This is a genomic window from Streptomyces sp. NBC_00986, from assembly GCF_045162565.1.
In the GTDB taxonomy this organism is placed as follows: Bacteria; Actinomycetota; Actinomycetes; order Streptomycetales; family Streptomycetaceae; genus Streptomyces.
In genome coordinates this window covers 10,344,679-10,457,416 of the sequence record NZ_CP108733.1, presented here as the reverse complement: position 1 = coordinate 10,457,416, position 112,738 = coordinate 10,344,679, and the positions used below count along the sequence as shown (strand labels likewise).

General features: G+C 71.0%; 107 protein-coding genes and 3 pseudogenes (2 of these 110 running past the window's edge). 50 read left to right on the top strand and 60 right to left on the bottom strand.

Annotation, left to right across the window (positions count from 1 at the left end):
• Both OG504_RS47090 and OG504_RS47085 read right to left on the bottom strand, forming a co-directional pair.
• Window positions 1-862 carry the 5' portion of an aldo/keto reductase gene (locus OG504_RS47090; protein WP_405995307.1) on the bottom strand. It extends 128 nt beyond the left edge of the window, so 862 of the gene's 990 nt are visible here — the first part of the coding sequence; its start codon is at window positions 860-862; the stop codon falls past the left edge of the window.
• Between the two features lie 55 nt (window positions 863-917).
• Window positions 918-2,141, bottom strand: a complete 1,224-nt coding sequence (locus OG504_RS47085; protein WP_405995306.1) for a GNAT family N-acetyltransferase — start codon at window positions 2,139-2,141, stop codon at window positions 918-920.
• Window positions 2,142-2,208: 67 nt separating this feature from the next.
• Between OG504_RS47085 and OG504_RS47080 the strand changes: the two genes are divergently transcribed.
• From OG504_RS47080 to OG504_RS47070, 3 genes are all read left to right on the top strand, one after another.
• The gene (locus OG504_RS47080; RefSeq protein ID WP_405995305.1) at window positions 2,209-4,956 is read left to right on the top strand and encodes an ATP-binding protein; all 2,748 of its coding nucleotides are present in this window, start codon (window positions 2,209-2,211) and stop codon (window positions 4,954-4,956) included.
• A gap of 64 nt (window positions 4,957-5,020) precedes the next feature.
• On the top strand, window positions 5,021-5,620 hold the full coding sequence (locus OG504_RS47075; protein ID WP_405995304.1) for a hypothetical protein: 600 nt from the start codon (window positions 5,021-5,023) through the stop codon (window positions 5,618-5,620).
• A 160-nt stretch (window positions 5,621-5,780) separates the two neighbouring features.
• Window positions 5,781-6,962 (top strand): serine hydrolase domain-containing protein, encoded by a 1,182-nt coding sequence (locus tag OG504_RS47070; RefSeq protein ID WP_405995303.1) that lies wholly within the window; start codon window positions 5,781-5,783, stop codon window positions 6,960-6,962.
• 30 nt (window positions 6,963-6,992) lie between these two features.
• On the opposite strand, the gene OG504_RS47065 is transcribed toward OG504_RS47070, so the two are convergent.
• Window positions 6,993-8,006: a LysR family transcriptional regulator gene (locus OG504_RS47065; RefSeq protein WP_405995302.1), complete on the bottom strand. Its 1,014-nt coding sequence runs from the start codon at window positions 8,004-8,006 to the stop codon at window positions 6,993-6,995.
• A 293-nt stretch (window positions 8,007-8,299) separates the two neighbouring features.
• Here OG504_RS47065 and OG504_RS47060 point away from each other — a divergent pair, with 293 nt between their 5' ends.
• Window positions 8,300-8,977, top strand: a complete 678-nt coding sequence (locus OG504_RS47060) for a hypothetical protein (protein WP_405995301.1) — start codon at window positions 8,300-8,302, stop codon at window positions 8,975-8,977.
• Between the two features lie 70 nt (window positions 8,978-9,047).
• Here OG504_RS47060 and OG504_RS47055 read toward each other — a convergent pair whose 3' ends face one another.
• Complete coding sequence (locus OG504_RS47055; RefSeq protein WP_405995300.1) at window positions 9,048-9,974, bottom strand: helix-turn-helix transcriptional regulator; 927 nt, start codon at window positions 9,972-9,974, stop codon at window positions 9,048-9,050.
• Between the two features lie 134 nt (window positions 9,975-10,108).
• Between OG504_RS47055 and OG504_RS47050 the strand changes: the two genes are divergently transcribed.
• Window positions 10,109-10,804 (top strand): SDR family NAD(P)-dependent oxidoreductase, encoded by a 696-nt coding sequence (locus OG504_RS47050; RefSeq protein WP_405995299.1) that lies wholly within the window; start codon window positions 10,109-10,111, stop codon window positions 10,802-10,804.
• Here OG504_RS47050 and OG504_RS47045 read toward each other — a convergent pair.
• Window positions 10,805-10,924 (bottom strand): annotated as a pseudogene (locus tag OG504_RS47045) (pyruvate formate-lyase 1-activating enzyme); the annotation flags it as partial.
• A gap of 341 nt (window positions 10,925-11,265) precedes the next feature.
• Here OG504_RS47045 and OG504_RS47040 point away from each other — a divergent pair.
• Window positions 11,266-13,917, top strand: a complete 2,652-nt coding sequence (locus OG504_RS47040; protein ID WP_405995298.1) for a LuxR C-terminal-related transcriptional regulator — start codon at window positions 11,266-11,268, stop codon at window positions 13,915-13,917.
• A 339-nt stretch (window positions 13,918-14,256) separates the two neighbouring features.
• The gene (locus tag OG504_RS47035; RefSeq protein WP_405995297.1) at window positions 14,257-14,808 is read left to right on the top strand and encodes a hypothetical protein; all 552 of its coding nucleotides are present in this window, start codon (window positions 14,257-14,259) and stop codon (window positions 14,806-14,808) included.
• 313 nt (window positions 14,809-15,121) lie between these two features.
• Here OG504_RS47035 and gap read toward each other — a convergent pair whose 3' ends face one another.
• The 7 genes from gap to OG504_RS47000 form a co-directional block, all read right to left on the bottom strand.
• A complete protein-coding gene (gene gap / locus OG504_RS47030) occupies window positions 15,122-16,135 on the bottom strand; it encodes a type I glyceraldehyde-3-phosphate dehydrogenase (protein WP_405995296.1) in 1,014 nt (337 codons plus the stop codon).
• A 43-nt stretch (window positions 16,136-16,178) separates the two neighbouring features.
• Window positions 16,179-18,560: a phosphoketolase gene (locus tag OG504_RS47025; RefSeq protein WP_405995295.1), complete on the bottom strand. Its 2,382-nt coding sequence runs from the start codon at window positions 18,558-18,560 to the stop codon at window positions 16,179-16,181.
• A 157-nt stretch (window positions 18,561-18,717) separates the two neighbouring features.
• Complete coding sequence (locus tag OG504_RS47020) at window positions 18,718-19,590, bottom strand: universal stress protein (RefSeq protein WP_405996600.1); 873 nt, start codon at window positions 19,588-19,590, stop codon at window positions 18,718-18,720.
• Window positions 19,591-19,595: 5 nt separating this feature from the next.
• Entirely contained in the window at window positions 19,596-20,618 is a 1,023-nt protein-coding gene (locus OG504_RS47015) for a zinc-dependent alcohol dehydrogenase (RefSeq protein ID WP_405995294.1), read from the bottom strand.
• Window positions 20,619-20,649: 31 nt separating this feature from the next.
• A complete protein-coding gene (locus OG504_RS47010) occupies window positions 20,650-21,543 on the bottom strand; it encodes a universal stress protein (protein ID WP_405995293.1) in 894 nt (297 codons plus the stop codon).
• Between the two features lie 148 nt (window positions 21,544-21,691).
• Complete coding sequence (locus tag OG504_RS47005; protein ID WP_405995292.1) at window positions 21,692-22,318, bottom strand: hypothetical protein; 627 nt, start codon at window positions 22,316-22,318, stop codon at window positions 21,692-21,694.
• A gap of 525 nt (window positions 22,319-22,843) precedes the next feature.
• Entirely contained in the window at window positions 22,844-23,347 is a 504-nt protein-coding gene (locus OG504_RS47000) for a hypothetical protein (RefSeq protein ID WP_405995291.1), read from the bottom strand.
• 314 nt (window positions 23,348-23,661) lie between these two features.
• Here OG504_RS47000 and OG504_RS46995 point away from each other — a divergent pair, with 314 nt between their 5' ends.
• The 3 genes from OG504_RS46995 (at window position 23,662) to OG504_RS46985 (ending at window position 26,201) form a co-directional block, all read left to right on the top strand.
• A complete protein-coding gene (locus OG504_RS46995; RefSeq protein WP_405995290.1) occupies window positions 23,662-24,126 on the top strand; it encodes a Crp/Fnr family transcriptional regulator in 465 nt (154 codons plus the stop codon).
• A 250-nt stretch (window positions 24,127-24,376) separates the two neighbouring features.
• Entirely contained in the window at window positions 24,377-25,078 is a 702-nt protein-coding gene (locus OG504_RS46990; protein WP_405995289.1) for a response regulator, read from the top strand.
• Between the two features lie 133 nt (window positions 25,079-25,211).
• Window positions 25,212-26,201: an Acg family FMN-binding oxidoreductase gene (locus OG504_RS46985; protein ID WP_405995288.1), complete on the top strand. Its 990-nt coding sequence runs from the start codon at window positions 25,212-25,214 to the stop codon at window positions 26,199-26,201.
• A 63-nt stretch (window positions 26,202-26,264) separates the two neighbouring features.
• On the opposite strand, the gene OG504_RS46980 is transcribed toward OG504_RS46985, so the two are convergent.
• Window positions 26,265-27,113 (bottom strand): universal stress protein, encoded by an 849-nt coding sequence (locus OG504_RS46980; RefSeq protein WP_405995287.1) that lies wholly within the window; start codon window positions 27,111-27,113, stop codon window positions 26,265-26,267.
• Window positions 27,114-27,341: 228 nt separating this feature from the next.
• Here OG504_RS46980 and OG504_RS46975 point away from each other — a divergent pair, with 228 nt between their 5' ends.
• Window positions 27,342-27,854, top strand: a complete 513-nt coding sequence (locus OG504_RS46975; RefSeq protein WP_405995286.1) for a universal stress protein — start codon at window positions 27,342-27,344, stop codon at window positions 27,852-27,854.
• Window positions 27,855-27,952: 98 nt separating this feature from the next.
• Here the strand turns inward: OG504_RS46975 and OG504_RS46970 are convergent, their stop codons facing one another.
• The 6 genes and pseudogenes from OG504_RS46970 to OG504_RS46945 form a co-directional block, all read right to left on the bottom strand.
• The gene (locus tag OG504_RS46970) at window positions 27,953-29,680 is read right to left on the bottom strand and encodes a GAF domain-containing protein (protein WP_405995285.1); all 1,728 of its coding nucleotides are present in this window, start codon (window positions 29,678-29,680) and stop codon (window positions 27,953-27,955) included.
• Between the two features lie 763 nt (window positions 29,681-30,443).
• Window positions 30,444-31,070: a hypothetical protein gene (locus tag OG504_RS46965; protein WP_405995284.1), complete on the bottom strand. Its 627-nt coding sequence runs from the start codon at window positions 31,068-31,070 to the stop codon at window positions 30,444-30,446.
• Between the two features lie 156 nt (window positions 31,071-31,226).
• Window positions 31,227-32,039, bottom strand: coding sequence for a universal stress protein (locus OG504_RS46960; protein WP_405995283.1), 813 nt, complete (start codon window positions 32,037-32,039; stop codon window positions 31,227-31,229).
• A 731-nt stretch (window positions 32,040-32,770) separates the two neighbouring features.
• The gene (locus tag OG504_RS46955) at window positions 32,771-33,217 is read right to left on the bottom strand and encodes a pyridoxamine 5'-phosphate oxidase family protein (RefSeq protein ID WP_405995282.1); all 447 of its coding nucleotides are present in this window, start codon (window positions 33,215-33,217) and stop codon (window positions 32,771-32,773) included.
• Between the two features lie 53 nt (window positions 33,218-33,270).
• Window positions 33,271-34,020, bottom strand: a complete 750-nt coding sequence (locus OG504_RS46950; protein ID WP_405995281.1) for a helix-turn-helix domain-containing protein — start codon at window positions 34,018-34,020, stop codon at window positions 33,271-33,273.
• Window positions 34,013-34,354 (bottom strand): annotated as a pseudogene (locus tag OG504_RS46945) (zinc-binding dehydrogenase); the annotation flags it as partial. The gene OG504_RS46950 and the pseudogene OG504_RS46945, both read right to left, overlap by 8 nt.
• A 269-nt stretch (window positions 34,355-34,623) precedes the next feature.
• Between OG504_RS46945 and OG504_RS46940 the strand changes: the two are divergent.
• From OG504_RS46940 to OG504_RS46915, 6 genes are all read left to right on the top strand, one after another.
• The gene (locus OG504_RS46940; protein WP_405995280.1) at window positions 34,624-35,016 is read left to right on the top strand and encodes an STAS domain-containing protein; all 393 of its coding nucleotides are present in this window, start codon (window positions 34,624-34,626) and stop codon (window positions 35,014-35,016) included.
• 125 nt (window positions 35,017-35,141) lie between these two features.
• Complete coding sequence (locus OG504_RS46935; RefSeq protein ID WP_405995279.1) at window positions 35,142-35,720, top strand: hypothetical protein; 579 nt, start codon at window positions 35,142-35,144, stop codon at window positions 35,718-35,720.
• 92 nt (window positions 35,721-35,812) lie between these two features.
• Window positions 35,813-37,078, top strand: coding sequence for an APC family permease (locus OG504_RS46930; RefSeq protein ID WP_405995278.1), 1,266 nt, complete (start codon window positions 35,813-35,815; stop codon window positions 37,076-37,078).
• Between the two features lie 673 nt (window positions 37,079-37,751).
• Complete coding sequence (dhaK, locus tag OG504_RS46925; protein ID WP_405995277.1) at window positions 37,752-38,744, top strand: dihydroxyacetone kinase subunit DhaK; 993 nt, start codon at window positions 37,752-37,754, stop codon at window positions 38,742-38,744.
• 46 nt (window positions 38,745-38,790) lie between these two features.
• Entirely contained in the window at window positions 38,791-39,405 is a 615-nt protein-coding gene (dhaL, locus tag OG504_RS46920) for a dihydroxyacetone kinase subunit DhaL (RefSeq protein WP_405995276.1), read from the top strand.
• The gene (locus OG504_RS46915; RefSeq protein WP_405995275.1) at window positions 39,398-39,808 is read left to right on the top strand and encodes a PTS-dependent dihydroxyacetone kinase phosphotransferase subunit DhaM; all 411 of its coding nucleotides are present in this window, start codon (window positions 39,398-39,400) and stop codon (window positions 39,806-39,808) included. The genes dhaL and OG504_RS46915 overlap by 8 nt, the downstream gene beginning before the upstream one ends.
• 203 nt (window positions 39,809-40,011) lie before the next feature.
• Here the strand turns inward: OG504_RS46915 and OG504_RS46910 are convergent, their stop codons facing one another.
• Entirely contained in the window at window positions 40,012-40,704 is a 693-nt protein-coding gene (locus tag OG504_RS46910; RefSeq protein WP_405995274.1) for an SDR family NAD(P)-dependent oxidoreductase, read from the bottom strand.
• 181 nt (window positions 40,705-40,885) lie between these two features.
• Window positions 40,886-41,719 (bottom strand): helix-turn-helix domain-containing protein, encoded by an 834-nt coding sequence (locus tag OG504_RS46905; RefSeq protein WP_405995273.1) that lies wholly within the window; start codon window positions 41,717-41,719, stop codon window positions 40,886-40,888.
• Window positions 41,720-41,865: 146 nt separating this feature from the next.
• On the opposite strand from OG504_RS46905, the gene OG504_RS46900 reads away from it, so the two are divergent.
• Entirely contained in the window at window positions 41,866-42,189 is a 324-nt protein-coding gene (locus tag OG504_RS46900) for a putative quinol monooxygenase (protein ID WP_405995272.1), read from the top strand.
• Between the two features lie 149 nt (window positions 42,190-42,338).
• Here OG504_RS46900 and OG504_RS46895 read toward each other — a convergent pair whose 3' ends face one another.
• Window positions 42,339-42,977, bottom strand: coding sequence for a TetR/AcrR family transcriptional regulator (locus tag OG504_RS46895; RefSeq protein WP_405995271.1), 639 nt, complete (start codon window positions 42,975-42,977; stop codon window positions 42,339-42,341).
• 134 nt (window positions 42,978-43,111) lie between these two features.
• On the opposite strand from OG504_RS46895, the gene OG504_RS46890 reads away from it, so the two are divergent.
• A complete protein-coding gene (locus OG504_RS46890; protein ID WP_405995270.1) occupies window positions 43,112-43,873 on the top strand; it encodes an SDR family NAD(P)-dependent oxidoreductase in 762 nt (253 codons plus the stop codon).
• A 36-nt stretch (window positions 43,874-43,909) separates the two neighbouring features.
• Here the strand turns inward: OG504_RS46890 and OG504_RS46885 are convergent, their stop codons facing one another.
• Window positions 43,910-44,641, bottom strand: coding sequence for a glycoside hydrolase family 75 protein (locus OG504_RS46885; protein ID WP_405995269.1), 732 nt, complete (start codon window positions 44,639-44,641; stop codon window positions 43,910-43,912).
• A gap of 478 nt (window positions 44,642-45,119) precedes the next feature.
• Here OG504_RS46885 and OG504_RS46880 point away from each other — a divergent pair, with 478 nt between their 5' ends.
• The 3 genes from OG504_RS46880 to OG504_RS46870 all read left to right on the top strand — a co-directional run bounded on the left by OG504_RS46880 (window position 45,120) and on the right by OG504_RS46870 (window position 47,125).
• On the top strand, window positions 45,120-46,115 hold the full coding sequence (locus OG504_RS46880; protein ID WP_405995268.1) for a fibronectin type III domain-containing protein: 996 nt from the start codon (window positions 45,120-45,122) through the stop codon (window positions 46,113-46,115).
• Window positions 46,116-46,162: 47 nt separating this feature from the next.
• On the top strand, window positions 46,163-46,405 hold the full coding sequence (locus OG504_RS46875) for a hypothetical protein (protein ID WP_405995267.1): 243 nt from the start codon (window positions 46,163-46,165) through the stop codon (window positions 46,403-46,405).
• Window positions 46,406-46,579: 174 nt separating this feature from the next.
• Entirely contained in the window at window positions 46,580-47,125 is a 546-nt protein-coding gene (locus OG504_RS46870; protein WP_405995266.1) for a hypothetical protein, read from the top strand.
• Window positions 47,126-47,208: 83 nt separating this feature from the next.
• On the opposite strand, the gene OG504_RS46865 is transcribed toward OG504_RS46870, so the two are convergent.
• Both OG504_RS46865 and OG504_RS46860 read right to left on the bottom strand, forming a co-directional pair.
• Window positions 47,209-47,745, bottom strand: coding sequence for a PadR family transcriptional regulator (locus tag OG504_RS46865; protein ID WP_405995265.1), 537 nt, complete (start codon window positions 47,743-47,745; stop codon window positions 47,209-47,211).
• Between the two features lie 30 nt (window positions 47,746-47,775).
• Window positions 47,776-49,791 (bottom strand): FAD-dependent oxidoreductase, encoded by a 2,016-nt coding sequence (locus tag OG504_RS46860; protein WP_405995264.1) that lies wholly within the window; start codon window positions 49,789-49,791, stop codon window positions 47,776-47,778.
• A 217-nt stretch (window positions 49,792-50,008) separates the two neighbouring features.
• Between OG504_RS46860 and OG504_RS46855 the strand changes: the two genes are divergently transcribed.
• Entirely contained in the window at window positions 50,009-50,731 is a 723-nt protein-coding gene (locus OG504_RS46855) for a hypothetical protein (protein ID WP_405995263.1), read from the top strand.
• A 53-nt stretch (window positions 50,732-50,784) separates the two neighbouring features.
• Here the strand turns inward: OG504_RS46855 and OG504_RS46850 are convergent, their stop codons facing one another.
• Window positions 50,785-51,585, bottom strand: coding sequence for a putative protein N(5)-glutamine methyltransferase (locus OG504_RS46850; protein ID WP_405995262.1), 801 nt, complete (start codon window positions 51,583-51,585; stop codon window positions 50,785-50,787).
• A 288-nt stretch (window positions 51,586-51,873) separates the two neighbouring features.
• Here OG504_RS46850 and OG504_RS46845 point away from each other — a divergent pair, with 288 nt between their 5' ends.
• Window positions 51,874-52,275: a MarR family winged helix-turn-helix transcriptional regulator gene (locus OG504_RS46845; RefSeq protein WP_405996599.1), complete on the top strand. Its 402-nt coding sequence runs from the start codon at window positions 51,874-51,876 to the stop codon at window positions 52,273-52,275.
• 22 nt (window positions 52,276-52,297) lie between these two features.
• Here the strand turns inward: OG504_RS46845 and OG504_RS46840 are convergent, their stop codons facing one another.
• Together OG504_RS46840 and OG504_RS46835 are read right to left on the bottom strand one after the other, a co-directional pair.
• Complete coding sequence (locus OG504_RS46840) at window positions 52,298-53,020, bottom strand: GNAT family N-acetyltransferase (RefSeq protein ID WP_405995261.1); 723 nt, start codon at window positions 53,018-53,020, stop codon at window positions 52,298-52,300.
• The gene (locus OG504_RS46835) at window positions 53,017-53,943 is read right to left on the bottom strand and encodes an NADP-dependent oxidoreductase (protein WP_405995260.1); all 927 of its coding nucleotides are present in this window, start codon (window positions 53,941-53,943) and stop codon (window positions 53,017-53,019) included. Before OG504_RS46835 ends, OG504_RS46840 begins: the two co-directional genes overlap by 4 nt.
• 291 nt (window positions 53,944-54,234) lie before the next feature.
• Between OG504_RS46835 and OG504_RS46830 the strand changes: the two genes are divergently transcribed.
• The 3 genes from OG504_RS46830 to OG504_RS46820 all read left to right on the top strand — a co-directional run bounded on the left by OG504_RS46830 (window position 54,235) and on the right by OG504_RS46820 (window position 56,386).
• Window positions 54,235-54,840 carry a sulfite oxidase-like oxidoreductase gene (locus tag OG504_RS46830; RefSeq protein ID WP_405995259.1) on the top strand — a complete coding sequence of 202 codons (606 nt, stop codon included), beginning with the start codon at window positions 54,235-54,237 and terminating at the stop codon, window positions 54,838-54,840.
• Entirely contained in the window at window positions 54,833-55,588 is a 756-nt protein-coding gene (locus OG504_RS46825) for a ferredoxin reductase (protein ID WP_405995258.1), read from the top strand. Before OG504_RS46830 ends, OG504_RS46825 begins: the two co-directional genes overlap by 8 nt.
• 123 nt (window positions 55,589-55,711) lie before the next feature.
• Entirely contained in the window at window positions 55,712-56,386 is a 675-nt protein-coding gene (locus tag OG504_RS46820; RefSeq protein ID WP_405995257.1) for a hypothetical protein, read from the top strand.
• A 159-nt stretch (window positions 56,387-56,545) separates the two neighbouring features.
• On the opposite strand, the gene OG504_RS46815 is transcribed toward OG504_RS46820, so the two are convergent.
• The gene (locus tag OG504_RS46815; protein ID WP_405995256.1) at window positions 56,546-57,904 is read right to left on the bottom strand and encodes an 8-oxoguanine deaminase; all 1,359 of its coding nucleotides are present in this window, start codon (window positions 57,902-57,904) and stop codon (window positions 56,546-56,548) included.
• 103 nt (window positions 57,905-58,007) lie between these two features.
• Between OG504_RS46815 and OG504_RS46810 the strand changes: the two genes are divergently transcribed.
• From OG504_RS46810 to OG504_RS46795, 4 genes are all read left to right on the top strand, one after another.
• Window positions 58,008-58,976: an acetylxylan esterase gene (locus OG504_RS46810; protein WP_405995255.1), complete on the top strand. Its 969-nt coding sequence runs from the start codon at window positions 58,008-58,010 to the stop codon at window positions 58,974-58,976.
• Window positions 58,977-58,986: 10 nt separating this feature from the next.
• Window positions 58,987-59,391: a nuclear transport factor 2 family protein gene (locus tag OG504_RS46805; protein ID WP_405995254.1), complete on the top strand. Its 405-nt coding sequence runs from the start codon at window positions 58,987-58,989 to the stop codon at window positions 59,389-59,391.
• A 98-nt stretch (window positions 59,392-59,489) separates the two neighbouring features.
• Window positions 59,490-60,656 carry a serine hydrolase domain-containing protein gene (locus tag OG504_RS46800; RefSeq protein WP_405995253.1) on the top strand — a complete coding sequence of 389 codons (1,167 nt, stop codon included), beginning with the start codon at window positions 59,490-59,492 and terminating at the stop codon, window positions 60,654-60,656.
• A gap of 154 nt (window positions 60,657-60,810) precedes the next feature.
• Complete coding sequence (locus tag OG504_RS46795; protein ID WP_405995252.1) at window positions 60,811-61,554, top strand: GntR family transcriptional regulator; 744 nt, start codon at window positions 60,811-60,813, stop codon at window positions 61,552-61,554.
• Window positions 61,555-61,607: 53 nt separating this feature from the next.
• Here OG504_RS46795 and helR read toward each other — a convergent pair whose 3' ends face one another.
• Window positions 61,608-63,809 carry an RNA polymerase recycling motor ATPase HelR gene (helR, locus tag OG504_RS46790; RefSeq protein WP_405995251.1) on the bottom strand — a complete coding sequence of 734 codons (2,202 nt, stop codon included), beginning with the start codon at window positions 63,807-63,809 and terminating at the stop codon, window positions 61,608-61,610.
• A gap of 95 nt (window positions 63,810-63,904) precedes the next feature.
• On the bottom strand, window positions 63,905-65,140 hold the full coding sequence (locus OG504_RS46785) for a glycosyltransferase (RefSeq protein ID WP_405995250.1): 1,236 nt from the start codon (window positions 65,138-65,140) through the stop codon (window positions 63,905-63,907).
• Window positions 65,141-65,408: 268 nt separating this feature from the next.
• Here OG504_RS46785 and OG504_RS46780 point away from each other — a divergent pair, with 268 nt between their 5' ends.
• Together OG504_RS46780 and OG504_RS46775 are read left to right on the top strand one after the other, a co-directional pair.
• Entirely contained in the window at window positions 65,409-65,834 is a 426-nt protein-coding gene (locus OG504_RS46780; protein WP_405995249.1) for a YciI family protein, read from the top strand.
• On the top strand, window positions 65,831-66,976 hold the full coding sequence (locus OG504_RS46775) for an RNA polymerase sigma factor (RefSeq protein WP_405995248.1): 1,146 nt from the start codon (window positions 65,831-65,833) through the stop codon (window positions 66,974-66,976). Before OG504_RS46780 ends, OG504_RS46775 begins: the two co-directional genes overlap by 4 nt.
• A 10-nt stretch (window positions 66,977-66,986) precedes the next feature.
• On the opposite strand, the gene cynS is transcribed toward OG504_RS46775, so the two are convergent.
• Window positions 66,987-67,433, bottom strand: coding sequence for a cyanase (cynS, locus tag OG504_RS46770; RefSeq protein ID WP_365306661.1), 447 nt, complete (start codon window positions 67,431-67,433; stop codon window positions 66,987-66,989).
• Window positions 67,434-67,574: 141 nt separating this feature from the next.
• On the opposite strand from cynS, the gene OG504_RS46765 reads away from it, so the two are divergent.
• Together OG504_RS46765 and OG504_RS46760 are read left to right on the top strand one after the other, a co-directional pair.
• On the top strand, window positions 67,575-68,408 hold the full coding sequence (locus tag OG504_RS46765) for an alpha/beta hydrolase (RefSeq protein ID WP_405995247.1): 834 nt from the start codon (window positions 67,575-67,577) through the stop codon (window positions 68,406-68,408).
• Between the two features lie 76 nt (window positions 68,409-68,484).
• Window positions 68,485-69,288 (top strand): alpha/beta fold hydrolase, encoded by an 804-nt coding sequence (locus OG504_RS46760; RefSeq protein ID WP_405995246.1) that lies wholly within the window; start codon window positions 68,485-68,487, stop codon window positions 69,286-69,288.
• An 11-nt stretch (window positions 69,289-69,299) separates the two neighbouring features.
• Here OG504_RS46760 and OG504_RS46755 read toward each other — a convergent pair whose 3' ends face one another.
• Both OG504_RS46755 and OG504_RS46750 read right to left on the bottom strand, forming a co-directional pair.
• Window positions 69,300-70,025: a class I SAM-dependent methyltransferase gene (locus tag OG504_RS46755; RefSeq protein ID WP_405995245.1), complete on the bottom strand. Its 726-nt coding sequence runs from the start codon at window positions 70,023-70,025 to the stop codon at window positions 69,300-69,302.
• Between the two features lie 5 nt (window positions 70,026-70,030).
• Window positions 70,031-70,594, bottom strand: a complete 564-nt coding sequence (locus tag OG504_RS46750; protein ID WP_405995244.1) for a PadR family transcriptional regulator — start codon at window positions 70,592-70,594, stop codon at window positions 70,031-70,033.
• Between the two features lie 70 nt (window positions 70,595-70,664).
• On the opposite strand from OG504_RS46750, the gene OG504_RS46745 reads away from it, so the two are divergent.
• The gene (locus OG504_RS46745) at window positions 70,665-71,063 is read left to right on the top strand and encodes a nuclear transport factor 2 family protein (protein WP_405995243.1); all 399 of its coding nucleotides are present in this window, start codon (window positions 70,665-70,667) and stop codon (window positions 71,061-71,063) included.
• A gap of 35 nt (window positions 71,064-71,098) precedes the next feature.
• On the opposite strand, the gene OG504_RS46740 is transcribed toward OG504_RS46745, so the two are convergent.
• The 5 genes from OG504_RS46740 to OG504_RS46720 form a co-directional block, all read right to left on the bottom strand.
• Window positions 71,099-73,027 (bottom strand): hypothetical protein, encoded by a 1,929-nt coding sequence (locus tag OG504_RS46740; protein ID WP_405995242.1) that lies wholly within the window; start codon window positions 73,025-73,027, stop codon window positions 71,099-71,101.
• Between the two features lie 296 nt (window positions 73,028-73,323).
• Complete coding sequence (locus tag OG504_RS46735) at window positions 73,324-74,094, bottom strand: SDR family NAD(P)-dependent oxidoreductase (protein ID WP_405995241.1); 771 nt, start codon at window positions 74,092-74,094, stop codon at window positions 73,324-73,326.
• Window positions 74,091-75,605, bottom strand: a complete 1,515-nt coding sequence (gene hisD / locus OG504_RS46730) for a histidinol dehydrogenase (protein WP_405995240.1) — start codon at window positions 75,603-75,605, stop codon at window positions 74,091-74,093. Before hisD ends, OG504_RS46735 begins: the two co-directional genes overlap by 4 nt.
• Window positions 75,606-75,667: 62 nt before the next feature.
• Window positions 75,668-76,603 carry a VOC family protein gene (locus tag OG504_RS46725; RefSeq protein ID WP_405995239.1) on the bottom strand — a complete coding sequence of 312 codons (936 nt, stop codon included), beginning with the start codon at window positions 76,601-76,603 and terminating at the stop codon, window positions 75,668-75,670.
• Entirely contained in the window at window positions 76,600-77,565 is a 966-nt protein-coding gene (locus OG504_RS46720; RefSeq protein WP_405995238.1) for a fumarylacetoacetate hydrolase family protein, read from the bottom strand. Before OG504_RS46720 ends, OG504_RS46725 begins: the two co-directional genes overlap by 4 nt.
• Before the next feature lie 263 nt (window positions 77,566-77,828).
• Between OG504_RS46720 and OG504_RS46715 the strand changes: the two genes are divergently transcribed.
• From OG504_RS46715 to OG504_RS46680, 8 genes are all read left to right on the top strand, one after another.
• Window positions 77,829-78,134: an antibiotic biosynthesis monooxygenase family protein gene (locus OG504_RS46715; protein ID WP_405995237.1), complete on the top strand. Its 306-nt coding sequence runs from the start codon at window positions 77,829-77,831 to the stop codon at window positions 78,132-78,134.
• Between the two features lie 36 nt (window positions 78,135-78,170).
• Window positions 78,171-79,295, top strand: a complete 1,125-nt coding sequence (locus tag OG504_RS46710; RefSeq protein WP_405995236.1) for an FAD-dependent monooxygenase — start codon at window positions 78,171-78,173, stop codon at window positions 79,293-79,295.
• Window positions 79,292-80,302, top strand: coding sequence for an amidohydrolase family protein (locus OG504_RS46705; protein WP_405995235.1), 1,011 nt, complete (start codon window positions 79,292-79,294; stop codon window positions 80,300-80,302). The genes OG504_RS46710 and OG504_RS46705 overlap by 4 nt, the downstream gene beginning before the upstream one ends.
• Window positions 80,299-81,276, top strand: a complete 978-nt coding sequence (locus tag OG504_RS46700; RefSeq protein ID WP_405995234.1) for a cyclase family protein — start codon at window positions 80,299-80,301, stop codon at window positions 81,274-81,276. The genes OG504_RS46705 and OG504_RS46700 overlap by 4 nt, the downstream gene beginning before the upstream one ends.
• 8 nt (window positions 81,277-81,284) lie before the next feature.
• Window positions 81,285-82,655, top strand: coding sequence for an FAD-binding oxidoreductase (locus OG504_RS46695; protein WP_405996598.1), 1,371 nt, complete (start codon window positions 81,285-81,287; stop codon window positions 82,653-82,655).
• 3 nt (window positions 82,656-82,658) lie between these two features.
• On the top strand, window positions 82,659-83,615 hold the full coding sequence (locus tag OG504_RS46690) for a fumarylacetoacetate hydrolase family protein (protein WP_405995233.1): 957 nt from the start codon (window positions 82,659-82,661) through the stop codon (window positions 83,613-83,615).
• A 156-nt stretch (window positions 83,616-83,771) separates the two neighbouring features.
• A complete protein-coding gene (locus tag OG504_RS46685) occupies window positions 83,772-84,752 on the top strand; it encodes a LysR family transcriptional regulator (protein WP_405995232.1) in 981 nt (326 codons plus the stop codon).
• Between the two features lie 37 nt (window positions 84,753-84,789).
• Window positions 84,790-85,560, top strand: a complete 771-nt coding sequence (locus OG504_RS46680; protein ID WP_405995231.1) for an SDR family NAD(P)-dependent oxidoreductase — start codon at window positions 84,790-84,792, stop codon at window positions 85,558-85,560.
• 49 nt (window positions 85,561-85,609) lie between these two features.
• Here the strand turns inward: OG504_RS46680 and OG504_RS46675 are convergent, their stop codons facing one another.
• Together OG504_RS46675 and OG504_RS46670 are read right to left on the bottom strand one after the other, a co-directional pair.
• Window positions 85,610-87,409: an FAD-dependent oxidoreductase gene (locus tag OG504_RS46675; protein WP_405995230.1), complete on the bottom strand. Its 1,800-nt coding sequence runs from the start codon at window positions 87,407-87,409 to the stop codon at window positions 85,610-85,612.
• 55 nt (window positions 87,410-87,464) lie between these two features.
• Complete coding sequence (locus OG504_RS46670; RefSeq protein ID WP_405995229.1) at window positions 87,465-88,430, bottom strand: zinc-binding dehydrogenase; 966 nt, start codon at window positions 88,428-88,430, stop codon at window positions 87,465-87,467.
• A gap of 161 nt (window positions 88,431-88,591) precedes the next feature.
• Here OG504_RS46670 and OG504_RS46665 point away from each other — a divergent pair, with 161 nt between their 5' ends.
• On the top strand, window positions 88,592-89,101 hold the full coding sequence (locus tag OG504_RS46665; RefSeq protein ID WP_405995228.1) for a MarR family winged helix-turn-helix transcriptional regulator: 510 nt from the start codon (window positions 88,592-88,594) through the stop codon (window positions 89,099-89,101).
• 10 nt (window positions 89,102-89,111) lie between these two features.
• Here OG504_RS46665 and OG504_RS46660 read toward each other — a convergent pair whose 3' ends face one another.
• Window positions 89,112-90,071, bottom strand: a complete 960-nt coding sequence (locus tag OG504_RS46660; RefSeq protein ID WP_405995227.1) for an NADP-dependent oxidoreductase — start codon at window positions 90,069-90,071, stop codon at window positions 89,112-89,114.
• 154 nt (window positions 90,072-90,225) lie between these two features.
• On the opposite strand from OG504_RS46660, the gene OG504_RS46655 reads away from it, so the two are divergent.
• Entirely contained in the window at window positions 90,226-91,068 is an 843-nt protein-coding gene (locus OG504_RS46655; RefSeq protein ID WP_405996597.1) for a helix-turn-helix transcriptional regulator, read from the top strand.
• Between the two features lie 179 nt (window positions 91,069-91,247).
• Here the strand turns inward: OG504_RS46655 and OG504_RS46650 are convergent, their stop codons facing one another.
• The 6 genes from OG504_RS46650 to OG504_RS46625 all read right to left on the bottom strand — a co-directional run bounded on the left by OG504_RS46650 (window position 91,248) and on the right by OG504_RS46625 (window position 96,465).
• The gene (locus OG504_RS46650) at window positions 91,248-92,504 is read right to left on the bottom strand and encodes an RNA polymerase sigma factor (RefSeq protein ID WP_405995226.1); all 1,257 of its coding nucleotides are present in this window, start codon (window positions 92,502-92,504) and stop codon (window positions 91,248-91,250) included.
• Window positions 92,501-92,842: a YciI family protein gene (locus OG504_RS46645; protein WP_405995225.1), complete on the bottom strand. Its 342-nt coding sequence runs from the start codon at window positions 92,840-92,842 to the stop codon at window positions 92,501-92,503. The genes OG504_RS46650 and OG504_RS46645 overlap by 4 nt, the downstream gene beginning before the upstream one ends.
• Window positions 92,839-93,576, bottom strand: coding sequence for a nuclear transport factor 2 family protein (locus OG504_RS46640; RefSeq protein ID WP_405995224.1), 738 nt, complete (start codon window positions 93,574-93,576; stop codon window positions 92,839-92,841). Before OG504_RS46640 ends, OG504_RS46645 begins: the two co-directional genes overlap by 4 nt.
• A gap of 154 nt (window positions 93,577-93,730) precedes the next feature.
• Window positions 93,731-95,263 (bottom strand): MFS transporter, encoded by a 1,533-nt coding sequence (locus OG504_RS46635; protein WP_405995223.1) that lies wholly within the window; start codon window positions 95,261-95,263, stop codon window positions 93,731-93,733.
• Window positions 95,264-95,274: 11 nt separating this feature from the next.
• On the bottom strand, window positions 95,275-95,688 hold the full coding sequence (locus OG504_RS46630; RefSeq protein ID WP_390162132.1) for a VOC family protein: 414 nt from the start codon (window positions 95,686-95,688) through the stop codon (window positions 95,275-95,277).
• Window positions 95,689-95,694: 6 nt separating this feature from the next.
• On the bottom strand, window positions 95,695-96,465 hold the full coding sequence (locus OG504_RS46625; RefSeq protein ID WP_405995222.1) for an SDR family NAD(P)-dependent oxidoreductase: 771 nt from the start codon (window positions 96,463-96,465) through the stop codon (window positions 95,695-95,697).
• 167 nt (window positions 96,466-96,632) lie between these two features.
• On the opposite strand from OG504_RS46625, the gene OG504_RS46620 reads away from it, so the two are divergent.
• From OG504_RS46620 to OG504_RS46610, 3 genes and pseudogenes are all read left to right on the top strand, one after another.
• The gene (locus OG504_RS46620) at window positions 96,633-97,460 is read left to right on the top strand and encodes a class I SAM-dependent methyltransferase (protein ID WP_405995221.1); all 828 of its coding nucleotides are present in this window, start codon (window positions 96,633-96,635) and stop codon (window positions 97,458-97,460) included.
• 290 nt (window positions 97,461-97,750) lie between these two features.
• Entirely contained in the window at window positions 97,751-98,890 is a 1,140-nt protein-coding gene (rho, locus tag OG504_RS46615; protein ID WP_405995220.1) for a transcription termination factor Rho, read from the top strand.
• Window positions 98,891-99,055: 165 nt separating this feature from the next.
• Window positions 99,056-99,871: pseudogene (locus OG504_RS46610) on the top strand (D-alanyl-D-alanine carboxypeptidase family protein); the annotation flags it as partial.
• A 59-nt stretch (window positions 99,872-99,930) separates the two neighbouring features.
• Here OG504_RS46610 and OG504_RS46605 read toward each other — a convergent pair.
• Together OG504_RS46605 and mptB are read right to left on the bottom strand one after the other, a co-directional pair.
• Window positions 99,931-101,307, bottom strand: coding sequence for a glycosyltransferase 87 family protein (locus OG504_RS46605; protein ID WP_405995219.1), 1,377 nt, complete (start codon window positions 101,305-101,307; stop codon window positions 99,931-99,933).
• Complete coding sequence (gene mptB / locus OG504_RS46600; RefSeq protein ID WP_405996596.1) at window positions 101,304-102,698, bottom strand: polyprenol phosphomannose-dependent alpha 1,6 mannosyltransferase MptB; 1,395 nt, start codon at window positions 102,696-102,698, stop codon at window positions 101,304-101,306. The genes OG504_RS46605 and mptB overlap by 4 nt, the downstream gene beginning before the upstream one ends.
• A 137-nt stretch (window positions 102,699-102,835) precedes the next feature.
• Here mptB and OG504_RS46595 point away from each other — a divergent pair, with 137 nt between their 5' ends.
• Window positions 102,836-103,630, top strand: coding sequence for an alpha/beta fold hydrolase (locus OG504_RS46595; protein WP_405995218.1), 795 nt, complete (start codon window positions 102,836-102,838; stop codon window positions 103,628-103,630).
• Between the two features lie 6 nt (window positions 103,631-103,636).
• Here OG504_RS46595 and OG504_RS46590 read toward each other — a convergent pair whose 3' ends face one another.
• From OG504_RS46590 to OG504_RS46545, 10 genes are all read right to left on the bottom strand, one after another.
• Window positions 103,637-104,569: a glutaminase gene (locus OG504_RS46590; protein ID WP_405995217.1), complete on the bottom strand. Its 933-nt coding sequence runs from the start codon at window positions 104,567-104,569 to the stop codon at window positions 103,637-103,639.
• Window positions 104,570-104,605: 36 nt separating this feature from the next.
• Complete coding sequence (aspA, locus tag OG504_RS46585; protein WP_405995216.1) at window positions 104,606-106,015, bottom strand: aspartate ammonia-lyase; 1,410 nt, start codon at window positions 106,013-106,015, stop codon at window positions 104,606-104,608.
• A gap of 92 nt (window positions 106,016-106,107) precedes the next feature.
• Complete coding sequence (locus OG504_RS46580; RefSeq protein ID WP_405995215.1) at window positions 106,108-107,127, bottom strand: asparaginase; 1,020 nt, start codon at window positions 107,125-107,127, stop codon at window positions 106,108-106,110.
• A 32-nt stretch (window positions 107,128-107,159) separates the two neighbouring features.
• Window positions 107,160-108,623, bottom strand: a complete 1,464-nt coding sequence (locus OG504_RS46575) for an amino acid permease (RefSeq protein WP_405995214.1) — start codon at window positions 108,621-108,623, stop codon at window positions 107,160-107,162.
• Window positions 108,620-109,297, bottom strand: coding sequence for a FadR/GntR family transcriptional regulator (locus OG504_RS46570; RefSeq protein WP_033278612.1), 678 nt, complete (start codon window positions 109,295-109,297; stop codon window positions 108,620-108,622). The genes OG504_RS46575 and OG504_RS46570 overlap by 4 nt, the downstream gene beginning before the upstream one ends.
• Before the next feature lie 182 nt (window positions 109,298-109,479).
• Window positions 109,480-110,316 carry an undecaprenyl-diphosphate phosphatase gene (locus OG504_RS46565; RefSeq protein WP_405856045.1) on the bottom strand — a complete coding sequence of 279 codons (837 nt, stop codon included), beginning with the start codon at window positions 110,314-110,316 and terminating at the stop codon, window positions 109,480-109,482.
• Window positions 110,317-110,404: 88 nt separating this feature from the next.
• Window positions 110,405-110,779 carry a fluoride efflux transporter CrcB gene (crcB, locus tag OG504_RS46560; RefSeq protein ID WP_405995213.1) on the bottom strand — a complete coding sequence of 125 codons (375 nt, stop codon included), beginning with the start codon at window positions 110,777-110,779 and terminating at the stop codon, window positions 110,405-110,407.
• Complete coding sequence (locus OG504_RS46555) at window positions 110,776-111,156, bottom strand: DUF190 domain-containing protein (RefSeq protein ID WP_405995212.1); 381 nt, start codon at window positions 111,154-111,156, stop codon at window positions 110,776-110,778. The genes crcB (OG504_RS46560) and OG504_RS46555 overlap by 4 nt, the downstream gene beginning before the upstream one ends.
• A complete protein-coding gene (crcB, locus tag OG504_RS46550; RefSeq protein ID WP_405995211.1) occupies window positions 111,153-111,614 on the bottom strand; it encodes a fluoride efflux transporter CrcB in 462 nt (153 codons plus the stop codon). The genes OG504_RS46555 and crcB (OG504_RS46550) overlap by 4 nt, the downstream gene beginning before the upstream one ends.
• Before the next feature lie 164 nt (window positions 111,615-111,778).
• A protein-coding gene (locus OG504_RS46545) for an SMP-30/gluconolactonase/LRE family protein (protein WP_405995210.1) crosses the window boundary here: on the bottom strand, window positions 111,779-112,738 show its 3' portion. Its footprint extends 27 nt past the window's final position; the window shows 960 of its 987 coding nt (coding positions 28-987); its start codon lies off the right edge, out of view; the stop codon is at window positions 111,779-111,781.

Genomic DNA, 112,738 nt, shown 5'->3' with positions numbered 1-112,738 from the left:
TGCCGACCGCGATGCAGGCGACCGCGGGGTGGAGCAGTGGGAAGGCCATCGCGACCTGCGGGACCGTCACGCCGTGAGCCTCGCAGACGTCGGCGATCCGGTGAACCCGCGCCACCAGTTCGGGGCCGGCGACGCCGTAGTCGTACCGCGCCCCCGTAGTAGGCCGATCGGTGGCCAGGAGGCCGGAGTTGAAGACGGAGGCGGCGACCACCGACACCCCGTGCTCGGTGCAGGCAGGCAGCAGTTCGTCCAGGGCGCTGTGGTCCAGCAGGGTGTGACGACCGGAGAGCATCACCACGTCGGGGTCGGCCTCCCGTACCAGGCGGGTGAGTTGGCCGGGGTGGTACATGCCCGCGCCGATCGCCCCGACCGCCCCCTCGGCGCGCAGTTCGGCGAGCGCTGGGTAGCCGTGCCGCAGCGCCTCCTCGAAGTGCCGTTCGGCGTCGTGCAGATAGAGGACGTCGATCCGGTCGAGGCCGAGGCGGTCGAGGGAGTCCTCGACGCTGCGGCGGATGCCGTCGCGGGTGAAGTCCCATACCCGGCGGTGCGTGGCCGGGACGGCGAAGGACTCGTCCGTCCGCCCCTGCGGGTCCTGCGGTACGAGCAGCCGTCCGACCTTGGTGGACAGGGTGAACTCGGCCCGGGGCTTGCCGCGCAGCAGCTCTCCGATACGGCGTTCGGAGTGGCCGATGCCGTAGTGCGGTGACGTGTCGTAGTAGCGGATGCCCGATTCCCAGGCGGCGTCGAGGGCCCGGGCGGCGGTGGCGTCGTCCAGCGGTTCGAAGAGGCCGCCCAACGGGCCGCCGCCGAAGCCCAGTTGGGTGACCTCGACCTCGGTGTGGCCGAGCCTGTGGGTGTCCATGTGATTCTCCTTCGTGTGCGGGCTACGTGGAGTGGTCGCTGTGGGATGACCGCGCTCAGAAGGCGGGAAAGGCCCGGCCCGAGGGGTGGAACGGTGCACGCTCGCCGCGGAAGGCGAGCGAGGCGGCGGTGACCGCACCCGGCCGCAGTTCCTCGACGCGGCCCGCGGCGGCCAGCGACGACAGGGTGGTGCCGCCCAGATAGGCCGCGCCCAGTTCCGTGGAGGTCACTCTCAAGTCGGCCCGGGCCCGGGTGAGTTCACAGGTGACGGAGTCGCCGTCGGCCGACAGATGGTGACGTCCGGCGTTCCAGGGGCAGAACGTGTCCTGGACCTCCAGGACCAGATCCAGCGGGGTCGAGTAACGGCGGGCTGTCAGCGCCCGGTCGACGTCCACCAGGCGGACCCAGAGGTTGTCGGTCACCGTGGTGCGGGCCGCGCGCGGATCGGTCAGCAGATGCTTCAGCGGTTCGTCCACGGCACCGTCGTAGACGAGGCCGTCGTGCGCGTCGAGGTCGATGAGGAAGCGCCACAGGGCGGCGTACGACGGCCGGGAGGTGGCCGCGACCTCGATGACCTGCACCGACCCCGAGTTGGAGCGGTAGACGGCATAGCCGGTGGCCTCGCCGCCGGGCTCCAGATGGACGGCGAAGCGCAGCGCCGTGCCTCCGTCGCGTGCGCGTTCACCGTCGGCGAGCCGTGCCTCCCAGAACTTCTCCGTGCGGTCGACCCATCCGACGGAGGTGCCGCGCACGGACTCGTAGACCTTTTCCAGCAGCGGCCGGGCCTCCTCGCCGCCGAGCAGGCGGACCATCCCGTCGCCGAGGTCCGTGCCGGGGCGCAGGGACATGGCCCTCTTGTCGGCCCGGATCTCGGCGACGTGGCTGGCGGTGCCGTATCCGAAGCGGCCGTAGATCGTGGCTTCGGCGGCGTTGAGCGCGGCGACCGGTTCGCCGCCCGTGTCGTGCAGGCCGGTGAGCTGCTCGCGCATCATCGCGGTGAGGATGCCGCGCCGACGGTGGGTGGGCAGGACCGCGACCAGCGTGATGCCTGCGACGGGTGTCGCTCCGCCAGGAACCGTCATGACGCGGCCGTAGATCGATGCGCCGGCGGCGATCTCGTGGCCGTCGTAGGCGGCGATCGTGCGGTCGGGTTCGAGTGAGGAGGCGGCGTTCCGCAGGCCGCCCTCCTGCCAGTCCTGGCCGTAGGTCGTGGTGACCATGTGAGCCCACGCGTCGAGTTCGTGGGCGGCGATGGTGCGCAACGGGTAGGTCGTCGTCATGCGTCGAGCGTGGCCGGATAAACAGCTGCGGCACATCGGGCGATCTCCCTGTTTATATGCTGGCGGCGTGGTGGCGCAGCGGGTGGTCAGTCCGGTGTTGGTCGGCCGGAGCGAGGAGTTGGCGGGGCTGACGACGGCTCTGGACATGGCTGTTGAGCAGGGGCCGGCCGTGGCACTGGTCGCCGGGGAGGCCGGGATCGGCAAGTCGCGGCTGCTCGCCGAGTTCGCGCGGTCGCTGGACCCGGGGGTGCGGGTGGTCGGGGGCGTCTGCGCGGAACTGGGGCGTGACTCCGTGCCGTACGCGCCGTTCGTGACCGTCCTGCGCTCGCTGATCCGGGTCGAGGGCGTGACGCCGGGCCCCTACCGCCGGCTGGCCCACTGGTTCCCCGAACTCGGCGAGCCGGGCGACGACACCGAAGGCGGCAAACACCGGCTCTACGAGGAGGTGCTGACGCTCGTCGAACGGGTGGCCGCCGGCCGGCCTCTCGTCGTCTCGGTCGAGGACCTGCACTGGGCGGACACCGCCACCTGCGAACTGCTCGGCTTCCTGGCCAGGAACCTGACCCGGCCCGGGGTCCTCCTCGTGATCACCTACCGGCCGCCCGAAGCCGGACCGCTGCTCTCCGAACTCGCCCGCCGTCCGGGCACCGCCCGGCTGCGCCTCGGGCACCTCGACGAACGGGACGTGGGCCGTCAGCTGGCCGCCATCCTCGGCACCGAACCGGACCCGGCCACCGTGGCCCGCGTCCATCAACGCAGCGACGGCAACCCGCTGTTCGTCGAGGCACTCGCCCGCGCCGGTGAACGGACCCCGGACGACGTGCGCGATCTGCTGCTGGACGGCCCGCGGTCGCTGCGGAGCCCGGCTCGCGAGCTGCTGAGCCTCGCCTCCGTGGCGGGCGGGCGGGTCGGCCACCGCCTGCTGGCCGAGGTGGCAAAACAGGACGGGGTCGAGCTGGATGCCCTGCTGCGTGAGCTCGTCGACCGCAGCCTGCTGGTCACGGCCGGCGACGGCTACGCGTTTCGCCACGCCCTGATCCGGGACACGGTCTACGACGACCTGTTGCCCGGCGAGCGTGCGCGCCTGCACGCCCGCTACGCCGAGGCCCTGCGCGACGGCGATGCCCCGGCGGAGCTGGCCGCGCACGCCCACGCGGCCGGGGATCGCGGCCTCGCGCTGGCGGCCGCCTATCTGGCCGCCGGACAGGCACGCGGGTCGTACGCCTACGCCGAGCAGGTCCGTCTGCTCGGCACGGTCCTCGACCTGTGGGATCCGGAAGTCCCGCTGGGCGCCGACCGGATCGGCGTGCTGACCGACGCCGCCGAGGCCTGCATGCTCAGCGGCGACTACGCCCGCGGCGTCGAGTACGCCACCGCCGGGCTGGCGGCGGTGGACGAGCGGCGCGAGCCCGAGCGGGCCGCCCTGCTCCTTGAACACCGGGGCAGACTGCGGCACCGGCTGGACACCACCGGCAGCTCGGACTGGGAACACGCCCTGGAGCTGCTGCCGCCCGGCAGCCCCCAGCGGGGTCGGCTGCTCGGCGTACTGGCGATGGGCGTTCTTCCTGATGTGGACCGGGCCCGCGAGTCGTTCGAGGAAGCACTTGCCATCGGCCGGGCCACCGGTGACGCCACGGTCACCGTCCGCGGACTCCTGGGCGTCGGATCCATGACCAACGACCTCGGCATGCTGACCGAGGCCCGCGCGCTCGCCGAACGACTCGACAGCAACGACCTGTTGCTGACCGTGCCCATGTACGAGGCCATGCTCCACACCAGAGCGGGCGACCACCAGCGCACCATCGAGGTCGCCGGCGACGGGATCCGCCTCGCCCGCCGATACGGTCTTGCCCGCAGCCGGGGAGCCGAGCTCGCCCGCTACGCCGGAAGCGGCCTGATCCTGGCCGGCCGGTGGGACGAGGCAACCGCCGTACTGGAGGAGAGTCTCCAGGCGGACGCACCACCGCAGTCACGGCGGGGCTTGCGCGCCCTCGTCGGCTACCTGTCGCTGCTGCGCGGTGACCTGACGACGGCGGCCGAGGCGGCGGCAGCCATGGACCACCCCGACGCCACAAGCCTGTTCTTCCGCCATCGGCTGCTGTGCCTGCTCGCCGTGGCCCAGGGCGACCCGGAACGGGCCGACCTGCTCCTGGACCGGGCACTGACCGACCCCGCGCTCACCCGGATCCACAGCAGTGAAGCCCGGCCGGTCCTGGTCGCCGGCGCCCTGGTGCAACGGGCACGGCTGTCCACACGCGCCGACACGGAACTACGGCAGCGGGTAGCGGCCCGGCAGGCCCAACTCGCCGCGGCCGACACCGAGTTCGGCGTGGACGGGCCACTCGACCGAGCCTGGCAGACCATGCTCCGGGCGCTCGTCGAGGACGACGGCTGGGACCACGCGGTGACCTCCTGGCGTCAGCTGCGGCAGCCCTACGAACTGGCGCTCTGCCTGTTCCACAGCGCGCGCACCCTGCTGACCGCAGGCGACCGCCCCGGCGCCACGGCCCGCCTCAGAGAGGCCGCCCAGCTGGCCGAAGACCTGCGCGCCACACCGCTCGCCCGCCAGATCACCCAGCTCCTACGGCCGCGCCCCACCCAGGACGGCCTCACGGAACGCGAGCTCGAGGTCCTCCAGTTGATCGCCGAGGGCCTGAGCAACCGGCAGATCGCCGCCCGACTGCACATCTCGCCGAGTACGGCGGGCGTACACGTGTCCCACATCCTGACGAAACTGAGCGCGGCGACACGCACCGAGGCAGCGGCCGTCGCCTTCCGCGAAGGGCTGGCCGGGGCCCGCCGGGGTGACAGGTGACAAATGGGCAGGTGCGAGCGTTGCGATGCTCAAGACGTGCGGGGCGATATGGCGAGGGGTAAATGTGGGACTGATCTACGGCTACGACATTTACCTGCGCCCTCGGAATGTCGAGAGGGTGTTGGCCAATCTGGCCGAGCTGGCACCACCGGCCCGTGCCGTGCCGCCGCTTGAGATCATCCTGCCCGGCGGTGAGCGGCTCGTCCTCCCGTTCACGTCCCACTTCGAGAGCGCGCCGGTCGACTGCTCCACGAGCGGCACGCTCGACCTCGACACGTCCCTCACGTTCGACGCCGATGACGCACTGCGTGAGTACGCGCGGAAGAACGGTCCCGAACCCGGGGCGGACGGGCGTGTCCAGATCGGGTACGTCTACGCGCTGGTCCGGTTCGAGTCCGTTCCGCACCCTGGCTACGCGTCGCTGGAGTGCTGGGCCGCGACGTCGGAGATGAGCCGCTTGTTCGCGCGGTCGGCCAACGTCAGGAAGGTGTTCACCGACCTCGCCGCCGACAGCGGAGGAGTGTGCTGCCTGTTCGACACCGGCGACGGCGCCCCCGAGCAAGTGTGCCGGCTCGACGGCGAACCCACCCAGGAGACAGTCCCCGGTCCCCGCTTTCCAGATCGGCGAGCGCTTGCGGCGACCTGGCCCACCTCCGAGAAGTGAGCGTCGGTGCTCCTCCCGCCCCCAACTCCCCATGGATCCGCGGCACATGCCGGTCCCTGAGCCTGACTGCCGACGACCGGCGCTGAGGGGGCTGTCCCCCGTTCCGATCCTCGGGTATGCCGGATCGCGCCTCGTCGGCGGCCGGAACTAGCGTGCGGTCATGATTCCGACTCTGCGGAAGCACCTCGCCCTGGCCATCGGTGTCGCCACGCTGCTCACCGCCGAGATGACCACCGCCGTCGCTCAGCCCGAAGGTCCTTTCCCCACAAGGCAGTTGCGCCAGGACACCCGGGCGATCCATTCCCTCGGGGTCAGTGGTGTGCAGGCCCGCGTGATCGCGCCGGGCGGTCGACAGTCGGTGGCCACCAGCGGCACCGCCGACCTGAGCACCGGGCGACCGGTCCCCTCCGACGGGTACTTCCGTATGGCCAGCACGTCCAAGACGCTGGTGGCCACCGTGGTACTCCAGTTGGAGGCCGAGGGCAGGCTGTCCCTGGACGACACGGTCGACCACTGGCTGCCGGGAGTGGTGCGGGGCAACGGCAACGACGGCCGCCGGATCACCATCCGTCAACTGCTCCAGCACACCAGCGGGATCCACGACGACCTGCCCGGATACACCACACCGGAGGAGTACTACCGGCAGCGCTACGACGTCTACAGCCCCGAGCAGTTGGTCGCCCGCACCATGGCCCACGCGCCGGACTTCCCACCGGGCGAGGGCTGGAACTACTCCAACACCGGTTACGTCCTGCTCGACACCATCATCCGGAGGGCCACCGGGCGACCCGCCCACCAGGAGATCGAAGACCGCGTTCTCCGTCCGCTCGGCCTCAACCACACCCGGTGGGGCGGCACTTCACCCACCCTGCCCCGTCCGCACCCCCAGGCGTACCAACTCTTCGGCCCGGGTGCCCTGGTGGACGTCACGGACCAGGTACCCGTGGACCACGAGAACCTGTCGTTCGTCACGACGACGCGGGACGAGAACGTCCTGTTCCGCGCGTTGCTCGCGGGCCGACTGCTCCCGGCGCGCCAACTGACCGAGATGAAGCGGACCGTTCCCGTGAGCGCCGAGGTCCAACAGCTGTGGCCCGGCGGCCGATACGGCCTCGGCCTGGCCGAACGCCCCCTGAGCTGCGGAGGCACCTACTGGAGCCACGAGGGCGGAGACGGCGGCTACATCACCCTCAACGGCGTCACCGACGACGGCAGTCGAAGCGCGGTCGTCTCCATGTCCGAGGCCCGCGGCGACACCCTGGAACACATCCTCGCCCAGGAGAACGCGGCCAGTTCCTTGATCGACCACGCGCTGTGCGCCGGGGGTGCCGACGCCCTCTGAGCGGGAGCGTCGTCCTGATGCGCCGACCCGTCAGGGGTTTCGCGGAGTGCCAGCGCGGCGTGGCGCCGAGGACGGAGGCGGCTCGGTGGGGTCGTGAAGGGGCCGGACGACGATGTCACCCTTCGTCCGCCCAGTGACCGTCGCCGTCTCGGCGTGGTCACGCGCCGCCTGCTGCAACGCGTCCGCCACCGCCCGCGCGGCCGCTGCCGTGCCGGTGTGGCCGGTGCGGTAGAGGGTCCGGGTGATCTGGCTGCCCGTGATGGGCAGTGTCGTCACCGTCACCTGTTCCAACTGGGCCGCGAAGAAAGCGGGCAGCACCGCGGCGCCGAGCTGTCCGGCCAGCAGGGTCTGGACGGCGATCATGTGGTCGGCCAGGTGCTCCACCGACGGCAGGACCCCGTGGGTGCTCGCGAACCGGGCGAAGGCGCGTCCGCGGGCGGAGTGCGCGGGAGCGCTGATCCACGGCCGGCCGGAGAGCTCGGCAGCGGTCGCCGGCATCTCCCAGCCCGCCGGGACGACCACACGGTAGTCGTCCTCGCTCAGCACCTGCGCCCGCACCGAGGGCGGCAGGGCCGCGGCGGTGTCCCGGTCGTCGATGATGACCAGGACGTCCAGCTCCCCCAGCCTCAACTGCCGTAGGCCGTCGGGCAGTCCGGTCTCCACGAACCTCGGCTCGATCCGTGGGTACGACAGGGCCAGCAGGCGCAGTGCCCGGACCGCGAGGCGGGCCAGTACCCACGAGGTCGCTCCGATCGCCACCGGCCCCTGGGCGACTTGACGGTTTCCGGAGTCCAACTGCCGTGCCGCGGCGGCGAGTTCCCTGCCGATGCGCTCTCCGGTGGCGGCGAGCAGTCGTCCGGTCGCCGTGAGTTCCAGCCGCGGGCCCGAACGGTCGACCAGCGGTAGGCCCACTTCCCTTTCCAGGCTGGCCAGTTGCTGCGACACCGCCGAACGCGTGTGTCCCAGCACTCGTGCCGCCGGGGCGAGTCCGCCGCTCTGCGCGATCGCGTTGAGGACCAGCAGGCGTCTGGGGTCGAGGTCCATACGCGCGGTCTCCTCCGGGTCGTAGGACATCGCGCACGGGCAGTGCCGACGTACCGCAAGTATCCCTGTCGGATGAGTGCAAGCAGCACTGTACGACGGGGCTACCGGGTGGCCGCTCGGCTGCGAGACTTGCCGGTATCCCGAGGGCTTCGGCCACCACCTGCCGCGGCACAGCCATGCCCGAAGCCCGGTCATCTTCCGTCCCAAGGAGGCCGCACGTGGCCAGTTCCGCACTCCGGCGAGTTCGAGCGTCGGCTCCTCCGTGGCCGCGCCGGTCCGTTGTCGCCCTGACCGTGGCCGGCACTCTGCTGGGGCTGCCGCTGGTGGCGGGCTGCGGTTCGTCCAGCGGCTCGGCCGACGGTCATGCCTCCCCTGTCGCCGCGCGGAGTGGCGGTACCACCGACTCGGCCACCACCGGGAGCGCGGCTTCTGGCGGCGCCAGTGGTACCTCGTGGGTGCTGACCGCTCCGCAGGTCGCGGCCGGTTATCGGCAGGGGCAGCCGCCGTCGGACATGGTGCAGCGGTTCGACGCCGACACAAAGCAGAACGCCGCGCGTCTGGGTGTGTCCGGCACACATGTGCGCGCCTACTACGACGATCCGGCGGACGGTGCGTGGATCTTCTATGTGGGACTCACCGGCAGCGGCTACGACCCCGACCACCTGCACGACATCCTCGACCAGCTCCCAGCGGTCAGCGACGACGGTGCCGGGGACCGGATCACCACCAGCGCCATCGACGCCACGCCCGGCCCGCACGGCGGCCGGGCGATCTGCGACACCGTCCTGCTCCGCAACGGCCTGATCACCACGGCGGTCACCACCTGCTCCTGGTTCACCCCGACCACCGTCGCCGGCATCACGCTCGTCTCGAAAACCGACGGCACCAGCACCAAACTCGGCTTCACGGCCACCGATGTCGCCCCGATCATGCGCGCCGTACGCGCCCGGGTCGAGGTACGGCGGCAGTAACCGCGGTCCTGCGCGACCTGGGGAGACCGGGGTCGTGGTCGACGTGTGACCGGCCGAGCGTGGAACGGGCTCAGCCGGCGTCTGCGACCAGCCTGGTCAGCCGCTCGACGGTGTCGGGGTCCGCGGGGAGCAACACCTGCAGCCGGGTCGTCGAGTTGGGTGCGACCCAGGTGTTGGAGACAGTGAAGGTCATCCGGCCGATCGCCGGGTTGTCGATCCGGCGGAGCACTCCGGCGTCGACATCGCGGACGGAGTGCCGGTCCCACAGGTCGGCGAACTCCGAGGACTCCGCGCGCAGCCGCGAGACCAGCGCCTTCCAGCGGCCGTCGTCGACGTGCTCGGCCATCGCGACGCGAAGGTTCGCGACCTGGCGAGCCGCGACCTGCTCCCAGTCGACGACGCGCTCGCGCCAGCGAGGCTCGGTGAAGGTGAGCCACACGCAGTTGCGTTGCGCGATGGGCACCTCGTCGAGGTCGGTGATCAGCAGGCGCATCGCGCTGTTGTAGGCGAGCAGGTCGAACTTGCCGTTCTGGACGCAGCCGGGGTAGGGGTCGAGCTTGTCCAGCACGGCGTGCAGTTCGGCGCTCACCGCGTTGCACTCCACGACCACCGCGTCGTCCGCGGCGCCGGCGAGCCGGTAGAGGTGGTGGCGCTCGTCGTGGTCCAGGCGCAGCGTGCGGGCGAGCGCGTTGAGCACCTGTGGCGAGGGGCGTACGTCGCGGGCCTGCTCCAGGGCCGTGTACCAGGTGACGCTCATCCCGGCGTGCTGAGCGACTTCCTCCCTGCGCAGACCGGGGGTACGCCGCCGCGTGTTCGCCACGAGACCGAGCTCGCTCGGCGACATGCGCTCGCGCCGGCTGCGCAGGAAGACGGCGAGCTCTCGGCGCCGGACGGCCGCGCCGTCGGAGTCGCCGCGACTCCGGAGACCGATGGCATCACCGGAACCGGGCGACGGGTCGACCGGCTCCTCGGGCCGCGGCACGGTGTACACAACCATCAGGATCCTCCGGGGGCCGACCACCCCCAGGCAGTCCGGAAACTAGCATCAGCAGTGACTTGATACCACTCTTGAGCTCCGGAACGATACGGCCATCGGCCTTGTGCACCCTGCTCTGAAGGAGCCCTTCCACCGTGTCCGCCGTTACGCCCCCCTCGCCGCATCCCGCTGACGCACGCCACCTGCTCGTGATCGGTGCCGGCCCCGGCATCGGCGCCGCCACCGCCCGCCGCTTCGCCCGCGACGGCTACCGGGTGACCCTGGCCGCCCGGGACCGGGACAAGCTCGAGGAGCTCGCCGGCGACCTGCGCAGGACCGGGGCCGAGGTGGCCGTCGTGCGCGTCGACGCGGCCGACCCCGGGGAGCTGCGCGAGGCGTTGATCTCGCTCTACGCGGCCCCGAACCCGCCCGGCGTCGTGCTGTACAACGCTGCCCGGCTGACGCCCGACGACCTCCTGTCGGCCGCGCCCGAGGACCTGCTGGGCGCCTACACCGTGAACGTCGTCGGCGGGGTGGTGACCGCCCAGGTCGCGGTGCCGGCGATGCGGGCCGCGGGCGGTGGCACGTTGCTGTTCACCGGTGGCGGTCTGGCCGATCAGCCGCACCCGAACCTCGCCACACTGTCCCTGGGCAAGCTGGGGCTGCGCGGGGTCGCGAACCTGCTGGGCACCCAGCTGGCCGACGACGGCATCCGGGTCCTCACCCTCACCGTCAACGGAGCGGTCGAGCCGGGCACTCCGTTCGACCCCGAGCACATCGCCGAGCGGTACCGGCGGGCCGTCGACGAGGCCAAGCCGGGTTTCACCGACGAGCATTTCAACGGGGCCTGAGCCGTCCCGCACGTGCCAGGTGTCCGGGGCGGCGCAGCACAAGCAGCACAGGCAGCGCAACGGGCAGCAGGTGACGGAGCGGACGAACCGGGGCCCGGGGCCGTCCACGCCGGTGGACAGGTCCCGGCGGAGCGGTCGGTCATCGTGCTGATGGAATGTTCGGACGCACGTTCCGCGGCTGTCGGCACTTCGGCCACGACGGGTTCGGCCCAAGCCCCCACGATCCGAGGTTCCTTGATCGTGCCGACCGGCGGAACCACGACCTCGGCCTGTCGTTCTCCCCGCAACCTGATGCTGCGGGCCACTCCCCGTCGCCCTCGACAATGGCTTGAACTCCAGCCGATGCACGCGTTGTGAACTGATGTGATGGTGCCGAGCGGCATATGACGGGTGCGTGAGTACTGCCCCAGTGGTACTGATCGGGCGGGCCTGCGTGTCCTGCCCTGCCGGGGGGAGCCGGGGTGCGGGATTGGGCTGGGCGTTGGCCGTTGATGGGCCGTGGGCCGGAGTTGGAGTACTTCGGCGCCGCCCTGGCGGACCGGGAATGTCGCGGGTTCGTGGTGGGCGGGGCCGCCGGGGTGGGCAAGTCGCGGCTGGCGGAGGAGTGCCTGGAGCGGGCCGCGGCTGCCGGCTTCCGGGTGGGGCGGGCCACCGCGAATGTCGCCGCGGGTGCCGTGCCGTTGGGAGCGATCGCCCATCTGCTGCCGGTCGGGGTCGACTTGACCGACCCCGTCGCCGGATTCGCCGCCGTGGCACGGGAGTTGACCTCCGGACCCGGGCGGCAGTGGGTGCTGTTCGTCGACGACATGCATCTGCTGGACGCCGCGTCCGCCGTACTGCTGCGGCAGTTGATGGACACCGGCGCGCTGCTGCTGATCGGCACCGTGCGCACCGGTGAGCCGTACGGGGAGGCGGTCGCGGCTCTGCGGTGCGGGGACGCGGTGTACCGGGTCGATCTGACCGTGCTGAGCCCGGAGCAGGTGGAAGCGCTGGTGCAGGCGGCGCTCGGGAGACCGGTCGCCCGAAGAACCCTGCACAAGCTGTCGGCCGCCAGCAGTGGCAACGTGCTCTACCTGCGTGAACTCGTCCTCGGTGCACTGGCCGCCGGGAACCTGACAGAGGACGGGGAGATCTGGGACCTGGTCGACGACCGATTACCGGGAACCGCGCGGCTCACCGAGATGATCGGTGCGAGGCTGGCCGCCGTTGGCCCCGCAGGGCGCCCCGTGCTCGAACTCCTGGCGCTGTGCGAGCCGTTGCCCCTGGCGGACGCCGAAGCCCTCGCCCCGCCGCAGGTGACGGAGGCCCTGGAACAGGCGGGGCTGATCCGCGTCGACCAGGACCGGAGACGTACCACCGTCTCGCTCGCCCATCCCCTCTACGGCGAGGTGCTGCGCGCCGGGCTGCCGGTCCTGCGCCGCCGCGCCCTGCTCCTGGACCAGGCCGCCCGTGTGCAGGCGCGCGGCGCCCGGCGCCGTGGCGACCTGCTGCTCATCGCCAGCTGGAGACTGGCCGCGACCGGCACCGCCGACCCGGCCCTGCTCGCCCAGGCCGCCGTACTGGCCCGCCACGCCCACGACTTGCCCCAGACCGTCACCCTCCTCGAAGCCCTGCCCGAGAAGCACCGGACCACCGCCACCGATCTGCGGCTCGGCGAGGCCCTGTTCGAGCTGGGCCGCTGGGACCGGGCCGAGGCGACGCTCGCCCGGGCCGACGCCCTCGCCGCCGACGAGCAGGACAAGCTCGCGGTCGCCCTGGTCCGCACGACGAGCCTGTTGTGGAGCAACGCCCCCGTCGCCGAGGCACTCGCGGTCAACGACGCCGCCCGCGCCCAGCTCAGCAGCCCGGCCGACCGCCACAAGCTCACGGTCAACGAGGGTTTCCTGCGGATCGTCGGTGGCCGGCCGGTCGAGGGCCTGGCCCTGCTGGAAGATCTGGAGACCGACGTCGGCGACGCCCCCGACCTCAACGCCTGGCTGCGCGGCGCCTGGATGAAACCCGCCGCGCTGGCCCTGGTGGGCCGCACCGCCGAGGCCACCACCTGGGCCCGGCGCGCCCACGACGCGCACCGGCGGGTCCAGCAACACGCCCTCGCCTCCCACCCCGCCTTCCAACGCGTCCCGCTCGTCCTCGCACTCACCGAAGCCGGTCTCCCGGCGTCCGAGGCCTGCCGGGAGGGCGAGCAGGCCTACGCCGAACTCACCGCCGCCGGTTCCCCCGTGCGGATCTGGCTGGCCGTCCTCCTCGGCCGTGCACACTGGCTGGCGGGACACCCCGCGACCGCCCGCCGCTGGTGGGCCGAGGCCGCCACCGTCTCGCGCGGCATCGACCACGCCATGGCGCTGCGCCTGGTGCTCGCCGGTCTCGCCGCCTGCGCGGCCGTACTGGGCGACCTGGACGCGGCCGGGACGGCGCTGGCCGAGCACCGCGCCCTGCCGCCGGTGGAACCCGGCCTGCTGTCCGCCGGGGAGGAACTCCTGGGCGAGGCCTGGCTGTTGGCCGCCCACGGACAGTTGGCGCGGGCCCGGTCGGTGCTCACCACGGCCGCCGCCCTCGCCCGTGACTCCGGTCATGTCACCAGCGAGGCGCTGCTGCTGACCGACGTTGCCCGGCTCGGCGGAGCCAGGGAGGTCACCGGTCGGCTGACCGCGCTCACCCTGACCTGCGACGGACAACTCGCCCCGATCCGATCCCAGTTGGCGGCAGCGCTGGCCGCCGACGACCCCGAACTGCTCCTCCGAGCCTCCGACGCCTGCCTGTCCGTCGGCGCGGACCTGCTCGCCGCCGAGGCGGCCACCGCCGCCGCGACCGCCTGGCGCAGGGCGAACGGGTCCCGCCGCGCCGCCGCGGCCGACCGGCGGGCCGCCGCCGCCCGGGCCCGCTGCGAGGGCGCCCGCACACCGTTGCTGACCACCGCTCACGCCACGGCCGCGCTCACCGCCCGCGAACGCGAGATCGCCCTGCTCGCCGCCGCCGGCAACACCAGCAAGGACATCGCCCAGGTCCTGGCCCTGTCGGTACGCACCGTCGACAACCACCTCCAGCACTCCTACGCCAAACTCGGCGTCACCGCCCGACACGAACTCGCCCAGTCCCTCGGGGTGGTTGAGTAACGGTTACTCATCCCCTGCCGAGGCAGCGCGGGCACTCTGTCCCACGGCGGCAACGTTGTCGCCCGATCACCCAGTTCTCGTCATCGGGGGACGACTGCATGGGAATGAGAAAGATCGACGCACGCGTGACACTGCCCGGCCGTACCGCCTACGCCGTTGCCGCGCCGCTCGGCGCAAGCCACATCGCATGCCGCCTCAGCCCCGATCCACGGATCTTGAACAGTGCTCGCCACGCCGCGCCCGGGTTGAGCAATGGCTGCTCATGCTCTGACACGTCGTTACGGGCACTCTCCGAGTGAGCACGACAAAGATCATCTGTTTCCGCCAGGAGGAGAAGACATGAACAGACGCAGACCGGTCGGCATGTTGCTGGCCGGCATGACGACAATCGCGGCCGGCTTAGGCCTGGCGGGGGCGGGAACAGCGCAGGCCGCCCCGGCCGAACCTGCCGCCGTTGCCGCAGCCGCCCGCACCCCCTTGTTCCTCTGGTGGAACGCGGCGCGCGGCGACAACTTCACCAGTGGCAACGCCGCCGAAGAGCAGAGCGCCATAGCCGCCAACTACTCGCTCGCCAGACAGGAGGGATCGGCCCTGGCAACCCAGGATCCGGGCACGGTTCCCCTGTATCTGTTCTGGAGCGACAGCCGGGAAGACAACTTCAGCACGGCGACAACCGCGGGCATCGACTCTGCGCACGCCGCCGGCTACACCCTCGCCGGGATCGAGGCCTACGTCTACACATCACAGGTGAGCGGTACCGTGCCGCTCTACCAGTTCTGGAACGGCGCGCTCGGGGACAACTTCGTCACCGCGACCCAGGCGGGGATCAACTCGGCGTTCGCCGCCGGCTACAGCCTGGTCCGAGTCGAGGGCTACGTATACCCGGTCTGACCGCGGAACCGGGCGTTTCGCTGGAGTGCACCGGGGTCCGGACGCCCTGTAGCAGCAACTGCGTACGGCCACCACCCGAAAGGGGTGGTGGCCGTACGCAGTTGCTGGACTGGCCCTTCATGACCACCCGTCCGTCGGCGGGCCACAAGGAGGGTGCCGATACCGCGGTGGTGCAGGCCGTCGGCGACCGCGATGCCGCCGGCTCACGGTGGCGCCGTCCCCGGGCAGGGCATGGACGGTGGGTCGGCGGGGCCTTTCGGCCCTCGCGAACCCGCCGTACAGGCCCACCACATGGGGCCTCTCTCGGTCGTGCTCAGTCGTCGGCGACCAGTGCCGTCAGGTCGAGGAGGCGGTTGGTGTAGCCCCACTCGTTGTCGTACCAGCCGAAGACCTTGGCCAGGGTGCCGTGCGCCTGGGTGAGGGCCGGGTCGAAGACGCACGACGAGGGGTCGCCGATCACGTCGCGGGAGACGATCGGGGCCTTCGACACGCGGAGGATGCCGTTGAGCGGGCCCTCGGCGGCCTCGTCGAAGACCGCGTTGATCTCCTCGGTCGTCACCTCGCGGCGCAGCACGACGGCGAGGTCGGTGAGCGAACCGTCCTCCACCGGCACGCGCACCGCGATGCCGTCCAGGGCACCCGCCAACTCCGGCAGCACCAGGCCGACGGCACGCGCGGCGCCGGTGCTGGTCGGGATGATGCTCAACGCCGCCGAGCGGGCCCGGCGCAGGTCCTTGTGCGGACTGTCCAGCAGGGACTGGTCGTTGGTGTAGCCGTGGATGGTGGTCATCATGCCGCGCTCGATGCCGAAGGCGTCGTGCAGCACCTTGACCATCGGCGCGACGCAGTTGGTGGTGCAGGACGCGGCCGAGACGATCCGGTCGCGGTGCCGGTCGTAGGTGTCGTCGTTGACGCCCATCACGATGGTGGCGTCCGCGTTCTTGCCGGGCGCGGACAACAGCACGGTGTGGGCGCCCGCCTTCAGGTGCAGCGCGGCCGAGTCGCGGTCGCGGAAACGGCCGGTGGACTCGACGACGACGCTCACGCCGTAGTCGGACCAGTGCAGGGCGGCCGGGTCGCGTTCGGCGCTGACGGCGATGCGTTTGCCGTCGACGGTGATCGAGCTGTCGTCGTGGCTCACCTCGCGTCCGATGCGGCCGAACGTCGAGTCGTACTCCAGGAGATGGGCGAGGGTGGCGGGCGAGGTGATGTCGTTGATCGCGACCACCTCGACGTCCTGGGTCCCCGCCTCGGCGCGGTCCAGTGCCGCGCGCAGATAGGTGCGGCCTATCCGGCCGAAGCCGTTGATGCCGACGCGTACGGTCATGGCGGTGAACTCCTTTGCAGAGCAGCGATGTTGTGGGGTGAGGTCAGGCGTCCCAGGTCCAGTCGGCGACTTCGGGCAGGTCGGTGCCGTGCTCGCGGATCCAGGCGTGGTGGCGGGTACGGGCGTCGGCCATCTGCTGACGTACGGCGGCGGCGCGTACCGCGAGGCCGGGGACACGGTCGATGACGTCCATGACCAGGCGGTAGCGGTCGAGGTCGTTGCGGACGACCATGTCGAACGGCGTGGTCGTGGTGCCGGACTCCTTGTAGCCGCGGACGTGCAGGTTGGCGTGGCCGGTGCGGCGGTAGGCGAGGCGGTGGATGAGCCACGGGTAGCCGTGGTAGGCGAAGATGACCGGCTTGTCGGTGGTGAACAGGCCGTCGTACTCGAAGTCGCTCATGCCGTGCGGGTGTTCGTCGCGGGGCATGAGCCTCGTCATGTCGACGACGTTGACGACGCGGACGGCGAGGTCGGGCAGGTGGCGGCGCAGCAACTGGGCGGCGGCCAGCACCTCCAGGGTCGGAACATCGCCGGCGCAGGCGAGGACGACGTCGGGTTCGCCGCCGTTCTCGGTACCGGCCCACTCCCAGATCCCGGCGCCGCGTGCGCAGTGGGCGCGGGCCTGGTCCATGGAGAGCCAGTCGAAGCAGGGCTGCTTGCCGGCGACGACCACGTTGACGTAGTCGCGGCTGCGCAGGACGTGATCGGCCACCGAGAGAAGGGTGTTGGCGTCCGGCGGGAGGTAGACCCGGACGACCTCGGGGCTCTTGTTGAGGACGTGGTCGACGAAGCCGGGGTCCTGGTGCGAGAAGCCGTTGTGGTCCTGGCGCCAGACATGGGACGTCAGAAGGTAGTTGAGGGAGGCGATGGGTGCCCGCCACGCCAACTCCCTCGATGTCTTGAGCCACTTGATGTGCTGGTTGACCATCGAGTCGACGATGTGCACGAACGCTTCGTAGCAGGAGAACAGTCCGTGCCGGCCGGTGAGGAGATAGCCCTCCAGCCAGCCCTGGCAGGTGTGTTCGGAGAGGATCTCCATCACGCGTCCGTGCCGGTCCAAATGCTCGTCGACCGGGAGGAGTTGGGCCTGCCAGGCCTTGCCGCTGGCGTTGAAGACGGCCTGGAGGCGGTTGGAGGCGGTCTCGTCGGGGCCCACGAGGCGGAAGTCACGGCTCGCCGAGGTGTCATGCATGACCTGTTCCAGCAGGTCGCCCAGGATCCGGGTCGGCTCGTGCAGGGTCGTGCCCGGCTTCTCGACCGGGACGGCGAAACGGTCCAGGGACGGGACCGGCAGGTCCCGTACGAGGAGACCGCCGTTGGCGTACGGGCTGGAGCCGAGGCGCTTGGTGCCCTCGGGGAGGCAGGCGAGGACGTCCGCGACGGGACGGCCCTCGGCGCCGAACAGCTTCTCCGGATGGTAGGAGCGGAGCCACGCCTCCAACTGCCGTAGGTGCTCCGGGTTTTCGCGCACCTCGGACAGCGGGACCTGGTGCGCGCGCCAGGTTCCCTCGACCGGGACGCCGTCGACCTCGGCCGGACCGGTCCAGCCCTTGGGCCTACGCAGCACGATCATTGGCCAGTGCACCCGCTCACTCACGCCGTCCTCGCGGGCGGACTGCTGCATCACGGCGATGCGGTCCAGCGCGTCGTCGAACGCGGCGGCCATCGCACGGTGCACCGTGAGCGGGTCGTCGCCGGTGACGTGGATCGGATCGTGGCCGTAGCCGCGCAGCAGTTCGTCGAGTTCGGACTCGGGGAGGCGGGACAGCACGGTCGGGTTGGCGATCTTGTAGCCGTTGAGATGCAGGATCGGCAGGACGGCGCCGTCGTGGACCGGGTCGAGGAACTTGTTGGAGTGCCAGGCCGCGGCCAGCGGGCCGGTCTCCGCCTCCCCGTCGCCGATCACGCAGGCGACCAGGAGGTCCGGGTGGTCGAAGGCGGCGCCGTAGGCATGCGCGAGCGAGTAGCCGAGCTCGCCGCCCTCGTGGATCGATCCGGGTGTCTCGGGTGCCACATGGCTCGGCACGCCACCGGGGAAGGAGAACTGCTTGAAGAGCCGCTCCATGCCCGCCCCGTCGCGCGAGACGTTCGGGTAGGTCTCGCTGTAACTGCCCTCCAGCCAGGAGTTGGCGAGTACGGACGGGCCGCCGTGGCCGGGTCCCCACACGCACAGCGCGTCCAGGTCACGTGCCTTGATCACCCGGTTGAGGTGGGTGTAGACGAGGTTGAGGCCGGGCGAGGTACCCCAGTGGCCGAGCAACCGGGGCTTGATGTGCTCAGGTCGGAGGGGTTCGGTGAGCAGGGCGTTCGCCATCAGGTAGATCTGGCCTGCGGCAAGGTAGTTGGCGGCTCGCCAGTGGGCGTCCAGGGTGCGCAGTTCGTCGTCGGAAAGTCCGGTCGCGTCCGGGTGTTCGGCCTTGTTCATCAGTGGCTCCGGGAGTCATCGGCGTGGGCAAGGGCGGGAGAAACGGCATGGCGGGCAAAGGGCTGCGAGGCTGCCGTACAGGGGACAACTGCGTTGCTTACGAGTCGAGTTGGTGACCCGCCGCGGCGCTGAAAGCAGCGGGCGCCCGCCACGCGGCTCATACGCGCTCGGGCACGATGGCGACCGGGCAGGCGGAGTGGTGCAGCACTCCGTGTGCCACCCGGCCCAGTTGGAGCCCGTAGTGCCCGGAGCGGCGCTTGGCTCCGACGACCAGGAGGTCGGCGTCCCGGGAGGCGTCCACGAGGACGGGCCGGGTGTGGCCCTCGACCGTACGGCGGCGTGAGGCGACATCGGTGGGAGCGTCCTGGAGCGCCGCGTCCAGCGCCTCCACCGCCCGCCGCTCGTGCAGTCGGGCGGGTTCGCCGGCCATCAGCGGAAGGTCGGTGGACTCGTGCGCGGGCCAGCGCCAGGCCCGTACGGCCTCCACCTGCACGCCACGTCGCCGTGCCTCCTCGAAGGCGAAGCGCACCGCCGCCGAGCCCGCCGGCTTCTCTCCGACGCCCACGACGATGCGGCCGTGCGTGCCGGTCCTGGCCTGGTTGTCGTGGGTGCCGCGCACGACGACCATCGGGCACTGTGCGTGCCCGGCCACGATCAGGCTCACGGAACCCAGCAGTGCCTCGGCGATGCCGCTGCGGCCGCGGGTGCCCGTCACCAGCAGGGAGGCGCTGCGGCTCTCCCGCACCAGCGCGTACTCGGGTTCCTCCGCCAACACCTCGACACGCACGTCGAGTTCGGGTCGGCGGCGACGTGCCCGGCGTGCGGCGGTGTCGACGATGTCCTCGGCCCTCACCTGCTCGTCGGGCTTGGCGAGGCCCTCGGCGATCGAGGTGCCCTCGTAGCGCTCCCAGAGCGAGGCGTACACCACGCGCAGCGGGACTCCGCGCGACGCGGCCTCGTCGGCCGCCCAGTCGACGGCGCGCAGACTCGGCTCGGAGCCGTCCACGCCCACGACCATGGGGAGTGTCATCGTGGTCACCGCCCCGACGTGAGGTCGAAGACGATCCGGGCCTTGATCTCGCCGCGCAGCACGTCGGCGATGGACTCGTTGACGGTGTCCAGCGACCGGATCTCGTGGATGACCTTCGTGCGGCCCGCCGCGTGGAGCTGGAAGACCTCGGTGAGGTCCTGGCGGGTGCCGACGATCGAGCCGATCACCGAGGTGCCGTTCAGCACGGTGTCGAAGATCGGGACCTGGATCGTGCCGTGCGCGGGCAGAGCGACCATGACGAGCTTGCCGCCGCGCCGCAGACCGGAGTTGACGGCGGCGAACGCGCCCTCGTTCACAGCGAGCGCGATGGCGGCGTGGGCACCGCCGTGCCGCTTGAGAACCTGGCCGACGTCGTCCTTGCGGGCGTCGATGACGAGATCGGCACCGAGTTCCGCGGCCAGTTCGAGCTTCTCGTCGGTGACGTCGATCGCGGCGACGGTGGCCCCGGCGATCTTCGCGTACTGCACGGCCAGGTGCCCGAGCCCACCGACACCGGAGATCGCGACGAGCTGCGCGGGCCGGACGCCGGCGACCTTGAGCGCCTTGTACGTCGTGACACCCGCGCAGGTCAGCGGGGCGGCCTCGATCGCGCTCACGCCGTCGGGCACCGGCTGGGCGAAGTCGGCCCAGGCCAGCATCTTCTCGGCGTACCCGCCGTCGCAGCCGTAACCGGTGTTGACCTGCTGCTCGCACAGCGTCTCCCAGCCCGACAGGCAGTGCTCGCACCGCCCGCAGGCCTTGCCGAGCCACGGCACGGCGACCCGCTGGCCGATGCTCAGGTGGGTGACGCCGTCACCGAGCTTCTCGACGAGGCCGACACCCTCATGGCCGGGCACGAACGGCGGGTTCGGCTTGACGGGCCAGTCGCCGTGCGCGGCGTGGATGTCGGTGTGGCACAGCCCGGAGGCCTCCACACGGACGCGGACCTGACCGGGGCCGGGCTCGGGATCCGGGCGGTCCTCCATGACGAGGGGCTCGCCGAACGCTCGTACAACCGCTGCCTTCATGACTGCTGCTCCTCAGGGGGACGGGGATGGGTCAGTCGTGTGCGACGACGACCACGGGAGCGGTGGAGTGGTGCAGGACGCCGTGCGCGACCGGGCCGATGTGCGCGCCGAGCGCGCCGCGGCGGATCCGGCGACCGATGACGATCAGGGAGGCCTCGCGCGAGGCGTCCACCAGGTGATCGGCGGCGCTGCCGACGCGGGGCTCCAGGGCGACCTCGATGGCGGGGTGCTTCTGGCGCCACGGGCGCAGGGCCTCGGTGAGGGTGTCGGTCTCCTCGCGGGAGATCTCCTCGTGCAGGCCCGCGTCCAGCGCGAGGCCGTAGGCGTAGTACGGCGGGAGGCTCCAGCCGTAGACGACGCGCAGGCCGGCGCCGCGCCGGGCGGCCTCGGCGAACGCGAACTCGATCACCGCGTCGGCCGGGGCATCGGCGTCGAGGCCGAGCACCACGGGCCGGGGTGAAGTGGCGGACGCCGGGTCCATCTCACCCTCGTCGGCGGCCTGTTCGTCGGCGCGGACCAGGACCACGGGCAGTTCGGCGCGCGCCACGACCGCCAGCCCGACGGAACCGACGAGGAAGCCGCCGACCCCGCTCAGCCCACGCGAGCCCAGGACCAGCAGGTCGGCGTCCTTCGCCGCGTCCAGCAGCGCGTCCACGGGCGTACCGGTCACCTGCTCCTCGGTCACGTCCAGGCCGGGGTGACGCAGCCTCAGGCCCTCGCCCGCCTCGCGCGGAATCCGCTCGCTCCAGTGCTGCTGTGTCTCGGCACCCAGCAGCGGGGCCTGGGCCAACGGGTCCGGGACGGGCTCCCAGACATGGACGATCTTCAGCGGCAGACCGCGCAGTTCCGCCTCGCGGGCCGCCCATTCCGCGGCGGCCCGGCTTTCGGGGGAACCGTCGAGACCTGCGACAACACTGCGGATCATGGTTCTTCCTCCTGAACGGGATGTGATTCCAGCTTCGTGTCGTAGGGGTTCCCGCAGCAGGGGCCGCAGGTCCCCGACAGGGGCCGATCGGCCCAATGGACAGCCGGAGGGTGGGCCTCTCGCGAGGGGCCCACCGTTTCTCCTGCGGTCAGCGCAGCCAGGTGTGGTCGCGGACGACGGGCAGCGTGGCCCAGACCTTGCCGAGACCCCAGGTGGCGCCGGCACCCGCAGCCGCGAGGGCGATCAGGACCACGGCGTAGATCAGGTGGTAGTCGACGAACGGGTTCGACGACATGCTCGGCGAGCCGTCAGACAGGTGCTTCGCCGGCGGCCACTCCGCCAGCCACATGAACGCCATCATCGCCGTACCGGCAACAGCGGCCAGCCGCAGCGCGACACCGGAGACGAGTGCGACACCGACGCCCAACAGACCGAGCATGAACAGCCAGTTCACCCAGCCCGCACCCGCCCAGTCATGGAACGTCGACTCCATCGGACCGGCCGCCACGGAACTCAGGAAGCCCTTGGTGGGCGAGCCGCCGTCGATCCAGCCCTTGCCGGACGGGGTCGCGTAACCGAAGCCGAACGTCTTGTCCAGGAACGCCCACAGGAAGACGAACCCGGTCAGCAGGCGCAGGGAGGCGAAGGCGAAGGCACGCGTCGCCGTGGTCGTCGTGGCGGCTGCCGTCACGGCGCCGTCCGTCGCCGAGCCGTTCCTGCGGGACGTGGGCAGGTGGAAGCCGGAGGTGGGGTGCGGGTGCTCGTGCACGGCCATGATCGTGGTCCTTTCGAGGTGTCGGGTCGTTCGGTGCACCCCTGACTCTGGTGCGCCGGGCCGTCCGCCACCTGATGCCGTTGGTCCGTCGGCGCCGGGCTGAACGACCCCTTCGGCAGGGCCGGTTGGGCCTCGTACCGGCGCGGCCTCCGCGGCGAAGGAGCAGCGTGCTGGAGATCAGCGAGGAGGTCGCCCTCGGGTTCCGGTCGGTGTGTCCCGTCCCTGAACGGCCGGGCAGGCATTCGGCCGCTGGACCACGCAGCCGGTTCTCGCGGGGCGGGGCTCCGTGTGCGGCATCGCCCTTCGGTCGTTGACAGGCAACGGCGATTCCGGCGGCCGTTGGCTCCATGGCGCGCTGCGCGGCGCCCGGGGGTGGAGAGCGTTGCTGCCGAGGCGTGACGACGATGCGCGTGTGCGGGTGAGCGACCCACGAAACAGGGCTCCCCGGCAGCGGAGTACGTCGCTCCGGGCGTCCCCCGCGCGATGAGCCCTACGCCGGGAGGGCAGCCCCTCATACGCCGAGTTCTACGCCGAGATCCCCGCGGGCAACCGCCCGGAGTTCCTCCGTCGGCGGTAAGCAGCCACCGGCACCTTGGCGAACAAGCCGGCGAAGGCGAGCGGAATCAGCGGGGAGAGAGCGCGGCCCAGCCGGTTCCAGTCGCCCTGGTCCACCGGCACCCAGGAGCCCCACGGCTCCTCGGCCACTTTCACGGGCGCGCCGAAGACGGGCTCGGAGGAGAAGCCGGTCGCCGTGATCCAGCGTGTCCCGCCGCCGGAGGCCTGCGCCGGATCCACGAACCCCTTGCAGTCGAGGTCGGGGTGATCGCCGCCCCGGGATGTCGTGCCCGGCTCGGACGCCTCGCAGTCCGTGACCCGAATGGTCAGCTGCTGCCCGACCAGCCCCAGGCGTCCGACGGCCGAGACGGCCAGGTAGACGGCGACGCCGAAGAGGGAAAGAGCGATCACACCCCAGAGGACGGTCCCGATGACCTGCTTCCGCCCCGTGCGCACCGCGCTCTGCTTGATCACCGTCCGATCGTACGAACCCACCGCCGGGAGGCCGACGGCACCCCTGTTTCCGGGAGGCAACCCGGTACGTGCGGACCACCGGTGCCCCGACGGCCGTTGCGGTGTCCGGCGGACGCGCATCCGCAGCACCAGCGCGTCGAGTGCGGCGCTGACCCGATTTCATCGAACCGCCGGCAGCGCGGTGGCACAGAGCGCCCTGAGGCTCTTCCGGGGCACCGGTCGGCCCGGTCCGCGGGCCGGGTGGCCCATGGCCCGTCGGGACACACGGGCGGACGCTGGAAGCGGTAGGGACACACGCTTTCCGGAGGTACGCCATGAACGCTTCCCCGACCATGAGCATGCCGCGGGCCCTGCACCCGGAGCACTGCGAACAGCTGATGAAGCTCGCCCGCGAGGTGTCGATCCCGCAAGGCACCCGGCTCTTCCAGGAGGGCGCCCGCGCCGACCGGTTCTGGATCATCCGCACCGGCACGATCGCCCTCGACATGCACGTGCCCGGCCGTCAGGCCGCCGTCATTGAGTCGCTGGGACACAACGAACTCGTCGGCTGGTCCTGGCTGTTCGGCCCGCACACCTGGCACCTGGGCGCCGAGGCGACAACGCCGGTACGGGCCTGGGAGTTCGACGCCACGGCCGTACGCACGCTGTGCAAGGACGATCCCGCGCTCGGCGTGCACGTCTTCCAGTGGGTGGGCGACATCGTGGCCCACCGGCTCCGCTCGGCCCGCACCCGGCTGCTGGACCTGTACGGCCCGTACGGCAGCGGCGGCATGCGGTGACCGTGCGAGCTCAAGGGCGTCGTCAGCCGGGCCGACCTGCTGAACGTGTTCCTCCGGGACGATGAGGAGATCGCGGAGGAGACACGGCGCGAGGCCCGGGACGGTGTCGTGCGGCTCAGCGGCCAGGTGCGGGACACGGCACGAGGGCCGGTTGGGCCGGTCGGCCCTAGTGCTTCGGGGCCGGGCGCGTGATGATCGAGGTCACGGACGGCCCGCAGTCCGTTCACACTCCGGGGAACGAGGCGTCGAGATGGCCGAGGCACACACCTTCACCGCACAGAACCCGATCCGCGTCTTCCTGCTGGACGACCATGAGGTCGTCCGGCGCGGTCTGTCCGACCTGCTGGACGCCGAGGAGGACATCTCGGTGGTCGGCGACGCCGAGAACGTCGAACACGCCCTGGTACGAGCCCCCGCGGTGCGCCCGCACGTCGCCGTCCTGGACGTACGCCTCCCCGACGGCGACGGCATCACCGTCTGCCGCGAACTGCGGGACCGTATGCCGGAGTTGGCCGTACTGATGCTCACCTCGTTCGACGACGAGGACGCCCTGCTCGACGCCATCATGGCCGGGGCGTCCGGCTACGTGCTCAAGCAGATCAAGGGCTCCGACCTGGTCTCGGCGGTACGCACCGTCGCCTCCGGCCAGTCGATGCTCGACCCCGCGACAACGGCCCGCCTGATGCGCTCCCTGCGCGCAGAACCGGCCCAAGTCCCGCAGATGGCACCGGAGTTGGCGAGCCTGTCGCCGCGTGAGCGGGAGATCCTCGCGCTGATCGGGGACGGGCTCACCAACCGCGAGATCGGCAAGCGGCTCTACCTGTCGGAGAAGACCGTCAAGAACCACATCTCCCGGCTCCTCGCCAAGCTCGGCGTCCAGCGCCGCGTACAGGCCGCCGTCCTCGCCTCGCACCTGGAACAGTCCGAGTCCGGCGACCGTTCGGGCGGCTGACCCGCGCGCCGGGCCTTCCGGCCCGCCCCGGGGCCGTACGGCCCCTCCCCCGGACCTCCCCGCAGCGACCACGCTGGACAGGAACAGCCACCGGCCCGGCCGCCGTTCGGGCACGGGGCGGGGAGGAGACCCCATGTCCAGCACGGTGCTCGACGTCCCGACCCTCGAGACGCTGATCTCGGCATCCGTCGCCGCGCCCTCGATCCACAACACCCAGCCCTGGCGCTTCCGGCTCGACCCGGACACGGTCACTCTGGAGATCCGGGCCGTGGCGGAACGCGGCCTGCGGCACACCGACCCGACGGGACGCGCCCTGCACATCTCGGTCGGCTGCGCGCTGTTCAACCTGCGCGTCGCGGTCGCCCACTGCGGCTGGGAGCCCGTGACCCGACGCCTCCCCCGGCCCGACGAACCCGACCTGCTGGCCACCGTACGACTCGCCGGAACCACCCGCCCGCCCACAGCGCCGAAACTGTACGACGCTCTGTGGCGCCGGCACAGCAGCCGCTTCCCGTTCTCCGACCGGCCGGTTCCCGCCTCCGTACTGACCGAACTGTCCGAGGCCGCCCACGCGGAGGGCGCCGTGCTGGACCTCCCCGGCCCCATGCAGACCGACCGGCTGCTACGGCTGACGCGGGAGGCGGAGCAGCGCAACACCGCGGACACCGGCCGGGCCGTGGAGAGCCGTCGCTGGGTCCATCCTCCCGACGCCGATTCGCTCGGCATGCCGCCGGAGGCGATCGGTCCGCAGGACTCCCGGGAGCGGATACCCGTCCGGGACTTCCGCGCCCACCGGCACCCGACGGCACTCGCCGCCCGCCCCTTTGAGAAGCGGCCCTCCATCGCCGTACTGTCGACACCGCACGACCGCCGCACGGACTGGCTGCGCGCCGGTGAGGCGCTCGAACGCGTCCTGCTGGTGGCCACCGCCCACGGCGTGCGGGCATCCCTGCTGCACCAGTCTCTGGAGTGGCCGGACCTGCGCGAGCAACTCATTGACGGCCGACGGGAGTTCGCGCAGATGGTGTTCCGCCTCGGCTACGGCCCGCAGGGGCCCGTCTCACCACGCCGTACGGCACGTCAGGTGCTGGCGGAGGACACACGGCTCGCCCCGCACACCTGAAATGACCGGTAGAACGCCGCCTGGCGTTCTACCGGTCACTCGTTCCGCGGCCCTCCGCGAGGGCTAGCAGCGGACGAGGGCGACGGGGCAGTCCGCCTCGTGCAGCGCGGTCTGGCTGACCGGGTCCAGCGGAAGGCGCGCGAACCGGAACCGGTCGCGGACGCCGACCACCAGGAGCTGGCTGTCCGCGCTGGCCTCGACGAGGGCCCGGCGGGACCGACCGTGCAGCCGGCGGCAACGCAGGGGGACGTCCGGGTACCGCTCTCGCAGTTCGGACAGCGCCTCGGTGAGCGCGACGTCCTCCTCGTCCCCGGTGCCGGCCGGGGCGGGCCCGCCGTAGGGACGGGTGGCGGAGATGTTCCGCAGTTGTACGGAGACCAGGTCGGCTCCGCGTGCCGAGGCCTCGGCGAAGGCGAATTCGGCGGCTCCGCGCAGCGTCGACGTGCCGTGGACCACGAGCAGCACCGGGCCCACCGGGTTCGGCCTGCCGCGCACCACCAGCAGCGGACCGGACACACACGCGGACAGGTGCCCGGCGACCGAGCTGGCACCCAGGGTGCCGCGGCCGCGTGCGCCGTCGTTTCCGACGACGGTCATCGAGGCGGTGCGCGACTCGCGCTCCAGTACGGTCCCCGGCTCGCCGACGAGGACTCCGCGCGAGATCCTCACGCGCGGTGCGGCACCACGGGCGCGCCGCTCGGCCTCGGCGAGCACACCACTCGTCGCCGCGTGGCCACCCGTCGCGTCCGCCTCCCACGAGGGAATTCCGAACCGCCCGGCTCCGGGCGGCCAGCCGACCGCCTGCGTCAACTCCAGGTCGACCCCCAGCCGTTCGGCCTCCCGTGCGGCGAATTCCACCACCGCCAGATTCGACCGCGAACCGTCCACTCCCACGACCACCGGGCCACTCATCACAGTCCACCCCTCTCCAGGCACCCTCCCCGGACGGAAGAAGCGCTCCACCGGACCCAGACTCGTGCCGCCCACCGCGTACCCACAGGGGCCGGACGGACCCCTTCGTCCCACCGACCGGCCCTCCCCTCAACTCCCCCCCGGCCAACGCCAGGGGACCGTCGGCCCACGCCACGGCGGCCGTGTCCGGGCCACTGTGGTGACAGGAGACCGAACAGGGAGGCTGCCATGACCGAACGCACCGACGGCAACGGCATCGTGGTGGGTGTGGACGGATCGGAGGCGTCGAAGGCCGCCCTGCGCTGGGCGGCCGAGCAGGCAACAGTCCGGCACACGGACCTCGTCGCCGTGCACGCCTGGGAACCGGCGGCGAGCGGACACGCGCCCTACGCTCCGGTGCCCGCCGGCCCGACCGTCGCTCAGGAACACGAGCAGGCCGCGCAGGTCCTCGCCGCCACCGTGCGCGAGGCCCTGGGACCCCGGACCGGCGATGCCGTTCTCCGGGTCGTGGTGGAGGGACCGCCCGCACGCGTACTGCTCCAACAAGCCCGCGGCGCCCTGCTGTTGGCCCTGGGACGCAAGGCACACGGGAACTTCGGAATGCCCTCGGTCGGCCCGGTGGGCCGTGAGTGCCTGCGGCACGCGACGGTCCCCGTGGTGACCGTGCCGGTCGCGGACCGGTCCCAGGAGCCGGCGAAACCCGTCAACCCGCCTTCGCTGGCCGGGAGTCGAGCCTGCTAGTGCCGCGAACGGCCGGAAGACCGACCGGAAGGCGGCTGGTGCCGACTCTGCCGGACTCCGCGATCTCCCTTGCGGCAGGCAGCGGACTCGCCCGGCTCCTACTTCCCGTTCACCGGTACCTTCCACACCAGCGCGGTGCCGCCGCCCTGCGGAGTGGTCCACTCCAGGTCTCCGCCCAGTTGCCGGGCCCGTTCCTCCATGTTCCGCAGCCCGCTGCGTCGGCCCTCGGCCGGGATGCCCACGCCGTTGTCGGTGACCGACAGGGACACCTCCCGGCCGTCGGTCACCAGGGCCACATCGGCGCGGCCGGCGTGTGCGTGCCGGGCGATGTTGGTCAGCGCCTCGGAGAGCACGGCGATCACGTGGTCGGCGATCTCCCGCGGCACGTCGGTGTCGACCAGGCCCTCCATCCGGACGCTGGGCGCGAAGCCGAGCACGGGTGAGGCTTCGCCGGCCGCGCGCACGACACGGGCCCGCAGTCCCGTCCCGGCGCCGCCGTCACGCGCACGCAGGCCGAAGATCGTCGACCTGATGATCTTGATCGTCTCGTCCAGGTCGTCCACCGCCCGCGCCACGCGTTCGGAGGCCTCCTCGTGCTCGATGAAACGGCCGGCGCTCTGCAGGGTCATACCGGTGGCGAACAGCCGTTGGATGGCCAGGTCGTGCAGGTCGCGGGCAATGCGGTCGCGGTCCTGAAGCACGGCGATCTTCTCGGCGTCCAGGCGGCGGTCGGCCAGTTCCATCGCTACGGCCGCCTGCGCGGCGAAGGCCTGAAGGGTCTCGGTCTCCGTCGCCGAGAAGGGCTGCCGCCCCGCTTCCCGTGCCAGCAGGACCACGCCGCGCACGCCCGCCTCGCCCGTGCCGATGGGTACGGCCACAGCGGGGCCGAGTCCCCCGAAACGCGGTGGGTCCAGCGAGATGCGGCCGTCGTTGCCCACGTCCGCGCTGGTGACGGGGGTGGCGCGGGCGAAGGCCAGCCCCATCAGGCTGCGGTCCAGGGACAGGACGAGCCCCTGATGCGCCTCGGCGTCCATCCCGACGGCGATCTCCACGGCGAGTGACCCGGTGTCCTCCATCGGCAGGGCCACCGCCGCGAGGGCCGATCCCGTGAGCTCGCCGGCCCGCTCGGCGATCAGGGCGAGGACGTCGGTCCGCGCACCGCCGGACATCAGCCCGTGGGTGATCTCCGCGTTGGCCTGCAGCCAGCGCTCGCGCAGCCGGGACTCCTCGTACAGACGGGCGTTGTCGATCGCTACACCGGCTGCCACCGCCAGCGTCGACAGCACCGACTCGTCGTCCTCGTCGAACTGCACGCCGCCGCGCTTCTCGGTCAAGTACAGGTTGCCGAAGACCTGTTCACGCACCCGGATCGGGACACCGAGGAAGCTGTTCATCGGCGGGTGGTGGGCCGGGAAGCCGTACGAGGAGGAGTGCTGGGAGATCTTCGCGAGCCGCAACGGCTCGGGGTGGCGGATCAGTTCGCCCAGAATGCCGTGACCCTGTGGGTAGGGGCCGATCTCGGCGATCTGCCCCTCGGTGACGCCGACGGTGTGGAAGGCCGACAGCGCCTTGCCGTCCGGGGTGATCACGCCGAGCGCGGCGTACTCGGCGTCGACCAGGACCGCCGCCGCCTCCACGATGCTGTACAGAGCCTGTTCCAGGTCCAGCTCCCGGCCGACCGAGAGGACCGCCTCCAGCAGGCTGTGCACCCGGTCGCGCGTACCCCGAGCCGTGTCCAGGCGGGCCTGCAGCTCCTCCAGCAGCTCGTCCATCTTCAGCTGCGGCAGCCGGACGCGGGCCACCCGGGACTCCTCAGGGCTTCCCACCGGTGATCCTCCACATCCCCTAAACACGCCGCCGGCCTACCGCTCCGGTCATGTGCCACGGTAGCCGCCCCAAGGCGGTGGGGATACGGGATCACGCCCCTGGAGGGAATGTTCCGGGACCGAGAACTCCACCGGTTGCCCTCTCCTCGGACGGTCCCCGCCCTGAGTAGCGACAACCGCCTGACCGCACCGCTCGACGCCGTACAGATACTCGCAGCCGTGGTCGGCCGGGGCCGAGATCCGGATGGGGAGCGATCTTCTCGTCGTCGATGCGCGGGAAGCGAGCGCATACGAACTGGCGGACCCGTTGCGACCCGCTGGTGCGCCGGGCGGACAAGGGCCCGCAGGTCGGCCACGCTGCCCTGTGGCGCGGGGGCCCGGGGGCCCGGGGGCCCGCGGACGGTCGGCAGGATTCGTGAGGCACTCTCCGCACGAGGGGAAAGACCGCCCATGGCAGGGCAGTTGGACAGCCGTCCCCCTCAGGCGCGGGCGGGGAGAAGGGTTCCGCGAGAAGCCGCACCGTCAGTGAAGCGGCGCCGCGCCCGACAACCTCGAAGGCGAACTCGGTTGCGGCGTCGTGGAGTTCGCCACGATCGAGATCGAGTACGACTTCCCAGTACGAAGGAGTGTCTCTCAGGCGGCCCGGTAGGCAGCGGCGAGGCGTTCGGGCGAGCCGTCGAGGCGGACGGTGACGGCACACGAACGACCGGGGTGCCACCGCCAGTTGACGGTGGTACCCCGGTCGCGACAGGCATCCGGCCTTCTACTTCAGCCAGGTGTGGTCGCGGACGACGGGCAGCGTGACCCAGAGCTTCCCGAGACCCCAGGTGGCGCCGGCACCCGCAGCCGCGAGGGCGATCAGGACCACGGCGTAGATCAGGTGGTAGTCGACGAACGGGTTCGACGACATGCTCGGCGAGCCGTCAGACAGGTGCCTCGCCGGCGGCCACTCCGCGATCCACATGAACGCCATCATCGCCGTACCGGCAACAGCGGCCAGCCGCAGCGCGACACCGGAGACGAGTGCGACACCGACGCCCAACAGACCGAGCATGAACAGCCAGTTCACCCAGCCCGCACCCGCCCAGTCGTGGAACGTCGACTCCATCGGCCCCGCCGCCACCGAACTCAGGAAGCCCTTCGTCGGCGAACCACCATCGACCCACCCCTTACCGGACGGAGTCGCATAACCAAACCCGAACGTCTTGTCCAGGAACGCCCACAGGAAGACGAACCCGGTCAGCAGACGCAGAGACGCGAACGCGTAGGCACGCACCGCAGTGGTCGTCGCCGTCGTGTCGATGGGGGCGGTGGCCTGTGCCGTTCCGGTCCGGTGGAGTGACGGGAAGCGGAATCGCGGGTGGTGTTGGGGGTGGTTCTGGACTGCCATGATGCTCATCCCTTTCGAGGGAACGATGCTGGGAATTCGACGACTCTCGTTGCGCCCTCAATGTCTCGCGGCGGGCGGTGGCGGGAGAGGGGCTGCAGGTCCCCGGCCGAGGGCCCGAACGGCCCTGTCCGCGGGGTCACTTGGCGGTGGGCACCACTACGACGGGCAGTGGGAGCGGTGCAGCAGGGTGTGCGCCACCGGGCTCAACCGCGGGCCGAAACGGGGGGTGCGGTGGTGCGCGCCGACGACCACGACGGCACAGTCACGCGTGGCCTCAAGGAGGGCCTGCGCCGGCCCGGTGCGGACCGTGCGGCTCTCGACCTGGATACCGGGGTGCCGCTCGCTCAGCCGGGCCAGGCCGAAGCCCGGTACGGACCCCTCCGCCCTTCCCTGTTGGGCGAGTTGCTCCTGGCCAGGGCCCATCGCCGGGGCCAGTGAGGGCAGTTCGGGGGTGACGTGCCGGTGGGTCCAGGGGTGCAGGACGTGCAACGGGACAGCGCGCCGCTCGGCCTCCTGGAACGCGTAGAGCGCCGTGACCTCGTCCCGGTCGCCCTCGAGGCCGAGCAGCACGGGTCGGCCATCGTCACAGCGATGGTCGCCGCGGACGACGAGCAACGGGCTGTGCACCTGCGCGGCCAGCCGCAGACTCACCGAGCCGAACAGCAGGCCGGCGATGCCGCCCATGCCCCGGGTCCCCACGACGGTGAGATCCGCACCCTCGCTCTCCCGCACGAGCGTGCGCACCGGGCCGCCGACGGCATCCTTGGTCACCACCGACAGCTCGGGGTGACGTGCGCGGACCCGCGTGACCGCGGACGCCAGGACCGGTCCGGCCTCGTCGCTGTCGGGCACGGCGTACACGACGACCAGTTCGACGCCTCGGCGCGAGGCTTCGTCCGTGGCCCAGTCCAGCGCCCGCACCGAGATCAGTGAACCGTCCACTCCGACGACCACATGATGGAGAGTCATGTCCCGTTTCCCTTCTGGCTGTTACGTACTCACCGCGTTCGGCGGGAAGGGGCCGCCAAGACGCACAACGGCTCCGCTGGCGATGCTCGTCCCGCACGGACGGACCGGGTCAGGGGCCACGAGAACCTGCCGACACGCCGTACGGCCCCTTCTCGTGGGGCCGTACGGTCCAGGCGTTGGGCCATGACCACGGCTCTGCGTAGTGGTGCGCGTGGTGCGGGGCTGGATTCGGTGTCGGTCGGGTTTCGCTCAGCCCGCGCTACTCGATGTCGGACGGACGGACCGCAGTACCGGCGCCGACATGACCACCATCGCGGCGGCCGGTCCCGCACGAGGCGCCCCTGCAGTTGTCACGGGCCCTGCGGAAACGCACGCTGCCGTACCAGGGGCGGTCGGTCACTCCGCAAGGTTCGCCAACTCTCCGGAAGGTGGCCTGACCGGCAACGGTTCGATCGGCTGCACACGGTATTCGTCTGTCTGCTCTCTTGAGCCCGGCGTGGCAGGTCCACGCCCCGCACCCCACCGGACGTCCGCACGCCCCCGCTCCGCTACCCGCCCACCATCCTTCTCCCGCCGCAGCCGTGACTGCGTGGGCCCGGGAGGCGCGAAGCGCTGCTGATGCCACTGCTCCACGGCGGGCCACGGCGCTCGCGGCCGTCTGGGGGCAGGCAGCGGACTTCTTCGTACCGGAGCCACCTGCGCACCCGTCGCCGGAGAATCGGGCCCGGTCATCAGGTGGCGCTGGTGAGGTCCACCCCGTACAGCGAACGCCCGCCGACGAGTTCACGTCCCGTCACCAACTCGGGCTCGACGCGCACGAAGACCTCCTGGGGCGAGGGCACCCAGGAGGACGGCCCGGTTCGGGTCAGGCGTTCGTGCTCGGCCGGGTCGGTCACCACGGTGGCCGGCCCGGTGACGACGACGCTCCAGCCGGAGTGCGCGACGGCATCGACCTCGTCGGCCTCGAAGGCGACCACCGAGCCGTCGATCGCGCGCACCAGCTCCGAGGCCGCGGAGGTGCACAGCAGCACCGCCCCGTCGTGGTCCAGGGAGAAGTTCACGGGCAGGACGGCGGGCAGGGCCTGGCGGGTGTGGACGATGCGGCCGACGAGTGCCTTGGCCAACAGGCGCAGGCATTCGTGTCGTTCCAGTTCGCGGAATCCGTCGTTGGAGTACATCAGCCAGTCCGTCTCTCGCCCTGGGCGCGGGTCTGCGGGTCTGCGTATGGGTGTCACTCCATGTTTCGCCCCGCGGGGTCGGCGGGTGAGGGGCCATCAGTCCCGCCCGCTTCGGCGAACGTCCCCTGGCGCGTGGTGATCCGACGTCCGGTGAGGCTCAGCGCGTCGATACGGACCCACTCCTGGCGTGGACCACCGGCCCACGGCGTGCTGAACGCGTGTTCCGTCAGCCGCCGTACGTCGTCCGGGTCGGTCACCGTCCGAGCCCGGCCGAGCGCCAGCACGCTCCAGCCTTCGCTGAACGCCTCGTCGATACGGTCGATCTCGAAGGTCACCTGGCAGCCCGCCGCCCGGGATGGCATCGCACCGGGAGCGGTCCGATACACGATCGCGCCGTCGACCACGCTGTAGTTGACGGGGACGATGACGGGTCCCGAAACGGTGGGTATCGCGACCCTGCCCACCCCGTGCGTCGACAGCAGCTCGCGGCACTCCTGGACGGTCAGCTCGGTGAACTCGGGGTCGGAGCCGGCTCGCCCCTGGCCGGGCGTCCGGTCGCTGTCGCCTCCGGCGAGGTCGGTCACGGTTGTGTGCAGGACGGCGGCGAGACTGAGGAGAACACTCCGGCCCGGCGCGGCACCGGGAAACTCCTCCAGGTACTCGAGGTAGCTCGCCGCCACCCCCGCCCGGTCGGCCGTCTCCTCCCGGGAGAGGTCAAGTGCCGTGCGCCGTACGGCGATCCGGCGTCCGAGGTCACCCACGGGTGAGCCCTCTGTCATGTTCAGCGGGAACGGGTCAGGCATGGCTGGTCACGTCCTTTCGTCCTGCCGCCTCGACGGCGGCCTCCTCGTGCCGGGTCCCGCCGAGCACCATTTCGAGGGCGCCGGTGTCGGCCGCCATGCGCAGCAGGGTGGGTGTGGAATGGGTGTCGACCAGGCCGGTGGTGATGGTGACGTTCCTGATCCACAGGTCTTCGAGGTGCAGGATCGCGGGCTTGCCGTGCACGCCTACGTCGGCGACGTGGCCGCCGGGGCGCACGATGCGGGTGCGCAGTTCGAAGGTCTCGGGGACGCCGGCCGCCTCAGTGACGATGTCGGCGCCGAGCACGTCGGTGGCGTCCTTGATGCGGGGATCCGGGACGGTGTCCCAGGAGGACTGTCCCGGTCCGTGGAAGACGAAGCCCTTCATGACGCTCCTTCCCCATTCCCGTTCGGTCGACTGCCTCCGTCTGTCCAGCGTGTCCGAGGCCGTCTGTCCTGGCTTGGGCCGGTCGGCCCTCATCGCCCGGCCGGACGGGGCCGTTGCGGCCGGGCGTCAGCGGAGTGGGCCGAACAGCCCATATCGAACAGTTGGGCGGGTCCGGTCGGCCCTTCCGTGCGGGACCACTCGGCCGGTTGGCTCGCACCATGACCGAGATCCACACCACCGCCGCCCTGCGCTCCTCGGAACGTGTGATCGCCGGGACGACCGTCGTGGCACTGCGCGGCGAGATCGACCTCCTCACGGCGCAGCCGCTGTCGGCACGCCTGGACATGCTGACCGCTGGCCCCCGCCCCGATCTCGTACTGGACCTGCGCGCCCTGTCGTTCGTCGACTGTGCCGGGTTGGGCGTGCTGTGCCGGGCCCGGAACCGGACAGCGGCCCGGGGCGGACGGCTCCGGTTCGTCACCGGTGACACCGGCTTCCTGCGGATACTCCGCCACGCCCAGCTCGGCGGCGTCTTCGAGATCCACGCCCGGCTGTCGAACGCCCTGGCCGCCGGGCCGGAGTCCGGCGGCGCATCCGCGGCAGCGGGCTGAACGGCCCACCCGTGCTCGGAACGCGGTGCCAATTGGGCATCCCTCGGCCCCTGTTCGGCCCAAGCGACGCCATGTTCCCGGCTGACACCGTCGACTCGGCGACCACGACAAGGAGGTGCGGACTCATGGGCAGGAACAGGCGGACGAAGAAGCGGCTGTGGCGGTTGCGGAGCAACCCGTTGCGCCGGCACGACGACATCGTCGAGGTCTGGATCGTCCTGGCCGTGTGGGCGGTCGTCGCGGTAGGTGGCACGATCGCCGGCCTGGTGACGTCCCACTCCGCCGACGAGGTGTTCGCCGCGCAGCGCACCGAGCGGCACTCCGTGCAGGCGGTACTCCTCGCGGACACCCCGTCCCCCACCACGCGAGTCGGATCCCGCGACCTGATCAAGGCGAAGGTCCGCTGGACGACCGCTGACGGCACCAGCCGTACGGGCAGCGCGCTGGTGGAGTCGGGGCAGAAGGCCGGATCCAAGGTCGTGGTCTGGGTGGACTCCGCAGGCAACTCCACCGTCGCACCGCCGAGTTGGAAGGAGGCGAGTCTCGAATCCGCCGTCCTGGGCCTGACCGCCGCGCTCGCCTTCACCGGTCTGGCCTTCGGCACCGGCGCCGTCGCGCGCTACCGGCTGGACCGGCGCCGTATCGACTCCTGGGGTACGGAGTGGGGCCTGGTGGGGCCGAGTTGGGGTCGCAAGACGGGCTGACGCCCGGCACGCGACACAGTAGGACCATGCCTCTCCGGCAGTGCCCCTCTCCTCCTCGGCTACCGTGCGCCGAGTACGAGGAGGAGCAGGCGATGAACGCGGACAGGGCCCCGGCGGGCACGGGTGGGATGAAGCGGCGTCTGGACGTGTCCGATGCCGTGGTGATCGGTCTGGGGTCGATGATCGGGGCCGGGATCTTCGCGGCCCTCGGCCCGGCGGCCGACGCCGCCGGTTCGGGGCTGCTGCTCGCTCTGACCCTGGCCGCCGTCGTGGCCTACTGCAACGCGACGTCCTCGGCACGGCTCGCCGCCCGCTACCCGCAGTCCGGCGGTACCTACGTCTACGGCCGCGAACGCCTCGGCGACTTCTGGGGCTACCTGGCCGGCTGGGCGTTCGTGGTCGGCAAGACGGCCTCGTGCGCGGCCATGGCCCTCACCGTCGGCGCCTATCTCTGGCCCGGCCAGACCCACGCGGTGGCCGTGGCCGCCGTGGTCGCGCTGACCGCGGTGAACTACACCGGGGTGCAGAAGTCCGTCCTCCTCACCCGCGCCATCGTCACGGTCGTCCTGGCCGTGCTCGCCGCCGTGATCGTCACCGCCCTGACCTCCATCCACGCGGACACCGCACGGCTGGCCATCGGCTCGGACACCACCGTCGCCGGACTGCTCCAGGCCGCGGGCCTGCTCTTCTTCGCCTTCGCCGGCTACGCCCGTATCGCCACCCTCGGCGAGGAGGTCCGCGATCCCGCCCGTACGATCCCGCGTGCCATCCCGATCGCACTCGGGATCACCCTCGCCGTCTACGCCCTGGTCGCCGTCGCCGTCCTGGCGTTGCTGGGTCCGCACGTTCTGGCGGGCGCCACCGCCCCGCTGTCGGACGCCGTGCGCGCGGCGGGCGCCGACCGGCTGGTGCCGGCCGTCCGTATCGGCGGCGCTGTCGCCGCGCTCGGCTCACTGCTCGCACTGATCCTCGGGGTCTCCCGCACCACCCTCGCGATGGCCCGGGACCGGCACCTGCCGCACGCCCTGGCCGCCGTCCACCCCCGCTTCGGTGTTCCCCACCGCGCCGAACTCGCGGTCGGCGCGGTGGTCACCGTCCTCGCCGCGACCACGGACGTACGCGGTGCGATCGGCTTCTCCTCCTTCGGCGTCCTGGCCTACTACGCCATCGCCAACGCCTCCGCCTGGACCCTCACCGAGGAAGAAGGCCGTCCGAACCGCCTCGTCCCCGCCATCGGCCTGACCGGCTGCGCGACCCTCGCCTTCGCCCTGCCCGCGAGCACCGTCGTCTCCGGCACCGCGGTCCTCGTCCTCGGGGCTGCGCTCTACGGCCTACGAAAGGTCACGACCGGCCACTGAGCCGGACTGTCCGCGGTCGGGACCGGTGGCCGGGCTGACGGGCGCGGCTTCAGGACGGCGCCGGTGCCGGCGTCGCCCATTGCCCTGCGGACAGTGCTTCGGTACCCAGCACGGTGTGCACGACGGGTCCGTACACCCCGGCAATGGCGAAGGCCTTGGCGAAGCCGAGGGCGGCCAGGAGCAACGTGCTGGCACTCCTGCGCCACCCGCACAGCTCGCACTACTGAACCGGGAGCCTGAGCGCCGGCCTCGGCATCGGCATCGGCATCGGCATCGGCATCGGCATCGGCATCGGCATCGACACGTCCTCCCCACGTTCCTCGGCGTGGTGAATCCGGTGCCCTCCGCATGTCGCGGACGGCTGTCTCTGAGCACCTGCTCTCACCCCTGGCCGGCCCAGCAGGCGGCCTGGCACGCCCATGCGCGTCCGAGCCCGTGACCTTCACTGCTGCAAGGTCGATACTTTCCACAAGGGCGCTCCCGCCGCGCCTCGTCCGACCAATCCCAGACAGCTGACGAGCCGTCATCAAAGTCAGCAGTAAATCAGCATCAGTACCGCCGGAGCCCGCTTCGAACCGCCAGGGACCGCCAAGATCCACAACCGACCAAACCCACTCTGACCAGCACAGACACAGGCCAGAGGCCCATCTGCTGATCTCGCCAGGAGGTACCCATGAAGATGCTGATCAACGTCGCGGAAACCGTGGTCACGGACGCGCTGCGAGGCATGGCGGCCGCCCATCCCGAGTTGACCGTGGACATCGAGAACCGGGTGATCGTACGGCGGGACGCTCCCGTGGCCGGGCAGGTGGGGCTTGTATCCGGTGGAGGGTCTGGGCACGAGCCGTTGCACGGGGGGTTCGTCGGCCCGGGGATGCTGTCGGCGGCCTGTCCTGGTGAGGTGTTCACGTCGCCGGTGCCCGACCAGATGGTGAGGGCCGCGGCCGCTGTCGACAGTGGGGCCGGGGTTCTTTTCATCGTGAAGAACTACACCGGGGACGTGCTCAACTTCGACATGGCGGCCGAGCTCGCCGAGGACGAGGGCATCCAGACCGCGAAGGTGCTGGTCAATGACGACGTGGCCGTCACCGACAGTCTCTACACCGCGGGGCGGCGCGGTACCGGTGCGACGCTGTTCGTGGAGAAGATCGCCGGGGCTGCCGCGGCCGAGGGGCAGCCGTTGGACCGGGTGGCGGCGATCGCCCGGCAGGTCAACGAGAACTCGCGGAGTTTCGGTGTCGCGCTCAGCGCCTGCACCACCCCCGCCAAGGGCAGCCCCACCTTCGATCTGCCGCCGGGCGAGCTGGAGTTGGGCGTCGGTATCCACGGCGAGCCGGGCCGGGAGCGGCGCGCGATGATGACTTCCGGCGAGATCGCCGACTTCTCCGTCCACGCGATCCTGGAAGACATGTCGCCGCGCAACCCGGTCCTGGTCCTGGTCAACGGCATGGGCGCGACCCCACTCCTGGAGCTCTACGGCTTCAACGCCGAGGTCCACCGGGTGCTCGCCGAGCGCGGCGTCGCCGTCGCCCGCACACTGGTCGGCAACTACGTCACGTCCCTCGACATGGCGGGTGCCTCGGTCACCCTGTGCCAGATCGACGAGGAACTGCTGCGGCTGTGGGACGCGCCGGTGAGGACGCCGGGACTGCGCTGGGGCATGTGACCCGGCGGCCCACCCGGTCAACTCACCCACCACGCAAGGAGATCCCGTGCTCGACGCCGACTTCTTCCGCCGTTGGATGACGGCGACCGCCGCCTCCGTCGCCCGCGAGGCGGAACGGCTCACCGACCTCGACTCACCCATCGGCGACGCCGACCACGGCGCGAACCTGCAACGCGGGTTCACCGCCGTGACGGCCACCCTGGAAAAGGAGGCACCGGACACCCCGGGCGCCGTCCTCATGCTCGCCGGACGCACGCTCATCTCGACGGTCGGCGGTGCGTCGGGCCCGCTCTACGGCACGCTGCTGCGCCGTACCGGCAAGGCGCTCGGGGACGCCGGCGAGGTGAGCGAGGAGGAGTTCGCCCTCGCGCTGCGCACGGGAGTCGAGGCGGTCATGACCCTTGGCGGTGCCGCGCCGGGCGACAAGACCATGATCGACGCCCTCGTCCCGGCGGTCGACGCTCTCCCGGACGGCTTCGCCGCGGCGCGCACTGCCGCCGAGGAGGGCGCCGTGGCCACCACACCCTTGCAGGCCCACAAGGGCCGGGCGAGCTATCTCGGCGAGCGGAGCATCGGGCACCAGGACCCGGGCGCCACGTCCTCGTCGCTGCTGATCGCCGCACTCCAGGAAGCCGCGATCGCGGAGGCCACCGGTGAGTGACGAGAAGCTGGTGGGCATCGTGCTGGTGTCGCACAGCGCTGAAGTCGCCGCCTCCGTGGCCGAGTTGGCGCGCGGGCTGTCCGGCGCGGGCGCCTCGGTACCGCTCGCTGCCGCCGGCGGTACCGAGGGCGGCGGGCTCGGCACCAGTTCCGAACTCATCGCCGCGGCGGCCGCGTCCGTCGACCGCGGCGCCGGAGTCGCCGTCCTCACCGACCTCGGCAGCGCCGTACTCACCGTGAAGGCCCTGCTCGCCGAAGGCGACGAACTCCCGGCCGGCACCCGCCTGGTGGACGCCCCGTTCGTCGAGGGCGCGGTGGCCGCGGTCGTCACGGCATCGACGGGAGCGGACCTGGACACGGTGGAGGCGGCGGCCGCGGAGGCGTACACCTACCGGAAGGTGTGAGGCGGGGGCGTCGCGGAAGGCTGAGAGCAGGCAGCGTGCGGCGCGCGAAGGAGGGAGCGGTTCGACGCTCGACGCTCGACGCTCGACGCTCGACGCTCGACGCTCGACGCTCGACGCTCGACGCTCGACGCTCGACGCTCGACGCTCGACGGCAATCATGGGCCGGTCGCGAGTCGACCGGCCCTGAGTTCAGGGCAAGTTGTTCACCACGGGAGGTTCCCGGCGCGGTCGATGAACTGTCCCGTCGGGCCGTCCGGGCCGATCGTCGCGAGGGTCACGATGGACTCCGCGCCGTCGGCGACGCTGTGGCCGAGGCCGCCGGTGAAGTCGGTCGCGGTCTGCCCGGGGTCCGCGGCGTTGACCTTCACGTCCTTCAGTTCCTTGGCGTACTGCGTCGTGAGCATCGTGACCGCGGCCTTCGAGGCGCAGTAGAGGGGCAGGGCGTACTGCGACTCGATCCGCGCCGGGTCCTGGGTCATGCCGAAGGAACCCATCCCGCTGGACACGTTGACGATGACGGGGTTCGGCGACTCGCGCAGCAGCGGGAGGAATGCGTGCGTGACGCGCACGATCCCGACGACGTTCACGTCGAGTACGGCGCTCATGTCGGCGGCGGTGCAGTCCTCGACGGGGCCGACCTTGCCGAGGACGCCGGCGTTGTTGACCAGGACGTCGATCGTCCCCTCGTGCGCGGCGACATCCGCGGCCGCGGCCCGGACCGAGGCGTCGTCGGTCACGTCGATCTGAACGAACCGGGCGCCGAGCGACTCGGCGGCGGCCCGGCCGCGCTCGCGGTCGCGGGCACCGAGGAGGACGGTGTGTCCCGCCTCGACGAGGCGACGAGCGGTTTCAAGACCGAGGGACTTGTTGGCCCCGGTGATGAAGGTGGTGGTCATGCTGGCTCCTCCTGGTTCGGACAGCACGGTCGTGCGCTGTTCACGCACTCCATGCTGGGTTCCCGGGAGAATCGGCGGGAGCTACGGGACTTCCTGGTACGGCGCGTACCACCCAGCGGTCTCGGCCACCGAACGGCCCACCGGACGGTCCACCCGCCGAGGCCGCTGGGGACGCGGGCACTCATCCCTGCGGAGACATCCTCTGGACCCCGATGGCCGCGAGGAGTTCGAGTTTGCCGCCGGCGTCGGTGCCCGGCTGCGGCGTGTACACAACGAGGCGGAGGTTCGTGTCCTGGGTGGCGAGGATGTCGGAGTTCAGGGCGATGTCGCCGACATCCGGGTGCTGGACGAGTTTGTGCGCGCTCTGGTGACCGCCCACCGCCCGGCGGCTCCACAACTCGCGGAACCGTGGGCTGGGGTTCAGCCTCGACACCAGTGCCGCGAGGTCGGGATCGTCGGGGTACCGGCTCGTCGTCGCGCGCAGGTCGGCGACGAGGGACTCCTCGAAGGCCGCCCGCTCGGCCGCCGTCTGCCGGACCCTGGGGAGCTCACCCAGGAACTGCCAGACCAGGACGTTGCGGTCTCCCGCACCACGGACCGTGGGATCCCCGAACGTGGCCGCGAACAGCGGGTTCCAGTGCAGCAACTGCCAGGTGGCGTCGTAGATCGCCAGCGGGTTGGCGGAGAGCTGGTCCACGATCCGGTACAAGCTCCCGGGGATCATGCGCGGGACCCGGCTCGGGTCCGCCGCGTGTCCGGCCATCCGCAGAAGGTGGGCATGCTCGTCGTCGGACAGGTGCAGGGCGCGCGCCAGGGCCGAGCAGACCTGCGCCGAGGGTGTCGCCACCCGTCCCTGCTCCAGCCGGACCACGTACTCGACCGAGATACCGGCCAGCGTCGCCAGCTCCGCGCGCCGCAGACCGGGGACCCGCCGGGGCGATCCGTGCGCGAAGCCCACCGTCGCGGGGTCCAGCCGGTCCCGCCACGCCCGCAGCGCGGCACCGAGTTGATCCATGCGCACCATCCTCGCGCACGCCCCGCCCCGCCGGGTGGTACGCGCTGTACCACGAAGCCCCGTAGCTCCCGCCGACGCTCCCCGGGGCTCAGTGTCGAGTCGTGAACGGCGCACGAAGACGCTGTTCGGAGCCAGGAGGAGCAACCATGACCACCACGTCGAGCCACTACGTCACCGTGCTGTGGGAAGCCCGCGCCAGATCCGGGAAGGAAGCCGCGATGAAGGCGTTCATGACGGCCGCAGTCACCGCGTCACGCCACGACGCGGGCAACATCGACTACGACGCCCACCAGGTCGAGGGGGAACCGGGCACGTTCGTCGTCTTCGAGCGCTGGGAGAGCCGCGAGGCCCTCGACGGCCACCTCCAGGCACCCCGCATGCAGGACCTGGTGCCCCAGTTGCTGGAACTGATGGACGGCGGCATCGAGGACGGGATCCGCATCCTGGAACCGTTCCGCCCAGCACGGTAGCCGCACCCTGAGCTGTGCCGAGCAGCAGGACAGCAGCGTGGGCACGGCCGTCCATCGTGATCACTGACCGTAGGTACTCCAGGATCACGAGGATCCGTGCCCGCCCTGCGTCCTCTCCCCCACACACCCGATGCCCACGGCCGGTCGCTCTACGAAACCCCCTCCGCCGCGATCGCCAGCGCCGAGCGCAACGTCTCCGCCACCTCGGCCTCCCCCACCCCCGCGTCCGTCACGGACTCGCTCACACTCCACGCGAACCGCTCCACCGCCGCCCGCAACGCCGCGTTGAGCATCGCGGCCTGGATCATGGGCCGCAGGTCATCGGCCGGTAGACCCGCCCGGTCGGCCAGTGCGCGGGCGAACGCCGGTTCCGCCTCGTCGTAGGTCTGGAGCCAGATCGCGCGGAGGCCCGGTTCGGTGCGGGTGAGGCGGACCAGGGCGCTGCCGGTGGCGCCGTCGGGGCCGGTGGCGGCGAGGAGGCCGGTCGCGAGGGCCGGGTCGAAGAGTTCCGGCAGGGGGTGGCCGGGGCGCCACTCCCGCAGGCGGGCCGCGATCACGTCGATGCCGGCCGAGAAGAGCGGTCGTACGCAGCTCTCCTTGCTCGGGAAGTAACGCCACACGGTGCGGGCGGAGACGCCGACCGCCCGGCCGATCTGTTCGCCGGTGGTCGCCGCGACGCCCTGGGCGACGAACAGCTCCACCGCGGCCCGGGCGATCTCCAGGCGGATCTCGGCCTTGCGTGCCTCGGTGAGAGGCGGTCGTCCCGTGCGTCCGCTGGGTGCGGTCATCAGTTCCCCTCCGGCTGCGGTCGTGACCTCCGGGGATTCTCCACCATGACTTTATGTCACTCAACGACATCAAGTCGTACGGTGTGGGGACCCCAGGCGGCGCAGAGCCCTCGCACCAAGGACAGGAGCACCTCATGGCCACTGGACTCGACGGACGCAGCGTCATCGTCACCGGAGCGGGTTCGGGCATCGGCCGTGCCGCCGCCCTGGCCTTCGCCGCCGAAGGTGCCAAGGTCGTGGCCGCCGACCTGAACGCGGACGGCGCCGGGGCGGTCGTCAAGGAGATCGAGCAGGCGGGCGGTACCGCCGTCGCGGGCACGGGCGACCTGAGCGAGCAGGTGGTCGTGGACGAGGTGGTCGCGACCGCCGTGGAGCAGTTCGGCGGGGTCGACGTGCTGGTGAACAACGCCGGGATCATGGACCGCATGTCTGCACTGGCGGACGTCGAGGACGCCGAGTGGGAGCGGGTCATCCGGGTCAACCTGACCGCGCCCTTCCTGCTCACCCGGGCCGCGCTGCGGCACATGCTCGCGGCGGGCCGGGGCGTGATCGTGAACACCGCCTCCGAGGCGGGCCTGCGGGGCAGCGCGGCGGGCGCCGCCTACACGGCCTCGAAGCACGGGGTGGCGGGCCTGACCAAGAACCTCGCCGTGATGTACCGCAAGCAGGGCATCCGGGCCAACGCCATCGCCCCGGGCGCGACGGCGACCGACATCTCCGTGGAGGCCGACCGCACGGCCCACGGTCCGGCGGCGCTCGGCGCGCACTTCGTCAACGTCGGCAGCCTGGCCCAGCCCGAGGAGCAGGCCGCCGCCATCGTGTTCCTCGCCTCGGACGCGGCGAGCAACATCAACGGCGTGATCCTGCCGGTCGACGACGGCTGGTCGGCGGTCTGACGACTCCGCCCCGGAAGGCTCGGCAGACTGCGCGCCCTACGACCCTGGACGCTCAGCGGCGTCCGCGTCCCGCACGAACAGCCGCGCCAGCCGCTGTCCCGTCTCCACGGCCGCCGCGTGGTCCTCGATCGGCTTCACCTGCGAGTCCTTGAAAACGATGTAGGTGACCCCGGCGTCCGTCCCGCCGCCGCGCGGATCCGCGCGGATGCCCAGCCCCTTGGCCGTGGCGTACGACGCCTCGCCGATGATGTCGTGCGGACCGACGTCTCCTACGACGGCGTACTGCACCCGGTCCCGGTAGACGACGGCGGCGACCGAACCGCCGCCGATGCCGTGGTCCCGGTGGTTCCAGAGGGCGCTCGCGGCGGGGACCACGATGTACGGGAGCCGCTCGGCGTTCAGATAGCGGCCGTCGGACTGCTGGAAGGCCGTCATGGAGGAGAAGAGCGGGTCGGTGCGCGCGTTGCAGCGGGCGCCGGCCTGGCCGTCGCAGTCGATGTCCAGGTCGGCCTTCCAGTAGACGGCCTCCTTGGTTCCGCAGACCGGGATCGTCGCGCGCTCCCCGTCGTCACTGCGGTACCGGCCGCGCGAGACGGGCACGCAGTCACGCACCTTGGCGAGCAGGTCGGCGGCGCGGACGTCACCCTCGCGCAGCGCCGCCGGCCCCGCCTGAGGCCGGACGAACGCGACAGGGGCGGCGGCGGGCAGCGTGGTCGGGGCGAGCAGGGCGGCGCCGGCCGCGGCCAGCGTCAGCGACTGGACACGCACGATAGGGACCCTCTCCTGGGGGATCTGACGGACACTCAGCCCACCCTGGTACCGGTCCGATCGAGCGGCCACCGGTAGGGGGCCGGACGGTGCACGCCCCGAACTCCCGACGGAGGCCCAGGCCCTGAGCTCGCGTAACTCCCGACGAAAACCGAGACCCTGAACCGGTGTCACTTCCGACGGAGGCCGGGCCCCTGAACCCGCGTGACTCCCGACGGGGGCCGGGGACCCGAGCCGATGTCGGCTCCGGCCACCCGGCCGCCCGCGCCGGCGCGGGATCAGCGACGACAGCGGTCCGCGCCACCGGCATGAACTGCCCACTCCCAGGGGCGAGTTCAGCCGTGAGGACTTCAGCATACGTAACCCTCGTGACCGGTCGGCAACGGCGCCCCTCTTGATGCGGCCGCACCACCCGGGTCATATTGGTCCGGACCTTTTCCGTCGTGTGGTGCCCGCGTGATGCCGGGGAGGCAGAATCGTGCGACGCGTCCGTGCCACCCTCGCTCTCCTTCGTACGGCCGTCGTGTGCGCCGCACTCCTGCCGCTCGCGTCCTGCGGCACGACCGACGAGGAGGACGGCCACGCCCCCGGCGCCCCGGCGGGCGTCACGGCCGCGGCGGGGAGCGCGACCAGCGTGCACGTCATGTGGGACGCGGTGACGGCGGACCCGGGCATCGGCACCTACGAGATATATCGGGGCACCACGAAATTGAAGGAAGTAGCGGGTTCCGAGCACATGGTGGATGTCACCAGGCTCAGGCCCGCCACCCTGTACACCTTCACCGTGCGGGCCCGGGACACCGACGGCCGCCTGGGACCGCGCAGCCGGACGGTCCGGGCGCGGACACCGGTCGCCGTCGAGGCCGACCACTCGGCGCCCACCCGTCCACTCACCCCGCAGGGCCGCGCCATCGGCAGCCGGGCCGTCCAACTCTCCTGGCGCGGCTCGAAGGACGACCGGGGTGTGGTGTCGTACGACATCTACCAGGGCGGGGCGAAGATCCACAGTGTGGGCGGAGCCCAGACCGCGACCGTGGTCACGGGGCTGCGGCCGAGTACGCGCTACTCCTTCACCGTGCGGGCCCGGGACGCCGCCGACAATCTCTCGCCCGCGAGTACGGCCGTCCCGCTCACCACCGCGCCCGGCGACGACGACGGAAGCGGCACCGCCCCCACGGACTTCCGCGCGACCACGCACCGGGGCGACGACGGGGCGTACTACATCGACCTGTCCTGGGTGCCGCCACGCACGGACGGACTGGTCACGGAGTACCAGATCCACCTCGACGGACAGCCGGCCACCTCGCTGGTCTGGGGCGGGACCGTGCCACGGGACCACGCTGAGTACAGCTTCTACGCGGGCGGGGATCCCGGGGTCAGCCATCGGGTGCGGCTCCGGGCGCGGTTGCCGGACGGTACGTGGGGCGGGTTCTCGGCGGAGCGGGCGGTGACGACGGGCTCCGCCGGGCCATAGGAGAACCGTAGGACTCGGCGACATAAATCCGGCCGCTGGAAGCCCGGTTGGGGCGCGAGCCGTCCGAGCGGCGCTCGCACGGTGTCGTGCCGACCTCGGTGACGGACCAGTCGGCCGCGCGGGTCGCGGAGCCCCTGGACACGCTGGCCGCCGCAGCGGATCGGGGTGTTCCCGACGCGAACCGGCCTCCGGAACCCGTGCGCATCGCCCCCCGGCGCCCCGGCACCCCCGACAACCCGCACGTCACACTCGCACGGGAGCCGCTGCTCCGGAGGGCGCCCACCCGGTGAGCCCGCGCGAACCGGTCCCCTGAGCCGGACGAACGAATCCGTCACCTGCCCGGTCCCCGTCCGCATGCGGGACCGGCCGGGAACACGTTGGCTTCCTTGGAGGCAGCACGGCCGTTTCCCGATCCCGGCGGCGCAAGGGATGTTCCGCCAACCGTGCCGCCGGAGGGCAGTCCCATGCGCACTTTTCAGCTACTACTCCGCTCCGGCCTGACCGTGACAGCCGCCGCCGCTCTTCCCCTCGCCCTGACCGCCGGAACCGCCGGCGCGGCGTCGGGGATCTCCGTGAGCACGACCGGGACCACGGTCTCGGTCACGACCAGCGCGTGCTCCCAGAACCGCACCACCGGCGTCTGGGGCACCGGCTCGCTCCTCACCAGCAGCCAGGGGAGCTTCGCCGAGGGCCGCAAGGCGACCCTGGCGGGGACCACCGTCAGCCAGTCCACGGCCTGGACGAACGTCACCCCGGGCACCTACACCATCATCGTCATGTGCCAGAACGCCAGCACGCCCGCGGGCACCCAGTCCGTGGTCGTGTCCAGGTCCACGACCCCCACGGTCTCCGCCACGGCCTCGCCCACACGCGGCGTCATGGGCGGCCTCGGCGGTGCCACCAAGGACTACGGCCCCCTCACCCTGGCGGCGGGCGGGGGCCTGGTCGGAGTCGGCGTCATCGCGACGGCCTGGTTCCTGCGCAGGCGCGCGAAGCCGTACCGCCTCTGACCGTCCGCAACCACGAGGGGCCGCCCGGCGACGGGCGGCCCCTCCCCCATGTCCTACGGCGACTCGTCCCCCACGCGCTACGGCTACGGCAGCTCGGCGAACTCCTCGATCGCGTGCGTGAGCCACTGCGTCCAGAAGGTCTCCAGGTCGATGCCGGCGCGCAGCACGAGGTGCTGGAGCCGGTCCTGGGCGCTGTCCCGGCCGGGCGGGAAGTCGCGCTTCTCGATCTCCTCGTACTCCGCCAACTGCCGCTGGTGCAGGGCGAGATGGCGGCGCAGGTCGTCCTCGATGCCGTCCGTGCCGACGACCGCCGCCGCGCGCAGCCGCAGCAGCATCACGTCGCGGTGCGGCTTGGGGTCCTGGGAGGCCGCGGTCCAGCGGGCCAGTTCGGCGCGGCCCGCGGGCAGGACCTCGTAGCGCTTCTTCTGGCCGCGGGCCGGCTGCTCGGACGCGAGCGCCCGGATCTGGCCCTCGGCCTCCAGTTTTCCCAGCTCGCGATAGATCTGCTGGTGCGTCGCCGACCAGAAGTAACCGATCGACCGGTCGAAGCGCCGGGTCAGTTCGAGACCCGAGGACGGCTTCTCCAGAAGGGCGGTGAGGATGGCGTGCGGGAGTGACATGGACGTCATCCTAGGGACGGGCGCCGGGCCTCAGAGGGCGGCCGCGACCTCGGTGCCCTGCTTGATGGCGCGCTTGGCGTCGAGTTCGGCGGCCACGTCGGCGCCGCCGATGAGGTGCACGCTGCGGCCGGCGGCCGCCAACTCGTCGTAGAGGTCGCGGCGCGGGTCCTGGCCGGTGCACAGGACGACCGTGTCGACCTCCAGTACGGTGCTGCGGCCGTCGACGGTGACGTGCAGTCCGGCGTCGTCGATCAGGTCGTACTGGACGCCCGGGACCATGGTGACGCCCCGGTGCTTGAGTTCGGTGCGGTGGATCCAGCCCGTCGTCTTGCCGAGGCCGGCGCCGACCTTGGTCGCCTTGCGCTGGAGGAGGTGGACGCTGCGCGGCGGGGCGGGCCGCTCGGGTGCGGCCAGGCCGCCGGGGGCCGTGTAGTCCATGTCGACGCCCCAGGCGCGGAAGTACGTCGCCGGGTCCTCGCTCGCCTTGTCGCCGCCGTCCGTGAGGAACTCGGCGACGTCGAAGCCGATGCCGCCCGCACCGAGGATCGCGACGCGGTCGCCGACGGGGACGCGGTCGCGCAGGACGTCGAGATAGCCGACGACGCTGGGGTGGTCGACGCCGGGGATGTCGGGGGTGCGCGGGGTGACGCCGGTGGCGACGACGACCTCGTCGTAGTCCGCCAAGTCACCTGATGTCACAGGGGTGTTGAGACGTACGGCCACTCCGTGTCCGTCGAGTTGCGTGCGGAAGTAGCGCAGCGTCTCGTCGAACTCCTGCTTGCCCGGGACCTGTCGGGCGACGTTGAGCTGTCCACCGATCTCGCTCGCGGCGTCGTACAACGTCACCTCGTGACCGCGCTCGGCGGCCGAGACCGCGCAGGCCAGACCGGCCGGACCCGCACCCACCACCGCGACGCGTTTGCGCAACCGCGTTGGGGCGAGGACGAGTTCGGTCTCGTGGCAGGCGCGCGGGTTGACCAGGCAGGAGGTGATCTTCCCGCTGAAGGTGTGGTCGAGGCAGGCCTGGTTGCAGCCGATGCAGGTGTTGATGGCGTCGGAGCGGTCGGCGGCGGCCTTGACCACGAAGTCCGGGTCGGCGAGCATCGGGCGGGCCATCGACACCATGTCGGCGTACCCGTCGGCGAGCAACTGCTCCGCCAGTTCAGGGGTGTTGATGCGGTTGGTGGTCACGAGCGGGATCGAGACCGCACCCATCAGCTTCTTCGTCACCCAGGTGTACGCCCCGCGCGGCACCGAGGTCGCGATGGTCGGGATGCGGGCCTCGTGCCAGCCGATGCCGGTGTTGATGATGGTCGCCCCGGCGGCCTCAACCGCCTTGGCCAGCCTGATGACTTCGTCGAGTGTGGAGCCGCCCGGCACGAGGTCCAGCATCGACAGCCGGTAGACGATGATGAAGTCCTCGCCGACCGCCTCGCGCACCCGGCGCACGATCTCGACGGGGAAGCGCATCCGGTTCTCGTAGGAGCCGCCCCAGCGGTCTTCGCGGTGGTTGGTCTGCGCGGCGATGAACTCGTTGATGAGGTAGCCCTCGGAGCCCATGATCTCGACGCCGTCGTAGCCGGCCTGCCGGGCGAGGCGGGCCGCTCGGGCGTAGTCCTCGACGGTCTGCTCGACCTCGTCGCCGGTGAGTGCGCGGGGCGGGAAGGGGCTGATCGGCGCCTGGACGGCGCTCGGCGCGACGAGGTCCTGGTGGTAGGCGTACCGCCCGAAGTGCAGGATCTGCATCGCGATCCGCCCGCCCTCACGGTGCACGGCGGCGGTGATCTCGCTGTGTTGCGCGGCCTCGGCGTCGGTGGTGAGCTTGGCGCCGCCCTCGTAGGGCCGTCCTGCCTCGTTCGGCGCGATGCCGCCGGTGACGATCAGGCCGACTCCGCCACGCGCGCGTGCCGCGTAGAACTCCGCCATGCGCTCGAAACCGCGCTCGGCTTCCTCCAGGCCTATGTGCATGGAGCCCATGAGGACGCGGTTGGGCAGTGTGGTGAAGCCCAGGTCGAGCGGGTTCAGCAGGTGCGGGTAACGGCTCATCGAGGCCTCCGTGCGCGGTGTCGTGCCTCTTTTGTAGAGGACGCGGAGGCGGTTTTGCAACTAGTTGCAAAAAGGGCGACGAGGGAGCGACGAGACGGCGACGGGCCTGCGGCCCGGGATTCACAGGGATTTATTACCGGTTCTTTATCGGCCGCCCCGGAGAATCACAGGCAGGCGTGCCGGTGGGATGCCGCGCGCGTGGCCTAGGGAGCGAGCCGTGACGCACGATCCTGAGCACGAAGCCGGCGACAGTTCGGCGGTACCTCCGATGCCCGACCACGCCCCCGAGTGGGAGGTGCTCACGGGCCCCGGCGGCGCCGAACGCGACGGAGGTCTCGACCGGTTGTGGAGCCGGCGGTCGAGGCGGTCCCGGGCGGTGATCGCCGTAGCCACCGTGGGCGTGCTGGCGCTCGGCGGCACCGTCGCCTACGCGGCGACCTCGGGGGGTTCGGGCAGCGACGCCATACCGGCCGCCGCCGCGTCCCCGTCGGGCACACCGTCGCCCGGCGGCCCCGGCTTCCGGCACGGTGGAGGGTTCGGCCTCGGCGGCGCGGCCGTGCACGGTGAGGCGACGGTCAAGGACAACACCACCGGCAAGTGGGTCGTACGGATCTGGCAGCGCGGGACGGTCACGAAGGTCGACGGCGACCAGGTCACCGTCAAGAGCGACGACGGCACATCGTGGACCTGGACCGTGGGCTCGTCCGCCATGCCCCAGGGCGCCGCCGCCCTCAAGAAGGGCGACACGACCTCCCTGACCGGCACCCGCTCCGCCACCGGCACCCGCACGGCCGACCGATCCTTCACAGGCACCTTCGCCCACAAGGGCCCGGGCGACGGACGCGGTGGCCCGGGCGACCGAGGCCCTGGCTCCTGGGGACGCGGCGACCACACCCCAAGCACCACATCCAGCCCGTCGGGCAGCGGCGCTACGACCTGACCCGCGCCCAGCCCGCCCGACAACCCCCGCTCCCACCCTGTCCGGCAGCCGCGCTACGACCCGCCCAGTCCCACCCCCACCCCCCTGACCCCGATCACAACATTCGCGTACAACTCCTCCGAGTACGCCGACCGCGTCTCCAGCCCGGCACGGGTGAACGCCTCGACCGCTGAAGGGAGTTGACGTTCGCTCGTCTCGACGAGGAGGCAGCCGGCGGGGGCGAGCCAGTCGGGGGCGCCGGTGGTCACCGCGCGGAGTATGTCGAGGCCGTCGGTGCCGCCGTCGAGGGCGACCAGCGGTTCGTGTTCGCGGGCCTCGGCCGGTAGCAGGCCGACCTCGCCCGTGGGGACGTACGGCACGTTGGCCGCGAGGATGTCGACGCGGCCGCGCAACGTGTCGGGGAGCGCCGCGAACAGGTCGCCCGTGTGGACGTGGCCGCCGTAGGGGGCGACATTGCGGCGGGCGCAGCGGGTGGCGACGGGGTCGATGTCGGCGGCGTGCAGTTCCACCCCGCCGAGGGCCGCGGCCAGCGCCGCGCCGACCGCGCCCGAACCGCAGCACAGGTCCACGACGACGGACGCGTCCGGGGCGTGCGCGAGGGCCTGTTCGACAAGGAACTCGGTACGGCGGCGAGGAACGAACACGCCGGGTTCCACGGTGATGCGCAGACCGCTGAACTCGGCCCAGCCGACGACGTGTTCGAGGGGCAGGCCCGTGACCCTGCGGTCCACCATGGCGGCGAGTTCGGCAGGGGTGCGCGCGGCGGAGAGGATCAGTCGCGCCTCGTCCTCGGCGAAGACACAGCCCGCCGCACGGAGCGCGGCGACGACGGAGGCGGGGGAAAGAGGGGGCATGAAAGCCGAGGGCCTTTCGGGAGGCAACCGAAGGGCGCTCTCGCGGTCACCTACTGGCGGTGATCCGCGCTGTCCTGAGGTGAGAGCACCCGACCTGACACAGCGGAAATGGGTCTCACCTCCCGGGAGTTCAGGGCCGCGACCGTCCGCGACCGGGGAGCAACAGTACCCCAACCACCGGGCCCGCGAGGGGCCGGTCCCCCCTCCGAGTTGTAGTCTGCAACAACCAGGTGATCGAGGGAGATTCCAGTGCGAGCGGACCAGGCCGTGGAGACCATCCAGCGCGAGATGACGACCTTCGCCCGGCGCGCCCGGGCCTCGGCGGGCCGCCTCCACCCCGAGCTGTCACTGGTGTCGTACACCCTCCTCAGCCACCTGGAGGAACAGGGCGGCTGCCGTGCCACCGACCTCGCCGCGCACTACGCCCTCGACAAGTCCACGGTCAGCCGCCAGGTCGCCGCCCTGGAACGTGCCGACCTCATCGAGCGCCGCCCCGACCCCGAGGACCACCGCGTCCAGGTCCTGCACCTCACCACCGCCGGCCGCCGGATCCTCGCCCAGGTCACCGAGAACCGCCAGGCCGCCTTCCGGGAACGGCTCGCGGGCTGGCCCGAGGAGGACCTGACCCGGTTCGCCGGCTATCTGGAGCGCTACAACGCGTGGCCGGGCGACACCGAGGGCGGCGGCTGAGCGGCTGCCGGTCCCTTCGGTTCTACGACACCCCCACCGGCCGCGTCTGCGTCAGGTGCTCCGGCGCCCGGGCCGCGAGGAACGCGGTGTTGAGGCGCAGGCGGAAGCCCAGGGACTCGTACAGCCGGATGGCGGTCGCGTTGCTCGCGCCGGTGTGCAGGAACGGGGTCTCGCCGCGCTCGCGGATGCCGTGTGCGACGGCCAGGATGAGGCGGCTCGCGAGACCCTCGCCGCGGGCGGAGGGGTCGGTGCAGACCGCGCTGATCTCGGTCCAGCCGGGCGGGTGGAGCCGTTCGCCGGCCATGGCGACGAGGGCGCCGTCACGGCGGATGCCGAGGTAGGTGCCGAGTTCGATCGTGCGGGGCAGGAAGGGGCCCGGCTTGGTCCGTTCCACCAGGTCGAGCATCTCGGGGACGTCGGCCGGGCCGAGGCGGACCGCCTCCGGGTCCGGCGCGGCGGCCAGCCCGTCGTCCACCATCTGTACGCCGTCGATGTGGAAGGTGATCTCCCAGTCGTCCGGCACCCGGTCCCGGAAGCCGAGGAGCGGGATCTCAGCGCCAGGGGCGGACATCGCGGCGACGTCCGCCCAGTCGTCGGCGTCGGGCTCGTCGGGCAGGGCCAGCCACGGGGTCACGTCGACCGGGTAACGCAGCACCCGTCCGCGCCGCTCGGCGAAGTGGGCGTGCGGACCGGTGAGGGCGGCACGGGCGGGGTTGTCGAGAACGTGCTCGTCCACGGAGCTCATCCGGCGACCTCGATCACGATCTTGCCGCGGGCGTGACCTTCCTCGACGGTGCGCAGGGCCTCGCCGGCCCGGTCGAGGGGGAAGGTCCGCGTCACGTGCGGGTCCAGTTGGCCCCTGATCACGAGCTGCGCGAGCGCGTCGAGGACGGCGGAGTTGCGGGCGCGTTCGACACGGGCGCCGCCGAGCTTCTCGACCTCGGGGGCGGGAGCCCCGGCGGTGATCAGTTTCGTGGGGTCGGTGAGGAGGGCCGCGGCCTCGGCGAGGACCTCGCCGCCGACGAGGTCGTAGGCGCCGTCGACGCCGTCCGGGGCGACGGCCCGTACCCGTGCGGCCAGGTCCGGTCCGGAGGGGACGTGGACCGCGCCCAGCGACTCCACGAAGTCCTTCTTGCCCTCGCTCGCCACGCCCACGGCACGCAGTCCCAGCGCGCGGGCGATCTGCAGCGCCGCGGAGCCGACACCGCCGCCCGCGCCGGTGACCAGCACGGTCGCACCGGCGGGCAGGTCCAGCTGGCGGATCCCGTCGTACGCGGTCGCCGCGGCGACGGGCAGCGTGGCGGCGTCCGTGAAGGACAGTTCGGCGGGCTTGTGCGCGGTGACCGTCACGGGCAGCAGGGCGTACTCGGCGTATCCGCCCGCCACCGTGCTGCCGAACACCTCGTCGCCGACGGCGAACCCGTCGACTCCGGCACCGGTCTCCCGTACGACTCCGGAGACCTCCTGGCCGAAGACCGCGGGGAACGCGCGTGAGCCGGTCTCGCCGGGACGCCGGTAGCCGGTGCGCTGCTTCCAGTCGACGGGGTTCACCCCGGCCGCGCGCACCGCGACGAGGACTTCACCGGGGCCGGGGCCGGGCTGGTCGACCTCGACGAGCGCCTCGGTCTCGGGTCCCCCGTAACGCGTGAAGACGTACGCCTTCGGCATCTGTTCCCTCACTCTCCTTCGCAGTCACCGGATCACCTGTGGTCACCACACCAGCACGACCACCGGCTGCCCGCACTCAAGCCGCCGAGCCACCGTTCGAGCCGCACTGAAGACCAAGCTCGATCCCCGGGCGGCTATTCCCCCGCGCGGGGAGAGTTCATACGGCCGCAATGATCGTCGGTCGCCCTCGGACCTGGGCATACCTCGTGGACGCGTACCGTTGAAACGAGAAACCACTGATCACGCTCGCCCGGCGGACCCGCGCCGCAGCGGCCTGGAGGCTCCACCCGTATGCACGTCACCCGAGGCTTCACCGGACGCCCGCGCGTCCCCGACGCCGGCCTGCCGCCCGGCCAGTACGACGCGGGCGACGACTGGCCCGTCCTGTCCGCCGAGGTCACCCCCGACCTCGCACCGGCCGACTGGACGTTCCGCGTCGACGGACTCGTGGAGCAGCCGCGCACCTGGAACTGGACGCAGGCACACGACCTGCCTGCGTCGGCCTACGAGGGTGACATCCACTGTGTGACGAGTTGGTCGAAGTTCGGGGTGCGGTTCGGGGGCGTCTCACTGGACGCGTTCTTCAATGTGGTCCGGCCCCATGTGTCCGCCACACATGTGGTCGCGTATTCGCACACCGGCTACACCACGAACCTCCCGCTCGAGGACGTGACCGGCGGTCGCGCCTGGATCGCGTGGGAGTACGACGGCAAGCCGCTGCCCGCCGAGCACGGCGGCCCCGCCCGGCTGCTGGTGCCGCACCTGTACTTCTGGAAGAGCGCCAAGTGGATCGCCGGCCTGCGTCTCCTCGACCACGACGAGCCGGGCTTCTGGGAGCAGAACGGCTATCACGCCCGGGGAAACCCCTGGGAGGAACAGCGGTACTCCGGTGACTGACACCTTCGCGCCCACCACCAAGTTCGCGGTGCCGGGCCGTATCGCCGTGAGCAACCGCGCCGCCGCCGTGTGGCAGACCGCCACGCTCACCGAGATCCGCCGGGAGACCCCGCACGCCTCGTCGTTCCGGTTCGCGGTGCCCGGCTGGGGCGGCCATCTGCCCGGCCAGCACCTGATGCTGCGGCTGCGCGCCGAGGACGGCTATGTGGCGCAGCGCCACTACTCGATCGCCTCGCACCCGGACGACGCCGGGCATGTGGAGCTGACCCTGGACCATGTCGAGGGCGGAGAGGTGTCCGGCTGGTTCCACACGGTGGCCAGGCCCGGTGACGAGGTCGAGGTCCGCGGCCCGCTGAGCGGCTTCTTCGCCTGGCCCGGCGACCGGCCCGCCCTGCTGCTGGGCGCCGGCTCCGGGGTCGTACCGCTGATGTCCATGCTCCGACAGCACCGGGCGCGGGACCTGTCCGTGCCGCTGCGGCTGGTGGTGTCGGCGCGCAGTCCCGAGGAGTTGATCTACGCGCGGGAGTACGGCGCGGAGACCATGGCCGTCTTCACGCGCAGCGCACCGGAGGGTGTGCCGGTGGGACGTATGGCCGCCGCACATGTGGCGCCCCTCCTGGCCGAGCAGCCCTCCGGTGGGTGGGAAGCCTATGTGTGCGGCTCCAACGGCTTCGCCGAGCATGCCTCACGGCTGCTGGTCGAGGCGGGCCAGCCGGTGGACCGCATCCGCATCGAGCGGTTCGGCTGAGGACCGGCATCGAACGGTTCGGCTGAGGACCGGCCACACGCGGCCTGCCGGTCGGTCCACTCCTCCTCCGGTTGAGAGAAGTACCTCGGACGGGGTACCACTTCTGTGTGGACGCTCGCATGCGTGCGCGGTGTCGAGGCGGCGGCGGACCGGCCCCACAGGGGGCTTCCGGCCTTACGGTTCCTCGGCTCCGGTGACGGCGAGGAGACCGACATGCGGACCCGGGTACGGAGTCGACGCCGACGGCAGAACCCGCTGCGGCGCCGGTCGGATGTCGTGGAGGCGTGGACGGCGCTGGCCGTCACCCTCCTGCTGTTCGTCGGCGCGCCCCTGGCCGGCGCCGCCGCGGGCCTGTGGGCCCATGACCAGGCCCGGACCATCGCCGCGACCCAGCGCGTCGACCGTCATCGCGTCCACGCGAAGGTGATCGGCGCCCCGCCCGCCGAACTCCCCTCGGTGGAGGGGGACCGCCCGCGCAGCTTCCCGGTGGCGGTGCGCTGGACGGAACCGGGCAAGGGAGCGCGTACGGCCACGGTCGCGGTCCCCGCGGGCACGGGACGCGGTGACGTGGTGGCCGTATGGCTCGATGCCAAGGGCCACAGTGTCGCCCCGCCACCGGGTGAAGTGGCCGTCTGGCAACACACGGTGACCGTCGGCGTGTGGTCGGCGGCCGGCGTGATCGGCCTGGCCCTTCTCGCGCGCGCGGTGTCCCAACGGGTCTCCCTGCGACACCGGTTGGCCGAGTGGGAACGGGACTGGGCGCTGACGGAGCCGCAGTGGACTCGACGGCGGGCGTGACGAACCGTAAGGGACAGAGGCGGGCGTGACCTCCGACGGGCTGTGACGGGCGCCGCAAGCCGTGGCACACCACCCACGATCACCCCGACCGGCCTGACACCTCAACACCCCACTCCCGCAAGCAAGTTGAGCCACGCCATCACAACCCGCCCCCAGCCCCTACACCCCTTGCTGCATCCGCCGGGCAACCCGCCCATGGTCCCGCAGCACATCCCGCAACCCCGCCAGCACCGGCTCGCCCCGTTCCACCAGCACCCGCCCGCCCACCACGGTCGTCCACGCCCGCGCGGGCCCGCACCGCAGCCACGCCTCGACGGGATCACTCAACGCTCCGGCCAGCGCGACCTCGTGCAGGTCCCAGACGACCAGGTCGGCACAGGCCCCCGGCCGCAGATGCCCCAGCTCGTCAGCCCGCCCCAGACACCGCGCCGAACCCCGGGTGGCGATGTCGAGGGCGTCCCGCGCGGTCATCGCACCGGGCCCGCCCCGATACCGCCCCAGCAGCAGCGCACCCCGCGTCTCCATCCACAACGAGGCGTGATCGGTCGAGGCGGAGCCGTCGCAGCCGATACCCACCGGCAGACCCAGCTCGCGCATCTCCTTCACCCTCGCCGTACCGCCCCCGATGAGCATGTTGGAGCTGGGGCAGTGCGCCACACCGACACCCGCCGCGGCGAGGCGGCGCAGTTCGTCGTCGTTGGGGTAGATGCAGTGCGCGACCCACGTGCGGTCGCTCATCCACCCGGTGTCCTCGAAGTACTCGACGGGCCGGCAGCCGTAGGTCTCCAGGCAGTACGTGTCCTCGTCACGGTCCTCGGCGAGATGCGTGTGCAGGCGTACGTCGTACCGCTCGGCGAGTTCCGCGGTCGCCGTCATCACGTCCTTGGTGACCGAGAACGGTGAGCAGGGTGCGAGCGCGACCCGGATCAGCGCGCCCGGTTGCGGGTCGTGGTGGGCCTTGATCAGGCGCTCGCTGTCGGCCAGCACCTCGTCCGTGCTCTGTGTGACGCTCCTCGGCGGCAGTCCCCCGTCCTCCACGGAACGGGTCATCGAACCCCGCGTCGCGTGAAAGCGGAAGCCGATGTCACGGGCGGCGCGGATCTCGGCGTCGACCAGGTAGGGGCGTGGATGCACATAGAGGTGGTCGGAGGATGTGGTGCAGCCACCCATGAGGAGTTCCGCCATACCGACGTACGCCGACACGTACGCGGCCTCCTCGTCCAGGCGCGCCCACAGCGGGTAGAGCGTGGTCAGCCAGTCGAAGAGGGTGCCGTTGACGGCGGGCGCGTAGGAGCGGGTGAGGTTCTGGTAGATGTGGTGGTGCGTGTTGATCAGGCCGGGAGTGACCAGGCGCCCGGATGCGGAGAGGGTCGTACTCGCCTCGAGTTCGGACCCTCCCGCGCCGACGGCGGTGACCCGACCATCCGTCACGGCGATCCAGCCGCCCGGGATCTCCCGCTCGCCGTCCACGACGAGCAGTTCGGCGTCCTTGACCAGCAGATCCACGGCTGTCGACATGCCGACATGGTAGGCGTGGGGCGCCGTGAAAACCTGGCGAGTCCTCCGATGTCACACGTACGGTGTGATCATCCGCACTCACACTTCACAAAGGCGGTCATCGATGGCCCTGTTCGACCTTCCGCTCGACGAACTCCGCGAGTACCGCAGCGATTCCGTCGAGCCCGAGGACTTCGACGCCTTCTGGTCCAAGACCCTCCAGGAGGCCCGCGAGCACGATCTGGACCCCCGCTTCGAACCGGTCGACACGGGACTTTCCACGGTGCAGGTGTACGACGTGACGTTCGCCGGGTTCGGCGGTCACCCGGTGAAGGGCTGGCTGCGGCTGCCGGCCGACGCGACCCAACCCCTGCCGCTGATAGTGGAGTTCGTCGGTTACGGCGGCGGGCGCGGTCTCCCGCACGAGAACCTGTTGTGGGCCTCGACGGGCCGCGCGCACTTCGTCATGGACACGCGCGGGCAGGGCAGCGCGTGGGGCGGCGGCGGTGACACCCCGGACCCGGTGGGCGGCGCGCCCGCGTACCCCGGCTTCATGACCCGGGGCATCGACGCCCCCGAGAACTACTACTACCGCCGCGTGTTCACGGACGCCGTGCGGGCCGTCGAGGCGGCCCGCTCGCACCCGCTGGTCGATCCGACGCGCACGGTGGCGGTCGGCGCGAGCCAGGGCGGCGGCATCGCCACCGCCGTGGGCGGGCTGGTCGGCGACCTGGCCGCGGTCACGCCGGACGTGCCGTTCCTGTGCGACTACCCGCGCGCCGCGACCCTCACGGACCGCCAGCCGTACCGCGAGATCGGCAGCTATCTCAAGACCCATCGCGGCCGTACGGACGACGTCCTGCGCACGCTCTCGTACTTCGACGCCGTCCACTTCGCGTCCCGGGGCCGCGCTCCTGCCCTCTTCTCGACGGCCCTGGAGGACCAGACCTGCCCGCCCTCCACGGTGTTCGCCGTGTTCAACGCCTGGGGCCACGAGGACAAGAGGATCGAGGTTTACGACTTCAACGACCATGAGGGCGGCGGCCCTTACCATGAGGCGGCCAAGCTGGACTGGCTGCGGTCGTACGCCTGAGGGGTGCCGCATGGACACGAGTGAGGCCGCCGAACATTTCGTGCGCGTCTGGGCTCGTGCCTGGGCCGCGCACGACGTGGACGCGCTGCTGGAGTTGTACGCCGAGGACTGCGTCCACCGCTCGATGCCGTTCCGTGAACCCCACCGGGGGCGGGCCGAGTTGGCCGCTTATCTGCGGTGGTCGTTCGCGGCGGAGCAGGTGAGGGATGTGCGGTTCTCGGCACCGGTCGTCGGCCAACACGGCCTCGCCGTGGCCGAGTTCAGGGTGCTGGCCGAGGAGGACGGCGAACCGTCCACCCTCGCGGGCTGTGTCTTCGCGCGCTTCGACGGCAACGGCCTGGCCGTGGAGACCCGTGACTACTGGCACACGGAGGCGGGTCACCGGGAGCCGGCAGGCACCTTGTTCCTGAACTGAGCGTACGGCGCCTTCCGGTCAGTCCGACCAGTCGGTATGTTCAGGGGGTCCGGGCCGCAGCGTCGCGGCCCGGACGTCCGGCACACCACGGAGGCCCCATGTCCGAGCACCAGCCAGCCGTCGACGGCCACTGCGACCCGCGCTTCACCGCGGTGCGCACGGCGTTCGAGGAGAACTTCCGGGACCGCGACGAACTGGGCGCCGCGCTGACCGTCACCGTCGACGGCGAGACCGTGGTCGACCTCTGGGGCGGCTGGGCCGACGCGGCCCGGACCCGCCCCTGGGAGCGGGACACCCTGGTCAACGTGTGGTCGACGACGAAGGGCCCGGTGGCCCTGTGCGCCCACATCCTCGCCGACCGCGGCCTGCTCGACCTCGACGCCCCAGTGGCCACGTACTGGCCGGAGTTCGCCGCCGCGGGCAAGGAGAACGTCCTCGTACGCCACCTGCTCTCCCACCGCGCCGGACTGGCCGGCCTGCGCGAGCCGCACTCCCTCGCGCAGCTCTACGACTGGGAGTTGACCACCGAGCGGCTCGCAGCGATGGAGCCCTGGTGGGAGCCGGGCACCCAGTCGGGGTACCACGCGATCACCTACGGCTTCCTCGTCGGCGAAGTCGTGCGCCGTGTCTCGGGGTTGCTCCCGAGCGCCTTCCTGGAGCGGGAGGTCACCGGCCCGCTCGGGATCGACTTCACCATCGGGCTGCCGGAGAAGGAGGCCGACCGGGCGGCCGAGTTGGTGCAACCCCCCGCCACGTCGACGAGTGAACAGGCCGCGATCTTCAGCCAGTTGGCGCCCGCGGCCATCGCCGCGCTGACCAACCCGGTCGTGGGCACGGCCGACGCCAACACTCCGGAGTGGCGCGCCGCGGAGATCCCGGCCGCGAACGGCCACGGCACGGCACGCGCCGTGGCCGCGATCTACGGCATCTTCGCCGGGCGCGGCACCTACGACGGCCACCGCGTCCTCTCCCCCGAGGCCGCCGATCGGGTGCGCGAGGGGCAGGGCAGCTGCCGCGACCTGGTACTCGGCCCGGCCCTCGGCACCGATACTGAGATCGGGCTCGGCCTGTGGCTCAGCGGCCCGAACGGCGCGTACGGCCCCAACCCGAGGGCTTTCGGACACGACGGCTTCGGCGGCTCCTGCGGTCTGGCCGACCCGGACGCCGGGGTGTCGCTCGGCTATGTGCCGAACCGAATGGGGCCTCATATCGCCGACGACCCACGGAAGATGACCCTGATCGAGGCCGCGTACGGCGCCCTGTGAGAGGTGATCGGCGCGGGCCGGTTTCGGCCTAACTGCCCTGCCGCTCTTCCCTGGTGGTTTAGACCAATGCTAGATCTGGTCGCGCAACGAGCCCGCACGGCTACGAATTGTCACCGGTTCTACCATCAGTCTTGTCACCAACAGGAGGCGCGGCATGGCCCGCACCACCCCCCACGACCACCCGACCGCCGACGACCAGCCCCTCTACGGGAAGGTCGCCACCCAACTGCTCGGCGAACTCCACGACGGCACCATCCCGCCCGGTGAACGCCTGCCCGGCGAACGGCAGTTGGCCGAACACTTCCAGGTCAGCCGGGAGACCGTAAGACAGGCGCTGGAGGTGCTGCGCAGGGACGGCCTGGTCGCCACCGACCGGCGCGGCAGCCACGCCACCCTGGCCGGACAGCCCGTCGAGACCCCGTCCTCGCTCACCTTCCCGGTCGGCGCCCGGAGCACGGACCCGACCGGCTTCGACCGGGCCACCGTGGCCTGGGAGACTCCCCCGCCGGACCACGCCGAGGCCCTGGGCATCGCCCCGCACCGGCCGACCCTAGTGCACCGTTACACGTCCGCCGCGGCCGACGGCAGCGGACTGCGGACGGCCGTCACGTCCTTCTCGGCGGTGGCGCTGGCCGAGGTGGAGGAACTGGGCCGCTACCGCGACCGCGCCGACGGCTCCGCCGCCGCCCAACTCCGGCGCACCTACGACTGGATGCGCCGGGCCGGCCTGACCCTGCACCACCGGGACGCCATCACCCAGGTCGCCAACGCGCCCTCGGTACGGGTGACCCGCCGCGTGCACGACCAGTACGCGCGCCCGCTGGAGATCACCGACCTGGTGGTGGAGGCCCAACAGGACGCGCTCATCTACGAGTTCACGCTGCCTGCCGCAGGCTGACACCAAGGACGTGGGCGCGCGGCGGGTCCCAACTCACCGCGCGCCCAACGGACTCAGGCGCTCGCGAGCACGACCAGCTGCTGGGTCGCCCGGGTCATCGCCACATAGTGGTCGACGGCTCCTTCGATGCCCTCTCCGAACTCCTCCGGGTCGATGAGGACGACCAGGTCGAACTCAAGTCCCTTGGACAGCACGGGAGTCAGCGCCCGGACGCGGGGCCTCGCCCGGAAGATGCCCACGTCCAGGTCGGCCGTAGCGATGACACAGCCGATCCCGTCCGCGTGCTCGGCGAGCCAGGTGTCCAGGACCGACTCCAGGTCGGAGGTGGGTCCGTGGACGACGGGGATGCCGCTGCTGCGGATGGAGGTCGGCACGTTCGCGTCCGGGAGCACGGCACGGATGACCGGCTCGGCCTCCGTCATGATCTCCTCCGGGGTGCGGTAATTGACGGTCAGGGACGCGAGGTTGACCCGGTCGAGCCCGATCCGCTTCAACCGTTCCTGCCACGACTCGGTGAACCCGTGCCGGGCCTGGGCACGGTCGCCGACGATGGTGAAGCTCCGGGACGGGCAGCGCAGCAGGAGCATCTGCCATTCCGCGTCGGTGAGTTCCTGTGCCTCGTCCACGACGATGTGCGCGAACGGCCCGGCGAGCAGGTCGGGTTCGATGGCGGACACCTGTGCGGCCTCGTCGATCAGCGCGTCCCGTAGGTCCTTTCCGTGGAGCATGCCCATCGCGCCCTCGCTCTCGTCGATCTCGACGTTCTGCAACAGGCTGTCGATGACGTCGGTCCTGCGGGAGTGCTCGGCGGCGACGGCGGCTTCCTGCCGACGCTTGCGGCGCGCCGACTCGGGGTCGCCGAGCCGTTGCCGAGCCGCGTCGAGCAACGGCAGGTCGGACACCGTCCACGCCTGGGCGTCCGCGCGCTGCAACCGCTGCACCTCGTCGCGGCTCAGCGAGGGGGCACACTTGCGCAGGTACGCCGGTACGGTCCACAGGTCGCCGACGAGGTCGGCCGCTTCGAGCAGCGGCCACGCGCGGTTGAAGGCGGTGAGCAGTTCCCGGTTCTGCCGCAGCGAGCGGCGGAGCTGTTCGGGCGTGACCTGCCCGTCCTCTCCGTCCTGCGGCGAGGCGGTGTCGTCGTGCTTGTCCACCAGGATCGTGAGGAGTTCCTGCCAGACCTGCTCGCGGCCCTCGTTGTGCGGGGTGCCGGGTTCGGCCGCCTCGAAGGCGACGGCCCAGTCCTCGGGGCTCAGCCAGATGTCGGACCAGTGGGTGGTGACGTTCATGCCCTTGGTGGGCGGCTCCTCGTAGAACCGGACGGCGGGCTCGATCGCCCGCACCAGCAGCACGGAGGACTTCAGCCGGGCCACCTCCGGGTCGGTCTCCACGACCGCCGCGGCGCCCTCGGCGACGAGGTCCCGCAGGATGCACGTCTGCACGCCCTCCTCACCGAGGCTGGGGAGGACGTCGGCGACGTAGTCCAGGTAGGGCCGGTGCGGACCCACGAACAGCACGCCGCCCCTGCGGTGCCCGAGGCGCGGGTCGGAGTAGAGGAGGTAGGCGGAGCGGTGCAGGGCGACGACGGTCTTGCCGGTGCCGGGTCCGCCGTCGACGACGAGCGCGCCACGTGATCCCGCGCGGATGATGGCGTCCTGGTCGGCCTGGATGGTGCCGAGCACATCGCGCATCCGGCCCGAGCGGTTCCCGCCGAGGCTGGCGATGAACGCGGACTGGTCGTCGAGCGCGGCGTGCCCGGCGAAACCGTCGGCGGTGAACACCTCGTCCCAGTAGTCGCTGATCCGGCCGCGCGTCCAGCGGTACCGGCGACGGCTCGCCAGCCCCATCGGGTTGGCGTGGGTCGCGCCGAAGAACGGCTCCGCCGCGGGCGAGCGCCAGTCGAGCAGCAGCCGTCGGCCCGTGCTGTCGGTGAGACCGAGCCGCCCGATGTACACGGGCTCGGAGGTGTCGGCGTCCACCATGTGGCCCAGGCACAGGTCCAGGCCGAAGCGACGTAGGGTGCGCAGCCGTGTGGTGAGCCGGTGGACCTCCGTGTCCCGGTCCATCGCCGCCCGGCCGATGCCGCCTGGTGCCCTGCGCGCGGTGTCGAGGCTCTCGGTCAGTTCCGCGATCGACCGGTCGAGGCTCTCCGCGATCGCGGCGAAGTGCTGCTCGTCGGCGGCGATCAGCGCCGGGTCGGCCTTGGCGGCGAGCCGGTCGGGAAGGTCGAAGGCGCTGGTGGTCAGGGGGTTCACGGCATCAATTCCGATCTGGGGTCGCTCACGGCCCGGCGTGCGGCTGGGCGTGGGGACCGGTGCGTGCGGTTTCTCGTGTGCTCGGTTCGGCCGGTTCACGCGTGCGTGGACCGCCCTTCCCCGCTGACCATGTCGTGGAGCATCTTCGCGGCCACTGTCGTCCCGTCCGTGCGGAGCATGCCCGCCACGGCCCGTGCCCGGGTCCGGACATCAGGGGCCAGGACGGTGGCGAGCGCGGCCGACAGGGAGTCGTGGGTCGGCGTCGGACCGTCGTGCGCCACGCCGATGCCCAGTTCGGCCACCCGTGCCGCCCAGTATGGCTGGTCCACGATCTGCGGCACGACCACCTGGGGCGCACCGGACTGTGTGGCCGCCGTCGTGGTGCCCGCACCGCCGTGGTGCACGACCGCGGCGACCCGGCCGAACAGCGCCTGGTGGTTGACCTCGCCCACGCCGAAACAGTCGTCCCGGTCGTCGATCGGAGCAAGGTCCGCCCAGCCGCGGCCGAGGACGACACGACGGCCCTGCGCGCGGACCGCTTCGACGGCGATCCGGGCGGCGTCCGGCGAGGTGCGCAGGGCCATGCTGCCGAAGCCCACGTACACCGGCGGCTCGCCCGCCTCCAGGAACGCCTCCAGATCCGCCGGGAGCGGGCGCTCGTCGGGCAGGATCCACGGTCCGGTCACCGCGAGGTCGAGATCCGTCTGGTCCTGCCACGGGAACAGGACCGGGTCCGAGGCCAGCCACGGCCGCCCGGTGAACGCGTGGTCGCGGACGTTGTCCACCGGCGGCAGACCGATCGCCGCCCGGTGCCGGTTCTCCGCCTCGCGGTACAGCGCGTTCACCCGCTGGGCGTCCTCCTCCCACAGCACCTTGATGTCGGTCTCCTCCGGCGCGGACTGATGGCCGGGCCGCGACGGCGGCCGGTGCTTCGACGACGGCAGACCGGCCGTGTGGAAGCAGGCGAACACATAGTGGATGCCCAGTTTCTCGGCCACCGAGCGGGCGCCGGTCGGCATCAGGCCGCTCGCCAGCAGCACGTCGCACCCCTCGGCCGCCGGCAGCAGCGTCTCGTACCGGGCGGCGACCAGCTCGGGCGCGAGCTGGAACGCGGTCGCCGCCGACGGCGGCCTCGCCCCGGTCACCACCGAGCGCACCGACGGGCCGAGCGGCACCAGCGGCACACCCGCCCGGGCCAGCAGCTCCACGAACTCCTCGTCCGGCGGCGCGGCGACGCGCACCTCCGCGCCGAGCTCCAGCAGACGCGACGCGAGTCCCGCCACGGGTTCGACATCCCCGCGCGATCCCCACGTCGTCAACAACACACGCATTCGAGACTCCCGTTTCCGCAGGTCATGGCCTCAGGCCGGACATTCTGCGGCACGACGGGGGCCTTGCCGCAAGCCCCCCGGTGCGCTATACGTTAAGAAGGGAAGAGGAGTGACCACACCTCCCTTTCCGCCCTCCTCCCGCAGAACTCCCGAGCCTCGCGAAACTCGCGGAAAAAAATCCGCCACCGATGTCGAGAACCCGCGCCCCGCTCCGTCCCCGAGGTGAACGCGACCACAATGGGTCGTGCCGGCACCGAGGAGAACGACCATGGCCAAGTACCTGCTGCTGAAGCACTACCGCGGCGCCCCCGCCGCCGTGAACGACGTCCCCATGGACCAGTGGGCCCCCGAGGAGATCACGGCCCACATCCAGTACATGAACGACTTCGCGGCCCGCCTGGAGAAGACCGGCGAGTTCGTCGACAGCCAGGCGCTCTCCCCCGAGGGGACGTTCGTCCGCTACGACGGTGAGGGGCGCCCGCCGGTCACCGACGGGCCGTTCGCCGAGACCAAGGACGTGATCGCCGGCTGGATGGTGATCGACGTCGACACCTACGAGCGTGCCGTAGAACTGGCCGGTGAGCTGTCGGCCGCCCCCGGGGCCGGTGGCAGGCCGATCCACGAGTGGCTGGAGCTGCGGCCGTTCCTGGGCGCGCACTCCACCGTCACGGACACGGAGTGCACATTCAAGTGAACGAGGTCCTGCTGAGGAGCCTCACACCGAGCGTGCTCGGGATCCTCGTCCGCCGCGGAGCTGACTTCGCGGCGGCCGAGGACGCCGTACAGGACGCGCTCGTCGAGGCGGTCCGGGTGTGGCCGGACGATCCGCCGCGGGACGCGAAGGGCTGGCTGGTCACGGTGGCGTGGCGGCGGTTCCTCGACGCGACGCGGGCGGACAGCGCCCGCCGTAGGCGTGAGGACCTCGTGGACGAGGAGCCGGCTCCCGGGCCCGCGCCCGCGACGGACGACACGCTCCAGCTCTACTTCCTGTGCGCCCACCCGTCGTTGACGCCGTCGTCGGCGGTCGCGCTCACCCTGCGCGCGGTCGGCGGGCTCACCACCCGGCAGATCGCGCAGGCCTATCTGGTGCCCGAGGCGACGATGGCGCAGCGGATCAGCCGGGCCAAGCGCACCGTCTCCGATGTGCGTTTCGACCAGCCCGGCGATGTCGCGACCGTGCTGCGCGTCCTCTACCTGGTGTTCAACGAGGGCTACTCCGGCGATGTCGACCTCGCCGCCGAGGCGATCCGGCTCACCCGGCAGCTCGCGGCCGCGATCGACCATCCCGAGGTAGCGGGGCTCCTCGCGCTCATGCTGCTGCACCATGCCCGGCGCGCAGCCCGGACCGCGCCGGACGGCAGTCTGGTGCCGCTCGCCGAGCAGGACCGGGGACGCTGGGACACGTCGGCGATCGCCGAGGGCGTCACGATCCTCCAAGTCGCCCTCGCCCGCGACCGGTTGGGCGAGTTCCAGGCGCAGGCGGCGATCGCGGCGCTGCACGCGGACGCGCCCACCGCCGAGGAGACGGACTGGGTGCAGATCGTCGAGTGGTACGACGAACTCGCGCGCCTGACCGACAACCCGGTCGTCCGCCTCAACCGCGCGGTCGCCGTGGGCGAGGCCGACGGCCCGCGCGCCGGCCTGGCCGCGCTCGCACCGCTGGCCGACTCGCTGCCCCGGTACACGGCGGTGGCGGCCTACCTCCACGAACGCGACGGCGACCCGAAGACAGCGGCACGGCTGTACGCGGAGGCGGCGCACAAGGCCCCCAACCTCGCCGAGCGCGACCACTTGACCCGTCAGGCCGCCCGGCTCAACGCGGCCCGGAGTCGCTGACCGGGCAGGCTCACTCCCACTGGTACTGCAGGTACTTGCCGTCGAGGGTGATGACGACCCGGTCACCGGCGGGGTCGGGCACGCGGCTGACGTCGAGGCGGAAGTTGATGGCGCTCATGATGCCGTCGCCGCACTGCTCGTGGATCAGTTCCTTGATGGTGGGGCCGTAGACCTGGATCACCTCGTAGAGCCGGTAGATCGTCGGGTCCACCGGCACGGCCGCGTCCAACGCGCCCCGGGTCGGCTGGAGTTGGAAGGCGAGAGCGGCGTCCTCGCCGAGTTCGAGGAGGGCGGCGGCCGTCGCCGCCTCGTCCTTGGACATGGGGTGCTGGCCCAGCAGGGCCGCCGTGGTCCACGCGAGCGGCCGGCCCACGGCCTCCGCCAACTGGGCCCATGTGACACCGGTCTTCACCTTGGCCCGGCGCACCGCTTCGCCGGCTTCACCCTTGCTGAGCATGCACAACTCCGTTCCCGGACAGCACTCTTGCCCCCACGCCGTTCAGCGTAGGAGATCACCCGGGCCGCGACAATGGCGTCCTCCCGCACCAAGTGCGGCCGTACAACAGACTCCAGGAGTCCACGGACTCATACTGCGGGCATGACCCATATCGACGTACAACAGATCGAGCGGGCGAACGCCCTCGAACGCACGCCGGTCGTCTTCGTCCACGGTCTGTGGCTGTTGCCGAGCAGTTGGGACCGCTGGGCGGCGCACTTCGAGCAGGCCGGGTACGCGCCGGTCTCCCTGTCCTGGCCCGACGACCCGGAGACGGTCAAGGAGGCCAACGCGCACCCCGAGGTCATGGCGGGCAAGACGGTCGGCCAAGTCGCCGACCACCTCGCGGAGTTGATCGGCACGCTGACCCGCAAGCCGGCGATCGTCGGGCACTCCTTCGGTGGACTGCTCACGCAGATCCTCGCCGGGCGCGGACTCTCCGCCGCGTCCGTGGCGATCGACCCGGCGCCGTTCCGGGGCGTGTTGCCCCTGCCGATCTCCGCGCTGCGCTCCTCCGCGCCGGTCCTCAGCAACCCCGCCAACCGCAATCGCGCGGTCCCCCTGACCTACGACCAGTTCCGCTACGGCTTCGCCAACGCCGTCGGTGAGGAAGAAGCACGGGAGTTGTACGAGACGTTCGCCGTGCCCGCGCCCGGTGCCCCGCTGTTCCAGGCGGCCACCGCGAACCTCAACCCGTGGACCGAGGCGAAGGTCGACACAGAGAACCCCGAGCGCGGCCCGCTCCTGATCATCTCGGGCGAGAAGGACCACACCGTCCCCTGGTCGATCGCCAACGCCTCCTACAAAAAGCAGCAGCACAACAAGAACGTCACCGAGATCACCGAGATCAAGGACCGGGGCCACGCGCTGACCATCGACCACGGCTGGCAGGAGGTCGCGGACACCGCCCTGTCGTTCGTGCGTCGCTATGCCTGAACTCCCGCACGGTCTACCGAGCACCGATGAGCACGCGTTCGACGCCGATCTCCTCGACCTCAACCGGAGCTGACCGATGACGATTTCTCGCAGACCCTTGATTCTGGGGGCGGTTGCGGCGGCCGGCACCCTCGCGGCCACCGCGCTGCCGGCCTCCGCCACCGGGGGTTCGCACCCCAAGCCGAAGCCCACCGTGGTCCTGGTGCACGGGGCTTTCGCCGACGCGTCCAGCTGGTCGGCCGTGGCCTCCCGGCTACAGAAGGCGGGGTACACGGTCGTGGCACCCGCCAATCCGCTGCGCGGGCTGACCACGGACGCCGCCTACATTTCCGCGATCCTCAAGACGATCGACGGCCCGAAGGTCGTCGTAGGACACTCCTACGGCGGCGCGGTGATCACCCAGGCGGCCGCGGGCGACGCGAGCGTGAAGGCGCTCGTGTTCGTCGCGGCCTTCATGCCCGACAAGGGCGAGCAACTCGGCGAACTGGGCGCGCGGTTCCCCGGCTCGCAGCTGAGTGACGCGTTGCAGCCGCTGCCCGACGGCGCGGGCGGTACCGATCTGGCCATCCAGACGGCGAAGTTCCACGCGGTGTTCACCGCCGACCTCCCGGCGTCCACGTCCGCACTGCTCGGCGCGTCCCAACGCCCCATCAGCGCGGCCGCGTTCACGGACGCCGCCACGGCGGCGGCCTGGCGCGACATCCCCTCGTGGGCGGTCGTGGCGGCGCAGGACAGGGCGATCGCGCCCGACCTGGAACGCTTCGAGGCCAAGCGGGCCGGTTCGCACACGACCGTGGTGGACTCCTCGCACGTCGTGATGATCTCCCACCCCGACCTGGTCACGAAGGTCATCAAGTCGGCGGCGACGGCGACAGGTTAAGAACCCTCCGGCTACGGCAGCCGTCGCGCCGCGACCATGCGGACGCGGGGGCTGCCGTCGCCACGACGCCCGAACTCGGGCAACGCGTACAGGTCGACGTCGAAGCCGATCCGCTCCAACTCCGGCTGCACATGGCCGAGTTGGAAGTCCCGGTAGTACATGACGAAAGGCGGACGCCACACCGCGTTGCGCACCTTCATCAACGCGTCGAAGCCGGACAGCATCCAGTACGCGGGGGAAGCGGGCCGCGGTGGTGCGAGGACGGGGAAGGCGAAGCAGCCGCCGGGCCGCAGCACGGAGTGGACCTGTTCGAACAGCCCCGGCAGTTCGCGCGGCAGGAAGTGGCCGAACGCGCCGAAGCTCACCACCAGGTCGAAGGCCGCGGTGAACGGCAGGGCCCTGGCGTCGCCGCGTACCCATGAGACGCGGGGTCCGCCGCTCGTCACGCGTTCCCGGGCGACGTCGAGCATGCCCGCGCTGAAGTCGACGCCGGTGACGCTCACTTTGCACACCTTCGTCAGCACCTCGGCACCCGCGCCCGTGCCGCAGCACAGGTCGAGTCCGTCGTCGAAGGGGCCGACGCGGTGCAGCATCGTGGCGACCGCGTCGAGCAGCGGGGCCGGGGTGCGGAACGGGGTGTGGTCGAACTTGGGCGCGAGCAGGTCGTAGCCGTGCTCGACGGACGACAGTGCCTGGACGGCGAGTTCGCGCAGACTGGGGCCTTCGGGGCTGAACATCCGGGTCAGCCTAGGGCAATGCGCTGCTTCAGGATCGCCAGAACGCGCTCGCACCAGCGCAGGTTCTCCTCCTCGAAGGTGATCCCGGCCATGAGCGTGAGATACGGCCCGATGCGGTCGGCGTCCCGGAGGTACTCCTCCTCGGACCGGCCGCCGAGGAGACGGTCCCGTACGCGCTCGTAGCGGTCGAGCTTGCCGCGCGCCCACGACCTGCGCTCCTCGATCAGCTCGCGGGTCACGGCGGGGTCGGTGCCGTCCATCGCCTGGATCTTGATGAGGAGTTCGTCGCGGATGGCGGTGGGGCGCCGGGGCGGCTCGGCGGCGAAGGTGTCGAGGTCGCGACGGCCGGCCTCGGTGAGCGTGAACATCCTTTTGTTGGGCCTGCGTTCCTGCTGCACGACCCGTGCCTCGATCAGGCCGTCCTGCGCGAGGCGCTCCAGTTCGCGGTAGAGCTGCTGCGGTGTCGCGGGCCAGAAGTTCGCCAGCGACACGTCGAACACCTTGGCCAGCTCGTAGCCCGAGGCCTCGCCTTCCAGGAGGGCCGCGAGGACCGCGTACTTGAGGGACATGTGGACACGCTAACAGCCGTTGATTAGTCTTATCCACACCTACTCAACTAATTGACTATGAGGTGAGCCGATGCGCGCGTTCCGTGAGGCGGTCGAGGCGCAGGACATGGACGCCGTCGAGGCGCTGCTGGCCGAGGACGTGGTCTTCACCAGCCCGGTCGTGTTCAAGCCGTACCCCGGGAAGGCGATCACCGCGGCGATCCTGCACGGGGTGGCGCGGGTCTTCGAGGACTTCCGGTACGACCGGGAGATCGGCGACCCGGACGCCAGTGACAGCGCGCTGATGTTCGCCGCGCGGGTCGGCGATCGCGAGCTGACCGGCTGCGACTTCATCCATGTCAACGAGGAGGGCCTTATCGATGAACTGACAGTCATGGTGCGGCCGTTGTCGGGGGCGCAGGCCCTCCAGGCGGCCATGGGTGCGCAGTTCGAGCGGATCGCGAAAGAGGCGGAGGCGCGGCTCGCGTGAGGTGCGGGCCCTGAGCGGCGCGCCCCCGCCCTCGCTCATGCGACGGTCAGCGTGAGGGCGCCCGTGTAGGTCTGGCCCGGTGTGATGGCCGTGGCCGTCCGGTCGACCGTCAGCGTGACCTGCTTGCCCCGGGGCGCCTTGACGGTCGCGTCGGCGGCGAGGGCGAGCCGGGTCAGGTACGAGGTGCCGGTGACCGTCCAGGTCGAGCCGCTGTTCAGCCGCACGATCGCGCCGTTGTTGACGGCTGCCTGCGTGGTGTTGGTGACGATGCCCAGCTCGTAGAAGGTCGACGCGTCGATGCTGGAGACGCGGTGCTCGGCCTTCGACGCGGAGATGATCCCCTCGACACTCGCGTCCTCGAAGGTGAGGACCATGTTCTTGCCCGTGCGCATGCCGTTGTAGAAGTCCCCCTTCAAAGCAATGGAGTTGAAGGTGGCGGCCCCGTCGGTGGCGTGGACGGCGGTCGGGTCGAAGCTCGTGTCCTTCGCCGGGTCGCCGGTGGGCTCGGTGTAGACGCCGATGTTCATCATCTTGCCGTTGACGTTGACCGGGCCCGGGTCGTCCAGCTCGATCATCTGGAGGATGATCCCGTCGCGCGGGTTGAGCCGGGCGCCCTGGGAGCCGTCGACGCTGATCGTGGTCTGCTGGCCCTTGTTGAGGAACGTGGCCCGGTCGGAGTTGATCACCGTGCCGCCGTCGAGAGTGAGTTGACCGGCGCCGAAGAACATGTAGCCGAAGTGCCCGGAGTTCACGACGGTGTTGCGCGCCGGGATCGACGCCAACTCGGCCTTGGACAGCCCGAGTTCCAGCTCGGTGTTGAGCGCGGACACGGCGGCCCTGGTGCTGTCCCCGTAGTGCACGACCGCGGCCGGGCCCGCGATGATGGTCGCGTAGCTGCCGACGTCGAGCCGGGAGCCGAGCACCCGCACGGTCGCGTCGCCGATGGCGTAGGTGCCGTAGCCGTACTCCCCCGTGTTGCCGAAGTGGCTGTTGATAGCGGTCAGTTTGAGCCCGCTGCCGCCCTCGACCGACAGGGCGCCCCAAGTCTCGGAGAACACGGTCGAGTTGAGGTAGGTGGCCTTGCTGTTCTTGCCGATGAGGTTGGTGGCGCGGACGTTGCCGTCGAGGCCGAGCATCCAGGGCACGGACTCCATGTACGGGGTTTCCACGGTGGCTTGGTAGTCGGCGGGCAGGACGCCGTTGCGGGCGCGGAGGACGGAGTCCTTGACGATGACGTTGGCCCCGCCGCCGGCGATGACGGCGGTGCGGACGACTCCCTTGTTGTCGATGCGAGCGCCGGCCACGACAAGCGTGGTCGCGGAACCGCCGCCGACGACCGCGGCGCCGTAGCCCGCGAAGTCGCAACGGCCGTTGCCCGTAAGGGAGATGGAGGGCCGGTCGAGCGTATAGGTGGCGTCCTGGACGTACACGCCGTCGAAGCACTCGCCCGTCGAGGTGATCGACACGTTGTTGGCGTAGGCGTCGGTGAGCTTGCCGCCGAGGACGGCCGCGAGGACGGACTTGTCCGTGACCACACCGTCGCCGTCGACGTACACCGCCTGCCGGAAGGGGAAGGTGAGCGTCTCGTACGTCACCTCGTTGGCCGCGGCGACGGTCAGGACGACGTCTCCCCGGTAGGTACCGGCCTGGATCAGGGTGGCCGTTCCACCGGTGGCGGTGAGGAGTTGACCGGTCTCCACGCCGTCGACGGTCAGGGAGAGGCTGGAGCCGTCCGGGGCGACGATCGTGCCGCCGGCGGCGATGGACAGCTCGCTCACGCGGGTGGTCGTGGAGACCGTGTACGTCTCACCGGATCCGACCGAGATCCGCTTACCCGAAGTCTTCGTATTCTTGGGGGACTTGAGGTCCGTCGGGGCGGCGGTGGCGGAGACCGCCGGCACCAGTACGGCTCCGGCCGTGGCGGTACCGGCGATCAGGACCGAGCGTCGGGTGATCAGCGTCATTGCTTGCCTTCCCAGGGATCGATGCGCCGTCGCGCAGTGTGACCGGCCGGCCGTCGAACGCGGGATGCGGACGGCCCGGCGGAGGCACCGAAGGTGCGCACGAGGGAGTGAAGCAGCCATGAGAACGAGGGAATAGGCGGGTGGCGCACACATATGGGAGTCCGATGCCTCGGATCACGCCGACCATTTCATGGCGGTCACACAGAGTCGTCATAGCGGGTGGACGGGCGCGGACACGACGGCGAGGCGGGCGGCTCGTCAGCCGTCCACCTCGCCGTTCTCCGCACTCCGTTCAGCTACGACGGGGCGATCATCCCGGCCGACAGGTCGATGTCGGCCCCGCACAGGCCGGGCATCGCGAGCATCGCCACGAGGGCCTGCGCGACCTCGCGCTCCTCGACGAGCCGGCCGAGGGCGGCCCGGGAGGCGAAGTCGCGCTCGGCCTCGGCGACCGTGCAGCCGGTCAGTTCGGCGGTGAGCCGGAAGTTGCGGTCCATGCGCGGGCCCCGAACCGGGCCCGGGGAAAGGGAGTTGACCGCGATCCCCTGTGGGCCGACCTCCCCGGCGAGCGTCCGGGTCAGGCCGAGCAGCGCCATCTTGGAGGCGGTGTACGGGGTGCGGTTGAGCAGCGGGCGCTTGCCGCTCACCGAGGCCACGTTGACGATGTCACCGCGTCCGGCCGCGAGCATCGGCGGCAGGAAGGCCCGGCACATCAGATAGACGCCCCGGACGTTGGCGGCGAACACGTCGTCCCACTCGTCGGGCTCGATGTCGACCAACGGCCTTACGGGACCGGCGACTCCGGCGTTGTTGACGAGCAACAACACGTCCTCGTCCGCGAGTTGGGCAACCAGGGCACTGACAGCCTGCGGGTCGGAGACATCACAGGAGGCCGTACGCGCCTGTCCGCCGCCCTTCTCCACCTGTGCCGCCGCCTCCGCCAGCGCCGTCTCGTTACGCCCGACCAGGATCACCCGGGCACTGGCGTCCGCGAGGGCCAGCGCGAAGGCGCGCCCCAGCGGTCCGCCACCGCCGGTGATCAGTGCCGTACGGCCGTCCAGGGTCATGCGGTGTTCCAGGGCAGCTCGTCGCCCGCGGCCCTCGCCGCCCGTACGTCACCGGAGCGCGCATGCCCCTCGAACAGCTCCACACGTGCCGCCCGTCCGCACAACCGGCCGAGCAGCGCCTGGGAGTCGGTGTCGGTGACCTCCTGATAGGTCACCGTCTTGAGGTACTTCCCCACCCACAGGCCGCCGGTATAGCGCGCGGCACCACGTGTGGGCAGCACATGGTTCGTGCCGATGACCTTGTCGCCGAACGACACACAGGTGCCCTCGCCCAGGAACAGGGCGCCGTACTGGGTCATCCGTTCCAGCGCGAGGCGCGGCTCGGCGGTCAGCACCTCGACGTGCTCGAAGGCGAACTCGTCGGCGAGGGCGTACAGCTCGTCGAGGGTGTCGACGACGTGGACCTGGCCGTGGTCGCGCCAGGCGGGCCCGGCGAAGTCGCGGGTGGGCATGCCGGGCAGGAGGCGTTCCACCTCGGCCATCGTCTTCTCGGCGACCTCGCGGGAGGTGGTGATGAGGACGGCCGGCGAGTCGGGCCCGTGCTCGGCCTGCGAGAGCAGGTCTACGGCGCACACGAACGGGTCGGCCTCGTCGTCGGCCAGCACCAGGATCTCGGTCGGCCCGGCGAACAGGTCGATGCCGATCTCCCCGAACAACTGCCGCTTGGCCTCGGCGACATAGGCGTTGCCGGGCCCGGCGATCAGGTTGACCGGCCGCATCGTGTCGGTGCCGACGGACATGGCGGCCACCGCCTGCACCCCGCCCAGCAGCCAGATCTCGTCGGCGCCGGCAAGATGCATCGCGGCGACGGTGGCGGCCGGGATCTCCCCGTGGATGGGCGGCGTACAGGCCACGACCCGGGGCACGCCCGCGACCTTGGCGGTGACGATGGTCATGTGGGCGGAGGCGGTGAGCGGGTTGACCGGCCGCATCGTGTCGGTGCCGACGGACATGGCGGCCACCGCCTGCACCCCGCCCAGCAGCCAGATCTCGTCGGCGCCGGCAAGATGCATCGCGGCGACGGTGGCGGCCGGGATCTCCCCGTGGATGGGCGGCGTACAGGCCACGACCCGGGGCACGCCCGCGACCTTGGCGGTGACGATGGTCATGTGGGCGGAGGCGGTGAGCGGGTAGCGGCCACCGGGGATGTACGCGCCCGCCGCCTGCACCGGGATGTGCTTCTGCCCCAGCCGCACACCCGCCAGCGTCTCCACCTCGAACTCCCGCAAGGAGTCCAGCTGGTGACGGGCGAAGGTGCGCACCTGGTCCTGGACGAAGCGGATGTCGTCGATGACCTGTTGCGGCACCGACGCCACGATCCTCTCGACCTCCTCGTCCGTCAGCCGGAAGGAGTCGGGGCTCCACTTGTCGAACTTCTCTGAGTAGGCGCGCACCGCCTCGTCGCCGCGCGCACGGATGTCCGCGATGACGCCGGTCACGGTCTCGCGCACCTGGTCGAGGGAGGCGGTCACCTCTGATTTGGGCACGGCGTGCTTCAGGATCGTTGCCACAACTGCGGCCTTTCTGCGGGTGGTTCGCGACAGGGGGGTGCCACACAGGAGAGACGGGCGCGTCAGACGGGCGGCGCTTCGAAGAGCACGTCGGGGTCGTTGAACTGCTCCTTGGCGACCGACTCGCTCATCGGGTCGGCGGTGCCCCACTGGTCCTGGGTGACCGGGTCGTCGACGTCATGGCGACCCGGGTGCCACACGTCCTCTTCGAGGACGGCGAGTTCGGTCGTGTACTCGACGGTGTTGCCGTGCGGGTCGTGGAAGTACGAGAAGGTGTTGTCGCCGGCGAGATGCCGTCCGGGCCCCCAGGTCAGCCGGGTCCCGGCGCGCAGCGCCCGCCCGGTGCCGCGCATGTACTCCTCGACCCCGCGCATCTCGAACGAGGCGTGGTGCAGGGAGACATGGGGGCCGCGGGCGATCGCGAAGGAGTGGTGGAGCGGGCTGCACCGCAGGAAGTACATGAGGTCGCCCATGTGCGTGGAGTACAGGGTGTCCGTGAGCCGGAACCCGAGGTGCTGAACGTAGAAGTCCCTCAGCCCTTCCGGATCCTGGGAGTTGACCACGCAGTGCGAGAGCCGGACCGGGATCGCCTCGCGCTCCTCGATCTTGCGGTGGGCGCGGGTGGCGACGTCCGCCGACACCTCGACGACCCGCCCGTCCGGGTCGAAGAACCGGAAGCCGTAGCCACCGCCCGGGGTGTCCAACGCACCGGGCTCACCGAGGAGTTGGATGCCGGCCCGCCCCAGCCGCCCGTGCAACTCGTCGACGGCGGCCGGTGATGCAGCGCCGAAGGCAACGAGGTCCATCCGCTTCCGTTCGTCCTCGCGGATACGAACGATGTACTGCTCGGGGCTGCCCTCGGCGGCGAAGAAGGCGACACCGCTGTCGCCTGCGACCTCGGTCAGGCCCCACGTCGTGCCGTAGAAGGCGCGCTGGCGGGCGAAGTCCGGTACGGCCAGGTCGACATGGCGCAGATGGGTGATGGGCTGGAAGCTCATGCGTGGCTCCTGACGGTGTTGCGCTGGTGGCCCAGGCCGGTGATCTCGGACTCGACGACGTCGCCGGGCTTCAGGAAGACGCCCCAGTGCGCGCCGTTGCCGGCCGGGGAACCGGTGAGCAGCAGGTCGCCGGGGCGCAGGGTGGTGGTCGTGGAGATGTACGCGATGAGCCGTGGGATGTCGAAGATCATGTCCTTCGTCGACTCGTCCTGGCGGACAACTCCGTTGTGGCGCAGGGTGATCCGCAGGTCGCCGGGGTCTCCGACGAAGGCGGCCGGTACGAGGAAGGGCCCGGTCGGCAGGAAGGTGTCGGCGTTCTTGGCGGTGAACCAGTCGGTGCCGATGGCCTTGAGGTCGGGCCGGTAGAGGCGGTCTCGGGTGGTGAGGTCGTTGCTGATCGTGTACCCGGCGACGTACTCCATCGCGTCCTCGGCCGCGATGTTCTTGCCCGACTTGCCGATGACCAGGGCGAGTTCGAGTTCCCAGTCGTGCTGTTCGCCGAGCGCGGGGAGCACGATGTCGTCGTAGGGACCGGAGAGGGCGCGCGGGGAGCCGAGGAAGACGTACGGCACTCCGTTGCGAGCGCGCTCGTCCATCATCAACTCGGCGTCGGCGCGGGCCTCTTCGGGGGTGGCGCCGTGCACGCTCTCCTTCTCTGCGGCGACCAGATCGACCACGTGCTTGCGGTAGTTGGCGCCGCTCTGCAGGATCTGGCCGGGTTCGATCGGCGTCAGGACGCGCAGCGCGGCCAGCTCGTGCCAGGTCCCCTCGGTGGACCGGGCCAGGCCGTCGAGCCGGGGCAGCCGGCTGTCCCACTCCTCGACGAGCGCGCGGATCGACGGCACGAGGTCGGAGAGGTCGCGCACGCGGTCGCCGGTGACCAGGCCGGGGAAGTCCGCCGCACCGGAGGCGAACGTGCCGAGCGCGAACGGTCCGGCGTGGGTGGGCAGTTGATCGGGCACGGCGCTCTCCTCGTACGGGTGGGGGCTCGCCGTCGACGCTAGGGAGCCTCGGGGCGCGGCGGAAATGGCGATCCGCGATGCCTGCCATCACCGGCCCGGCGGGCACGCGACCGCTCGTCCACCGGCGGCCCGCCGGACGGCTGAACTGCTGGTCCATCGCCGTACGGGATGCATGACGTCCCCCTTGCCGATGCCTCGATCCGTTGACCCCCGCGTCGGGCGCCACGCAGGCTCGGAGCACCCCACCACCCGAGGAGCGCACCGTGGTCGTCGAGCATGCCGAGCTGACCGTCGAGGCAGGTCGTGAGCGGGAGTTCGCGGAGGTGTTCGGCAAGGCCCGCGAGGTGCTCGCCGAGGCCGACGGCTTCCGCTGGGCCGAGCTGCTGCGCGGTGCGGAGCGCCCGACGACCTTCCTCCTGCTGGTCGGCTGGGAGTCGGTGGAGGCGCACACGGTCGGATTCCGGGAGTCCGAGGCCTTCGGGCGCTGGCGGGCGCTGGTCGGGCCGTTCTTCGCCGAGCCGCCGGCCGTCGAGCACTTCCACGAACTCGGCGCCCGCTTCTCGGGCTGACCCCCACTCTTCTGTCTACGTTCGCAAGGATCGCCCATGCCCGTACAAAAGGTGCTCGTCGTCGGCGGCGGCATCACCGGAAGCATGCTGTGTCTCGCGCTCGCCCAGCGCGGCGCCGAGGTCGAGCTCGCCGAGATCTCTCCGCAGTGGTTCGGTGTGGGCCATGGCATCACCCTTCAGGGCAACGCGCTCAAGGCACTGCGTTCCGTGGGTGTGCTGGACCGGGTGCTGACCCGGGCGGTGCCGTTCGACATCATGCGGCTGCGCCGCGCCGACGGCGGGCTGCTCACCGAGTTGGACACCCCGCACACCGGCGGGCCCGAACTGCCGTCCACAGCAGGGGCGTTGCGCTCGGATCTGCAGGACGCGCTGTGCGACGCGGTGCGTGCGCACGGGGTGCGGGTCCGCCTCGGGCTGACCGTGGACCGGCTCGACCGGTCGCCGGACCAGGTGGACGTGGTTTTCACGGACGGTTCGACCGGCCGCTACGACCTCGTCGTGGGCGCCGACGGCATCAACTCGGCGATGCGCGAACTGATCGGCATCGACGCCAAGCCGCGTCCCGTCGGCATGTCGATCTTCCGAGTCGTCGCGGAGCGCCCCGCCGAGATGGACTGCGCCGAGGTGTACTACGGCGGCCCCCGCTTCAAGGCCGGCTACAGCCCGATCTCCCCCGACCAGTGCTACGCCTACCTCCTCGACGAGAACCTCGACACCACCCTGATCGGACCCCGCGCACCCCTCGCCCTGCTGCGTGAACGCGGCGCCGGATACGGCGGCACCTGGGGCAGGATCCTCGCCTCGCTGCCCGACGACACGGCGGTCGACTACCGCTGGATCGAGGCGATCCTCGTCGACGAACCCTGGCACCGGGGCCGCGCCATGGTCATCGGCGACGCCGCGCACGCCTGCCCGCCGCTGATCGCACAGGGCGCCGCGATGTGCATGGAAGACGCCGTGCTGCTCGCGGAGTTGGTGACGGGCGACGAACCGACCGAGAAGGCCCTGGACCACTTCATGGCCCGGCGACTGCCCCGCGTCCGGATGGTCCTGCAGAACTCCCTCCAGCTCGCGGACTGGGAGATCCACCCGGACACCCCCGGCGCCGACCCGGCCCGGATCATGTCGGAGACCCTGGGCAACCTGACGGCGGCGGCGTGAACAGCGCTTCGCCCGTGGTCGACTTCCACGGCCACCTCGCCGTCCCCGCGGCCGACGCCCTGGTCGCGGGCACCCCGGGTCTCGCCGCGGAACTCGCCGCCGAGCAGCGCGCCCACTCCCCCGCCTCCCTGACCACCAACCGCGCCCAACTCCAGCGCCTAGCGCAACAGTTGACGGACGTCACCATCCGCCTCGCGGACCTCGACGCGATGGGCGTCGACATCCAGGTGGTCGGCCCGATGCCGATGCACCACTACTGGGCGGACCCGGACCTCGCGATCCACCTCGCCCGCACGGTCAACTCGACCGTGGCCGCGCACTGCGCCACCGCACCCGACCGCCTGTACGGCCTGGGCACCGTCCCGCTCCAACACCCGGACCTGGCGGTCGCGTTGCTGGACCAAGCCGTCAACGACCATGGCCTGTACGGCATCAGCGTCTCCACGACGGTCGACGGCCGCGAACTCGCCGACCCCACGCACGACGTGGTGTGGCAACGGGCCGAGGAGCTGGGCGCGATCGTCTTCGTGCACCCCTGGGGCTGCTCCCTCGGCGAGCGCCTGGCCACCAACTACCTGGGAAACACCGTCGGTCAGCCCGTGGAGACGACGGTCGCGCTGTCGCACCTCATCTTCACCGGCGTCCTCGACCGCTTCCCGCGCCTGAAGCTGGTGGCCGCGCACGGCGGCGGTTATCTGCCGACGTACATCGGCCGCTCCGACCACGCCTGGCAGGTACGGGAGGACGCGCGCGGTTGCGTGGAGCCGCCGAGCGCGTACCTGCGGCGGATGTGGTTCGACGCGCTGGTCTACACCCCGGGCGCGCTGCGTCATCTCGTCGAGGCGGTGGGCGCGGACCGGGTCGTCCTCGGCACCGACCACCCCTTCGACATGGGCGTCGACGACCCGGTGGCCCGTCTGGACGCGGCCGGGCTCACCCCGGCCGACCGGGCCGCCGTCGCCGGGGACAACGCCCTCGAACTGCTCCTGAAAGGACGTACCCGATGACCACCGCCGCCCTCGGCCCGATCGAGGAAGAACTCGCCAAGGCCCGTTCCGCCTACCGCAATTGGGGCCGCTGGGGCGAGGACGACGTGCTCGGCACGCTCAACTTCATCGACGACGCGATCCGCGCCCACGCGGTCGGCCTGGTCCGACGCGGGCGGTCCTTCTCGCTCGCCCAGGAGTTCAACGAGTCGGGCCCGCAGCGCGGTTTCCGCGGCCGTATCAACCCGGTCCACTACATGCGGGACACCGGCTCCGACGCGGCGGCCGGCACCCAGGGTTTCCCGCACGGCTTCGGCGGCGCCGACGACCACGTCCTGATGCCCTTGCAGGCCTCGACGCAGTGGGACGGCCTGGGCCACATCTACGACAACAAGCAGGCGTGGAACGGCCGTCCGTGCACCATCGTCAACGGCGACGGCGACTCGGTCACCGGCATCGAGCACATGAAGGAGGCCTTCACCAGCCGTGGGGTCCTCCTGGACGTGGGCCGTGCGGTCGGCGACGAGCACGGTGAACTCCCGGACGGATTCCCCATCTTGGAGGAACATCTGCGGGCCACGATCGAGGCGCAGGGCGCCACCAGTTCCGTACGGCGCGGCGACCTGGTTCTGATCCGCACCGGCCAACTCGGCCGCGTACGGCGGCTCGGCGCGTGGGGCGGTTACGCCGCCGGTGACGCGCCCGGCCTCTCCTTCACCACCCTCGGCTGGCTGCACCGCACGGAGATCGCGGCGATCGCCTCCGACACATGGGGACTTGAGGTACGGCCCTACGAGTTTCCCCAGCCCGCGATGTCCCCGCTGCACCAGATAGCGATCCCGAACATGGGCCTCCCGCTGGGCGAGATGTGGGACCTGGAGGCACTGGCCGAGGACTGCGCGGCCGACGGTGTCTTCGAGTTCCTGCTGGTCGCCGCACCGCTTCCGGTGACGGGCGCGGTGGGTGCCCCCGTCAATCCGATCGCGATCAAGTGAGCACCCCCGTGAACCTGAACCGCTTCTCCGGCACCCTCCACCTCCCCGACGACGAGGACTTCGAGACGGCGTGCTTCGGGCGGGTCTTCAACTCCCGCCGCCCGACGGACCGTTCACCGGCCGCCGTGCTGATGGCAGAGTCGGAGCAGGACGTCGTCGAAGGGGTACGGCTCGCCCTGGAGCGGGGCTGGCAGGTCGCCGTCCGTTCCGGCGGGCACAGTTGGGCCGCCTGGTCGGTGCGTCAGGACGCGCTGCTGATCGACCTCGGGGGCTTCCGCGAGATGGCGTACGACCCGGGGACCGAGATCGTGACAGCGACCCCCAGCGTCAAAGGCGGCGACGAACTCAACCCGTATCTAAGCGAGTTCGGGCGCTTCTTCAACGGCGGGCACTGTCCCTCCGTAGGCATCGGCGGCTTCCTCCTCCAGGGCGGCCAGGGCTGGAACGCGCGCGGTTGGGGCTGGGCGGCGGAGAACATCGTGGCGATCGATGTCGTCACCGCCGAGGGCGAGTCGGTGCGCGCCGACGAGACCCGCCACAGCGATCTGTTCTGGGCGGCGCGTGGCGCAGGCCCCGGCTTCTTCGGTATCGTCACCCGCTTCCATCTGCGCACGCGCCCGCTGCCGCAGTACCTGGGCCACACCGTGCACGCCTACCCGCTCGGCCTGTTCGACGAGGTCATGACCTGGCTGCACGGCATGCACCACACGGTCTCGGACCTGGTCGAGATCGTCGCGCTCACCCAGACACCGCCCGACCTGGACGAACCGGTGCTGCTCGTCACGGGCGTGTCGATGACCGACACCGCCGAACAGGCCGCCGAGGCGCTGGCTCCGCTGCACGCCAACCCGTACGCGGACCGGGCGTTGTTCCGCGTGGAGGCTCAACAGACAACGCTGGCCGAACAGTTGGCGGGACAGCGCCTCGCCAACCCGGAGGGCCACCGCTATCTGGTCGACAACGCCTGGCTGACCGGCCCCGCCGACGAGGTCGTCCCGGCGATCCGCAAGGCATTCACCGAGCAGCCCACCCGGCAGACGTTCACCATCTGGTTCTCCATGGCCCCGTTGCGCCAACTCCCTGACATGGCCTTCTCGTTGCAGTCGGATATCTACTGCGCCACGTACGTCATCCACGACGACCCCTCGCGGGACGAGGAGTTGCGCGCCTGGCTGGACGGGGCGATGGCGGACATGGAGCCGGTGACAGCCGGCCAGTACCTAGGCGACTCGGACTTCACCGTGCGGCAGTTGAGGTTCATGGGTGACGAACAGTGGCGCCGACTGCGGGAGATCCGGGCCGCCTACGACCCCAAGAGCCTCTTCGCCGGCTACCTCAGCACGGGCACCGTCACCAACACCAACCACTGGGAGCAGTGAGCGATGCGTTTCGCGACATACGAGTACAAGGGCGTGGAGCGCGCCGGAGTCGTCCGCGACGGGACGATTCATCCGCTGCCCGAGGGCATCACCGTACTGACCCTCCTGGAACAGGACGTACTCCACGCAGCCGGTACCGAAGCCCTGCGCACACCAAGCGACTTGACGGTTGATCAGGTCCGACTGCTGCCTCCCCTCAAGCCGCCGTCCATCCGGGACTTCGTCGGGTTCGAGGCGCACATCGAGGGGGTCTCGAAGTCCCTGGACGGGCTGGAGCACGTGCCCGAGGAGTGGTATCGGGCGCCCAACTTCTACTTCACCAACCCCCATGCGGCATACGGTGCCCACGACAACGTGCCGGTCCCGGCGGGCTGTTCGGTGCTCGACTTCGAGTTGGAGGTCGGGGTGGTCATCGGGCGCGCCGGACGTGATCTCACGCCGGAGCGGGCACGCGAGCACATCGTCGGCTACCTGGTCTTCAACGACTGGTCGGCGCGCGATCTGCAGAAGCCGGAGAAGAACCTCGGGCTCGGCTTCTCCAAGGGCAAGGACTTCGCCAACACGCTCGGCCCCTGCCTGGTGACCGCCGACGAGGTCGAGGACCGGCGCGACCCGGACGGCTTCCTGGACCTGGAGATGACCGTCACCCTCAACGGGGAGCTGATCGGCCGCGACACCCTCGCCAACGTGTCGTGGACCTTCGAGGAGATGATCGCCTACGCCTCCCGGGACGCGTGGGTGCGCCCCGGGGACATCCTCGGCTCGGGCACCTGCGGCTGGGGCGCGCTCGCCGAGTTCTGGGGCCGGGTCGGCGAGCGCACCCCGCCGCCGCTCCGGCCCGGGGACGAGGTGACGCTCGCCGTGGAGCGCCTCGGCACCCTCTCCAACCATGTCGTGCCCGGCCGTACGGACGTGTACCTGCCGCGCGCCCGCAAGCGCGGCCGGACCCCCCGGCCGTAGAAACGTCAGAAGAGCTTCCGACCTGCGCACATCCGGGGATCCGATGGCAGCTATCGGATCCCTGTGACTTCTCCCCCGGCCCCTTCCTCGGTGGGAAACCGCTCGTTACGCTCCGGTTCCACCGAGCTTCAACGACGCGGCCGGAAGGACACACGCATGGGTCTGGGAGCAATCGACCTGAATCTTCTGGTGGCTCTGGAAGCCCTCCTGGAGGAGAAGAACGTCACCCACGCGGGGGTGCGGCTGTCCACCAGCCAGTCCGCGATGAGCGGCTCTCTGGCCCGGTTGCGGCGGCACTTCAACGACGAGCTGCTGGTGCGGGTTGGCCGCGAGTACGAACTGACGCCGCTCGCGGAGCGGCTGCTTCCGGTCGTCCAGTCCTCCCTGCACAAGGCGGAGGAAGCGCTGTCGCTGACCAGGCACTTCGACCCCTCGCGCAGCCGGCAGCGGTTCTCGGTCGTGATGTCCGACTACGTCATGACCGTGTTCATGGAACCGCTGCTGCGGGCCCTCGCGCAGGAGGCCCCGGGCATCCGGATCGACTTCCACCCCATCGTCATCGGGCAGTTGGAGACGGAGACCCATCTGCGCTGCCACGACCTGATGATCGTGCCGCTCGGCTATCAGCTGCCGGGTGTCAGCGAGACCGTGATGCACGACCGGTTCGTGTGCATCGTCGACCCGGACAACCCGCGGCTGGTGGACGGGCGGCTCTCGCTGCGCGATCTCGCGGAGATGCCGCATGCGGCGTGCCTCATCGGCAAACTCACGCCTGCCGACCGGCAGTTGGAGACTCTCGGCATCACACCCCGGGTGCAGGTCAGCACGCCCGGCTTCAACGTGCTGCCGTTCCTGGTGGGCGGCACCGACCTGGTCGCCGTGGTCCCCGAGCGGCTCGCCCGGCGCTACGAGGGCTTCGCGCGCTGTGCCGTCGTACCGACGCCCTTCCCGGACGTACCGCTGGTGGAGGCCATGTACTGGCACCACAACCGGCACGCGGACCCGGCGCACCGCTGGCTGCGGGAGACGGTCCGCGAGGTGGCCTCGTCGCTGGACGACCCGGTGGTCCGGGAGATCGTCGGCGCGGATGCCACCCATGCCGATCGTGCGTTTCCGGAGCTGACCCCGGCTTCCTAGCGTGGACGGGAGACAGCCCGCACCCCCTGGAGGAACCGTGAGCCGCACGCGTCTGGCCGGTCGTACCGTCGTCGTCACCGGGGCCGCGCAGGGCCAGGGAGCCGCCGAGGTCGCGGCCGCGGCCCGGGAGGGCGCGACGGTGATCGCTACGGACGTCCTGGACGAGGCGGGCGAGAAGCTCGCCGTGTCGCTTCGGGGCGACGGCCTGGACGTGACCTATCGGCACCTGGACGTGTCGTCCGAGGACGACTGGGCGGACCTCGCGGCTTCCCTCACGGAAGTGCACGGCCTGGTCAACAACGCGGGCATCGCCGTGCGCGCCCGCCTCGGTTCGGTCGAACTCGCCGACTGGAACCGGGCGTTCGCGGTCAACACCACGGGCGCACTGCTCGGCATCCAGGCGCTCACCCCGCTGATGCCGGCCGGTTCGTCCATCGTGAACGTCGGTTCGGTCGCGGGCCTCACCGCGCACCACGCGGTCGCGTACACGGCCAGCAAGTGGGCGCTGCGCGGCCTGTCGAAGGTGGCCGCGCTGGAGCTGGGTTCGCGCGGCATCCGTACGAACGTGATCCACCCCGGGTACATCGAGACCCCGTTGATGGCGTCCGCGAACCCGGTGTTCGTCCAGGCCCACCTGTCGCTGACCCCGCAGGGCCGGGCGGGCACGGTCGACGAGGTGGCGCCACTGGTCGTCTATCTGCTGTCCGACGAGGCGTCGTACGTCAACGGCGCGGAGATCACCGTCGACGGTGGATACGCGGCGCACGGCGGGGTGAAGGCGATCACGAACGCCCTCGACGCCACGTGACGGCCGGTGTCCTGGGGGGCACCGACCGTCGTGGGTGAGGAGCGAGGCCCTACTGGTCGGTGCGGTCGGTGCGGAAGTTGGCGGTCAGCCGGTTGATGCTCTTGACCGCGAGTTCGGCGAAGTTCGAGCGGGCGACGATGGCGGTCGTCTCGCCGTGCCGTCGGACGCTGCGCAGGTCGCGCTGGACCTGGCGCGAGAGCTGCTGGAGCTCGCGTTGGGCGGTGTCGAGCCGCCGCTCGGCGGCGCTTCGGGCCTGCCGGTGCTCCCGTCGGGTGCGGGGAGTGGCGGTGCTCTCGGACGAGGTCTCTGTGGGCATGTCGGTGCTCGCTTCCGTGACGGTGGGTCGCGTCGCCGCGAGGGGGCGGACGCCGACGGTGTCCAAATAGGCTTCTACGGCGGGGAGTTCGGCGCTGTCGACCACGGCTGCGACGTATCCGTCCGGGCGGACGAGCACCCACTGCTCGGCGGACAGTCCGTAGGCACTCTGGACGCGGTCACCGCTGTCGACGATGTCGCCCCGGGTGCCGATGGTGTGAATGTGCAGGCCGGGGCGCGCTGGCGGGGCCGAGGCCTCGTCGACGTCGTGGCCGAGGAGGGTCCAGTGCGGCCCTTGGAACAGGCTGAACAGGCGGGTGGGGAGGCCGCCCGTGCCGGTGACGGGCGAGTCGGGCGCGCGGTCGCCGGCCAGTACGCCCTTGTCGCGCGCCGAACTGTGCAGCGACAGGGGCGAGTTCAGGTAGCCGAGGTCGAGCTGGCTGACCTCGCGGCCCCGGTGGATGTCACGGTTCTTGGCCGCTTCGAGCAGCTTCTCGGACAGACCGAGGACGGCTTCGGCGATGGGCCGGCGTTCCTGCTCGTACGTCTCCAGCAGGGAGTCCGGTGCGCCGTCGAGTACGGCGGCGAGCTTCCAGCCGAGGTTGTAGGCGTCCTGGACACTGGTGTTGAGGCCCTGCCCGCCGGTCGGCGGGTGGCAGTGCGCCGCGTCCCCGGTCAGGAACACGCGCCCCTGCCGGTAGGTGTCGGCCAGCCGGGCGTTCATCTGGAACGCGGACGCCCAGGACACGGAGCGGATCACGACGTCGTCGCGGCCGGTGCGCTCGCGGAAGAAGGCGGTGAGTCCCTCGGCCGAGAGGTCCAGGTCGACGTCGAAGGGGACGGGTGCCTGGAGTTGGAACATATCGGTGCCGTAGAGCGGGCACATCGAGACCTGCCCGGCGGTGTCCTCGCCCCAGCGGTGCCAGGCGTCCGTCGAGACGCCGTCCACGTACACGTCGGCCACGATCGCCCGTACGCCGAGGGTCTTGCCGGGGAAGCCGATCCCGAGCGTCTTGCGGACGAAGCTCGATCCACCGTCGGCACCGATCAAGTACCGTGCGCGTACGGCCTGTTCGCCGTCCGGGGTGGCGATGCGCGCGGTCACGCCGTCGCCGTCCTGGTCGAAGCCGACGAGTTCGTGGCCGTAGTGCGGGGCGTGGCCCAGCTCGGCGAGGCGTTCGCGCAGCCGGCGCTCGGTGAGGAACTGCGGGACGAGCAGGGGTATTTGGTACGGCTCCTCGGGCGTCGGCTCCGACATCTCCACGCCGACCTGGTCGATGGGCCCGTCGGCCGTGTAGATGCGCTGGACGGGATACTCGCCGCCGGAGGCGACGATCCGGTCGATCACGCCGAGGTCCTCGAACACCTCTTGACTGCGGGGCTGGATGCCCTTGCCGCGCGAACCGACGAACGGGTGCGGCGCCTTGTCGATCAGCAGGAAGGCGATGTTCCGGCGGGCGAGGTCGAGGGCGAGGGTCAGACCGGCCGCGCCGGTGCCGCAGATGATGACGTCGGTGTCTGTGGTGGGGGACATGGCTCTGTGCTCCTAGGGTAATTCCGGTACGAACTGCATGACGGTCGGGGCGAGTTCAGGGCACCAGGACGGTGCGTACGCCCGGGACCTCGGGCGCGTTCCACGCGCTCTCGACCTCGGCGAGGGGTACCGCCTGCGCGGTGACCGCGATGCCGCCGCTCTCGATCTCCTCGACCAGGGACGGGAGTTCCTCCAGATACGTCCTGGTGGACACCGCACCCTGGCCGTTGCCCTGGAGCCGGAAGTTCGCCGAACGCAGTGCCACTGACGGGAGCTCGATGGTCGGACCCGCCATGGCGCCGATCTGGATCCAGTTCAGGGCGCGGCTCCGGTCGGCGCGGGCCCGCAGCAGCGCCATGATCGCGTCACCGGCCGGCTTGCCCCACAAGTAGTCGATGACCAGGTCGACTTCGGCGGCTTCCTTGGCCAGCGCCGTCGCGGTGGCGTCGGCGTCGTCGGTGAGCGCGACGGTCGCGTCCGCGCCGAGCCCGGGCAGGGTGGCCAGGCGGGCCTGGTCGCGTCCGGCGCCGACGACCCGACCGGCGCCGAGCCGCTTGGCGACCTGGACGGCCATCTGTCCGGCGTTGCCGGTGGCGCCGAGGATCAGCACCGACTGCCCGGCCTCGATCGGGACGCGGCGGCGCAGCGCGACCCAGGACGACATGGCCGGGTTCATCCCGGCGGCGATCTTCACGACGTCCGCGCCGTCGGGCAGCGGGATGCTGTGCCGGCTGTCGATGACGGTCCGGGTGGCCATCGGGCCGACCAGTTCGTCGTCGGCGACGAAGTACACGAGGCGCCCGTCCGCACGGCGGCCGACCCCGTCGACGCCGGGGACCAGCGGCAGCTTGCCGGTGCTCGTGTAGTGGTTGCCCGACGCGCCGGTGCGGACTCGGGGGTGCAGGCCCACGGCGAGGACGTCGACGATCTCCTGGTCCTCGTCGGTCGACGCGGGCAGGTCGAAGGGCTCGTAGCGGGGCGGGGTGCCGAACGAGCTGACGACGGCGGCGTGGATGTCCATGGCTGCTCTCCTCGGATGTGATGCGCGGACAAAGGCCCTGGTACGTGACACGAAGCATTTGATACGTGACACAAAGGATTTAGTGTGTGTCGCGAATGTTTTAGTTCGTGACACCAATCAAATTAGTAGGTGCCGCGTACCTTTGCAAGTAGGATCAGGAGGTGACTTCATCCCATGACATGCCGCCCCCGCCCACACCGTCGCCCGCACCGTCATCCGAAGACGAGGATCTCGGCCTGGTGGACGGCCTCGCCCAGCTGTCGTTCCTGGTGCAGAGCGCCCTGACCGAGATCGCGGGGCAGCACGACCTGTCGGTCGTCCAGACCCGGATGCTCGGGATACTGCGGGACCGCGAGCCGACGATGAACCAGCTCGGCCGGCACCTCGGCCTCGACAAGTCCTCGATCACGGGACTGGTCGACCGGGCCCAGCGCCGGGGTCTGGTCACCCGTACGCCCAGCACCGTCGACCGCCGCTCGTTCCAGGTGTCGATCACCGACGCCGGCCGACAGCTCGTGGAGCAGGTCGCCGCCCAGTTCGCCGAGCGGATCGAGCGGTGTGTCGAGCCGCTTCCCGCAACCGACCGGAAGCGGCTGTCGCGCATGGCGACACGGATCGTGACCGCCGACGCCCACGACCGGGGCATCGACCTGCGCACCGATCCCCGCTGACCGGACTCCGTCAGACGGAGCTGCGCGGCACCGTCACCACATGCTTGCCCACGACGCCGCCGCGCTCGAACGCCTGGTGCGCCGCGGCGATGTCCGCGAGCGGGTACACGCTGTCGATCACCGGGCGCAGCGCGCCCGAGGTGACATGGTCGGCCACATCGCGCAGCACGGGGGTCTCGGGGTTGGCGCTGAAGGTGCGGATGCGGCGGGAGCCGTGCACGCTCGACGCGGCGATCGCGGCAATGGCGGACGGGGACAGTCCGACGGTGACCATCCGGCCACCCTTGGCCAACCGGCCGCGGTAGCAGTGCAGTTCCGTGCCGACGGTGTCGACGATGACGTCGAACGGCCCGATCTGGTCCGAGGTGGTGGAGCCGTAGTCCAGGACCTCGTCGGCGCCGAGTTCGGTCAGGAGCTTGGCGTGGCGGTCGCGGGCCAACGCGGTCACATGGCCGCCCATCGCGTGCGCCAACTGCACGGCAGCCGTGCCGACTCCGCCGGCCGCGCCCCGGACCAGGACCTTCTCGCCGCCCACCAGGCGCACACTGTCGCGGAGCGCGATCAGCGCCGTGGAACCCGCGACGACCAGGGAGGCCGCCTCGACCGACGAGAGGTCCGCCGGGGCGTGCGATATGCGCTCCGCGGAGACCACGACGTACTCGGCCGCCCCGGCGACGGAGTGCTTCTGCCGGGGGTGCACCATGCCCCACACCCGGTCCCCGACCCGGTAGCCCTCGACACCGGCGCCGGTCGCGGCGACGACGCCGGCGAAGTCCAGCCCCACGCCGATCGGGAAGCGGCGCCCCGACACCATCTTCAACTCCCCCGACCGGACGATCACATCGTGTCCGTTCACGCTGGACGCCTCGACCGACACGAGGACCTCACCCGCGCCGGGAGTGGGACGGTCGACCTCGTTGACCTGCAGTGCGTCCGCGGTACCGAAACTCGTGATCTGAACGGCCTTCATGTCGCTGTTCCTTCCGTGGCCTGCTGTGTGGTTGATCCGATGGTGGACCCCGCACGCGACATCACGGTCGTTCTCCTTTTCCTGGGTCTGGCAGACCCACCCTCGCGGGCCGCGCCCACGGCATACTGGCGCGGTGAACGACTCCTCCCACGCCATGAGCGACGATCCCCGACGCGAACTCGCGGAGTTCCTCCGCACCCGCCGAACTCGGCTTCGGCCGGAGGACGTTGGCCTGGAGCCCGGCCCGAGACGGCGCGTCGCGGGACTGCGGCGCGAGGAGCTGGCCCTGCTGGCGGGAGTGAGCTCGGACTACTACCAGCGCATGGAGCAGGGCCGCGACGTACGCCCCTCGGAACAGGTCCTCGACGCCCTCGCGCGCGCCCTCGGCTTCTCCGCCGAGGAGACCCGTCACCTGCACAGCCTCGCCGCCGCCGCACGCAACCCGGTCCAACCACCGCGTTCGTACGAGCCGGAGGAGGTACCCGACACCACGCTACGACTGCTGCACGGCATGACCGCACCCGCTCTGGTCGTCGGCCGTTTCCTGGACGTGCTGGCCTGGAACCCGCTCGGCGGCGCCCTGCTGGGCGACTTCACCCGCCAGCCCCAGAAGGAACGGAACATGCTGGCACTGTTCCTGCACCCCCAGGCCGACCGGACCTGCCCGAACCGGGCGGCCACCGTCGCGGAGCTGATCGGGATGCTGCGGACGCAGGTAGCCGCCGATCCGGGGAACCCGCGCGCCGTCGAACTGGTCGGTGAACTCGCCGTCCGCAGCGACGAGTTCGCGGCCCTGTGGGCCCTCCACGACGTGGAGGAACCGACCCGCGGCCAGATGCGCCTCAACCACCCACGGGTCGGCGAACTCAACCTGGACTGGGACGCCTACCCGATACCGGGCAACCCCGGTCCCGCGCTCATGGTCTGCACCGCGGCCGAGGGCAGCCTCGACGCCGAGCGGCTCCAGCTCCTCGCGGGCCTGCTCGACGTCCGCTGAGGCCGGCCCTCGGTCAGCCGCGCAGCCGGAGCGCCGCGAGCCAGAGCTCAGGCGTCCCGGGTTCCGGCTCCTCGGTCGCGGGCCGGGCCAGGAACTGCCGTACGCGGCGCAGCAGTACAAGGACGGTCATCGGAACCTCCGGTGTGGTGGGCTGTGTTCACCCCACCGACGAACGGCCCCTACGCGGATCGACACTCCGCGAGCCGCCGTTCCAGGAACCTGCGCTCCGCCGCGTTCTCCACCAGCTCCAGCGCCCGTTCGTACGCGACGGCCGCCTCCGCCGTGCGGCCGCTGCGGCGCAGCAGATCGGCGCGGGTCGCGGGCAGCAGGTGATAGTCGGCCAGTTCGCCCGACCGCTCCAGCCCGGCAACCAACTCCAGCCCTGCGTCCGGGTGTTGAGCCATGCCCACGGCGACCGCCCGGTTCAGGCGCACCACCGCCGACGGCACGAAGCGCTCCAACTCGCCGTACAGCGCGGCGATATCGGCCCAGTCGGTCTCCTCGGCCATGGGCGCGGTGGTGTGGCAGGCGGCGATGGCGGCCTGGATCTGGTACGGGCCGGGGCGGCCCCGGCGCAGAGCGGTCTCCAACAGGGCGGCGCCCTCGTCGACTTCGGCCCGGTCCCAGACCGTACGGTCCTGGTCCTCCAAGGTCACCAACTCCCCCGCCGCGTCCACACGCGTGCCGCGGCGGGCGTCGTGCAGCAGCAACAGGGCGAGCAGACCGAGGACTTCGGGCTCGTCCGGCATCAGGCGGGCCAGCACACGGGCCAGGCGGATCGCCTCCGCGCACAGGTTCGTCCGCACCAACTCGGCGCCGGACGTGGCCGCGTAGCCCTCGTTGAAGAGGAGATAGACGACCCCCAGGACGCCCGTCGTCCGCTCGGGCAGCAGATGCGCGGGCGGCACCCGGTACGGGATACCGGCGTTGCGGATCTTCTTCTTCGCCCGCACGAGGCGTTGCGCCATGGTCGCCTCGGGGACGAGGAAGGCGCGGGCGATCTCAGGGGTGGTCAGGCCCGCGAGCGTGCGCAGGGTCAGGGCGACCCTTGCCTCGATGGGCAGCGCGGGGTGGCAGCAGGTGAAGACCAGCCGCAGCCGGTCGTCCTCGACGCCGCTGTCGTCGCCGTCGTACTCCGGGTCGTACGGTCCCTCGTCCCGCCCCAGCACCGCGACCTCCCGCAGTTTCGCCGCCCCGACCGCCTCCCGGCGCAGGACGTCGAGGGCGCGGTTGCGGGCGGTCGTGGTCAGCCAGGCGCCGGGGCGGCGCGGGATGCCGTCGCGCCGCCACCGGTCGAGTGCCTGGGCGAAGGCGTCCTGCGCGCACTCCTCCGCGAGGTCCCAGTCGCCGGTCACCCGGATCAGGGTGGCGACGACCTGGCCCCACTCCTCACGGAAAGCGGCGGCCACCGCCTCCTCGACGTCCGGCACGCTCACTCCCAGACCGGCCGCACCTCGACCGAGCCACCGCCGAGCGCGGCGGGATGCCGGGAGGCCAGCGAGATCGCCTCGTCCAGGTCGGCGACCTCGATGATGTCGATACCGGCGACGTACTCCTTGGACTCGACGAACGGCCCGTCGCTGAGCAGGACTTCGTCGCCCTGGACGCGCACGGTGGTGGCGTCCGTGGACGGCCGCAGCCTCGCCCCGGCGCGCATGAGGTCGCGGTTGCGGACCTCGTCGATGTACGAGGTGAAGCGGGGATCGTCGGCGATCTCGGCGGGGCTGAGCTCCTCGCCGCCGACAGGGGTGCAGATGAGCAGGGCGTACTTCACGAACCCTCCTCGGTCTTCTCGGCACCGACCGAGACGTGTTCGTGGACGATCTGCCAGCGCAGGCCGGCGTTGCGGTAACCGGTGGTCACGCGCAGGACGTCGTCCAGCGGCTCGCCGCCGGCAAGGGTGCCGCGCAGCCGGACGAGGGCGTTGCCGAAGGCGATGGACTCGTCAACTCGGACGCGGAACTCCAGGACCTCGCGGGTGACCGGACCGGTCACGCTCGCGAACACGCCCTCCATGGCCTTGCGGAAGGCGTCGATCCCGTGGGCTTCCAGTCCGGTGGTGAAGTGGAAGGCCTCCACGTCCGGCGCGTAGCAGGCGACGATGCGGTCGACGTCCCGTTCACGGGCGGCGTCGGTCAGTTCGGCGTCGAGGGCGCGGATCTCGGGCTCGCCCTCCTCCTCGCCGTCCATGGGCCAGAACGGGCGGACCTCCATGGCGCCGATGGTGGCCACAGGGTGCCTGGCGGCGGCCTCGACGGCCTCCTCCAGGGTGTCGCACTCCAGGATGTCGAACCCGGCGACGTACTCCTTGGTCTCCGCGAACGGCCCGTCGGTGCGCAGCACCTCGCCGCCGCGCACCCGCACGGTCACGGCGTCGGCGGGCTTCGCGAGCCGGTGCCCGTGCAGCCGTACGTTCCGGTCGCCCAGGTCCTCCACCCAGGGTTCCACGGGTGTCATCCCGGAGTCGTCGGCGGTGTCGTCGCCGCACACGAGCAGCATGTATTTCATGGGTCCTCCCGGTCCTCGATGAGCTTCCTACACCCCACCGACGAACGCGACCGAGCCGGATCGACACCCCGCCAAGAGAAACACGCATCCCAAAACACGGAGAGGCCGGGGCGCCGGCCCCGACCTCTCCCCTACGACCCGTACGACTTGCCTGTTACGCGGTGGCCGCCTGTACCGACGGCTCCCCCGCCCCCACAACCGCACGCTCGGTGTTCTTGCGCACCAGCAGCAGCGTGACCACCGCGCCCAGCAGCGAGGCGCAGCCGCAGATCACCACGCCGACGGCCATGCCGTGGCCGAGCGCGGTCTGCGCGGCGGCCTTGGCCTGGGCGCTGCCCGCGTTGACGACGGCGAGCGGTCCGGCCGCCTTCTCCATGCCGGCGTCGGCCCCGCTGAGCTTGCCGACGAGCGCGGAGGACGCGAGGCTCATCGCGATCGTGGAGATCACGGCCGGGCCGAGGCCCTGGCCGAACTCGCGGACCAGGCTGGTCGCGCCGCTGGCCATGCCGGTCATGTTGATCGGTACGGCGTTCACGGCGGCGGAGGTCAGCGAGGACACCACGCAGATGAAGCCGATGCCGAGCAGCAGCACCGGGCCGATGAAGGCCGCGAGGGAGGTGGTGGTGATGGGCAGGGCGGCGATCCAGAACTGGCCGGCGGCCATGGGCAGCAGGCCGCCCATGAGGAGCCAGCGGGCGTCGATCCTCGTCAGCATGCGGCTGAGCACCGGCGCGAGCAGCAGCGGGATCAACTGCAGGATCACGAACGGCATTCCGGCCCGCAGCGCGCTGAGGTGCATCACCGCGCCGAGGCGGATCGAGACGCAGTAGGCGGTGCCGATGAAGCCGAACATGCCGGCCAGCGCGACGACGGCCGCCGCCGCGAAGGACGGGATCTTCAGCAGGTCGAGGTTGAACATCGGCGAGGCCGCGCGGGTCTCCGCGACGACGAACCCGGCGAGCGCGACGGCCGCCAGAGCCAGCGAGCCGACGATCGCCGCGCTGCCCCAGCCGCGGTCGCCGCCCTCGATGATGCCCCAGAGCAGGGCGGTGAGGCCGACGGCGATGGTGATCTGCCCGGGCCAGTCCAGCGCGCGGCCCTCGGGCGCCTTCGAGTCGGTGACGAGCTTCCAGGAGGTGACCGCGACGATGAGACCGAGGACGACCGGCGGCACGAACGCCCAGCGGAAGTCGGCGACCGTGGCGAGGATCCCGGAGGACAGCGGGCCGAGCGCGGAGGCCAGCGAGATCGACAGGGCCCAGGTGGAGACGGCTTTCGCCCGGTCCTTGCCGTCGGGTGTGGCCGCCGCGATGACCGCGAGGGAGCTGGGGAACAGGGCGGCGGCGCCGATGCCGGCCAGGGCCTGCCCGGTCCACATCATGCTGATGTTCTGCGAGGTGGAGTTGAGGAGTTCACCGAGCGCCAGGACGAGCCCGCCGAGCACCAACAGGCGCTTGCGGCCGAAGAGATCGCCGACCACGCCGAAATTCAGTTCCAGAATCGCGGTGGGGAGAATGAACGCGGAGGTGACCCAGGCGACCTGGGAACCCGATGCGCCGAATGCGGCCTGAATTTCTCCGTTGATGGGCGAGGGAACGGTAATGCACAACTGTGCCGCCGCGACCGCGAGACAGCACGCTATGAGTGTTCCGGGGTCCAGTCTTTTCAAGGAGGTCGAATCCGTCATCGTGCGTGCCCTCACTCTGCGTTTTTCTCTATGAGTTCGATGAGATTTCCCTCGGGGTCACTGACCCAGGCCATGCGCACTCCGGGCTCGGGGGACGGCCCGGGTGCCATGACCTCGCCCGCGCCATGGGCCACCAACGCGCCATGAACGGGGTCGAGTTCGGGGGTGGTGACCGCGAAGTGCCCGTACCCCTCGGTGAGGGCGGCGGTCAGCGGGTCCGGCGCACGGAGGCCGGGTGCGGAACCGGGTCTGGCGAGCAGCTCGATGCGCCAGCCCCGCGGATGCTCCAGGACGACACCGCGCAGACCGGGCCCTTCGAGGTGGAACTCGAAGACGGTCTTGAGCCCGAACGCGCCCTGGTACCAAGCGACTTGGGCCGCCAGATCCCGTACGTTGACGCCCACGTGGTCGAGTCGGGTGGTCACGGCGGCTCAGCCCGCCATCGCGCTGTCGCCGCCGTCGACCATGAGGTTGGCGCCGTTGACGAAGGCCGCTTCGTCGGAGCAGAGGAAGGCGGCGGCTCGCGCGATGTCCTCGGGCTGCCCCACCCGCCCGACCGGGATGCGGGCCTCCAACTGGGCCTTGGGGCCGGCCGGATCGTCGAGGAAGGGCGCTGTGGCGGAGGTGCGGGTCATGCCGGGCGCGATGGTGTTGACGCGGATGTGGTGCGGAGCACCGGCCGCACACAGGTGCAGGCTCATCGCCAACACCCCGCCCTTGGCGGCCCCGTGGGGCACCATCGGCATGAACGGCGCTCCCCGTACGGCGGCCACGGAGGCGACATTCAGCACGGCCCCGCCACCCCGCGCGATCAGGTGCGGCCAGGCGGCCCGCGTGCAGAAGTAGGGGATGTCCAGCTCGTTCTTGATGGTGAAGTACCAGTCCTCGGCGGGCATCGTCTCGAACGGACCGTTCCGCAGCGCGGAGGCGTTGTTGTAGAGGATGTCGATCCCGCCGAAGGCCGCGACCCCGGCCTCGATCCACTCTCGGGCGCCGCTCTGGGTGGACAGGTCAACCGGAGCCAGGGACCGCATGGTTCCGCCGGTCTTTTCGACGAGTTCCACGGTCTCGGCCGCACTGTCCTCGTCAATGTCACAACCGAAGACTTCAGCACCCTCCGCCGCGAATACCAGCGCCGCGGCCCGCCCAATTCCCGCCCCCGTTCCACTGATGAAAGCGATTTTCCCGGCCAGTCGACCCATGATTGCCAAGTCCCTTGTCCCGTGCCGCCGTGGTGCGGTGGTGGCAGCGTAGGTACGGCCATTGACGAGAACAAGAAATGGGTCAATGAAGGGCCATCGGGGGTTCGTATGGCTGGTATGAGGCGCGAAGCCCGGAACTCCTCCCGGCCTCACGGCAGGATGTCCCCATGAGCACCGACGACCAGACCCGCCTGATGCGCGCCAACCAGGCGAACTGGGACGCCCGCACCCCCGTCCACCTCGCCAGCCGGTTCTACGGCCTCGACGACGACCCGGACCCGGACCGCTGGTTCGCGTCCTTCGAGTGGGACGACCTCGGCGACCTGACGGGCCGGGATGTCCTCCACCTCCAGTGCCATCTCGGCACGGAGACCCTCGCGTTCGCGCGACGTGGGGCACGTGCCACGGGCCTCGACTTCTCCGAGGCATCGGTCACGGCCGCGAACGGCATCGCGGTGAAGGCAGGCCTCGACGTCGACTACGTACAGGCGAACGTGTACGACGCCGTGGAGGCCCTGGGGCAACGGCAGTTCGACGTCGTGTACACCGGCAAGGGCGCCCTGTGCTACCTGCCCGACCTGCCGCGCTGGGCGGACGTGGTCGCCCAACTCCTGCGCCCCGGCGGCCTGTTGTACATCGTCGAGTTCCACCCCCTGCTCAACTCGCTCGGCCCGAAACCGGCTCCGGGCGAAGGACCGGAACTGCTCCTGCGCCACGACTACCTGGGCGGCGGGGGTCCGGTGCACCGGGACGCGACGTTCACGTACACCGACGGACCGGCCGTGGCCGGGGCGACCGACAGCTACGAGTGGATGCACGGAATAGACGAAGTCATCAACGCGTTGACCGCAGCAGGAGTGAACATCCGGCGCCTTCGCGAGAGCGACGAACTGCCGTGGCCGCGCTGGCCGCAGATGGTCCGGACCGAGACCGGCTGGTGGCGCCTGCCCGAGCCGCGGATCCCCCTCCTGTACGGCCTCCTGGCGAGTCGCTGAGCCCTACGTCACACCCAGAGCCGCACCGGGTGTGCTACGGTGCGGTCAGCACTTGTGCACGCCCCGTTCCGGGCGCCGGTGCCAGAACCACTTCTCTCCCGCCGAACAGCCCGTCGATCTCCGACCGGCTCACCGGCTTCTCCACACCACTTCGTGACCGGCGTTCTCCGCCGTACCCGAGGTGATGTTCCCCGCCGCCCCGAGGAGCGCTCGTTCGCCCTCCGTCTGCGGCTTCTCCCCCCTTCCTTCCGCATGACACATGCATCCCGTCCTTGAAAGGACCACCCATCATGACCACCACACTCGAACCCCCAGTACAGGAACAGCCCCGCATCCAGACCGCCACCGGTGTCCTCGACATCGACGGCAACGGGAAGGGGCACCTGCGAGCGCTGGACTGCCGGCCCTCGCCCACCGACCTCCAGGTCTCCCCCGCGCTGATCCGCCGTCACGGCCTGCGCAAGGGCGACCTCCTGGAAGGCGTCCGCGGCGGGCAACGCGCCCTGACCGAGGTCGCGTTCGTCAACGGGCGCACGCCCGCCGAACTGCGCGGCCGACGGCACTTCCGTGACCTCACCCCGCTGCACCCGCGTGAGCGGCTGCACCTCGAACACCCGGCGGCCGGCCTGACCGGACGCGTCGCCGACCTGATCGCCCCCGTCGGCAAGGGCCAGCGCGGGCTGATCGTGGCCCCGCCCAAGACCGGCAAGACCGTACTGCTCCAGCAGATCGCGGCCGCCGTCGCCGGCAACCACCCCGAGGCCCACCTCATGGTCGTGCTGCTCGACGAGCGGCCCGAAGAGGTCACCGACATGCGGCGCTCCGTGCGCGGCGAGGTGTACGCCTCCACCTTCGACAAGGCCCCCAAGCAGCACATCGCGCTGGCCGAGCTCGTGATCGAGCGGGCCAAGCGGCTCGTCGAGGCGGGCGAGGACGTGGTGATCCTCCTCGACTCGCTGACCCGGCTGTGCCGGGCGCACAACAACGCGGCCGCGTCCGGTGGCCGTACCCTCAGCGGCGGCGTCGACTCGACCGCGCTGATCGGCCCGAAGAAGTTCTTCGGCGCCGCGCGCCTCGCCGAGGAGGGCGGCTCCCTCACGATCCTCGCCACCGCACTCGTGGACACCGGCTCCCTCGCCGACAGCGTCTACTTCGAGGAACTCAAGAGCACCGGCAACATGGAGCTCCGCCTCAGCCGCGACCTGGCCTCCCGCCGGATCTTCCCGGCCATCGAGATCACCCCGTCCGGCACCCGCCGAGAGGAACTCCTCCTCACCCAGGCCGAGTTGACGGCGGTACGAGGCCTGCGCCGCGTCCTCCAGAACAGGGACGCCCAGGGCAGCCTGGAAACCCTGCTGGAGCGCATGCGCGAGACCCCGGACAACGCGACGTTCCTACGCCAGATCCAGCCCACGCTGCCTTCCAACTGACCCAAGCGGCTTTTTTAGGGGCGCGAGGAACTGCGCGACCAGCCCCCACCGGCCGGCAGCCAAATGACCGCCAACCCAGCGGAGCGCTAGCGCATCCGGGTGCTGACGAACCCCGCACGGCCCCGCCAGCCCCCTCCACACCGACTCCGTTCCTACGTTTGCGGTATGACAATCGGATTCCCACCCCGGATCACCGTGTCGGCCTGCGCCCTCTGCCTCGCGGGCGCCCTCGCGTTCACCCCCGTCGCGGCGGCAGCAAACACCGGGTCGGATCCCGGCACAGCAACACCCCCACCCGCCCTCCTGAACCGCCCCGAAACCCAGGTCAGACCACACCCCGGAGCCCCCGCAGTCCCGGACATCTCCGCCCTGTCCTGGCTCGTCGCCGACGCCCACACCGGCGAAGTCCTGGCCGCCCACGACTCACACCGCAAACTCCCACCCGCCAGCACCCTGAAGACCCTGTTCGCCCTGACCGTCCTCCCCGCACTCCCCGGAGGAATCCAACACCGAGTCAGCGAACAAGACCTGGCAGGCATCGGCGAGGGCAGCAGCCTCGTCGGCGTAGAGGAGGGCCATACCTACCGCGTCGCAGACCTGTGGCGCGGAGTCTTCCTCAACTCCGGCAACGACGCCGTGCACGTCCTCGCCTCCCTCAACGGCGGCTGGGAAACCACGGCCACCCGCATGCAGGCCAAGGCCCGCACCCTAGGCGCCCTCGACACCCACGTCGTCTCACCGGACGGCTACGACACCGACGGCCAGGTGTCCTCCGCCTACGACCTCGCGGTGTTCGGCCGCGCCGGCCTGCGCAACGCGGACTTCGCACGCTACTGCTCCACCGCCGAGGCCCAGTTCCCGGGCGAGGGATCGTCGTACGGCATCCAGAACACCAACCGGCTGCTGACCGGCAACGACGGTGTCGAGCGGTATCCGGGGATCGTCGGGGTGAAGAACGGCTACACCACGCACGCCGGCAACACCCTTGTCGCGGCGGCGCGTCGGGGCGGCCGGTCGCTCGTCGTCACGGTGATGAACCCTCAGGCGGGCGGTGGTTTCACCGTGTACGAGGAGGCCCGCGAGCTGCTCGACTGGGGCTTCGCCGCGGCCGGGCGGGTCGATCCGGTGGGGTCACTGGACGCCTTGCGGGCCAGGCCGAGGTCGGGTCCCTCGGCGGTGCCGGTGGCCGCCGCGGTCGTACCGGACGAAGGACCCGGCTGGGCCGAGACCGCGGCGATCGCGGCCGCGGCCGTGCTGGGCGCGGGCGCGGTGGTGGCCGCGATCCGGTTCAGGATCAAGCGGCTCCCGCCGGTCTGACCCGTCGGCAGCCACAGCAGCAGGCCGAGCGTGATCCAGGTGTACGTGTTGCTGCCGAGGAAGCCGTCGATGCCCGAGGAGTCGTCGAACCACAGCCACACGACACTCGTGCACATCACCGCGTAGAGGGCGCCCGCGATCCGTGGGTGCCCGGCGCGGACCAGCACGGCGAAGGCCGGCAGCAGCCACACGAGGTGGTGCACCCAGGTGATCGGGCTGATCAGACACGCGGTCAGCCCGGTCAGCGCGAACGCGGCCGTCCAGTCCCCCCGGACGATCGCGTGGCGTGCACGCACCGCCCACACGGCCAGTACGAGCACCACGACCGTCGCCCACAGCGGGCGGCCCGTTTCGCCGAGCCGGGCCAGGACGCCTTGCAGGGACTGGTTGGAGACGTAGTCGAGGCGGCCCACCCGGGTGGTGTCCCACATGGCCTGGGTCCAGTAGAACCGTGAGGCGTCCGGCACCACGAGGAACGCGAGCCCGGTCGCCGCGAGCGCCACAGCCGTCGCCACCGCGGCGGCTTTCCAGCGTCTGGCCAGCAGCAACAGGGCGATGAACAGGGCCGGCGTGAGCTTGATCGCCGCCGCGAGGCCGATGCCGACGCCCGCCCAGCGGCCCCGCCCGGTGGACAGGAGCCAGCCGTCGCCGAGGACGAGGGCCAGCAGTATGAGGTTCACCTGCCCGAAGCTGAACGTGTCGCGCAACGGCTCGAACAGCGCCAGCCCGCACGCCACCAGCGCCCACCCGAACCAGCCGTAGCGCCGCCACCCGGGCCCGGCCAGGATGCGCAGCACGACGCCGAGAGCCGTGAGGTTGAGGACGAGTGCGGCGGTGATCGCGGCGCCGAGGCCGAGGTAGCCCATCGGGGCCATGCTGACGGCGGCGAACGGCGGGTAGGTGAAGCCGTAGGTCGTCCCGGGCACGTGGTAGTCGTAGATCCGGCCGCCGTGGTGGAGCCAGGTGTGGACGGTGCCGTAGTAGACCCGCAGGTCGAACCAGTCGCGCAGCAGCGGGACGGTCGCGGTGAAGACGGTGACGACGGCGGCGAGGGCCAGCACCAGGAGGACGCGGCCGCGGTCGGTGGTGGGTGTTCTCATGCCGTACGTCCCAGGGCCGGGGCCTCGGCGGCCTGGCGGGCCTGCCAGAGGACGACGATCGCGAGGACGCCGCCGGAGACGGCCAGCACGAGTTGTCCGATGTCGGCGGGGCCGCCGCTGGGCAGCACGGCGAGCGCGAGCACGCCGGTGACGGCGGCCACCCGGTGGCGTACGGACGTGCTGGGCGCGGCGGCGGCGATCAGGAAGAGACCCCACAGGGCGTACCAGGGGCGGATCGCCGGGCCGAAGGCGGCGACGACCGCCAGGCTCAGGCCGAGTGCGTAGACCGGGCTGGGGCGCAGGCGGAACCATATGGCGAGGACGGCCGCGCCGGTGACCGCGAGTCCGAGGGCGTGCCAGGCCGGGACGGCGAAGGGCGCGAGATCGCTGCCGAGGTGTTTCAGCAGGGCGCCGGTGGCGCGGCCGAGGAGGCTGGTGAGCGCCCAGTTGTGCGCCGAGACGGGGGTGTCGAGGGCGCTGATCCAGCCGTAGCCGGTGCCCGCGAAGGCCGTGGCCGCGACCGTGGTGGCCGCGGACGCGACGACGGTCGTCGTGACGGCCCTGGCCGGGCGGTGGCCCGCGCGGATCTGGAGGAGCACGACCGCGGCGAGGCCGAGCGCGGCCGGTGCCTTGACCAGGGCGGCGAGCGTGACGAGTACGGCGCCCAGGACCGGCCAGCGGCCGAGCGCGGCGACCAGGCCGACGCCGAGCAGCCCGAGCATGATCGCGTCGTTGTGGGCGCCCGCGACGAGGTGCAGCAGGACGAGCGGGTTGAGGGCTCCCAGCCAGAGCGCGGCGGCCGGGTCGGCGCCGCTGTGCCGGGCGAGCCGGGGCAGCGCGGCGGCCATCAGACCCACCCCCAGAAGGGCGACGAGCCGCATCCCGAAGAGCCCGGCGGGCAGTTCGCCGCGGGTCAGTCCGGACAGCCACGACGCCACGGCGAGGAACACGGGGCCGTACGGCGCGCCCGTGTGCTGCCACAGTGGGGCGACCTCGTCGGCGAGGGGCCCGCCGAGCGTGGCCGGGCCGTGCGCGTAGACGTCCATGTGGGCGTCGACCATGGCGCCCTGCGCGAGATAGCTGTACACGTCCCGGCTGAACAGCGGCGGCGCGAGCAGCAGCGGGGACGCCCACACGGCGAGGACCAGGAACAGGGAGCGTGGGGTCGGCGGTTCGGCACTGCGGATCAGCTTGCCCAGCAGCAGCCAGGCCGCTATCAGCAGGACGACACCGAAGTAGACCCCGACCAGCCCGAGCGCGGCCTGCGCGGAGGCCGGGGAGAAGAGGTCCGCGGCCGGCAGCGCCCCGGCCGTCTCACCGCCCAGCGCGAGGACGGCGGTTCCGGCCAGGCCCAGTACCTGGCAGCGGCGGAGATCGACGGGAAAACCCATGGCCAGCACTCGCCCAGCGTGTCAACGCCTGATGGCGGGAAGGCGACCTGCCGCTCTCCGTGCGGCGGACTGCGCGTGACCTCCGTGTGCTCGGCCCTCGGCACCGATGAGTTCTCGGTCCGCGACCGGTCTCCCTGATGACCGACTTTCGCAGAACGGACGTGATGACCGTGCCGACCAGCTCCGCCCGCACCAAGGTGAACGGCCAGGAGATGTACTACGAGATCCATGGCACCGAACACGAGGACCGGCGCCCGCTGGTCCTGCTGCACGGCGGTGTGCAGACCGTCGGTCTGACCTTCGGGACGCTGCTGCCCACGCTGTCGGCCGAGCGGTACGTGATCGCCCCCGAACTCCAGGGCCACGGCCACACCCCCGATACCGACCGGCCGCTGACGATCCCGGACCTGGCCACCGACGTGGTGGCACTGCTCGACGAACTCGGCGTCGAGCAGGCCGACTTCATCGGGTTCAGCCTCGGTGGACTGGTCGCGCTGGAGATCGCGGTCCGGCACCCGGAGCGGGTCGGACGGCTCGTGCCGGCCGCCGTCGCGTACTCCCAGGACGGCTTCCACGACGAGGTCCGCACCCCCGACTTCAGCTCGCCCCGGCTTCCCGGCCAGGCAGACTTCCAGGAGATGGCCGACGCCTACGCGGCCGTCGCACCGCACCCCGAGCACTTCCAGGACTTCTTCGCCAAGTGCTCGGCGGCGGCGAACGCCCCGCTGCACTGGACCGCAGACGACCTGCGCACGCTCAGCGCGCCCACACTCCTTGTCATCGGCGACACGGACTTCTTCCACATCGAGCACCTCGCCGAGATGCACCGGCTGATCCCCGACGCACAGCTCGCCGTACTGCCCGGCACCACGCACATGGAGCTCATGCGACGGAAGGTGCTGCCGCCCCTGCTCACCGACTTCCTGGGCTGAGGCCGGTCAGAACACCGACACCCCGGTCAGCGTCGTGAAACGGTCGAGCGCGGCGACCCCGGCCACCGAGTTCCCCCGCTCGTCGAGTCCCGGGCTCCACACGGCCAGCGTGCACCGGCCCGGGACGATCGCGATGATCCCGCCGCCCACCCCGCTCTTGCCGGGCAACCCAACCCGGTACGCGAACTCGCCCGCCGCGTCGTACGTCCCGCACGTCAGCATCACCGCGTTGACCTGCTTGGCCTGGGTGAGGGTGAGCAGCCGGGAGCCGTCGGCGCGGCTGCCGTGCCGGGCCAGGAACCCTGCTGCGAGGGCGAGATCGGCGCAGGACGCCTCGATCGAGCACTGCCGGAAGTACTGGTCCAGGAGGACGGGCACTTCGTTGTCGATGTTGCCGTAGGACTTCATGAAGTGGGCGAGGGCCGCGTTGCGGTCACCGTTCGCGGACTCGGAGGCGGCGACCTCCTTGTCGAAGCCGAGGGACGGGTTGCCGCTCTCGGCCCGCAGGAAGTCGAGCAGTTCCCCGGCCGCGTCTCCGGTACGGGTCTGGAGCCGGTCGGTGACGACGAGCGCGCCCGCGTTGATGAACGGGTTGCGCGGGATGCCGCTCTCGTACTCCAGCTGGACAAGGGAGTTGAAGGGGTTGCCGGAGGGCTCGCGGCCCACGTGCTCCCAGAGTTCGTCGCCCTCGCGGGCCAGGTCGAGCGCGAGGGTGAAGACCTTGGTGATGGACTGCGTCGAGAAGGGCTGCCGCCAGTCCCCCACCCCGTACACCGTGCCGTCCAGCTCGGCGACGGCCATGCCGAAGCGGCGTGGGTCGCAGGCCGCGAGCGCCGGGATGTAGTCGGCGGCCACGCCGCGGCTGGGCATCCGCTCGACCTCACCGGCGATGCGCTCCAGGACCGGCTGGAAGGTCATCGATGGGGACATGATCACCATTGTGCCTCCGGGCCGGTCCTGGTGCGCGCCCGCGGCTCAGACAGCCACGGGACCATTGCCGGCCAGGACCTCGGGCCGCAGCAGGGCGGCAAGCGTCTCGGCGGGCAACAGCCCCTTCTCCAGGACGAGTTCGGCCACGCCCCGACCGGTGGCGAGGGCCTCCTTGGCGATGTCGGTGGCGGCCGTGTACCCGATGTGCGGGTTCAGCGCGGTCACCAGGCCGATGGAGTTCTCGACGCTCGCGCGCAGCGCCTCCGTGTTGGCGGTGATGCCGTCCACGCAGCGCTCGGCGAGCGTGACGCACGCGGCACTCAGATGCGTGATCGACTCCGACAGCGAGTGCAGGATGATCGGCTCGAACGCGTTGAGCTGGAGCTGTCCCGCCTCGGCGGCCATCGTGATGGTGACGTCGTTGCCGATCACCTCGAAGGCGACCTGGTTGACGACCTCGGGGATCACCGGGTTCACCTTGCCCGGCATGATGCTCGAACCGGCCTGCACCGGCGGCAGGTTGATCTCCCCCAGCCCCGCACGCGGCCCCGACGACAGCAGCCGCAGATCGTTGCAGCTCTTGGAGAGCTTGACCGCGACGCGCTTGAGCACCCCCGACATCTGCACGAACGCCCCGCAGTCCTGCGTGGCCTCGACCAGATTGGCCGCCGTCACCAACGGCAGCCCGGTGATCTCCGACAGATGCCGCCGAGCCGACTCCGCATACCCTGCCGGCGCATTGAGCCCGGTCCCGATGGCCGTAGCGCCCAGGTTGATCTCATGGATCAACTGGACAGCCTCGTCAAGACGTTGACGATCCTCGTCAATCATGACCGCATACGCCGAGAACTCTTGACCGAGCGTCATCGGCACCGCGTCCTGCAACTGTGTACGGCCCATCTTGAGCACATCACGAAACTCAACAGCCTTACGGGCAAAGGCGTCCTCCAGTACAGACATGGACGCGATCAATCCATGTACCGCAAAGACAGTCGCTATCTTGACGGCGGTCGGATACACGTCATTGGTGGACTGCCCAAGGTTGACGTCCTCGTTCGGGTGCAGGTACTGGTACTCCCCCTTGCCATGCCCCAACAACTCCAACGCCCGGTTCGCCACAACCTCGTTGGCGTTCATGTTGGTCGAGGTCCCGGCCCCGCCCTGCACCACGTCCACCACGAACTGGTCATGCAGCTTCCCGTCCCGGATCTCCCGGCAGGCGGCGACAATGGCGCCCGTCTTCTCCGGCGAGAGCAGCCCCAACTCCTCATTGGCGAGAGCGGCGGCCTCCTTGACGGCGGCGAGAGCATTGATCAAGTGCGGATAGACCGAGATCGGCGTCCCGGTGATGGGGAAGTTCTCCGTGGCCCGCAGAGTGTGAACACCCCAATAGGCATCACCGGGTACATCCCGATCCCCGAGCAGATCATGTTCGCGACGGGTCATGGCAGACATAGGGTCCTCTTTCCAACATCGTTCAGGTCACTTAGGGGCGCGGGGAACTGCGCGACCAGCCCCCACCGGGCCCGCAGATCCCCACAACCGATCTAGGCACACGCAGACAACGGCGGCACAGGGTCCAAAGCCCGCACAGGCCGAACACAACCAACCGGCTCGCCACCACCGAGCAACGGCTCCCCCGCGAACTCGGCAAGCAGCCCCTCCTCAACCCCGGCCCGCACAAGCGCAGCCGCAGCAACAGGCACCCGCGCCCGATTGGCCCCGTCCGAGACCTTCACGGCAACAGCCCGCCCATCAGGCAACGCGGCAACCTGAACCCCCTCGAACCCGTCCTTGGTCAACAGCCCCGGCACGGCCCGCATCAACGCAGCCACATCCCGCCCCGCCCCGGACGCCATCTCCGGAAACTCCCGCATCGCATCAGCAACGCGCGCCTCAGGCGTCCCAGGCGCAGCGGTAGTAATCCGGGCAACAGCACGGGCAAGCCCATGCAGCGAGATGGAGAACAAAGGCGCCCCACACCCGTCGACGGTCACCCGGGCGATCCGCTGCCCGGTGAGATCCTCGACGATCTCGGCGATCGCCTGCTGCAACGGATGCGACGGGTCGAGACAGTCCTCCAGGGACCATCCGTTGAGCTTCGACACGTAGAGCATCGCCGCATGCTTCCCGGAACAGTTCTGGGCGAGCCGGGACGGCGCCCGCCCCTCCCGCACCCAGGCATCCCGCACAGCCGGATCGAACGGGAGGTCAGGGACGTTGCGCAGAGAGTCCTCCGTGAGCCCGGCGAGTTCGAGGATCCGCCGGACCCCGGCGAGGTGACGTTCCTCGCCGGAGTGACTGGCCGCGGCGAGCGAGAGCAGCTCACCGTCGAGCGGCAACCCGGCCCGCACCATGGCGACGGCCTGGACGGGCTTGATCGCCGAGCGCGGATAGAACGCCGCCTCGATGTCACCGATCTGGAGCTGGACCTGGCCGTCGCCATCGAGGACGACGACGGAGCCGTAGTGGATGCCCTCGATCACTCCGCCGCGGATCAGGTGGGCGACGGGTGCGTGGAGGGGTTCACGGATGAGGGGTGGGTCCGCGAGGGAACTGCTGTACATCACTGCCTGTCAGGGTCAGGACGGCGTGGGTCTCACGCGTCGGGTGCGGTGGAGGACGTGCTGGCCACGCGACGGCGGACGGCGAACCATCCGGCGACGAGCGCGGCGGCGATCAGCGGCAGACACAGCACGGTGGTGCGTCCGGCGCCGCCGTCGGCGTACATGAGGACCAGGACGGAGGCGAGGAAGGCCAGCGTCACGAGTTCGGTCCAGGGAGAACCCGGCAACCGGTAGCTGGGGCGGGTCAGTTCGCCCTTCTCGGTCTTCCGCCAGAAGAGGAAGTGACAGAGCATGATCATGCCCCAGGTGGAGAGGATGCCGATCGCGGCGAAGTTCAGGACGATCTCGAACGCGTCCGCCGGCACTACGAAGTTGAGGCCGACGCCGAGGACGCAGATGCCACTGGTGAGCAGGATGCCGCCGTAGGGGACCTGGCTGCGGCTCATCACCGAGGTGAACTTGGGGGCGGAGCCGGACATCGCCATGGAGCGGAGGATGCGGCCGGTGGAGTACAGGCCGGAGTTGAGCGAGGACATCGCCGCGGTGAGGACGACGAGGTTCATGACACCGCCGGCCGCCGGGATACCGATGTTCGACAGCACGGTCACGAAGGGACTCTGGCCCGCGCTGTACTTGTTCCACGGCAGCAGCATCGAGAGCAGGACGACCGAGCCGACGTAGAAGAGGCCGACGCGCCACATGATCGAGTTGATCGCCTTCGGCATGATCTTCTCGGGGTTCTCCGTCTCGCCGGCGGCTACGCCGACCAGTTCGACGGAGGCGTAGGCGAAGACGACGCCCTGGATGATCAGGAGCATGGGCAGCAGGCCGTTGGGGAAGATGCCGCCGTTGTCGGTGATCAGGGACGGGCCGGGGGTCGTACCGTCGACCTGGTGCTGGGTGACCAGCAGGAAGATGCCGATCAGCATGAAGACGACGAGCGCGCTGACCTTGATGATCGCGAACCAGAACTCCATCTCGCCGAACATCCTCACCGAGATCAGGTTCACGGTGAGGACCACGGCGAGGGCGATGAGGGCGATCACCCACTGGGGGATGTCGGAGAACATGCTCCAGTAGTGGGTGTAGACGGCGACGGCGGTGATGTCGGCGATGCCGGTGGTCGCCCAGTTCAGGAAGTACATCCAGCCCGCTACGTACGCGCCCTTCTCGCCGAGGAACTCCCGGGCGTACGACACGAAGGCGCCGGACGAGGGCCTGTAGAGGACGAGTTCGCCCAGGGCGCGGACGACGAGGAAGGCGAAGAGGCCGCAGACCGCGTACGCGATGAACAGCGAGGGGCCGGCGTCGGCGAGGCGGCCGCCCGCGCCGAGGAAGAGGCCGGTGCCGATCGCGCCGCCGATGGCGATCATGTTGACGTGCCGGGACTTCAGGGACTTGCTGTAGCCGGCGTCTCCGGCGTCGACATGGCCGGATCGTTTCTGCACGCCGTCGTGCAGGGACTGCTCGCTGCCGTGCAGGGACTGCTCGCTCACGCCTCGGGTCCGCCTTCCGTGGGGGTGTTCGTGCGCGCGGGGCGCACGATGTCGGTGAGGGTCGTCTCGACCCGGTCGAGGTGGTGGGACATGGCCTCGACGGCGTCCGGCTCGCTGCCGTCGATCAGCGCCTCGACGATCGCCCGGTGCTCGCGGTTGGACTGCTCGCGCCGGCCGCCGAGTTCGTTGAGGAACGCGGACTGGCGGGCCAGCGCGTCGCGGATCTCCTCGATGACCCGGCGGAACACCGGGTTCTGGGCGGCCTCCGCCACGGCGAGGTGGAAGAGCGTGTCCATCGCGACCCACGCGGTGGTGTCGGTCTCCTGTTCCATGCGGTCCAGGAGGTGGGCCAGGTGGTCCAGGTTCTCCGGGGTGCGGCGCAGCGCCGCGTACCCGGCGACCGGGATCTCGACATGGCGGCGCACTTCCAGCAGGTCGCTGGCCGCGTAGTCGCCGAAGGTGGGGTCCTCCACGGCGTTGGCCACCACGAAGGTGCCCTTGCCGGTCTTGGAGACGGTCAGGCCCATGGTCTGCAGGGCCCGCAGGGCCTCCCGCAGTACGGGTCGGCTGATCTCCAGGGTGCGGCACAGCTCCGCCTCGGAGGGGAGCTTGTCGCCGATGGCGTAGTCGCCGCGCTCGATGGCGCCGCGGAGGTGGACAAGCACCGCTTCCATGGCGCTGACGCGCCGCGGCCCGACTCCACCTGTCTGGCTGTCTGACAGGTTCACGGACGTGATCCTGCGGGTGACGGGACAGTGCTGTCAAGCGATCCGAAAAGAAAAATACAGCGGGCGCGAAGCCTGAAAATCCGGCTTCACGCCCGCTGTGATGATCGTCCGCCCAGTACCGACCGCCGTCAGCTGTTGAGCACACCCGTGCCGAGCAGCCCGAACAGCAGCAGACCGATGATGATCCGGTAGATCACGAACGCGTTGAAGGAGTGCTTCGCGACGAACTTCAGCAGCCAGGCGATGGAGGCGTAGGCCACCACGAAGGACACGATCGTGCCGACGGCCAGCGGGGCGGCGCCCACGCCCGCGCCCAGGGCGTCCTTCAGCTCGTAGATGCCGGCGCCGGTGAGGGCCGGGATGCCGAGGAAGAAGGAGAGCCGGGTGGCGGCGACGCGGTCCAGGTCGAGGATGAGACCGGTGGACATGGTGGCGCCGGAGCGCGAGAAACCAGGGAAGAGCAGCGCCAGGATCTGCGAACTGCCCACCAGCATCGCGTCCTTGAAGGTGGTGTCGTCCTCACCGCGCTTGTGCCGGCCCATCTGGTCGGCGCACCACATGACACCACTGCCGACGATCAGTGAGGCGGCGACCACCCACAGCGAGCCGAGCGGTCCGTCGATGAGCGGCTTCGCGGCGAGGCCCACGATCACGATCGGGATCGTCGCGTAGATCACCCACCAGGCGAACTTGTAGTCGTGGTGGTAGCGCTCCTCGCGGTTGCGCAGGCCACGGCCCCACGCGGTCACGATCCGCACGATGTCCTTGAAGAAGTACACGAGCACGGCGGCGATGGCGCCGACCTGGATGACGGCCGAGAACCCGACGACGGAATCATCGTCGACGGGGATCTTCATCAGCCCCTCGACGATCTTCAGATGGCCGGTCGAGGAGACCGGAAGGAACTCGGTCACCCCCTCGACGACTCCGAGGACGGCGGCCTGACCGACGCTGATGACGCTCATGAGATCCAGTTCTTGGGAGTTGGTCGACAGTGCTGTAGACAATAGCGCCGGGAACGGTCCTGCCCGGGCACGGAAAGCGCCCGAACCCTTACGTCCACAGGGCCTCCGCGATCGACACCCCGACAAATGCCGCACCGAGGCCCGCCGTCACGCTGCCGACGACGTTGGCGGCAGCGTAGAGCCCCGCCCCCGTCTCGGTCAGCCGCAGTGTCTCGTACGAGAAGGTCGAGTACGTCGTCAGGGCCCCGCAAAGCCCTGTCCCGACGAGGAGTTGGAGATGCGAACCGGCAACGCCGGCGGACACCGCACCGGTCAGCACACCGAGAATCAGACAGCCGGTGACGTTCACCGCGAAGGTGCCCCAGGGGAAGACGGAGTCGTGTCGGGTCTGCACCGCGCGGTCGGTGAGATACCGGAGCGGGGCGCCGACCACGGCTCCCGCGACGACCAACACCCAGTTCACAACGACCTCTTACCCTTCGCATCCGTTTCGCCGGACTCGTCCGTGCGGCCCACATATCGGATGACCTCGCAGTCGTCGAGGATCACGAGCCCCTCGCCGACGAGTTCGTCGAGCTCCGGCAGGAACGCCCGTACGCGCTCCTCGGTGTCCACGATCACGATCGCCACCGGCAGGTCCTCGCTCAGCGACAGCAGCCGTGAGGTGTGGATCAGGGAGGAGGCGCCGAAGCCCTCGATGCCCCGGAAGACGCTGGCACCGGCGAGACCGGCCGCGTGCGCGCGGTGGACGATCTCCGAGTAGAGCGGCTTGTGGTGCCAGGTGTCGTTCTCGCCGATGAAGACGGTCACGCGCAGGGCGCTGCCGGTCAGCCTGGTCATCGCTGCCTCCACTTCAGGACCCGCCGGGCCGCCGTCACCCCGAGCCACACCGCCGCGAGGGCCGCGAGCAGGGTCGCGGCGAGATAGGCGAGCGCGGTGCGGGGATGGCCCGCGTCGACCAGTTTCTGGATGTCGACGGCGTACGTCGAGAAGGTGGTGAAGCCGCCGAGCACACCAGTGCCGAAGAACGGCCGCACCAGCCGGTGCGCGGCCCACACATCGGTGATGACCACCATGAACACGCCTATCACGGAGCACCCGACGACGTTGATCCCGAAGGTCGTCCAGGGGAAACCGCCGCTCGCCGCGGGCCACCACAGCGAGGCCGCGTACCGGGCCACGGCCCCGATCGCACCGCCGAGCGCGACCACCGCGACGACCGGTCCCTGCCCGCGCCAGACGGACGGGCGTGGGGCCTCGGTCCGGGCACGCAGGCTCTCGGCTTCGGGAGCTGTCATGGCCGTGCGTCTCCTACTCGTCGGGGGCCCTGTGGGCACACGCCTCTACAAGTAGGGACCGTTGGCGGCACCTCTGCCGCGGTTCGGGTACGGCGGGCCCCACCGCCGCGCCGCGAGAGCTGATCGCGGCCGGGCATCAGGGTAACGCCGGGGGCGTGCCGGGGTCACTTCGGGAGGGGCGGCTCGCACAGCGCGATCCCGCGCTCCCACACGCTGCCCAGCACCAGGTGTCCGGCGGCCTCGCACACGCTGGTGGCCATCCGGTACGACGAGCCGCGCGCGGCGAGGTGATGGACGACGGCTCCGTCGTCGTCGAATGCCATGGCTCCGATCGTGCCGGTGGGGCGGAAGGGCATGTGCACGGCGACACGGGCCGCGGCCTGCCGTACGGCGGGTGCCGCCTGGTGGAGGAGTTCGAGCGGTGCGACGCGCGGGCCCGCCAGCGCCACCCAGATCGGCCCGTCCGGGCCGGCGCGCCAGAGGTTGTCGGGCATTCCGGGGAGGTCCTCGACGAAGGGCTCGCTCCGGCCCGCCTTCGGTCCGGTGAGCCAGTAGCGGGTCAGACGGCGGACGCCGGTTTCCACGACGACCAGGAAGGACTCGTCGGCGCTCGGGGCGAGCCCGTTGGCGAACTGGAGTCCGTCCAGGAGGACTTCGGGGCTGTCGGCGCCGGGTGCGAGGCGCAACAGGCGTCCCGTGCCGGTGTGTTCGACGATGTCGCCGATCCACCGCTCGATCGGGTAACGGAGGCTGAAGACGGTGAAGTACACACTGCCGTCCGACAGCGCGACCACGTTGCTGCCGCCCCGCAGCGGCTCACCCGCCACCGAGTCGGCGAGCACGCGTACGGTTCCGTCCGTCAAGTCGACGCGCAGCAGCCCGCGTTCCGCGTCGCACACCAACAGGCCGTCGTCCGGGAGGAGTTCGAGGCCGAGCGGTCGACCGCCGGTGTCGGCGAGGGTCTCCACCCGGACCGACTCGGGGTCGGTCAGTCCGTCGAGGCGGAGGATGCGGCCGTCCTCGACGCCGGTCAGCACCCGGCCGCGGGCGTCGGCGACCACGTCCTCGGGGCCGCGGCCGCCGATCGCGACGTAGCGGCGGGCGACCAGGGCGTCCGGGCGGTC

Excerpts from the sequence above, each read along its gene's own strand:
- OG504_RS46685 (WP_405995232.1), top strand. The coding sequence starts at position 83,772 with ATGGGTCTGGGAGCAATCGACCTGAATCTTCTGGTGGCTCTGGAAGCC.
- OG504_RS46620 (WP_405995221.1), top strand. The coding sequence starts at position 96,633 with ATGAGCACCGACGACCAGACCCGCCTGATGCGCGCCAACCAGGCGAAC.
- OG504_RS46905 (WP_405995273.1), bottom strand. The coding sequence starts at position 41,719 with ATGGATCAACTCGGTGCCGCGCTGCGGGCGTGGCGGGACCGGCTGGAC.
- OG504_RS46850 (WP_405995262.1), bottom strand. The coding sequence starts at position 51,585 with ATGCCCCCTCTTTCCCCCGCCTCCGTCGTCGCCGCGCTCCGTGCGGCG.
- OG504_RS46780 (WP_405995249.1), top strand. The coding sequence starts at position 65,409 with ATGGCCAAGTACCTGCTGCTGAAGCACTACCGCGGCGCCCCCGCCGCC.
- OG504_RS46655 (WP_405996597.1), top strand. The coding sequence starts at position 90,226 with ATGAGCGACGATCCCCGACGCGAACTCGCGGAGTTCCTCCGCACCCGC.
- OG504_RS47015 (WP_405995294.1), bottom strand. The coding sequence starts at position 20,618 with ATGAAGGCAGCGGTTGTACGAGCGTTCGGCGAGCCCCTCGTCATGGAG.
- OG504_RS46690 (WP_405995233.1), top strand. The coding sequence starts at position 82,659 with ATGCGTTTCGCGACATACGAGTACAAGGGCGTGGAGCGCGCCGGAGTC.
- OG504_RS46735 (WP_405995241.1), bottom strand. The coding sequence starts at position 74,094 with ATGACCCTGGACGGCCGTACGGCACTGATCACCGGCGGTGGCGGACCG.
- OG504_RS46990 (WP_405995289.1), top strand. The coding sequence starts at position 24,377 with ATGGCCGAGGCACACACCTTCACCGCACAGAACCCGATCCGCGTCTTC.
- OG504_RS46635 (WP_405995223.1), bottom strand. The coding sequence starts at position 95,263 with ATGACGGATTCGACCTCCTTGAAAAGACTGGACCCCGGAACACTCATA.
- cynS (WP_365306661.1), bottom strand. The coding sequence starts at position 67,433 with ATGCTCAGCAAGGGTGAAGCCGGCGAAGCGGTGCGCCGGGCCAAGGTG.
- OG504_RS46950 (WP_405995281.1), bottom strand. The coding sequence starts at position 34,020 with ATGCCTGACCCGTTCCCGCTGAACATGACAGAGGGCTCACCCGTGGGT.
- OG504_RS47005 (WP_405995292.1), bottom strand. The coding sequence starts at position 22,318 with ATGGCCGTGCACGAGCACCCGCACCCCACCTCCGGCTTCCACCTGCCC.
- OG504_RS46840 (WP_405995261.1), bottom strand. The coding sequence starts at position 53,020 with ATGAGCTCCGTGGACGAGCACGTTCTCGACAACCCCGCCCGTGCCGCC.
- OG504_RS47020 (WP_405996600.1), bottom strand. The coding sequence starts at position 19,590 with ATGACACTCCCCATGGTCGTGGGCGTGGACGGCTCCGAGCCGAGTCTG.
- mptB (WP_405996596.1), bottom strand. The coding sequence starts at position 102,698 with ATGGGTTTTCCCGTCGATCTCCGCCGCTGCCAGGTACTGGGCCTGGCC.
- rho (WP_405995220.1), top strand. The coding sequence starts at position 97,751 with ATGACCACCACACTCGAACCCCCAGTACAGGAACAGCCCCGCATCCAG.
- OG504_RS46590 (WP_405995217.1), bottom strand. The coding sequence starts at position 104,569 with ATGGTGATCATGTCCCCATCGATGACCTTCCAGCCGGTCCTGGAGCGC.
- OG504_RS46865 (WP_405995265.1), bottom strand. The coding sequence starts at position 47,745 with ATGTCACTCCCGCACGCCATCCTCACCGCCCTTCTGGAGAAGCCGTCC.
- gap (WP_405995296.1), bottom strand. The coding sequence starts at position 16,135 with ATGACCGTACGCGTCGGCATCAACGGCTTCGGCCGGATAGGCCGCACC.
- OG504_RS46910 (WP_405995274.1), bottom strand. The coding sequence starts at position 40,704 with ATGACCACCACCTTCATCACCGGGGCCAACAAGTCCCTCGGTCTTGAA.
- OG504_RS46760 (WP_405995246.1), top strand. The coding sequence starts at position 68,485 with ATGACGATTTCTCGCAGACCCTTGATTCTGGGGGCGGTTGCGGCGGCC.
- OG504_RS46955 (WP_405995282.1), bottom strand. The coding sequence starts at position 33,217 with ATGTACTCCAACGACGGATTCCGCGAACTGGAACGACACGAATGCCTG.
- OG504_RS46810 (WP_405995255.1), top strand. The coding sequence starts at position 58,008 with ATGGCCCTGTTCGACCTTCCGCTCGACGAACTCCGCGAGTACCGCAGC.
- OG504_RS46725 (WP_405995239.1), bottom strand. The coding sequence starts at position 76,603 with ATGAGCTTCCAGCCCATCACCCATCTGCGCCATGTCGACCTGGCCGTA.
- OG504_RS46965 (WP_405995284.1), bottom strand. The coding sequence starts at position 31,070 with ATGGCAGTCCAGAACCACCCCCAACACCACCCGCGATTCCGCTTCCCG.
- OG504_RS46625 (WP_405995222.1), bottom strand. The coding sequence starts at position 96,465 with ATGGGTCGACTGGCCGGGAAAATCGCTTTCATCAGTGGAACGGGGGCG.
- OG504_RS46595 (WP_405995218.1), top strand. The coding sequence starts at position 102,836 with ATGACCGACTTTCGCAGAACGGACGTGATGACCGTGCCGACCAGCTCC.
- OG504_RS46805 (WP_405995254.1), top strand. The coding sequence starts at position 58,987 with ATGGACACGAGTGAGGCCGCCGAACATTTCGTGCGCGTCTGGGCTCGT.
- OG504_RS46750 (WP_405995244.1), bottom strand. The coding sequence starts at position 70,594 with ATGTCCCTCAAGTACGCGGTCCTCGCGGCCCTCCTGGAAGGCGAGGCC.
- aspA (WP_405995216.1), bottom strand. The coding sequence starts at position 106,015 with ATGTCTGCCATGACCCGTCGCGAACATGATCTGCTCGGGGATCGGGAT.
- OG504_RS46895 (WP_405995271.1), bottom strand. The coding sequence starts at position 42,977 with ATGACCGCACCCAGCGGACGCACGGGACGACCGCCTCTCACCGAGGCA.
- OG504_RS46995 (WP_405995290.1), top strand. The coding sequence starts at position 23,662 with ATGAACGCTTCCCCGACCATGAGCATGCCGCGGGCCCTGCACCCGGAG.
- OG504_RS46985 (WP_405995288.1), top strand. The coding sequence starts at position 25,212 with ATGTCCAGCACGGTGCTCGACGTCCCGACCCTCGAGACGCTGATCTCG.
- OG504_RS47065 (WP_405995302.1), bottom strand. The coding sequence starts at position 8,006 with ATGGACCTCGACCCCAGACGCCTGCTGGTCCTCAACGCGATCGCGCAG.
- OG504_RS46765 (WP_405995247.1), top strand. The coding sequence starts at position 67,575 with ATGACCCATATCGACGTACAACAGATCGAGCGGGCGAACGCCCTCGAA.
- OG504_RS46675 (WP_405995230.1), bottom strand. The coding sequence starts at position 87,409 with ATGTCCCCCACCACAGACACCGACGTCATCATCTGCGGCACCGGCGCG.
- OG504_RS46580 (WP_405995215.1), bottom strand. The coding sequence starts at position 107,127 with ATGTACAGCAGTTCCCTCGCGGACCCACCCCTCATCCGTGAACCCCTC.
- OG504_RS47055 (WP_405995300.1), bottom strand. The coding sequence starts at position 9,974 with ATGGTTGTGTACACCGTGCCGCGGCCCGAGGAGCCGGTCGACCCGTCG.
- OG504_RS46835 (WP_405995260.1), bottom strand. The coding sequence starts at position 53,943 with ATGCCGAAGGCGTACGTCTTCACGCGTTACGGGGGACCCGAGACCGAG.
- OG504_RS47085 (WP_405995306.1), bottom strand. The coding sequence starts at position 2,141 with ATGACGACGACCTACCCGTTGCGCACCATCGCCGCCCACGAACTCGAC.
- OG504_RS46930 (WP_405995278.1), top strand. The coding sequence starts at position 35,813 with ATGAACGCGGACAGGGCCCCGGCGGGCACGGGTGGGATGAAGCGGCGT.
- OG504_RS47010 (WP_405995293.1), bottom strand. The coding sequence starts at position 21,543 with ATGATCCGCAGTGTTGTCGCAGGTCTCGACGGTTCCCCCGAAAGCCGG.
- OG504_RS47035 (WP_405995297.1), top strand. The coding sequence starts at position 14,257 with ATGAACAGACGCAGACCGGTCGGCATGTTGCTGGCCGGCATGACGACA.
- OG504_RS46755 (WP_405995245.1), bottom strand. The coding sequence starts at position 70,025 with ATGTTCAGCCCCGAAGGCCCCAGTCTGCGCGAACTCGCCGTCCAGGCA.
- OG504_RS46870 (WP_405995266.1), top strand. The coding sequence starts at position 46,580 with ATGCGCACTTTTCAGCTACTACTCCGCTCCGGCCTGACCGTGACAGCC.
- OG504_RS46700 (WP_405995234.1), top strand. The coding sequence starts at position 80,299 with ATGACCACCGCCGCCCTCGGCCCGATCGAGGAAGAACTCGCCAAGGCC.
- OG504_RS46900 (WP_405995272.1), top strand. The coding sequence starts at position 41,866 with ATGACCACCACGTCGAGCCACTACGTCACCGTGCTGTGGGAAGCCCGC.
- OG504_RS46975 (WP_405995286.1), top strand. The coding sequence starts at position 27,342 with ATGACCGAACGCACCGACGGCAACGGCATCGTGGTGGGTGTGGACGGA.
- OG504_RS46740 (WP_405995242.1), bottom strand. The coding sequence starts at position 73,027 with ATGACGCTGATCACCCGACGCTCGGTCCTGATCGCCGGTACCGCCACG.
- OG504_RS46605 (WP_405995219.1), bottom strand. The coding sequence starts at position 101,307 with ATGAGAACACCCACCACCGACCGCGGCCGCGTCCTCCTGGTGCTGGCC.
- OG504_RS46565 (WP_405856045.1), bottom strand. The coding sequence starts at position 110,316 with ATGAGCGTCATCAGCGTCGGTCAGGCCGCCGTCCTCGGAGTCGTCGAG.
- OG504_RS46830 (WP_405995259.1), top strand. The coding sequence starts at position 54,235 with ATGCACGTCACCCGAGGCTTCACCGGACGCCCGCGCGTCCCCGACGCC.
- OG504_RS46640 (WP_405995224.1), bottom strand. The coding sequence starts at position 93,576 with ATGAAATACATGCTGCTCGTGTGCGGCGACGACACCGCCGACGACTCC.
- OG504_RS47070 (WP_405995303.1), top strand. The coding sequence starts at position 5,781 with ATGATTCCGACTCTGCGGAAGCACCTCGCCCTGGCCATCGGTGTCGCC.
- OG504_RS46935 (WP_405995279.1), top strand. The coding sequence starts at position 35,142 with ATGGGCAGGAACAGGCGGACGAAGAAGCGGCTGTGGCGGTTGCGGAGC.
- OG504_RS46795 (WP_405995252.1), top strand. The coding sequence starts at position 60,811 with ATGGCCCGCACCACCCCCCACGACCACCCGACCGCCGACGACCAGCCC.
- crcB (WP_405995211.1), bottom strand. The coding sequence starts at position 111,614 with ATGACAGCTCCCGAAGCCGAGAGCCTGCGTGCCCGGACCGAGGCCCCA.
- OG504_RS46890 (WP_405995270.1), top strand. The coding sequence starts at position 43,112 with ATGGCCACTGGACTCGACGGACGCAGCGTCATCGTCACCGGAGCGGGT.
- OG504_RS46845 (WP_405996599.1), top strand. The coding sequence starts at position 51,874 with ATGACGACCTTCGCCCGGCGCGCCCGGGCCTCGGCGGGCCGCCTCCAC.
- OG504_RS46940 (WP_405995280.1), top strand. The coding sequence starts at position 34,624 with ATGACCGAGATCCACACCACCGCCGCCCTGCGCTCCTCGGAACGTGTG.
- OG504_RS46710 (WP_405995236.1), top strand. The coding sequence starts at position 78,171 with ATGCCCGTACAAAAGGTGCTCGTCGTCGGCGGCGGCATCACCGGAAGC.
- OG504_RS47025 (WP_405995295.1), bottom strand. The coding sequence starts at position 18,560 with ATGAACAAGGCCGAACACCCGGACGCGACCGGACTTTCCGACGACGAA.
- OG504_RS46745 (WP_405995243.1), top strand. The coding sequence starts at position 70,665 with ATGCGCGCGTTCCGTGAGGCGGTCGAGGCGCAGGACATGGACGCCGTC.
- OG504_RS46555 (WP_405995212.1), bottom strand. The coding sequence starts at position 111,156 with ATGACCAGGCTGACCGGCAGCGCCCTGCGCGTGACCGTCTTCATCGGC.
- OG504_RS46660 (WP_405995227.1), bottom strand. The coding sequence starts at position 90,071 with ATGAAGGCCGTTCAGATCACGAGTTTCGGTACCGCGGACGCACTGCAG.
- OG504_RS46815 (WP_405995256.1), bottom strand. The coding sequence starts at position 57,904 with ATGTCGACAGCCGTGGATCTGCTGGTCAAGGACGCCGAACTGCTCGTC.
- OG504_RS46670 (WP_405995229.1), bottom strand. The coding sequence starts at position 88,430 with ATGGACATCCACGCCGCCGTCGTCAGCTCGTTCGGCACCCCGCCCCGC.
- OG504_RS46960 (WP_405995283.1), bottom strand. The coding sequence starts at position 32,039 with ATGACTCTCCATCATGTGGTCGTCGGAGTGGACGGTTCACTGATCTCG.
- dhaK (WP_405995277.1), top strand. The coding sequence starts at position 37,752 with ATGAAGATGCTGATCAACGTCGCGGAAACCGTGGTCACGGACGCGCTG.
- OG504_RS46570 (WP_033278612.1), bottom strand. The coding sequence starts at position 109,297 with ATGGAAGCGGTGCTTGTCCACCTCCGCGGCGCCATCGAGCGCGGCGAC.
- OG504_RS46800 (WP_405995253.1), top strand. The coding sequence starts at position 59,490 with ATGTCCGAGCACCAGCCAGCCGTCGACGGCCACTGCGACCCGCGCTTC.
- OG504_RS46785 (WP_405995250.1), bottom strand. The coding sequence starts at position 65,140 with ATGCGTGTGTTGTTGACGACGTGGGGATCGCGCGGGGATGTCGAACCC.
- OG504_RS46860 (WP_405995264.1), bottom strand. The coding sequence starts at position 49,791 with ATGAGCCGTTACCCGCACCTGCTGAACCCGCTCGACCTGGGCTTCACC.
- OG504_RS46980 (WP_405995287.1), bottom strand. The coding sequence starts at position 27,113 with ATGAGTGGCCCGGTGGTCGTGGGAGTGGACGGTTCGCGGTCGAATCTG.